This is a genomic window from Pseudomonas grimontii (genome assembly GCF_007858185.1).
Taxonomy (GTDB): domain Bacteria; phylum Pseudomonadota; class Gammaproteobacteria; order Pseudomonadales; family Pseudomonadaceae; genus Aquipseudomonas; species Aquipseudomonas grimontii.
Map to the genome: position 1 here is coordinate 1 of NZ_VFES01000010.1, position 112,331 is coordinate 112,331.

105 protein-coding genes, 2 pseudogenes and 1 riboswitch (1 of these 108 running past the window's edge) are annotated in these 112,331 nt (G+C 61.2%); of the genes and pseudogenes, 49 read left to right on the forward strand and 58 right to left on the reverse strand.

The window, feature by feature from the left end:
• Positions 1-165: 165 nt before the first annotated feature.
• From FIV39_RS16415 to FIV39_RS16455, 9 genes are all read right to left on the reverse strand, one after another.
• Positions 166-489 (reverse strand): DUF3392 domain-containing protein, encoded by a 324-nt coding sequence (locus tag FIV39_RS16415; protein ID WP_010207241.1) that lies wholly within the window; start codon positions 487-489, stop codon positions 166-168.
• 17 nt (positions 490-506) lie between these two features.
• Positions 507-1,709, reverse strand: coding sequence for a radical SAM family heme chaperone HemW (hemW, locus tag FIV39_RS16420; protein ID WP_090401649.1), 1,203 nt, complete (start codon positions 1,707-1,709; stop codon positions 507-509).
• On the reverse strand, positions 1,706-2,302 hold the full coding sequence (gene rdgB / locus FIV39_RS16425; RefSeq protein ID WP_090401650.1) for an RdgB/HAM1 family non-canonical purine NTP pyrophosphatase: 597 nt from the start codon (positions 2,300-2,302) through the stop codon (positions 1,706-1,708). Before rdgB ends, hemW begins: the two co-directional genes overlap by 4 nt.
• A complete protein-coding gene (locus tag FIV39_RS16430) occupies positions 2,299-2,733 on the reverse strand; it encodes a DUF4426 domain-containing protein (protein ID WP_090401651.1) in 435 nt (144 codons plus the stop codon). The genes rdgB and FIV39_RS16430 overlap by 4 nt, the downstream gene beginning before the upstream one ends.
• A 21-nt stretch (positions 2,734-2,754) precedes the next feature.
• Positions 2,755-3,375, reverse strand: a complete 621-nt coding sequence (gene metW, locus FIV39_RS16435) for a methionine biosynthesis protein MetW (RefSeq protein ID WP_017735309.1) — start codon at positions 3,373-3,375, stop codon at positions 2,755-2,757.
• Between the two features lie 7 nt (positions 3,376-3,382).
• Positions 3,383-4,522: a homoserine O-succinyltransferase MetX gene (gene metX / locus FIV39_RS16440; protein ID WP_090401652.1), complete on the reverse strand. Its 1,140-nt coding sequence runs from the start codon at positions 4,520-4,522 to the stop codon at positions 3,383-3,385.
• 126 nt (positions 4,523-4,648) lie between these two features.
• Complete coding sequence (locus tag FIV39_RS16445; protein ID WP_027606093.1) at positions 4,649-5,236, reverse strand: YggT family protein; 588 nt, start codon at positions 5,234-5,236, stop codon at positions 4,649-4,651.
• Positions 5,237-5,261: 25 nt separating this feature from the next.
• The gene (gene proC / locus FIV39_RS16450; RefSeq protein WP_090401653.1) at positions 5,262-6,080 is read right to left on the reverse strand and encodes a pyrroline-5-carboxylate reductase; all 819 of its coding nucleotides are present in this window, start codon (positions 6,078-6,080) and stop codon (positions 5,262-5,264) included.
• A 33-nt stretch (positions 6,081-6,113) separates the two neighbouring features.
• The gene (locus FIV39_RS16455) at positions 6,114-6,800 is read right to left on the reverse strand and encodes a YggS family pyridoxal phosphate-dependent enzyme (RefSeq protein WP_090401654.1); all 687 of its coding nucleotides are present in this window, start codon (positions 6,798-6,800) and stop codon (positions 6,114-6,116) included.
• 57 nt (positions 6,801-6,857) lie between these two features.
• On the opposite strand from FIV39_RS16455, the gene FIV39_RS16460 reads away from it, so the two are divergent.
• The gene (locus FIV39_RS16460) at positions 6,858-7,892 is read left to right on the forward strand and encodes a type IV pilus twitching motility protein PilT (RefSeq protein WP_090401655.1); all 1,035 of its coding nucleotides are present in this window, start codon (positions 6,858-6,860) and stop codon (positions 7,890-7,892) included.
• 138 nt (positions 7,893-8,030) lie between these two features.
• Here FIV39_RS16460 and FIV39_RS16465 read toward each other — a convergent pair whose 3' ends face one another.
• Entirely contained in the window at positions 8,031-8,666 is a 636-nt protein-coding gene (locus FIV39_RS16465; RefSeq protein ID WP_090401656.1) for a C40 family peptidase, read from the reverse strand.
• Between the two features lie 250 nt (positions 8,667-8,916).
• On the opposite strand from FIV39_RS16465, the gene FIV39_RS16470 reads away from it, so the two are divergent.
• Positions 8,917-9,345 carry an NINE protein gene (locus tag FIV39_RS16470; RefSeq protein ID WP_065938121.1) on the forward strand — a complete coding sequence of 143 codons (429 nt, stop codon included), beginning with the start codon at positions 8,917-8,919 and terminating at the stop codon, positions 9,343-9,345.
• Between the two features lie 140 nt (positions 9,346-9,485).
• Here the strand turns inward: FIV39_RS16470 and FIV39_RS16475 are convergent, their stop codons facing one another.
• The 7 genes from FIV39_RS16475 to gshB all read right to left on the reverse strand — a co-directional run bounded on the left by FIV39_RS16475 (position 9,486) and on the right by gshB (position 15,362).
• Positions 9,486-10,757, reverse strand: a complete 1,272-nt coding sequence (locus FIV39_RS16475; protein ID WP_090401657.1) for a dihydroorotase — start codon at positions 10,755-10,757, stop codon at positions 9,486-9,488.
• Positions 10,754-11,758 carry an aspartate carbamoyltransferase catalytic subunit gene (locus FIV39_RS16480; protein WP_090401658.1) on the reverse strand — a complete coding sequence of 335 codons (1,005 nt, stop codon included), beginning with the start codon at positions 11,756-11,758 and terminating at the stop codon, positions 10,754-10,756. Before FIV39_RS16480 ends, FIV39_RS16475 begins: the two co-directional genes overlap by 4 nt.
• Positions 11,759-11,782: 24 nt before the next feature.
• Positions 11,783-12,289 (reverse strand): bifunctional pyr operon transcriptional regulator/uracil phosphoribosyltransferase PyrR, encoded by a 507-nt coding sequence (gene pyrR / locus FIV39_RS16485; RefSeq protein ID WP_090401659.1) that lies wholly within the window; start codon positions 12,287-12,289, stop codon positions 11,783-11,785.
• A 62-nt stretch (positions 12,290-12,351) separates the two neighbouring features.
• Positions 12,352-12,789, reverse strand: a complete 438-nt coding sequence (gene ruvX / locus FIV39_RS16490; protein WP_090401660.1) for a Holliday junction resolvase RuvX — start codon at positions 12,787-12,789, stop codon at positions 12,352-12,354.
• Entirely contained in the window at positions 12,789-13,358 is a 570-nt protein-coding gene (locus tag FIV39_RS16495; RefSeq protein WP_090401661.1) for a YqgE/AlgH family protein, read from the reverse strand. The genes ruvX and FIV39_RS16495 overlap by 1 nt, the downstream gene beginning before the upstream one ends.
• A gap of 67 nt (positions 13,359-13,425) precedes the next feature.
• Entirely contained in the window at positions 13,426-14,331 is a 906-nt protein-coding gene (locus FIV39_RS16500) for an energy transducer TonB (protein WP_090401662.1), read from the reverse strand.
• Between the two features lie 77 nt (positions 14,332-14,408).
• Positions 14,409-15,362, reverse strand: coding sequence for a glutathione synthase (gene gshB / locus FIV39_RS16505; protein WP_053128013.1), 954 nt, complete (start codon positions 15,360-15,362; stop codon positions 14,409-14,411).
• Between the two features lie 239 nt (positions 15,363-15,601).
• Here gshB and pilG point away from each other — a divergent pair, with 239 nt between their 5' ends.
• The 6 genes from pilG to FIV39_RS16535 all read left to right on the forward strand — a co-directional run bounded on the left by pilG (position 15,602) and on the right by FIV39_RS16535 (position 25,374).
• On the forward strand, positions 15,602-16,009 hold the full coding sequence (gene pilG, locus FIV39_RS16510) for a twitching motility response regulator PilG (RefSeq protein WP_027606081.1): 408 nt from the start codon (positions 15,602-15,604) through the stop codon (positions 16,007-16,009).
• Positions 16,010-16,055: 46 nt separating this feature from the next.
• Positions 16,056-16,421 carry a twitching motility response regulator PilH gene (pilH, locus tag FIV39_RS16515; protein ID WP_014720320.1) on the forward strand — a complete coding sequence of 122 codons (366 nt, stop codon included), beginning with the start codon at positions 16,056-16,058 and terminating at the stop codon, positions 16,419-16,421.
• 12 nt (positions 16,422-16,433) lie between these two features.
• A complete protein-coding gene (locus tag FIV39_RS16520; protein ID WP_090401663.1) occupies positions 16,434-16,958 on the forward strand; it encodes a chemotaxis protein CheW in 525 nt (174 codons plus the stop codon).
• Positions 16,955-19,006: a methyl-accepting chemotaxis protein gene (locus FIV39_RS16525; RefSeq protein WP_090401664.1), complete on the forward strand. Its 2,052-nt coding sequence runs from the start codon at positions 16,955-16,957 to the stop codon at positions 19,004-19,006. The genes FIV39_RS16520 and FIV39_RS16525 overlap by 4 nt, the downstream gene beginning before the upstream one ends.
• Positions 19,007-19,103: 97 nt before the next feature.
• Positions 19,104-24,926, forward strand: coding sequence for an Hpt domain-containing protein (locus FIV39_RS16530; RefSeq protein WP_090401665.1), 5,823 nt, complete (start codon positions 19,104-19,106; stop codon positions 24,924-24,926).
• On the forward strand, positions 24,919-25,374 hold the full coding sequence (locus FIV39_RS16535; protein ID WP_090401666.1) for a chemotaxis protein CheW: 456 nt from the start codon (positions 24,919-24,921) through the stop codon (positions 25,372-25,374). The genes FIV39_RS16530 and FIV39_RS16535 overlap by 8 nt, the downstream gene beginning before the upstream one ends.
• Positions 25,375-25,538: 164 nt before the next feature.
• Here the strand turns inward: FIV39_RS16535 and FIV39_RS33490 are convergent.
• A pseudogene (locus tag FIV39_RS33490) lies at positions 25,539-25,649 on the reverse strand (HigA family addiction module antitoxin); the annotation flags it as partial.
• A 396-nt stretch (positions 25,650-26,045) separates the two neighbouring features.
• Between FIV39_RS33490 and FIV39_RS16545 the strand changes: the two are divergent.
• From FIV39_RS16545 to madM, 10 genes are all read left to right on the forward strand, one after another.
• The gene (locus FIV39_RS16545) at positions 26,046-26,306 is read left to right on the forward strand and encodes a DUF6124 family protein (protein ID WP_090401667.1); all 261 of its coding nucleotides are present in this window, start codon (positions 26,046-26,048) and stop codon (positions 26,304-26,306) included.
• A 673-nt stretch (positions 26,307-26,979) separates the two neighbouring features.
• Positions 26,980-28,650 (forward strand): malonate decarboxylase subunit alpha, encoded by a 1,671-nt coding sequence (mdcA, locus tag FIV39_RS16550; RefSeq protein ID WP_090401668.1) that lies wholly within the window; start codon positions 26,980-26,982, stop codon positions 28,648-28,650.
• Positions 28,651-29,484, forward strand: a complete 834-nt coding sequence (locus tag FIV39_RS16555; RefSeq protein WP_090401669.1) for a triphosphoribosyl-dephospho-CoA synthase — start codon at positions 28,651-28,653, stop codon at positions 29,482-29,484.
• A complete protein-coding gene (locus FIV39_RS16560; RefSeq protein WP_090401670.1) occupies positions 29,484-29,783 on the forward strand; it encodes a malonate decarboxylase subunit delta in 300 nt (99 codons plus the stop codon). Before FIV39_RS16555 ends, FIV39_RS16560 begins: the two co-directional genes overlap by 1 nt.
• Positions 29,776-30,618, forward strand: coding sequence for a biotin-independent malonate decarboxylase subunit beta (locus FIV39_RS16565; RefSeq protein ID WP_032884108.1), 843 nt, complete (start codon positions 29,776-29,778; stop codon positions 30,616-30,618). Before FIV39_RS16560 ends, FIV39_RS16565 begins: the two co-directional genes overlap by 8 nt.
• Positions 30,615-31,385: a biotin-independent malonate decarboxylase subunit gamma gene (gene mdcE / locus FIV39_RS16570; RefSeq protein ID WP_090401671.1), complete on the forward strand. Its 771-nt coding sequence runs from the start codon at positions 30,615-30,617 to the stop codon at positions 31,383-31,385. The genes FIV39_RS16565 and mdcE overlap by 4 nt, the downstream gene beginning before the upstream one ends.
• Positions 31,379-31,975 (forward strand): malonate decarboxylase holo-ACP synthase, encoded by a 597-nt coding sequence (locus tag FIV39_RS16575; RefSeq protein WP_090401672.1) that lies wholly within the window; start codon positions 31,379-31,381, stop codon positions 31,973-31,975. The genes mdcE and FIV39_RS16575 overlap by 7 nt, the downstream gene beginning before the upstream one ends.
• Positions 31,972-32,871, forward strand: a complete 900-nt coding sequence (gene mdcH / locus FIV39_RS16580) for a malonate decarboxylase subunit epsilon (protein WP_090401673.1) — start codon at positions 31,972-31,974, stop codon at positions 32,869-32,871. Before FIV39_RS16575 ends, mdcH begins: the two co-directional genes overlap by 4 nt.
• Before the next feature lie 67 nt (positions 32,872-32,938).
• Positions 32,939-33,343: a malonate transporter subunit MadL gene (madL, locus tag FIV39_RS16585; RefSeq protein ID WP_027606068.1), complete on the forward strand. Its 405-nt coding sequence runs from the start codon at positions 32,939-32,941 to the stop codon at positions 33,341-33,343.
• 1 nt (position 33,344) lies between these two features.
• Positions 33,345-34,109 carry a malonate transporter subunit MadM gene (gene madM, locus FIV39_RS16590; protein WP_058426582.1) on the forward strand — a complete coding sequence of 255 codons (765 nt, stop codon included), beginning with the start codon at positions 33,345-33,347 and terminating at the stop codon, positions 34,107-34,109.
• Between the two features lie 125 nt (positions 34,110-34,234).
• On the opposite strand, the gene FIV39_RS16595 is transcribed toward madM, so the two are convergent.
• On the reverse strand, positions 34,235-35,149 hold the full coding sequence (locus tag FIV39_RS16595; RefSeq protein WP_090401674.1) for a LysR family transcriptional regulator: 915 nt from the start codon (positions 35,147-35,149) through the stop codon (positions 34,235-34,237).
• Positions 35,150-35,293: 144 nt separating this feature from the next.
• Here FIV39_RS16595 and trhA point away from each other — a divergent pair, with 144 nt between their 5' ends.
• Positions 35,294-35,911, forward strand: a complete 618-nt coding sequence (gene trhA, locus FIV39_RS16600) for a PAQR family membrane homeostasis protein TrhA (RefSeq protein WP_090401675.1) — start codon at positions 35,294-35,296, stop codon at positions 35,909-35,911.
• 25 nt (positions 35,912-35,936) lie between these two features.
• On the opposite strand, the gene FIV39_RS16605 is transcribed toward trhA, so the two are convergent.
• Complete coding sequence (locus FIV39_RS16605; RefSeq protein WP_090401676.1) at positions 35,937-36,839, reverse strand: LysR family transcriptional regulator; 903 nt, start codon at positions 36,837-36,839, stop codon at positions 35,937-35,939.
• 108 nt (positions 36,840-36,947) lie between these two features.
• Between FIV39_RS16605 and FIV39_RS16610 the strand changes: the two genes are divergently transcribed.
• The 3 genes from FIV39_RS16610 to FIV39_RS16620 are packed head-to-tail and all read left to right on the forward strand — an operon-like array spanning position 36,948 to position 39,484.
• Positions 36,948-38,195 (forward strand): D-amino acid dehydrogenase, encoded by a 1,248-nt coding sequence (locus FIV39_RS16610; protein WP_090401677.1) that lies wholly within the window; start codon positions 36,948-36,950, stop codon positions 38,193-38,195.
• Between the two features lie 10 nt (positions 38,196-38,205).
• Entirely contained in the window at positions 38,206-38,556 is a 351-nt protein-coding gene (locus tag FIV39_RS16615) for a RidA family protein (protein WP_090401678.1), read from the forward strand.
• 25 nt (positions 38,557-38,581) lie between these two features.
• Positions 38,582-39,484, forward strand: a complete 903-nt coding sequence (locus FIV39_RS16620; protein WP_090401679.1) for a transporter substrate-binding domain-containing protein — start codon at positions 38,582-38,584, stop codon at positions 39,482-39,484.
• A gap of 24 nt (positions 39,485-39,508) precedes the next feature.
• Here the strand turns inward: FIV39_RS16620 and FIV39_RS16625 are convergent, their stop codons facing one another.
• Positions 39,509-40,228: a 16S rRNA (uracil(1498)-N(3))-methyltransferase gene (locus FIV39_RS16625; protein ID WP_090401680.1), complete on the reverse strand. Its 720-nt coding sequence runs from the start codon at positions 40,226-40,228 to the stop codon at positions 39,509-39,511.
• Positions 40,229-40,265: 37 nt separating this feature from the next.
• Positions 40,266-41,672 (reverse strand): adenosylmethionine--8-amino-7-oxononanoate transaminase, encoded by a 1,407-nt coding sequence (locus tag FIV39_RS16630; RefSeq protein ID WP_146371559.1) that lies wholly within the window; start codon positions 41,670-41,672, stop codon positions 40,266-40,268.
• Positions 41,673-41,944: 272 nt separating this feature from the next.
• Between FIV39_RS16630 and FIV39_RS16635 the strand changes: the two genes are divergently transcribed.
• Together FIV39_RS16635 and FIV39_RS16640 are read left to right on the forward strand one after the other, a co-directional pair.
• Entirely contained in the window at positions 41,945-42,496 is a 552-nt protein-coding gene (locus FIV39_RS16635) for a cytochrome b (protein ID WP_027606058.1), read from the forward strand.
• 32 nt (positions 42,497-42,528) lie between these two features.
• The gene (locus FIV39_RS16640; RefSeq protein WP_090401681.1) at positions 42,529-43,128 is read left to right on the forward strand and encodes a YceI family protein; all 600 of its coding nucleotides are present in this window, start codon (positions 42,529-42,531) and stop codon (positions 43,126-43,128) included.
• Positions 43,129-43,196: 68 nt separating this feature from the next.
• Here the strand turns inward: FIV39_RS16640 and FIV39_RS16645 are convergent, their stop codons facing one another.
• From FIV39_RS16645 to ahcY, 5 genes are all read right to left on the reverse strand, one after another.
• The gene (locus FIV39_RS16645; RefSeq protein WP_090401682.1) at positions 43,197-45,089 is read right to left on the reverse strand and encodes a DEAD/DEAH box helicase; all 1,893 of its coding nucleotides are present in this window, start codon (positions 45,087-45,089) and stop codon (positions 43,197-43,199) included.
• A 221-nt stretch (positions 45,090-45,310) separates the two neighbouring features.
• The gene (locus tag FIV39_RS16650; RefSeq protein ID WP_090401683.1) at positions 45,311-46,102 is read right to left on the reverse strand and encodes a substrate-binding periplasmic protein; all 792 of its coding nucleotides are present in this window, start codon (positions 46,100-46,102) and stop codon (positions 45,311-45,313) included.
• Positions 46,103-46,165: 63 nt separating this feature from the next.
• Positions 46,166-47,248 (reverse strand): hypothetical protein, encoded by a 1,083-nt coding sequence (locus tag FIV39_RS16655; protein WP_090401684.1) that lies wholly within the window; start codon positions 47,246-47,248, stop codon positions 46,166-46,168.
• A gap of 83 nt (positions 47,249-47,331) precedes the next feature.
• Positions 47,332-48,177, reverse strand: a complete 846-nt coding sequence (metF, locus tag FIV39_RS16660) for a methylenetetrahydrofolate reductase [NAD(P)H] (RefSeq protein ID WP_090401685.1) — start codon at positions 48,175-48,177, stop codon at positions 47,332-47,334.
• A 170-nt stretch (positions 48,178-48,347) separates the two neighbouring features.
• Entirely contained in the window at positions 48,348-49,757 is a 1,410-nt protein-coding gene (ahcY, locus tag FIV39_RS16665) for an adenosylhomocysteinase (RefSeq protein WP_090401686.1), read from the reverse strand.
• A 21-nt stretch (positions 49,758-49,778) separates the two neighbouring features.
• Positions 49,779-49,885: riboswitch (S-adenosyl-L-homocysteine riboswitch) on the reverse strand.
• 207 nt (positions 49,886-50,092) lie between these two features.
• On the opposite strand from ahcY, the gene FIV39_RS16670 reads away from it, so the two are divergent.
• Both FIV39_RS16670 and FIV39_RS16675 read left to right on the forward strand, forming a co-directional pair.
• Complete coding sequence (locus tag FIV39_RS16670) at positions 50,093-50,497, forward strand: acyl-CoA thioesterase (protein ID WP_090401687.1); 405 nt, start codon at positions 50,093-50,095, stop codon at positions 50,495-50,497.
• A 75-nt stretch (positions 50,498-50,572) separates the two neighbouring features.
• Positions 50,573-51,460 (forward strand): formate/nitrite transporter family protein, encoded by an 888-nt coding sequence (locus tag FIV39_RS16675; RefSeq protein WP_090409855.1) that lies wholly within the window; start codon positions 50,573-50,575, stop codon positions 51,458-51,460.
• Here the strand turns inward: FIV39_RS16675 and FIV39_RS16680 are convergent.
• Complete coding sequence (locus FIV39_RS16680; protein WP_090401688.1) at positions 51,454-52,713, reverse strand: cation:proton antiporter; 1,260 nt, start codon at positions 52,711-52,713, stop codon at positions 51,454-51,456. The two genes, FIV39_RS16675 and FIV39_RS16680, sit on opposite strands and share 7 nt — an antisense overlap.
• A gap of 193 nt (positions 52,714-52,906) precedes the next feature.
• Here FIV39_RS16680 and FIV39_RS16685 point away from each other — a divergent pair, with 193 nt between their 5' ends.
• Positions 52,907-53,293, forward strand: a complete 387-nt coding sequence (locus FIV39_RS16685; RefSeq protein WP_090401689.1) for an MAPEG family protein — start codon at positions 52,907-52,909, stop codon at positions 53,291-53,293.
• 115 nt (positions 53,294-53,408) lie between these two features.
• On the opposite strand, the gene mltA is transcribed toward FIV39_RS16685, so the two are convergent.
• Positions 53,409-54,596, reverse strand: coding sequence for a murein transglycosylase A (mltA, locus tag FIV39_RS16690; protein WP_090401690.1), 1,188 nt, complete (start codon positions 54,594-54,596; stop codon positions 53,409-53,411).
• Between the two features lie 128 nt (positions 54,597-54,724).
• Between mltA and FIV39_RS16695 the strand changes: the two genes are divergently transcribed.
• Positions 54,725-55,174 carry a c-type cytochrome gene (locus tag FIV39_RS16695; protein WP_090401691.1) on the forward strand — a complete coding sequence of 150 codons (450 nt, stop codon included), beginning with the start codon at positions 54,725-54,727 and terminating at the stop codon, positions 55,172-55,174.
• A gap of 6 nt (positions 55,175-55,180) precedes the next feature.
• On the opposite strand, the gene FIV39_RS16700 is transcribed toward FIV39_RS16695, so the two are convergent.
• From FIV39_RS16700 to FIV39_RS16720, 5 genes are all read right to left on the reverse strand, one after another.
• Positions 55,181-55,576: a DUF1090 domain-containing protein gene (locus FIV39_RS16700; RefSeq protein ID WP_090401692.1), complete on the reverse strand. Its 396-nt coding sequence runs from the start codon at positions 55,574-55,576 to the stop codon at positions 55,181-55,183.
• 66 nt (positions 55,577-55,642) lie between these two features.
• Positions 55,643-57,307: an NAD-dependent DNA ligase LigB gene (gene ligB, locus FIV39_RS16705; RefSeq protein ID WP_090401693.1), complete on the reverse strand. Its 1,665-nt coding sequence runs from the start codon at positions 57,305-57,307 to the stop codon at positions 55,643-55,645.
• 95 nt (positions 57,308-57,402) lie between these two features.
• On the reverse strand, positions 57,403-57,753 hold the full coding sequence (locus tag FIV39_RS16710; RefSeq protein WP_090401694.1) for a hypothetical protein: 351 nt from the start codon (positions 57,751-57,753) through the stop codon (positions 57,403-57,405).
• 213 nt (positions 57,754-57,966) lie between these two features.
• Complete coding sequence (gene metK / locus FIV39_RS16715; RefSeq protein ID WP_090401695.1) at positions 57,967-59,157, reverse strand: methionine adenosyltransferase; 1,191 nt, start codon at positions 59,155-59,157, stop codon at positions 57,967-57,969.
• A 19-nt stretch (positions 59,158-59,176) separates the two neighbouring features.
• Positions 59,177-60,172: an ArsR/SmtB family transcription factor gene (locus FIV39_RS16720; protein WP_090401696.1), complete on the reverse strand. Its 996-nt coding sequence runs from the start codon at positions 60,170-60,172 to the stop codon at positions 59,177-59,179.
• A gap of 272 nt (positions 60,173-60,444) precedes the next feature.
• Here FIV39_RS16720 and tkt point away from each other — a divergent pair, with 272 nt between their 5' ends.
• The 7 genes from tkt (at position 60,445) to FIV39_RS16755 (ending at position 68,075) form a co-directional block, all read left to right on the forward strand.
• Positions 60,445-62,442, forward strand: a complete 1,998-nt coding sequence (gene tkt, locus FIV39_RS16725; protein ID WP_090401697.1) for a transketolase — start codon at positions 60,445-60,447, stop codon at positions 62,440-62,442.
• A 142-nt stretch (positions 62,443-62,584) separates the two neighbouring features.
• A complete protein-coding gene (gene epd / locus FIV39_RS16730) occupies positions 62,585-63,640 on the forward strand; it encodes an erythrose-4-phosphate dehydrogenase (RefSeq protein ID WP_090401698.1) in 1,056 nt (351 codons plus the stop codon).
• Between the two features lie 17 nt (positions 63,641-63,657).
• Entirely contained in the window at positions 63,658-64,821 is a 1,164-nt protein-coding gene (locus FIV39_RS16735; RefSeq protein ID WP_090401699.1) for a phosphoglycerate kinase, read from the forward strand.
• Between the two features lie 29 nt (positions 64,822-64,850).
• The gene (locus FIV39_RS16740; RefSeq protein ID WP_090401700.1) at positions 64,851-65,078 is read left to right on the forward strand and encodes a hypothetical protein; all 228 of its coding nucleotides are present in this window, start codon (positions 64,851-64,853) and stop codon (positions 65,076-65,078) included.
• A gap of 60 nt (positions 65,079-65,138) precedes the next feature.
• Positions 65,139-65,471 (forward strand): MliC family protein, encoded by a 333-nt coding sequence (locus FIV39_RS16745; RefSeq protein ID WP_090401701.1) that lies wholly within the window; start codon positions 65,139-65,141, stop codon positions 65,469-65,471.
• A gap of 258 nt (positions 65,472-65,729) precedes the next feature.
• Positions 65,730-66,794, forward strand: a complete 1,065-nt coding sequence (fba, locus tag FIV39_RS16750) for a class II fructose-bisphosphate aldolase (RefSeq protein WP_053128086.1) — start codon at positions 65,730-65,732, stop codon at positions 66,792-66,794.
• An 828-nt stretch (positions 66,795-67,622) separates the two neighbouring features.
• Positions 67,623-68,075, forward strand: a complete 453-nt coding sequence (locus FIV39_RS16755) for a hypothetical protein (RefSeq protein WP_090401702.1) — start codon at positions 67,623-67,625, stop codon at positions 68,073-68,075.
• Positions 68,076-68,227: 152 nt separating this feature from the next.
• On the opposite strand, the pseudogene FIV39_RS33495 reads toward FIV39_RS16755, so the two are convergent.
• Positions 68,228-68,317 (reverse strand): annotated as a pseudogene (locus FIV39_RS33495) (fructose-bisphosphate aldolase); the annotation flags it as partial.
• 320 nt (positions 68,318-68,637) lie between these two features.
• Positions 68,638-69,303, reverse strand: coding sequence for a polysaccharide lyase family 7 protein (locus FIV39_RS16765; RefSeq protein ID WP_090401703.1), 666 nt, complete (start codon positions 69,301-69,303; stop codon positions 68,638-68,640).
• Between the two features lie 308 nt (positions 69,304-69,611).
• Here FIV39_RS16765 and FIV39_RS16770 point away from each other — a divergent pair, with 308 nt between their 5' ends.
• The 3 genes from FIV39_RS16770 to FIV39_RS16780 are packed head-to-tail and all read left to right on the forward strand — an operon-like array spanning position 69,612 to position 72,577.
• Entirely contained in the window at positions 69,612-71,717 is a 2,106-nt protein-coding gene (locus FIV39_RS16770) for a putative bifunctional diguanylate cyclase/phosphodiesterase (RefSeq protein ID WP_090401704.1), read from the forward strand.
• A gap of 43 nt (positions 71,718-71,760) precedes the next feature.
• Positions 71,761-72,261 (forward strand): M48 metallopeptidase family protein, encoded by a 501-nt coding sequence (locus FIV39_RS16775; RefSeq protein ID WP_027606033.1) that lies wholly within the window; start codon positions 71,761-71,763, stop codon positions 72,259-72,261.
• A gap of 19 nt (positions 72,262-72,280) precedes the next feature.
• A complete protein-coding gene (locus tag FIV39_RS16780; RefSeq protein ID WP_090401705.1) occupies positions 72,281-72,577 on the forward strand; it encodes a winged helix-turn-helix domain-containing protein in 297 nt (98 codons plus the stop codon).
• Positions 72,578-72,697: 120 nt separating this feature from the next.
• Here FIV39_RS16780 and FIV39_RS16785 read toward each other — a convergent pair whose 3' ends face one another.
• Positions 72,698-73,150, reverse strand: a complete 453-nt coding sequence (locus FIV39_RS16785; protein ID WP_090401706.1) for a GNAT family N-acetyltransferase — start codon at positions 73,148-73,150, stop codon at positions 72,698-72,700.
• Positions 73,151-73,351: 201 nt separating this feature from the next.
• Here FIV39_RS16785 and FIV39_RS16790 point away from each other — a divergent pair, with 201 nt between their 5' ends.
• On the forward strand, positions 73,352-74,089 hold the full coding sequence (locus tag FIV39_RS16790) for a substrate-binding periplasmic protein (RefSeq protein WP_090401707.1): 738 nt from the start codon (positions 73,352-73,354) through the stop codon (positions 74,087-74,089).
• An 88-nt stretch (positions 74,090-74,177) separates the two neighbouring features.
• Here FIV39_RS16790 and yccS read toward each other — a convergent pair whose 3' ends face one another.
• The 10 genes from yccS to betI all read right to left on the reverse strand — a co-directional run bounded on the left by yccS (position 74,178) and on the right by betI (position 88,881).
• Positions 74,178-76,361 (reverse strand): YccS family putative transporter, encoded by a 2,184-nt coding sequence (yccS, locus tag FIV39_RS16795; protein ID WP_090401708.1) that lies wholly within the window; start codon positions 76,359-76,361, stop codon positions 74,178-74,180.
• Between the two features lie 132 nt (positions 76,362-76,493).
• Entirely contained in the window at positions 76,494-77,672 is a 1,179-nt protein-coding gene (locus tag FIV39_RS16800) for a BaiN/RdsA family NAD(P)/FAD-dependent oxidoreductase (RefSeq protein WP_090401709.1), read from the reverse strand.
• A gap of 160 nt (positions 77,673-77,832) precedes the next feature.
• The gene (gene dbpA / locus FIV39_RS16805) at positions 77,833-79,170 is read right to left on the reverse strand and encodes an ATP-dependent RNA helicase DbpA (protein ID WP_235865629.1); all 1,338 of its coding nucleotides are present in this window, start codon (positions 79,168-79,170) and stop codon (positions 77,833-77,835) included.
• Between the two features lie 183 nt (positions 79,171-79,353).
• Positions 79,354-80,760, reverse strand: coding sequence for a multidrug transporter subunit MdtD (mdtD, locus tag FIV39_RS16810; protein ID WP_090401711.1), 1,407 nt, complete (start codon positions 80,758-80,760; stop codon positions 79,354-79,356).
• Positions 80,761-80,796: 36 nt separating this feature from the next.
• Positions 80,797-81,687 carry an alpha/beta fold hydrolase gene (locus tag FIV39_RS16815; RefSeq protein ID WP_090401712.1) on the reverse strand — a complete coding sequence of 297 codons (891 nt, stop codon included), beginning with the start codon at positions 81,685-81,687 and terminating at the stop codon, positions 80,797-80,799.
• Between the two features lie 185 nt (positions 81,688-81,872).
• Entirely contained in the window at positions 81,873-83,189 is a 1,317-nt protein-coding gene (locus tag FIV39_RS16820) for a TldD/PmbA family protein (RefSeq protein WP_090401713.1), read from the reverse strand.
• Positions 83,189-84,631 (reverse strand): TldD/PmbA family protein, encoded by a 1,443-nt coding sequence (locus FIV39_RS16825; protein WP_090401714.1) that lies wholly within the window; start codon positions 84,629-84,631, stop codon positions 83,189-83,191. The genes FIV39_RS16820 and FIV39_RS16825 overlap by 1 nt, the downstream gene beginning before the upstream one ends.
• Positions 84,632-84,837: 206 nt before the next feature.
• On the reverse strand, positions 84,838-86,541 hold the full coding sequence (betA, locus tag FIV39_RS16830; RefSeq protein ID WP_090401715.1) for a choline dehydrogenase: 1,704 nt from the start codon (positions 86,539-86,541) through the stop codon (positions 84,838-84,840).
• 163 nt (positions 86,542-86,704) lie between these two features.
• Complete coding sequence (gene betB / locus FIV39_RS16835) at positions 86,705-88,177, reverse strand: betaine-aldehyde dehydrogenase (protein ID WP_090401716.1); 1,473 nt, start codon at positions 88,175-88,177, stop codon at positions 86,705-86,707.
• A 110-nt stretch (positions 88,178-88,287) separates the two neighbouring features.
• Positions 88,288-88,881 (reverse strand): transcriptional regulator BetI, encoded by a 594-nt coding sequence (gene betI, locus FIV39_RS16840; RefSeq protein ID WP_032884029.1) that lies wholly within the window; start codon positions 88,879-88,881, stop codon positions 88,288-88,290.
• A gap of 378 nt (positions 88,882-89,259) precedes the next feature.
• Between betI and FIV39_RS16845 the strand changes: the two genes are divergently transcribed.
• Positions 89,260-91,194 (forward strand): BCCT family transporter, encoded by a 1,935-nt coding sequence (locus tag FIV39_RS16845; protein WP_244176468.1) that lies wholly within the window; start codon positions 89,260-89,262, stop codon positions 91,192-91,194.
• Positions 91,195-91,312: 118 nt separating this feature from the next.
• On the opposite strand, the gene choV is transcribed toward FIV39_RS16845, so the two are convergent.
• The 3 genes from choV to FIV39_RS16860 form a co-directional block, all read right to left on the reverse strand.
• Positions 91,313-92,491: a choline ABC transporter ATP-binding protein gene (gene choV / locus FIV39_RS16850; protein ID WP_090401718.1), complete on the reverse strand. Its 1,179-nt coding sequence runs from the start codon at positions 92,489-92,491 to the stop codon at positions 91,313-91,315.
• Positions 92,488-93,333: a choline ABC transporter permease subunit gene (choW, locus tag FIV39_RS16855; protein ID WP_015886271.1), complete on the reverse strand. Its 846-nt coding sequence runs from the start codon at positions 93,331-93,333 to the stop codon at positions 92,488-92,490. Before choW ends, choV begins: the two co-directional genes overlap by 4 nt.
• 66 nt (positions 93,334-93,399) lie before the next feature.
• The gene (locus tag FIV39_RS16860; RefSeq protein WP_053128119.1) at positions 93,400-94,347 is read right to left on the reverse strand and encodes a choline ABC transporter substrate-binding protein; all 948 of its coding nucleotides are present in this window, start codon (positions 94,345-94,347) and stop codon (positions 93,400-93,402) included.
• A gap of 415 nt (positions 94,348-94,762) precedes the next feature.
• Between FIV39_RS16860 and FIV39_RS16865 the strand changes: the two genes are divergently transcribed.
• Both FIV39_RS16865 and gbdR read left to right on the forward strand, forming a co-directional pair.
• On the forward strand, positions 94,763-96,139 hold the full coding sequence (locus FIV39_RS16865; protein WP_065938175.1) for an L-serine ammonia-lyase: 1,377 nt from the start codon (positions 94,763-94,765) through the stop codon (positions 96,137-96,139).
• 510 nt (positions 96,140-96,649) lie between these two features.
• Complete coding sequence (gene gbdR / locus FIV39_RS16870) at positions 96,650-97,753, forward strand: choline metabolism transcriptional regulator GbdR (protein ID WP_003176586.1); 1,104 nt, start codon at positions 96,650-96,652, stop codon at positions 97,751-97,753.
• Positions 97,754-97,857: 104 nt separating this feature from the next.
• On the opposite strand, the gene FIV39_RS16875 is transcribed toward gbdR, so the two are convergent.
• Entirely contained in the window at positions 97,858-98,121 is a 264-nt protein-coding gene (locus tag FIV39_RS16875) for a hypothetical protein (RefSeq protein WP_090401719.1), read from the reverse strand.
• Positions 98,122-98,553: 432 nt separating this feature from the next.
• Between FIV39_RS16875 and FIV39_RS16880 the strand changes: the two genes are divergently transcribed.
• Positions 98,554-99,843: an AAA family ATPase gene (locus FIV39_RS16880; protein ID WP_090401720.1), complete on the forward strand. Its 1,290-nt coding sequence runs from the start codon at positions 98,554-98,556 to the stop codon at positions 99,841-99,843.
• Positions 99,840-100,442: a hypothetical protein gene (locus FIV39_RS16885; protein WP_090401721.1), complete on the forward strand. Its 603-nt coding sequence runs from the start codon at positions 99,840-99,842 to the stop codon at positions 100,440-100,442. The genes FIV39_RS16880 and FIV39_RS16885 overlap by 4 nt, the downstream gene beginning before the upstream one ends.
• A 26-nt stretch (positions 100,443-100,468) precedes the next feature.
• On the opposite strand, the gene FIV39_RS16890 is transcribed toward FIV39_RS16885, so the two are convergent.
• From FIV39_RS16890 to FIV39_RS16910, 5 genes are all read right to left on the reverse strand, one after another.
• Positions 100,469-101,629, reverse strand: coding sequence for a gamma-butyrobetaine dioxygenase (locus tag FIV39_RS16890; RefSeq protein WP_090401722.1), 1,161 nt, complete (start codon positions 101,627-101,629; stop codon positions 100,469-100,471).
• A 9-nt stretch (positions 101,630-101,638) separates the two neighbouring features.
• Positions 101,639-102,115, reverse strand: coding sequence for a thioesterase family protein (locus FIV39_RS16895; RefSeq protein WP_090401723.1), 477 nt, complete (start codon positions 102,113-102,115; stop codon positions 101,639-101,641).
• Between the two features lie 13 nt (positions 102,116-102,128).
• On the reverse strand, positions 102,129-103,094 hold the full coding sequence (locus FIV39_RS16900) for an L-carnitine dehydrogenase (RefSeq protein ID WP_090401724.1): 966 nt from the start codon (positions 103,092-103,094) through the stop codon (positions 102,129-102,131).
• A 154-nt stretch (positions 103,095-103,248) separates the two neighbouring features.
• Positions 103,249-104,136 (reverse strand): BKACE family enzyme, encoded by an 888-nt coding sequence (locus FIV39_RS16905; RefSeq protein ID WP_090401725.1) that lies wholly within the window; start codon positions 104,134-104,136, stop codon positions 103,249-103,251.
• A 73-nt stretch (positions 104,137-104,209) separates the two neighbouring features.
• Positions 104,210-105,154: a choline ABC transporter substrate-binding protein gene (locus tag FIV39_RS16910; RefSeq protein ID WP_090401726.1), complete on the reverse strand. Its 945-nt coding sequence runs from the start codon at positions 105,152-105,154 to the stop codon at positions 104,210-104,212.
• A gap of 194 nt (positions 105,155-105,348) precedes the next feature.
• On the opposite strand from FIV39_RS16910, the gene FIV39_RS16915 reads away from it, so the two are divergent.
• Positions 105,349-106,293: a GlxA family transcriptional regulator gene (locus FIV39_RS16915; protein WP_090401727.1), complete on the forward strand. Its 945-nt coding sequence runs from the start codon at positions 105,349-105,351 to the stop codon at positions 106,291-106,293.
• Positions 106,294-106,361: 68 nt separating this feature from the next.
• Positions 106,362-107,540 (forward strand): AAA family ATPase, encoded by a 1,179-nt coding sequence (locus FIV39_RS16920; RefSeq protein WP_090401728.1) that lies wholly within the window; start codon positions 106,362-106,364, stop codon positions 107,538-107,540.
• Between the two features lie 124 nt (positions 107,541-107,664).
• Here the strand turns inward: FIV39_RS16920 and FIV39_RS16925 are convergent, their stop codons facing one another.
• Both FIV39_RS16925 and FIV39_RS16930 read right to left on the reverse strand, forming a co-directional pair.
• Positions 107,665-108,081: a DUF3010 family protein gene (locus tag FIV39_RS16925; RefSeq protein WP_090401729.1), complete on the reverse strand. Its 417-nt coding sequence runs from the start codon at positions 108,079-108,081 to the stop codon at positions 107,665-107,667.
• A 40-nt stretch (positions 108,082-108,121) separates the two neighbouring features.
• Positions 108,122-108,523, reverse strand: coding sequence for a lysozyme inhibitor LprI family protein (locus tag FIV39_RS16930; protein ID WP_027606004.1), 402 nt, complete (start codon positions 108,521-108,523; stop codon positions 108,122-108,124).
• 221 nt (positions 108,524-108,744) lie between these two features.
• On the opposite strand from FIV39_RS16930, the gene FIV39_RS16935 reads away from it, so the two are divergent.
• The 3 genes in view from FIV39_RS16935 to dgcA are tightly spaced (at most 51 nt apart) and all read left to right on the forward strand, a layout consistent with a single transcriptional unit that may run on beyond the window.
• The gene (locus FIV39_RS16935; protein ID WP_010207105.1) at positions 108,745-109,722 is read left to right on the forward strand and encodes a dipeptidase; all 978 of its coding nucleotides are present in this window, start codon (positions 108,745-108,747) and stop codon (positions 109,720-109,722) included.
• A 51-nt stretch (positions 109,723-109,773) separates the two neighbouring features.
• Complete coding sequence (locus tag FIV39_RS16940; RefSeq protein ID WP_010565965.1) at positions 109,774-110,304, forward strand: DUF5943 domain-containing protein; 531 nt, start codon at positions 109,774-109,776, stop codon at positions 110,302-110,304.
• 15 nt (positions 110,305-110,319) lie between these two features.
• On the forward strand, positions 110,320-112,331 hold the 5' portion of the coding sequence (gene dgcA, locus FIV39_RS16945) for a dimethylglycine demethylation protein DgcA (protein ID WP_053130936.1). 49 nt of this gene lie beyond the right edge of the window; the window shows 2,012 of its 2,061 coding nt (coding positions 1-2,012); its start codon is at positions 110,320-110,322; the stop codon falls past the right edge of the window.

Consider the following 112,331-nt stretch of genomic DNA (forward strand, 5'->3'; position numbering starts at 1 on the left):
GCAACAGCGCCAGGAGTTTTGGCCAGTCTTCATTCAGTTTTTGCGTGGCGTCTGTCACTGCTAGTCACTTCCTATAGCGAGGCAGTTTTTACTATAGCTTTTGAGATATGGTTAGCGCATATGGGGCAAGCCCCCTCCCACAGTTGTTTTGTGTTGGATTTGAGGTCAGCGGCGGTCGGCCACGACGCCAATCAACACCAGCACCACCACCAACACCGGTGCCAGGCTGTAGTTATTGAACTGGCTCAACCCCCGCACAATCCATGGCGTGGCGTAGATCAACGCAGCGCCGCTGCCGATCATGCACAGCAGGGCCATCAACGGTACGCGCAACGCGCCGGCAACGCTGCCCAGGCGGGCTTCGACCCAGCCCTTGATGTCGGCACCAAACAGCACCAGTAAACAGCCCACAAGGGCCAGGGAGATTTCCGACAGGTTGCTGCGGCTCCAGCGGGATACGGTGGCGAGCAGGTCGAGTACCAAATCCATTCGATTTCCTTAGAGCGTCAGCTCAAAAACTTCTGCAACAGGTCATTGAGAAAGAGTTGCCCGCGGTCGGTCGCCGCAAGGCGTGACGGTTCGACCTGCATTAAGCCACTTTGTTCTGCCTCGCGACGCGCCTCGTCGAGGCTCGCCAGGTCGAGGCCGGTGCGCTCGGCGTAGAGCGTGGCGTCGACGCCCTCGGTGAGGCGCAGGGCGTTCATCAGGAACTCGAACGGCAGTTCTTCGTTGGTCAGTTCCTTCGCCCCGGCCTGGAAGCTTTTGGCCGGGTTGAGGTAGTCCTTCGGTGCGCGGGTCTTCCAGGTGCGCACAATACGCCCGTCGGGGTGGGTGAGCTTGCCGTGGGCGCCGGCGCCGATGCCGATAAAGTCGCCAAAGCTCCAGTAGTTGAGGTTATGCCGCGCCGGGCGCCCGGGTTGGGCGTAGGCCGACACTTCATATTGCGCGTAACCGTGTTCGGCCAGCAGCGCCTGGCCAGCTTCCTGGATGTCCCACAGGGTGTCGTCTTCCGGCAGCGCGGGTGGCTGGTTCCAGAACACGGTGTTGGGTTCCAGTGTCAGCTGGTACCAGGACAGGTGCGTCGGCTTCAGCGCGATGGCCTGGCGCAGGTCGCTCAACGCATCGTCCAGGGACTGATCGGGCAAACCGTGCATCAGGTCCAGGTTGAAGTTGTCGAACCCGGCCTGGCGCGCCATCCCGGCAGCGCGTACGGCTTCGTCGCCGTTGTGGATGCGGCCCAGGGCCTGGAGCTTTTCCTGCTGGAAGCTCTGGATGCCGATGGACAGCCGGTTGATTCCCAGCTTGCGGTAAGCGACGAACTTCTCTTGCTCGAACGTGCCGGGGTTGGCTTCCAGGGTGATTTCGATGTCGTCGGCAAACGGGATGCGTGCTTCCACGCCTGTGAGCAATCGGCCCAACGACGAGGCGCTGAACAGGCTTGGCGTGCCGCCGCCGAAGAAGATCGAACTCAGTTCGCGCCCATACGCGGCGTGCAGGTCCTGATCGAGGTCGGCCAGCAAGGCGTCGACATACTCTTCTTCCGGCAGCACCTTGCTGGCGGTGTGGGAGTTGAAGTCGCAGTACGGGCATTTGCGCACGCACCACGGGATGTGGATATACAGCGCCAGGGGCGGCAGCACCGGCAAGGCCGCCCGAGGTGTTTGCGCGCCACCGTGGATCAGTGGCTGCGCGGAGGTGTTCTGGGTCATTTCAAGCCCAGACGCTGGCGCAGCAAATCCATTGCGCGGGCGCGGTGGCTGATCTGGTTCTTGTCGGCCGGGCTCAATTCGGCGCTGGAGACATTGCGCTCCGGCACCCAGAACAGCGGGTCATAGCCAAAACCGTGGTCGCCGCTGGCGGCGTGCAGGATGCGCCCGTGCCACAGGCCTTCGCAGAGGATCGGCAGCGGGTCATCGGCATGCCGCACCAAGGCCAGCACGCAGACGAACTGCGCGCCACGCATCGCGTCCGGCACGTCCCTGAGGGCGTCCAGCAGCTTGGCGTTGTTGGCCGCGTCGCCCTTGCCATCGGCATAACGCGCCGAGTAGATGCCCGGCGCGCCGCCGAGGAAGTCCACCGCCAGGCCAGAGTCGTCCGCCAGCGCCGGAAGACCCGAAATGCGTGCGGCATTGCGCGCCTTGAGGATGGCGTTCTCGACGAACGACAGGCCGGTCTCTTCCGGTTCCACCTGGCTGAACTCGCCGATCGAGCGCAGTTGCACGGAGTCGCCGAGCATGGCCTGGAGTTCTTTGAGCTTGCCGGCGTTATGGCTGGCCAGTACGAGTTGAGTAAGGTTCATCATTCCGCCGGAAACAGTTCCTGGTTGAATTGGAAACCATGGGCTTTACCACCGGCTTCGACATTGATGGTGAAGACTCGCACTTCCTGTTGCGGCACGTTATAGGGCGCGAGGTAATAGATCGCACCTTTCTCGGTGATCTGCTTGAACGTCAGAATCTCGCTCTTGCCGCTCAGGTCCTTGATGGTGCCGGTCACTTGCGCCGCCACCGGCGTCACGCCCTTGACCACGGACACATTGATCAAACCCTTGTTCTTGCTGCGCACCACGCCAACCGCCTGGGCTGTTTCGGGTTGCAGGAAGCTGGAGGTGAAGGTGTTGTAGTGCACGGTAATATCGCCAAATTCTTTTTGGCGCTTACTGTCGATAGCGTCGGCGGCCATGGCGTTGGCACCCAGGCACGCAGTCAGTAGAAAAATAGCCAAGCGACTCATGAGCGTCCCTCTGAAAAATGATTAGACGGCAATTTTGTGGTCGGTCAGGCCAGGACTGCTGACCCGATAAATACCAATTTCGCCCAACAGATTGGGCCATAGCTTGCTCGCCCAGCCGTGACGGTGCTGTTGATCGACGGCCAGGCGATTGATCACCTTGGCTTCACGCTCGCCACACAGGGCCTCGAAGTCTTCGAAGGTGCAGAAGTGGATGTTCGGGGTGTTGTACCAGGTGTACGGCAGGAAATCCGAGACCGGCATGCGGCCCTTGGTCGCCAGGTACCAGCGGCAGCGCCAGTGCCCGAAGTTGGGGAAGGTGATGATGCACTGGCGACCCACGCGCAGCATTTCGTCGAGGATGCGGTCCGGGTAGTGCACCGCTTGCAGGGCCTGGGTCATCACCACGATGTCGAAGCTGTTGCTGGCAAAGTTGCCCAGGCCCTTGTCCAGGTCCTGCTCGATCACGTTGATGCCCTTGGCCACGCACTGGGCGATGTTGTCCGGGTCGTTTTCCAGGCCGTAGCCGGTAACTTGCTTGTTGTCCCGCAGCCAGCTCAGCAGTTCGCCATCGCCGCAGCCCAGGTCGAGCACGCGGCTGCCGGCGGGGATCCAGTCTTGGATGATGTCCAGGTCGGCTCTCATGGCGTTCTCACAAAGTAATCCGGTTCATGTAGTTGCTGAACGCTTGCAGGTAGCGCGGGATCGGGATCAGGAAGGCGTCGTGGCCTTGCGGAGCATCGATCTCCAGGTAGCAGACGTCTTTTTTCGCAGCCATCAGGGCATCCACCAGCTCTCGGGAGCGGGCTGGCGAGAAGCGCCAGTCGGTGGTGAATGACATGACGCAGAACTTGGCCGTGGCGCCTTCGAAGGTTTTCGCCAGGTCGTCGTCGTGGTTGGCTGCCGGGTCGAAGTAGTCCAGGGCCTTGGTCATCAGCAGGTAGGTGTTGGCGTCGAAACGCCCGGAGAACTCCTCGCCCTGGTAACGCAGGTAGCTTTCCACCTGGAACTCGACGCTGTGGAAGTCGTAGTTGAGCTTCTCGCTCTTGAGGCCACGGCCGAATTTCTCGCCCATGGAGTCATCGGACAGGTAGGTGATGTGCCCAACCATCCGCGCCAGCATCAAGCCGCGCTTGGGGATCACACCGGCTTCCTGGAACGAACCGCCGTGGAACTCGGGGTCGGTGAGGATGGCCTGGCGCGCCACTTCGTTGAAGGCGATGTTCTGCGCCGACAATTTGGGAGCCGAGGCGATGGCCAGGCAATGGCGCACACGATCCGGGTAAGTGATGGTCCATTGCAGGGCCTGCATGCCGCCCAGGCTGCCGCCGATCACGGCGGCCCATTGTTGGATACCCAGCAGGTCGGCGAGGCGCGCCTGGCTGTGCACCCAATCTTCCACGGTGAGTACCGGGAAGTCGGCACCGAAAGGCTTACCGGTTTCCGGGTTGAGGCTGCTGGGGCCGGTGGAACCGTTGCAGCCGCCGAGGTTGTTCAGGCTGACCACAAAGAACTTGTTGGTGTCGATGGGCTTGCCGGGGCCGATGCAACTGTCCCACCAGCCAGGCTTGCGCTCGTCAACGCTGTGGAAACCAGCGGCGTGATGATGGCCGGAGAGGGCGTGGCAGATCAGCACGGCGTTGCTCGCCGTGGCGTTCAGTTGGCCATAAGTTTCATAAATCAGGTCATAGGCAGGCAGCGAACGACCACAGGCCAAGGCCAGCGGTTCGCTGAAGTGCGCCACTTGGGGCACGACCAGTCCAACAGAATCGGGGGGGAAGGCAGTTGGCATCGACCCTGCTCTCGTTTAAATGAGGCGTAAGTCTAAAGACCGATGCACCCAGCGGCAAGCGAAGGCCAAATGTGGGAGGGAGCAAGTCGAATCGTCGGCCCGCCCCTCCTGCATTTGCTCCGCCTATCAGATCAGCCCGAACAGTTCCTTGGGCATGTTCGCGAAGTCAGCCAGGTACGGAATGCCCCAGCCTTGTATCAGCTGGATTGCGATAAACGCGAAGATTGGCGAAATATCCAGGCCGCCCAGGTTGGGGACCCAGCGGCGGAACGGCGCGAGCACCGGCTCGGTGATCTGGGACACCAGCTCGGCACCTGGGCTGCGGCTGCCCGGCGCGACCCAGGACAGGATCACACTGATGATCATCGACCAGAAGATGATCTTCAAAAACAACGAGAAGATCCCGATCAGTGCCCATGGCAACAGCAGCACGGTGTAAGGCAGGTAGCCCTTGAGCATCAAGACCAGCGCGAACAGCAGAATCTGCAGCAGCAGTGCCAGCACCAGCGACGACATGTCCAGGCCGAACATGCTCGGGACCACCCGACGCAGGGGCTTGAGCAGCGGTTGGGTGGCCTTCACCACGAATTGGCACAGCGGGTTGTAGAAGTTCGCCCGCACCAGTTGCAGGATAAAACGCATCAGCACGATCAGCAGGTACAGGCTGCCCAAGGTCTGGATGATGAAGATGACGGCGTCATTGAGTCCAAGCATCATTTATTCCTTTGTAGGGATACGACTATTTGCCCAGCTGCTCGGCCATTTCAGCCGAACGATGTGCTGCGGCACCCAGTGCTTTTTCCACCAGGGCTTCAAAGCCCCCGGCCTGGAATGATTCGATGGCAGCCTGCGTGGTGCCGCCGGGGGAGGTGACGCGACGGCGCAACTCGGCAGCGTCCACTTCACTGGAGACAGCCATCTTCGCGGCGCCCAGGGCGGTTTGCTCGGCCAGTTGCTCAGCGACTTCCTGTGGCAGGCCCAGTTTCACGCCGGCGGCGGTCATGGCCTCGATCAGCAGGAAGAAGTAAGCCGGGCCGCTGCCCGAGACGGCGGTGACCGCATCCAGTTGCTGCTCCTGTTCGAGCCACAAGGCGATGCCCACGGCGGACAGCAGTTCCTGGGCCTGGTCACGTTGTTCGGCACTCACCTCGTGGGTGGCGTACAAGCCGCTCACGCCCTGGCGCAGCAGCGCCGGGGTGTTGGGCATGCAGCGCACGATCGGCTGGGCACCGAGCCAGTTGTTCATGCTGGCGCAAGTGATGCCGGCGGCGATCGACACCACCAGTTGGTGCGGTTGCAGGCTTGGGCGCAGGCTTTCGCACACGGCCTTCATGGCCTGTGGCTTGACCGCCAGCACGATCACATCGACGCCGTGGATGGCCTCGGCGTTGTCAGCGAAGGTTTCGATACCGTGCTCGGCGCTGACGCGGGCACGGGTCTCGGCGCCCGGGTCGCTGGCGCGGATCTGCGCGGCGTCCAGGCCCTTGGCCCGCAGGCCACCGATCAGGCTGGCCGCCATGTTTCCGGCGCCGATAAAGGCAATACGCGTGTTGCTCATGACAGGTCCTTACTCAGAGGGAAGTCAGCCATTTCATGGCTGGCCGTAGTCGCGGGCGCCAAACAGGGCGGTACCGATCCGCACCCAGGTGGCGCCTTGGGCGATGGCCGACTCAAGGTCGTGGCTCATGCCCATGGAAAGTGTGTCGAGTGGCAGGTTCAGGCTGTTTTGCAGGTCGCGCACGCGGGCGAATGCTGCGTCTTGTTCGGCCCGATCTTCCGTCGGCTCAGGAATCGCCATCAAGCCCCGCAGCTTCAAGCGCGGCAGGGCGCTGATCGCGTTGGCCAGGGCCGGCAGGTCGGCGGGCGTGCAGCCGGACTTGCTGGCTTCGCCACTGACATTGACCTGGATGCAGATATTCAGCGGTGGCAGCTCGGCCGGGCGTTGTTCGGACAGGCGTTGTGCGATTTTGAGACGGTCCACGGAATGCACCCAAGCGAAATTCTCGGCGATCGCGCGAGTCTTGTTCGATTGAATGGGGCCGATGAAGTGCCAACTCAAGGGCAGGTCGGTTAATTCGGCCTGTTTACCCAGGGCTTCCTGCAGATAGTTTTCGCCAAAATCACGCATCCCGGCGGCATAGGCTTCGCGCACGGCTTGGGCGGGTTTGGTCTTGCTCACGGCCAGCAGGTGGATGCTGTTTGCGTCACGTTGCACGGCGTCGGCTGCGGCGCGGATGCGCTGGCTAACCTGGCCGATATTGTCTGCTATCGTCGACATTCAAGATGCGCCCGTGGATATGGAGTCCGCGGCATTCTACTGGAAATGGAAAGCCCTATGGATATCACTGAATTGCTGGTGACCAGCGTGCGCCGGGGCGCCTCCGACCTGCATCTGTCGGCCGGTGTAGCACCGATGCTGCGCATTGATGGTGAGGTCTGGCCGTTGGATTGGCCGGTGCTTTCACCCCCGCAAGTGGCGGATTTATTGAGCCCGTTGCTCAACCGCTATCAACCAAAGGATTTCGAAACATCTCTTGAAACGGATTTTGCCTTCGAGTTGCCGGGCGTGGCGCGGTTCCGGGCGAACGTGTTTCAGCAGGATCGCGGCATGGGGGCGGTGTTTCGCACCATCCCGGCCGAGGTCCAGAGCCTGGAAAACCTCGGTTTGGGGGAGGTATTCCGGCGTATTGCCCAGCTTCCGCGCGGCCTGGTGCTGGTGACGGGCCCTACCGGCTCCGGCAAGTCCACCACCCTGGCGGCGATGATCGATTACCTCAATCAGCATCGGCGCCAGCACATCCTCACGCTGGAAGACCCCATCGAATTTATCCACACGCCGAAAATTGCCCTGATCAACCAGCGCCAGGTGCACCGCGACACCCATAGTTTCTCGCTGGCCTTGCGCTCGGCGCTGCGTGAAGACCCTGACGTGATTCTGGTGGGCGAACTGCGTGATTTGGAAACCATCCACCTGGCCCTGACGGCGGCTGAGACCGGGCATCTGGTATTTGGCACCCTGCACACCACCTCGGCGGCAAAGACCGTGGACAGGCTGGTGGACGTGTTCCCGGCGGGGGAAAAGGCCATGGTCCGCTCGATGCTGTCGGAGTCGTTGCAGGCGGTGGTGTCCCAGGTGCTGGTAAAGAAGGTTGGCGGCGGGCGGGTGGCGGCCCATGAAATCATGCTGGGCACGCCGGCCATTCGTAACTTGATCCGCGAAGACAAGGTGGCGCAGATCGTCTCGGTGATTCAGACCGGCGGCGCGTTGGGCATGAAGACATTGGATATGAGCTTGAAGGCGTTGGTCACGGAGGGCGTGATCAGCCGGGAAGAGGCAAGGGAGAAGGCGAGGGTGCCGGCAGACATATGAGGTCTTGCGGGCACGAAAATCAAATGTGGGAGGGGGCTTGCCCCCGATTGCAGTGGGTCAGGTACAGATAAGCTGACTGATTCACCGCTATCGGGAGCAAGCCCCCTCTCACATTGACTACTGCATTCCAGCTTCAGATCAGCGCTGGACGACTCGCAAGGTGTTCTGCTCTTTCGGCAGAACCCGCTTGGCAATCACGTAGTTCTTATCCCAGAACGGCTTTTTCAGCGTGTCGATACTGACCGACTTGCCACGGCGCGGTGCGTGGATGAAGCGGTCGTTGCCCAGGTAGATGGCAACGTGGTTCACCTGGCGGCTCTTCAGTTTGAAGAACAGCAGGTCACCTGGTTTCAGGTCCTTGCGCTCAACCTTCTGCCCGTGACCGGCGGCCATGGCGTTGGAGGTGCGCGGCAGATCCACGGCGGCTACGTCGTTAAATGCATATTTCACCAGGCCACTGCAGTCGAACCCTTTACTTGGGCTGCTGCCGCCCCAACGATAAGGTGTACCGAGCACGTTAACGGCGCGGCTGAGGACGGTGCTGCTTTGCTTGGTGTTGACTGCCACGAGGCCGGGAACTGCTTTACCGTGGGCCTTGCTCAATTGAGTCGGGCGGCTGACAGTCGGCTTTGCCGATTTGGCAGTACTTGGCGTGCTGTGGACTTTAGGGGTGAAACCGTTGACGTTCGGAAGTCGTTGCTCACGATTGGTGGCGTGGGCGGCCAGTGGCACTAATAGGCAAATGGTTAGCCATGTCTTTAAAAATGGTGGCATCAGGCGTGGCTCTTATGGGTTTGCGCGCAACTTTATAACAGCTTTTTGTGTCGTTCTCAGGCCGTTTGTCGACTGAACCTTGGGGTCAAAATCAGGAAAAACGCGACGAATCGCCGCAATTGTCCTACACAAGTCAGGTGGCATAAGGCTTTCAGGGGAGGGAAGATACCATTTGCCGTACGTCGGGCGCCTGTAAAAAAGTCACAAAGAAAGTGAAAAAATTTATCTATCGAAGCAAATGAGGTACTCCATGAACACCTATCAACAGGTTGGTCCGCAGCAAGACACCCACAGCAAGGTGATCGGTTACCTGCTCTGGATTTTCGGGTTTACCGGTGCCCATCGTTTCTATTACGGCAAGCCAGTGACCGGCACGATCTGGTTTTTCACCTTAGGTTTACTGGGGATCGGCTGGCTGATCGACCTGTTCCTGATTCCGGCCATGGACCGTGAAGCGGACCTGCGCTTTACCGCTGGCCCTATCGAATACAACGTGGCGTGGATTCTATTGGCGTTTCTGGGGGTGTTCGGCGTGCACCGCATGTACCAGGGCAAATGGATCACCGGCCTGATCTACCTGCTGACCGGTGGTTTGTTCCTGGTGGGGGTGCTGTATGACTTCTGGACGTTGAATACGCAGATTTCGATCCGCAATGCCGAGCGCAATGGCGGGCGTTGAATGTTGTGAAGATTCAAATGTGGAGGGGTGCGGTTCGACTTGCTCCCGATAGCGGTGGATCAGCCAGCTTATTTGTAGCTGATCCACTGCAATCGGGGGCAAGCCCCCTCCCACATTGACCGTGTCCGCTTTAGAGCCCTTCAAGCCTGGTAGCTGATGCGCCCATCCACCAAGGTGTAGCGCACGCTCGCCGGCAGGCTATGGCCGATGAACGGGCAGTTTTCACCCTTGGACAGCCAGTGTTCCCCGGCAATTGTGGAACCGGCCGGGTCAAACAGCACCAGGTCTGCCGCCGCGCCTACCGCCAGTTTCCCAGCCGGCAGGCGCAAGGCCTCGGCCGGGCCTGCACTCAGGCGTGCCAGCAGTGTCGGCAGGTCCAGCAAACCGTCTTCCACCAACGTCATCGCCAGTGGCAGTAACAGCTCAACGCTGCTGATACCTGGCTCTGTGGCGCCGAACGGTGCCAGCTTGGCATCGCGCTCATGGGGCTGGTGGTGGCTGGAAATCGCCGAGACCACGCCCGACTTCACTGCCGCACGCAAACCGTCACGATCAGCCAGTGTGCGCAGCGGCGGTTGCACGTGGTAAAGGCTGGAGAAGTCGATCAGCGCCTCATCCGTCAACAGCAACTGATACAGCGCCACGTCTGCCGTCACCGGCAGGCCACGGGCCTGGGCCTGGGCGATCAGGGCCACGCCCCGGGCGCTGGTCAGCTGGCTGAAGTGCGCGCGCACGCCGCTTTGCTCAACCAGCAACAGGTCACGGGCCAGGGCTACGGTTTCAGCGGTTTCTGGAATGCCTGGCAAGCCGAGGAAGCTGGCGACGGCGCCTTCATGGGCCAGGCCGCCTTCGGCCAGGTCGCGGTCCTGGGAGTGGAAGATCACCGTCAAATCGAAGGTGGCCGCATATTCCAGGGCGCGGCACAGGGTACGGGTGCTGCGAAAACTCTCCAGACCGTTGCCGAACGCTACGCAACCGGCGTCGCGCAGGGCAATCAGTTCGGCGAGTTGTTCGCCTTCGAGGCCTTTGCTCAGGGCGCCGATGGGGAACACTTTGCAATTGCCGGCTTCACGGGCGCGGTCGAGGATCAGCTCAGTCACCGCCGAGGTGTCGAGCACCGGTTTGGTGTGCGGCGGGCAGCACAAGCTGGTGACGCCACCGGCTGCGGCCGCGCGGGTCTCGCTGTTGATATTGCCTTTGCGGCTGTAGCCCGGCTCGCGCAGGGCGACGTTCAGATCCACCAGGCCCGGGGCGGCCACCAGGCCGTTGGCATCGATGGTCTCGCTGGGGCTGAAATCACGGGGCGCGGCGCCGATGGCGATGATCTTGCCGGCCTCCAGATGAAGATCGGTGACGTGATCCAGGCCACTGGCCGGATCGATGACTCGGGCGCCGAGAATGCTGAGCTTCACTGGGCCTTCTCCTGCTCGAATTGACGTTGCGCGGTTTGCCCGCTCATGGCCATGGACAACACCGCCATGCGCACGGCGATGCCATACGTGACCTGGTTGAGAATCACCGACTGGTTACCGTCGGCCACCGCCGACTCAATCTCCACGCCTCGGTTGATCGGCCCCGGGTGCATCACGATGGCATCCGGTTTGGCGCCGGCCAGGCGGGCGGTGGTCAGGCCGAACAGGCGGTAGAACTCGCCTTCGCTCGGCAGCAGGCCACCCGACATGCGTTCGCGCTGCAGGCGCAGCATGATCACTACGTCTACACCCTTGAGGCCTTCGGTCATGTCGGTGTAGACCTTCACGCCGTATTGTTCGACGCCGATGGGCAGCAGGGTTTTCGGCGCTATCACGCGGATGTCCGGGCAGCCCAGGGTTTTCAGGGCCAGCATGTTCGAGCGTGCCACCCGCGAATGCAGGATGTCGCCGACGATGGCCACCGAGAGGTTTTCAAAGCTGCCCTTGTGCCGACGAATGGTGAGCATGTCGAGCATGCCCTGGGTCGGGTGGGCGTGACGGCCGTCGCCGCCGTTGATGATCGCCACCTGCGGGCACACGTGCTCGGCAATGAAGTGCGCGGCACCGGAGTCACCGTGGCGCACCACGAACATGTCGGCGGCCATGGCTTCCAGGTTGCGCAGGGTGTCGAGCAGGGTCTCGCCCTTGCTGGCCGACGAGGTGGACACGTTCAACGTGATCACGTCGGCCGACAGCCGTTGCGCCGCCAGTTCGAAGGTGGTCCGTGTACGGGTGGAGTTCTCGAAGAACACGTTGCAAATGGTCTTGCCGCGCAGCAGCGGGACTTTCTTCACCGCCCGGCCGCCAACTTCGAGGAACGAGTCGGCGGTGTCGAGGATTTCGGTGAGCAGTTCGCGGGGCAAACCGTCGAGGGACAAGAAGTGTTGCAGCTGGCCCTGAGCATTGAGCTGCAGCGGGCGCTTGGCATCTAGAGGCGTCATCGCGGGGACTCTTTACAAGGCGGTTTAAAGGGCAAGGTCTTGCAGTTCGAGTTCGAGCGGCGTGGGACCGGACAATTTTACTCGCTGGCTGGCCTCAAGGGACAGCGTGGCGCCAACCACGTCCGGACTGATGGGCAGTTCGCCAGCATCCAGGTCCAGCAGGCAGACCAGGGTGATGCTGGCCGGGCGCCCGTAATCGAACAATTCATTCATGGCGGCGCGGATGGTACGGCCGCTCATCAGCACGTCGTCAATCAGCACCAGGTGCTGGCCTTCAATCTCGAACGGCAGGGCGGACGGGCGCACTTGTGGGTGCAGGCCATTCTGGCTGAAGTCGTCACGGTAGAAGGACACGTCCAGGGTACCCAAGGGCGAGTCGCTGCGCAGTTCGTCCAGCAACGCCTGGGCGACCCACACACCGCCGGTGCGAATACCGATAAAGCGCGGTTCGCTGATGCCACGGTGTTCCAGGTGCGCCTTGAGGCGTAACGCCATCTGGCTGATCAGTTCGGCGGGATTGGGCAGGCTCATGGTGGCTCCTTCAAGTTCAAGACAGGCGATAGTGTGTAGGAGCGACAGGCAAGCCGCGTCAGTCAGGATTCAAATAAAACGGTGTTTTCGTCCAGCCAGCCTTGCAACAGCAAGGCGGCGGCAATGGCGTCCACCGGGTTGTCGCGGTAGCTGCCTTTCTGTCCGCCACGGTCGCGTCGCTCGCCCTTGGCTTCAAAGGTGGTCAGGCGTTCATCGTGGGTATAGAAGGGCAGGTTGTAGCGGCCATTGAGACGGCGGGCGAACTTTTCGGCGCGCAGACACATGTCGCTGGGGGTGCCGTCCATGTTCAGGGGCAGGCCGACCACCACGGCGTCAGGCTTCCATTCTTTAATGAGGGCTTCGACCTGGTTCCAGTCCGGTATGCCGTTCTGGGCCTTGAGGGTGCACAGCTCGCGGGCCTGGCCGGTGATCACCTGGCCGACCGCTACGCCGATCTGCTTGGTGCCATAGTCAAAACCGAGGATCAGACGCAAGGCCATCAGGCGTGCCCCGCCTGGCTGGTCAGCAGGCTGAGGTTGACCCGCAGCTTGGCCGCGGCGGCTTCCAGGCGCAGTTCACTGGCGGTGTTGAACAGGATGTCGGCATCGAACGGGCAGGTTAGCCAGGCATTGCTGGCCAATTCGGCTTCCAGCTGCCCGGCTTCCCAGCCGGCGTAACCCAGGGTGATCACGCTTTGCTCAGGGCCCACGCCGTCGGCGATGGCGAACAACACGTCCTGGGAGGTGGACAGTGAGACCCCGTCCAGGTCCACCGTGGCCTGGAACTTCGGCCCGGTCGGGTGCAGTACAAAGCCGCGATCGGTCTGCACCGGCCCGCCGATGTAGATCTGTACGCCCTGGCAGCGGGCCGGTGGGTCGACCTCCGGGCGCAGTTGTTCAAGGATGTCGGCCAGGTTCAGCGCTTGCGGGCGGTTCACCACCAACCCCATGGCACCATTGGCCGTGTGCTCGACGATGTAGGTCAAGGTCTGCGCAAAGTTCGGGTCGGCCATATGGGGCATGGCGATCAGGAATTGGTGCTTGAGGTAGGTCGGGCTGACATTTTTCATGTCCGCTAGTGTGGCGTTGGAGGGGCGAACTGACAAGCTGGAGTTACCTGGGGCAGGACATGTGTGATCAGTTGCTGGAGAGGTGATCGCCCTTGGCAAACTTCCAGGTACGGATGATTTCCAGGCGGTCCACATCGTTCAAGTCCCCGGTAAACGGGGCAAAGGGCGCGGCCAGGCGCACGATGCGTTGGGCGGCCCGGTCCAGCAGCGGCTGGCCGGAGGACTCCAGTACCTGCACTTCATACAACGTACCGTCGCGGTTGATCGACACCAATAGGCGCAAGTTGCCGTAAATCTGCTGGCGCCGTGCCTCTTCCGGGTAGTTGAGGTTACCGATGCGTTCGACTTTCTTACGCCACTCGTCCTTATACCAGGCGCCCTTGTCACGCATGGTCGAGGCCGCGTTCAAGCGATAGATGCGTGGGCGCTTGGCGTAAAGCTGTTGTTCATGGGCCAGTTCGGCTTCCAGGCTGGAAATTTCGTCGGACAGCGTCGAGCTATCGAACGTTGGCGCCGGCTTCACCGGCTCGGGTTGCGGCTCGGTCTTGGTTTTCTCGCGCTGGACCGGGGCTTTTTGCGGTTTGGGTGCGACGGTCGTCACTGTCGGCTTGGGCGTGGCCTGTTTGACTTCAGGCTTGGGCGCCGGCGGCGGTGTGACCTTATTGACCTTGTTGTCCTGGAAGGGCGCCACTTCAGTCGTCTTGGGGATCGCCTTCTTGTCCAGGGTGCCGCTGCCCTGCTGGTTGTCCTGGGCAAGAAAATCGGCCTTCTCGGGCTTCTTTTCACTCTTGAACGTGGCGAGGGTGATTTCCAGGGTCTTGGTGATCTGCCTGGGCTCGACCATGGTGAAACCTACGCCGAGGATCAATGCCAGGTGAATCAACGCGGCCAGGAACAGGGTAAATCCGAGCCGATCAGCCGGGCGCACGCCGCTGTGGGAGAATTCGGGGGGCAGATCGGACGGGAGTGTCATGACAAGAAAACCAACATCGCGTGTTTCACAGGTCGCGCATGATAACGCAATGTTGGTGTGTGTCCGGCTGTTCTATGTCACTTGGCTTGCAGCTTGCGCTCGATGGCCGCCATCAACATTTCGCCGATGTTCGTGCCAAATGCGTTGTCGATCTCGCGAATACAGGTCGGGCTGGTGACATTGATTTCGGTTAGGTTTTCACCGATTACGTCAAGGCCTACAAACAGCAGGCCCTTTTCCCGCAAGGTCGGGCCAACTTGGCTGGCGATCCAGCGGTCCTTGTCCGATAACGGCCGCGCTTCGCCACGACCGCCGGCTGCCAGGTTGCCACGGGTCTCGCCCGCCGCCGGGATACGCGCCAGGCAGTAATCCACCGGCTCGCCGTCGATCATCAGGATGCGCTTGTCGCCGTCCTTGATCGCCGGCAGGTAGGCCTGGCCCATGATCTGCTGGGTGCCCAGGGCGGTCAGGGTTTCGAGGATCACCGACAGGTTCGGGTCACCGGCGCGGTGACGGAAGATCGAGGTGCCGCCCATGCCGTCCAGCGGCTTGAGGATCACATCGCCGTGCTTGGCGGCAAACTCACGCAGCACATCGGCACGACGGCTGACCACGGTGGGCGGCGTGCATTGCGGGAACAGCGTCGCGAACAGCTTTTCATTGCAGTCGCGCAGGCTTTGCGGCTTGTTGACGATCAGCACGCCAGCACGCTCGGCCTGCTCCAGCAGGTAGGTGGAATAGACGAACTCCATGTCGAACGGCGGGTCCTTGCGCATCAGGATCACGTCGAGGTCGCTCAGGGGGCTGTCGATTTCGTCTTGCAGTTCGAACCACTTCTCGGGGTTGGCAAACACCTGCAGCGGGCGCATGCGTGCACGGGCCTCGCCGTCGCCCTGGTAAAGGTCGCGCTGCTCCATATAGAACAGGGTCCAGCCGCGGGCCTGGGCGGCCAGGAGCATGGCCAGCGAGCTGTCCTTTTTATAGGAAATGCTGGCGATAGGGTCCATGACAATGCCGACGCGAACGCTCATGGGGGATTTCCTCTAGCAAATTAGGGCGCATAAAAGTGGCGTCAGAGTGGCGCTGCGGCTGTTGTGGGTCAAGGAAAAACCACCGGGCGGGTGCCTCGATAGATTGCACCCCGAGACTGTGCTAAAAAGACTGCCACGACGCAGCAGCCCTTGAGTTCCAAGGCCTGCGGCGCTCATCCTGTGCAACATCAGGCAGTACACACCGAAAACCGATTCGCTGTGGCGATGGTAGAGCAGATATGGAACAGCATTCCAACGCCTTGAGAGTGATGGTGATCGACGATTCGAAAACGATCCGCCGCACCGCCGAGACGCTGTTGAAGAACGTGGGCTGCGATGTCATCACGGCCATCGACGGTTTCGATGCCCTGGCCCGGATTGTGGATCATCACCCGCACATTATCTTTGTCGACATCATGATGCCGCGCCTGGATGGCTATCAGACCTGCGCCCTGGTGAAGAACAACCCGGTGTTCAAGTCGATCCCGGTGATCATGCTGTCCTCCAAGGACGGCCTGTTCGACAAGGCCAAGGGGCGCATCGTGGGTGTCGATCAGTTTTTGACCAAGCCTTTCAGCAAGGAAGAACTGCTGAGTGCGATCAAGGCCTATGTGCCTGGGTTTGCCGCAGTGGAACAAGCACACTGACGCCGCCTCACAAGGGCCGGCGCCGACCAATGTAGTGGGGAAAACCATGGCACGTGTTCTGATCGTCGACGATTCGCCGACCGAAATGTACAAACTGACCGGCATGCTGGAAAAGCACGGCCACCAGGTCCTCAAGGCTGAAAACGGCGCGGACGGCGTGGCCCTGGCCCGCCAGGAAAAGCCTGACGCAGTGCTGATGGACATCGTGATGCCGGGCCTCAATGGCTTCCAGGCCACTCGCCAGCTGTCCAAGGAGCCGGAAACCAACGGCATCCCGATCATCATCATCACCACCAAGGATCAGGAAACCGACAAGATCTGGGGCGCGCGCCAGGGTGCCAAGGACTACCTGACCAAGCCTGTGGACGAGGAAACCCTGATTGCCACCCTGAACAAGGTGCTGGCCGGCTGACGGCACGCCATCATGACCGAGTCGCAAACCGCCTTCGAGTTGCTGCTGGACATCGACCGTCGCTGCCGCCTGCTGGCCGCTGACCTGCCGTCCCAGGAAACCCGCCTGCAACGCTGGAGCGGGATTGGCTTTCGCCTGGGGCAGCATTGGTATGTCGCGCCCATGGGCGAAGTCGCCGAAGTCCTGCATGAGCCGCGCTGCACTTTAATGCCCGGGGTCAAGGCCTGGGTCAAGGGTGTTGCTAACCTGCGCGGGCGTTTGCTGCCGGTGATGGACCTGGGTGGCTTCCTTGGCCTTGAACTGTCCAAGGCGCGCAAGCAACGGCGGGTGCTGGTGGTGGAATACAACGATCTGTTTGTCGGGCTGCTGGTAGATGAGGTGGTGGGGATGCAGCATTTTGCTCAAGACGCCTTGTTGGCGAACGCCAGCCCCAGCGCGCCGTTCATCCAGGGCCAATTCGACGGCGAGCCGCTGTGGCAGGTCTTCAGCCCCTTCGCCCTGGCCCAGGCCCCTGGCTTCATGGATGTCGCCGCATGACCACCGCTACCACGCCCAAACCCCAGGCCGGCTCACGCAGCCGCTCACAGATCATCGTGCTGTTTATTGCGCTGATCGTGTTCATCATGCTGCTGTTCGCCAACTTCGCTTACCTCAACACCCAGTCCACCTACGACAAACAGTACATCGGCCACGCCGGTGAACTGCGCGTGCTGTCCCAGCGTATCGCCAAGAACGCTACCGAGGCCGCCGCCGGCAAGGCCGCCGCATTCAAGCTGTTGGGCGAAGCGCGCAACGATTTTGCCCAGCGCTGGGGTTACCTGAAAAAAGGCGACCCGGAAACCGGCCTGCCCGCTGCGCCAAGTGCGGTCCGCGCCGAAATGCGCGCGGTGCAGACGGACTGGGAAGCGCTGCTGAAAAACACCGACGCGATCCTCGCCAGCGAACAGACCGTGCTGTCCTTGCACCAAGTGGCCGCGACTCTCGCCGAAACCGTCCCGCAATTGCAGATGGAATCGGAGAAGGTCGTCGACATCCTGCTGCAACGCGGCGCGCCAGCCAGCCAGGTGGCCTTGGCCCAGCGCCAGTCGCTGCTGGCCGAGCGTATCCTGGGTGCGGTCAACACCGTGCTGGCCGGCGATGAAACCGCCGTACAGGCCGCCGACACCTTTGGCCGCGACGCCAATCGCTTCGGGCAGGTGCTCAATGGCATGCTCAACGGCAACCCTGGGCTGCGCATCACCCAGGTCGAGGACCACGATGCCCGTGCGCGGCTGGCGGAAATCGCCGAACTGTTCGAGTTTGTCTCCGGCTCCGTGGATGAAATCCTCGAAACCTCGCCGCAGCTGTTCCAGGTCCGCGCCTCGGCGAGCAATATTTTCAACCTGTCGCAAACCCTGCTCGATGAAGCCTCGCACCTGGCCAGCGGGTTTGAAAACCTGGCCAGCGGACGCAGCTTCGACACCATCGGCGGGTATGTGCTGGGCCTGCTGGCGCTGGCCTCGATCATCCTGATCGGCCTGGTGATGGTGCGTGAAACCAACCGCCAACTGCACGAGACCGCCGAGAAGAACGAGCGCAACCAGAACGCGATCATGCGCCTGCTCGATGAAATCGAAGACCTGGCCGACGGCGACCTCACCGTGACCGCCTCGGTGACTGAAGACTTCACCGGCACCATCGCCGACTCCATCAACTATTCCGTGGACCAACTGCGCGATCTGGTGGCCACCATCAACCTCACCGCCGGGCAAGTGGCGGGTGCCGTGCAAGAGACCCAGGCCACCGCCATGCACCTGGCCCAGGCCTCCGAGCATCAGGCCCAGCAGATCGCCGAAGCCTCCACCGCGATCAACCAGATGGCCCAATCCATCGACCAGGTATCGGCCAACGCGGCCGAATCCTCGGCGGTGGCGGAACGTTCGGTAGAAATCGCCAACAAAGGCAACGAGGTGGTGCACAACACCATCCACGGCATGGACAACATCCGCGAACAGATCCAGGACACCGCCAAGCGCATCAAGCGCCTGGGCGAGTCGTCCCAGGAGATTGGCGACATCGTCAGCCTGATCGACGACATTGCCGACCAGACCAACATCCTCGCCCTCAACGCCGCGATCCAGGCGAGCATGGCCGGGGATGCCGGGCGCGGCTTTGCAGTGGTGGCCGACGAAGTGCAGCGGCTGGCCGAGCGTTCATCGGCGGCCACGCGGCAGATTGAAACCCTGGTGCGCGCGATCCAGGCCGACACCAACGAAGCCGTCATCTCCATGGAGCAGACCACCACCGAAGTGGTGCGCGGTGCACGCCTGGCCCAGGACGCCGGGGTGGCACTGGAAGAGATCGAAGGCGTGTCGAAAACCCTGGCCGCGCTGATCCAGAGCATCTCCAACGCGGCGCAGCAACAGACCTCATCGGCGGGGCAGATCTCCCTGACCATGAACGTGATCCAGCAGATCACCACGCAGACATCATCGGGTTCCACCGCCACCGCTGAAAGCATCGGCAATTTGGCGAAGATGGCGAGCCAGTTGCGCAGGTCGGTGTCGGGGTTCACCTTGCCTGCGGCCAAACAGGTTGAGGATTGAAATGCAGTCAAAATGTGGGAGGGGCAAGCCCCTCCCACATTTGATCTCCATTTGTTTCAAGAACACCAGCAACCCACGAATTCTAAGCGGAGCAGTTATGGTTGATCGGCACGACTACGTGGCCCTCGAGTGGGTCAAGGGCGACATTGCCGAAACCCTGAAACAGGCCCGTTCGGCGCTGGATGCGTTTGTCGAGACCCACGACGATGGCGTGATCAGCCAATGCCTGACCGGTATCCATCAGGTGCATGGCGCGCTGCAAATGGTCGAGTTCTACGGCGCGGCGCTGCTGGCCGAAGAGATCGAAGAACTGGCCCTGGCGCTCCAGGCCGGGCAGGTCAGCCAGCGCGAGGAAAGCATCCGCCTGCTGCAACAGGCCCTGGGCCAACTGCCGCTGTACCTCGACCGTGTGCACAGCGCCCGCCGTGATTTACCGCTGGTGGTGCTGCCGCTGCTCAACGACCTGCGCAGTGCCCGCGGTGAAAGCCTGCTGTCGGAAACCAGCTTGTTCAGTCCGCAACTGCTGTCGATTGCGCCGCTTCCCGAGGACGCCCTGGCCCAACGCGCGCCGGCCGACGTTCAGGAGCAACTGCGCCAGTGGCACCAACTGCTGCAACAAGCCCTCGCCGGGCTGCTGCGTGAAGACCACGGCCCGAGCAACCTGGAAGACATGGCGCGGGTGTTCGCGCGCCTTGAAGCACTGTGCCAGGGCGCGCCGCTGTTGCCGCTGTGGCAAGTGGCGTCGGCGCTGGTCGAGGGCATGCTCACCGGCGTGGTCGCCAACAGCCCGGCACTGCGCAGCCTGCTCAAGGCCAGCGACAAGCAGCTCAAGCGCCTGCTGGCACAGGGCATCGGTGGGGTCAATCAGCCCGCACCGGATGAATTGCTCAAGAGCCTGTTGTTTTACGTCGCCAAAGTCACTCGACCGACTCCGCGCATGCAGAGTTTGAAAGAACGCTACAGCCTGGATGAGGCCTTGCCCGACAGCGCGGTGGTGGATGCCGAACGTGCGCGCCTCGCCGGGCCGGATCGTAACGCCATGGGCTCAGTGCTCGGAGCGTTGTGTGAAGAGTTGGTACGGGTCAAAGAGCGCCTCGACCTGTTCGTGCGCAGCGACCGCCAGCACACGAGCGACCTCGACGCGCTGCTGGCGCCCCTGCGACAGATTGCCGATACCCTTGCGGTGCTGGGGTTTGGCCAGCCGCGCAAAGTCATCATCGACCAGTTGGCCGTGGTATTGAGCCTGGCCCAGGGGCATCGCGAGCCCAACGATGCGGTGCTGATGGACGTTGCCGGGGCGTTGCTCTATGTGGAAGCCACGCTGGCGGGAATGGTCGGCACCGTCGAACCGGAAGGCCGTGAAGAAAGCCGCCTGCCCACCACCGACCTGACCCAGATTCACCAGTTGGTCATCCGCGAATCCTGCCAGTGCCTGCGGCAAGCCAAGGAGCTGGTGATCGACTGTATCGAAGCCGATTGGGACCGTCAGCGCCTGGAATCCCTGCCCGAACTGCTGAGCCAGGTGCGCGGCGCGCTGGCGATGATCCCCTTGCCCCGCGCTGCAAGCCTGATGCGTGGTTGCACCGATTACGTCGACGAACAGTTGATGACCAGCGACAGCCCGCCGTCGGCGGTGCAACTGGAGCATTTCGCTGACGTGATCAGCAGCCTGGAGTACTACCTCGAACGCATGCTCCAAGACCCTGACGCAGCCGGTGAACGGGTGTTGGAACTGGCCACCCAAAGCCTGGCTGCGCTGGGCTACCTGCCCGCCGAAAAACCCTGGCGCCAGGCGCTGGCAGCACCCGATGGCGCGCTGTCGAGCGAGGTTGCGCCCAGCCAGTCGCAGTTCGACGCACTGGCCAACCCCACTTCGCGCCTCAATCCACCGGCCTTGCAGCGCCCGGGTAGCCTGCTGCCGCCGCCGGCCAATGAAGCGCCCATCGACGATGAACTGCGCGACGTCTTCCTCGAAGAAACCGACGAAGTCCTTGAGGTACTGCACCGCCACCTGCCCAACAGCGCGGACAAAATTGCCCAGGGTGAAATGCGCCGCGCGTTCCACACCTTGAAAGGCAGCGGCCGCATGGTGCGCGCCCTGGTGCTGGCGGAGCTGGCCTGGGCGGTGGAAAACCTGCTGAACCGTGTGCTCGAGCGCAGCGTGGCCCTCGGCCCCGAGATTCAACAGGTGCTGGATGACGCCGTGGCCCTGCTGCCGGAATTGATCGCCGACTTCGCGACGGGCGACCAGCACCAGCGCGATGAGGTCGACGCGCTGGCCGCCCGTGCCCACGCCTGGGCCAACGGCGCCGCAGTATCGGCCGCCGAACCCTACGATCCGATGTTGCTGGAGATCTTCCGCAACGAAGCCCAGAGCCATCTGGACAGCCTCAACCACTTCCTGCAACAGGCCGCCGAGCATGTGCCGCTGCAAGTCAGCGATGAACTGCAACGCGCCCTGCACACACTCAAGGGCAGCGCCTACATGGCTGGGGTGTTGCCCGTCGCCGAGCTGGTGCGCCCGCTGGATCACCTGACCCGCGAATACAAGGCCCATCGCCTGCCGCTGGACCTGGATGAAGTCGAGTTGCTGCTGGAAGCCGAAAGCCTGTTCCAGCGTGGGTTGCGCCAACTGGACCGCGATCCCCTGGTGCCGATCAAGGGTGCGGATGACTTGATCCGCCGTACCCAAGCGCTGCTCGACCATCAACTGGCCGCGCTGCTGGACGCACCCAACACGGGCCTGCGTATCAAGCGCGACCCGCAACTGATCGCCAACTTCCTGGCCCAGGGCATGGACATTCTGCTCGACGCCGAAAGCCTGCTGCGCCGCTGGCAACAACACCCCGGCGAACGCCAGGAACTCACCGCGCTGCTGGATGAATTGACCACGCTGGGGGAGGGCGCGCACGTCGCCGACCTGCACGCCATCGATGAACTCTGCGAAGCCTTGCTCGACCTCTACGGCGCCGTGGAAGAAAGCAGCCTGGCGGTCAGCGAGCGGTTTTTCCATGAGGCCGAACAGGCCCATGAAGCGCTGATCAGCATGCTCGATCAATTGGCCGCCGGCCAGGAAATCATCCCGGCACCGGCACGCGTACATGCCCTGCGCGAACTGTTGGACGATGCGCTGGACCCTTCTGCCACCGGCCTGATCAAAAGCGACGGCAGCCGCGCCCTGAGCATCTCTGAACTGGGCGCCGCCACGGCGCAACTGCAGCATGAAACGGCGATCGACGATGAGCTCGTGGAGATCTTCCTCGAAGAAGCCGTGGATATTCTCGACAGTGCGGGGCAATCCCTGAAGCGCTGGCTGCTGGATCCGGAGAGTGCTGCGCCGTTGTCGTCACTGCAGCGCGACCTGCACACCCTCAAGGGCGGCGCGCGCATGGCCGACATCGGGCCGGTGGGCGACCTGGCGCATGAGTTGGAGTGTTTGTACGAAGGCCTGGTGGATCGCCGCTACAGCTACTCCAGCGAGCTGTCTCAAGTGCTGATGGCCAGCCATGAGCGGTTGGCCTTGCAACTGGAGGAGCTGCAGCACCATCAACCCTTGAGCGACAGCGCCGAGCTGGTCGCCAGGTTGCGCGCGCTACGCCAGAGCGGCATGCCGGCTGCGCAGGCCGCCCCACTTTCGGAAACGCCGGGCACCGACCCGGAGTTGCTGGACATCTTCCTCGAAGAAGCCGCCGACATTCTCGACAGCTCCGGCAGCGCGTTGCTGCGCTGGCAGGCCGAGCCGAACAATCGCCAGGAAGTGGAAACCCTGCTGCGCGACCTGCACACCCTCAAGGGCGGCGCACGCATGGTCGAGATCGGGCCGATTGGTGACCTGGCCCATGAACTGGAATTTCTCTACGAAGGGCTGTCCGCCGGCTTGCTCGCGCCGTCCGCCGAACTGTTCGCGTTGCTGCAAGGCTGCCACGACCGCCTGGCGCAGATGATCGACGCCGTGGCGGATGGGTTGCCGGTGGGCTCGGTGGACAAACTTATCGAGCGTATCAAAAGCCTGGTACACCCCAGCGATGAACCCGTGCTGCCCGTGGCGTTGCCCGCAGGCAAGGCCGAAGCGGTGGTTGATCCCGCCGCCGACATGGTGAAAATTTCCGCCGACCTGCTGGACGACCTGGTCAACCTGGCCGGCGAGACCTCGATCTTCCGTGGCCGTATCGAGCAGCAAGTCAACGACGCGCGCATTGCCCTGCATGAGGTGGAAACCACTATCGAGCGCATGCGCGACCAACTGCGGCGCCTCGACAGCGAAACCCAGGGGCGCATTCTCAGTCGTCAACAGGCCGAGGCCGAACGCTTGGGCTATGAAGAATTCGACCCGCTGGAAATGGACCGTCATTCGCAGTTGCAGCAACTGTCGCGGGCGCTGTCGGAGTCGGCCTCCGACCTGCTTGACCTCAAGGACACCCTCGACCGCCGCAACGAGGATGCCCATGACCTGTTGCAGCAACAGGCGCGCATCAACACCGAGTTGCAGGAAGGCCTGATGCGCACGCGCATGGTGCCTTTTGAGCGTATGCTGCCGCGCCTCAAACGCATCGTGCGCCAAGTGGCGGGCGAGTTGGGCAAGGACGTGGAATTCATCGTCGGCAATGCCGAGGGCGAGATGGACCGCAATGTGCTGGAGCGCATGGCGGCGCCGCTGGAACACATGCTGCGCAACGCCGTCGACCATGGCCTGGAGTCCCGCGATGCACGGCTGCTGGCCGGCAAGCCGGAGAAGGGCCGCATCACCCTGGACCTGACCCACGAAGGCGGCGATATCGTTTTCGACATTCGTGATGACGGCGCTGGCGTGCCCCTTGACGCGGTGCGGCGCAAAGCGATCAAGCGCGGGCTGCTTGCCCCCGATCAGGAGATCAGCGACCGCGACGTATTGCAGTTCATCCTGCAGCCGGGATTTTCCACGGCGGAAAAAATCACCCAGATTTCCGGGCGTGGCGTGGGCATGGACGTGGTGCATGAAGAAGTGCGCCAGCTGGGTGGCTCGATGTTCATTGAGTCGACGTCGGGGGTGGGCGTGCATTTTCGTATTCGCCTGCCGTTTACCGTCTCGGTCAACCGCGCATTGATGGTGCAATGCGCAGACGACCAATACGCGATTCCGCTTAACACCGTCGAAGGCCTGGTGCGCGTGCTGCCCCATGAGTTGGCGGGGCATTATCAGCAGGAGCCGCCGTGCTATGAATATGCCGGCCAGCGTTACGAGCTGTTCTACCTGGGCGACCTGCTGCACACCGTCGGCCGCCCGAAATTACTGGGCCAATATCAACCCGTGCCGGTGCTGTTGGTGCAGTGCAATGAGCGCCGCGTAGCGGTGCATGTGGACGCCATGGCCGGCACCCGGGAGATTGTGGTCAAGGGCCTGGGCCCGCAGTTTTCCGGGGTGCAGGGGTTATCCGGCGCGACCATCCTGGGGGATGGGCGCGTGGTGTTGATTATCGACTTGCTCGCGCATATCCGCGCCCGGCAACCGGCCTTGCCGGCGCAGCCGGTGGATGCTCCGTTGATCCTCAACGACCCACTGAAAAAGCGCCCGCTGCTGGTGCTGGTGGTGGACGACTCGGTCACCGTGCGCAAAGTCACCAGCCGCCTGCTGGAGCGCAACGGCATGAACGTACTCACCGCCAAAGACGGCATCGACGCCCTTGCCGTGCTCGAGGAACATACGCCCGACCTGATGCTGCTCGACATCGAAATGCCGCGCATGGACGGCTTCGAAGTGGCCATCCAGGTGCGCAACGACCCCCGGCTGATGCGCCTGCCGATCATCATGATCACCTCCCGCACCGGCCAGAAACACCGCGACCGTGCCATGGCCATCGGCGTCAACGACTACCTGGGCAAGCCGTACCAGGAATCGGTGCTGCTCGAAAGCATCGCCTACTGGAGCAAATCCCGTGCTTGACCACCGCACCAGCCAACTCACCGGCCTGCTCCTGCCCCTGGCCGACCGCCACCTGGTACTGCCCAACGTCGCCATCGCCGAGTTGATCGACTTCCAACGCGGCGAACCGGCCAGCGATGCACCGCCGTGGTATTTGCGGCAAGTGACGTGGCGGGATCGGCAAATACCGTTGATCAGCTTTGAAGCGGTGTGCGGCGAGGCCAGCGTGACCGGCGAACGCTCACGGATCGTGGTGTTGAATGCGCTGGGCGGGCGGCCGACGTTGAAGTTTATTGCGTTGGTGATCCAGGGGATTCCTCGGTCGTACAAGCTCGACAGCGAGTTGAGCTATGTGGACGTGCCGCTGTGCCCATTGGAACTGGCAGCGGTGCAGGTGGGCGAGCTGGTGGCGAAGGTGCCGGATTTGATGGGGCTCGAGGCGCTGCTGGTGGAGTCCGGGTTGGCCTGAATCTATGTCATGTGAGGATCCCCTGTGGGAGGGGCATCTGAATGTGATATTGCGTAGCAGCTGTCGAGCCCCGGCGAGGCTGCGTTTGCGGCCCGTCTGACACACCGCTGACGCAGCCTCGCCGGGGCTCGACAGCTGCTACGCAGCGAGACTTGCTCAAGCCCTCAATCAATCCGCGCAAACCGCTCAATCAACGGCTGCTCCCGATGCTCTGCCTGCCATAAGTCGTAGGCGCTTTGCATCGATAGCCATAGCTGCGCAGTACTTACGCCGGCAAAACCTTGTCGGAATATTCTGTGTGGCAAGCCCGCTCGCCACAGGAAGCGCTTTGCGCTTGAGAGGTGTGACCAGCCTTCGGATTTTTCCTGCAAGATTTTGGGCCGTGCATGAACTTGTCGCGTGCAGCCTGCGCGCCTAGTCTTCGTCCGTCATCGCAAAAAACGGTGACACGGACGTGCAAGTCCGGTTACATGTCGGCGCACTAACGCCCATAGCCATTCAACGGGCGTTTTTTATGCCTGCTGTATTTGTTATGGCGGCTGTGCGTGGGAGATCCTTCGGGGTCTGCCGGGGTCCGATATGCCCGGTCTTGCACACCTGCGCACAGCTGCCACCTTAATTCGCGTGCAGCGGAAGAGGGCAGTTTCCATCACATATCGGAGTTGTAAGTCATGGTCAAACCTACCCCCAATCCGCCCGCAAGCCTCTTCACCGTAAACCCCCACCAAAACACCGAAACCCTGCTGGTCAACGCCAGCGAAACCCTGTCCTCCCTCAGCGCACTCACCTGCAACCTGGCCTTCGACCTGGACACTTCCCAGCGCGCCATCATGCTCGGGATCCAGCAAATGGCCGAGTTGAGGCAGTTGCTGGTGGAACGGGCGCTGGAGCAGGTCAGCCCTTCGCTGGAAAAGGTCCCAAGCAGGGACTGATCAGTCCCTTTTTGGGACCGCAATCTCACAGACACCAGTGAGCAAATGTGGGAGGGGGCTTGCCCTAATGCCAGTCAGTTAAGCGAAAGTGATTCACTGTAGGAGCGAGGGGGACGCCTAGTTCTTGCTCGCGAAAAACGCCCAGGCAACGCGTTCATTCTCGATAAGCACGGTGGCCCTGAGTTCTTCGCGAGCAAGCTCGCTCCTACAAAAAGCCTTAACTGAACGGCATTAGGGCAAGCCCCCGATGGCTGAGTGTCAGTTGATACATCACTTAGCTGACCCACCGCCATCGGGGCATAAGTATCTACACATCTTGAGCCGAGCCCCCTGCGTAGATACCGTCTTATCCAGCACCGCGTAAAACCCCGTAGCAGCTGCCGAGCCCCGGCGAGGCTGCGTCGGCCGCGACTCGAGCTTGAATCGGCAGCGCGCCTGACGCAGCCTCGCTTGCGCTCGACAGCTGCTACGCGTGATCCTACTGAAGTTGTGTAGATACTTATGGCCATCGGGGGCAAGCCCCCTCCCACATTTTTGATCTTCACTGGGCTCGGCTCAGCGTTTGCTGATGCTCCATTACTCAAACCGTAACGATCCACCGCCCAGCTTGATTGATGGCCCCCCGAATCACTCCTAAGGTACAGCCCACGACAGCAAACCTCGTGGAGCGACCATGACAACAACAATAACCCCCGACTCGCGCTGGACGCGGCGGCGTGACGAGAAGCAGCGGCGGCTCGGGCTGGTCAAAAAATACGCAGATGGGGCCGTGTTGCCCAGCGACAAGATCGTCGAGGCGCTTGAGGCGCTGATCCTTCCCGGCGACCGCGTTGTACTGGAAGGCAACAACCAGAAGCAAGCCGACTTCCTCTCGCGCTCCCTGGCCAAGGCCGACCCGGCCAAGCTCCACGATTTGCACATGATCATGCCCAGCGTCGGGCGGTCCGAGCATCTGGACCTGTTTGAAAAGGGCATCGCGCGCAAACTCGACTTTTCCTTCGCCGGCACCCAATCCCTGCGCATCAGCCAGTTGCTCGAAGACGGCCTGCTGGAAATCGGTGCGATCCACACCTACATCGAACTCTATGCACGGCTGGTGGTGGACCTGATCCCCAACGTCGTACTTTCCGCCGGTTTCATGGCCGACCGTGCCGGCAATATCTACACTGGCGCCAGCACCGAAGACACTCCCGCGCTGATCGAACCCGCCGCGTTCAGCGATGGCATCGTAATCGTGCAGGTCAACCAGTTGGTGGACGACGTCACCGATTTACCGCGCGTCGACATCCCCGCCAGTTGGGTGGATTTTGTGGTGGTGGCCGACAAGCCGTTCTACATCGAGCCGCTGTTCACCCGCGACCCGCGCCATATCAAGCCGGTGCATGTGTTGATGGCGATGATGGCGATCCGTGGCATTTACGAAAAACACAATGTGCAATCGCTCAACCACGGTATCGGCTTCAACACCGCCGCCATCGAATTGATCCTGCCCACCTACGGTGAATTCCTGGGCCTGAAGGGCAAGATCTGCCGCAACTGGACCCTCAACCCGCACCCCACGCTGATCCCCGCCATCGAAAGCGGTTGGGTGGAAAGCGTGCATTGCTTCGGCACCGAACTGGGCATGGAGAACTACATCGCCGCCCGCCCGGATGTGTTCTTCACCGGCCGCGACGGATCGATGCGTTCCAATCGGATGTTCTGCCAATTGGCCGGCCAATACGCGGTGGACCTGTTTATCGGCGCCACCCTGCAAGTCGACGGCGACGGCCATTCCAGCACCGTGACCCGTGGCCGCCTCGCCGGTTTCGGTGGTGCGCCGAACATGGGCCACGACCCGCGCGGTCGCCGCCATGGCACGCCGGCGTGGCTGGATATGCGTCACGACGATGCGCCGGTCGCGCTGCTGGAGCGCGGCAAAAAGCTCGTGGTGCAGATGGTCGAGACCTTCCAGGAAGGCGGCAAGCCCACCTTCGTCGACACGCTCGACGCCGTGGAAGTGGCGCGTAAAAGCGGCATGCCCCTGGCGCCGATCATGATCTATGGCGACGATGTCACCCACCTGCTCACCGAAGAAGGCATCGCCTACCTGTACAAGGCGCGGTCCCTGGAAGAGCGCCAGGCGATGATCGCCGCCGTCGCCGGGGTGACCGCCATCGGCATGCGCCATAACCCCAAGGACACCGCGCGCATGCGCCGCGAAGGCCTGATCGCCTTGCCCGAAGATTTGGGCATTCGCCGCACCGACGCCACCCGCGAGTTGTTGGCCGCCAAGAGCGTGGCCGACCTGGTGGAGTGGTCCGGTGGCCTGTACAACCCGCCCGCCAAATTCAGGAGCTGGTAAATGCGCGCCCTCAAACTGCACGAACTCAGCCTCGCGGATCGCCTGGCGGATATGGCCGTCGATGCGCTGATCGATGAAGCCGACCTGTCGCCCAAGCCTGCCCTGGTGGACCGTCGCGGCAACGGCGCCCACACTGATTTGCACCTGGGGCTGATGCACGCGTCGGCGCTGTCGCTGTGGCCGATGTTCAAGGAAATGGCGGAGGCCGCGCTTGAATTCGGTGAAGTCGGCTTGCCCCTGCGCGAAGCCCTCGGCCGTATCGGGCGCGAAGGTGAACAAGCGATGCTCGCCACCACCCACGGCGTGAACACCCATCGCGGTGCGATCTGGGCCCTCGGCCTGCTGACCGCAGCGGCCGCGCTGGAGCCCGGCGCCATACCACTGAACGCCGCCAGACTCGCCCTGCTCAACGACCGCTACGCCCCGCAACCCCTGAGCCACGGCGCCCAGGTCGCCCAGCGCTATGGCGCGCGCGGTGCCCGTGAAGAAGCGCAACTGGGCTTTCCGTCGGTGCTGCAACGCGGCCTGCCGCAACTGCATAAAAGCCGCCAGCAAAACGTCGGTGAACAGAACGCGCGCCTGGACGCCTTGCTCGCGATCATGACCGACCTGGCCGACACCTGCGTGCTCTACCGCGCCGGCCTGGAAGGCCTGCATGCCATGCAGCGCGGCGCCCAGGCCGTGCTCGACGCGGGCGGCAGTGCAAGCCTCGCCGGGCGCCGCCAATTGCATGAGCTGGACCACCAACTGTTGGCCCTGAATGCCTCCCCCGGTGGCGCCGCCGACCTGTTGGCCGCCTGCCTGTTTATCGACCGCCTCGACGGAGCGTTGTGATGGAAACCTTATCCTTTGAATTCCCCGCCGGGCAGCCGCCAAAAGGCCGTGCGCTGGTGGGTTGCGTCGGCTCTGGCGACCTGGAAGTGCTGCTGGAGCCGGGCACGGCCGGCACGTTGAGTATCCAGGTACAGACCTCGGTGAATGGCGCCGAACAACGCTGGCAGCACCTGTTCGAACGCATCTTCCAAGAGCAGACACCACCGGCCCTGAACATTGATATTCACGATTTCGGCGCCACCCCCGGCGTGGTGCGCCTGCGCCTGGAGCAGGGTTTCGAGGAGATCGGCCATGACTGACTTGCTCGCCAAACACAGCTTCGTGGAACTGGGTGCGCGGCAGCGGGCCAAGGCCTTGTTGGATGCCGGCACCTTTCGCGAACTGATCGACCCGTTCCAGCGCGTCATGTCGCCCTGGCTCAGCCGCCAGGGTGTGGTGCCTCAGGCCGATGACGGCGTGGTGATCGCCAAGGGCAGCATCGGCGACTTGCCTGTGGTGATTGCAGCCATTGAAGGCAACTTCCAGGGCGGCAGCCTCGGTGAAGTGGGCGGCGCGAAAATCGCCGGTGCCCTGGAGCTGGCGGCCGAAGACAACCGCAAGGGCATCCCGACCCGCGCGGTGCTGCTGCTGGAAACCGGCGGCGTGCGCTTGCAGGAAGCCAACCTCGGCCTGGCCGCGATTGCCGATATACACGCGGCGATTGTCGACCTGCGCCAGTACCAGCCGGTGATCGGCGTGGTGGCGGGCAGCGTGGGTTGCTTCGGCGGCATGTCCATCGCGGCCGGGCTGTGCAGTTACCTCGTCGTCACCCGTGAAGCGCGCCTGGGACTCAACGGCCCGCAAGTGATCGAGCAGGAGGCCGGCCTGGAAGAATACGACTCCCGCGACCGTCCCTTTATCTGGAGCCTCACGGGCGGAGAGCAACGCTTCAACAGCGGCCTGGCCGACCGTTACGTGGCCGACGATGTGGCGCAGATCCAGCAGACTGTCAGCGCGTTGTTGCAGCAAGGCGTGCCCGCCCAACAACGCAGTCGCCAGGCTGATTATTACCTCACACGCTTGGCCGAGTTGGACGCCGTACCGCAAATCGACCCGGCGACGGTGCGCGAGCTGTATCAAGGAGAACGCTCATGAGAGGCTTGCAGTGGTTCAACGCCTTGAGCGCCGGCGCTCCCCCTGTAGACGGTTTGCCCGCGTCGCTGAGGGTTGCCGACGGTGTGTTGGGTGAGCAAACGGTGCGCTTTGTCGCCGTGGTCACCGACGCGCAAAACCGCTTCCCTCGGGCGCGCAATGGTGAAGTCGGCCTGCTCGAAGGCTGGGGCCTGGCCAAGGCCGTCGATGAGGCCATCGCCCGAGGCGACAAGCGCCCCATCATCGCCATCGTTGATGTGCCGAGCCAAGCCTACGGTCGTCGCGAAGAAGCCCTCGGCATCCACCAGGCCCTGGCCGCTGCCGCCGACAGCTATGCGCGGGCGCGCCTCGCCGGCCACCCGGTGATTGCGCTGCTGGTGGGCAAGGCCATGTCCGGTGCGTTCCTGGCCCACGGTTACCAGGCCAACCGTCTGATTGCCTTGCGCGATCCCGGCGTAATGGTGCACGCCATGGGCAAGGCTTCCGCCGCGCGGGTGACCCTGCGCAGCGTCGAAGAGCTTGAAGCCCTGGCCGCCAGCGTGCCGCCCATGGCCTATGACATCGACAGCTATGCCAGCCTCGGTTTGCTGTGGGAGACCTTGTCGGTCAGCCAGATAGAACAGCCCACCGCGGACGATGTAGCGCGGGTCAGTGATTGCCTGGTGAATGCGATCAAGGATGTTGGCTGCACCGATTTGCGCGAACGCCTCGGCGCGCCTAATCGCGCTGCTTCCAGCCATGTTCGCCAACTGCTGCGGGAACAATGGTGAACGCCCACGACTTGCTCTGGGGCATGACCCCGGCGCATGTGCCCGCCGACGCACCGGCCTGGGTGCTGGAGGCGCTCGGCGCCGGCCACCCGGTGGTGGTGCGCCGCGCCATTGCCGAACCGGGCTATGTGGCGGTCGGCGTGCGCGGGCGTTTGCGTGAGCAACGCTTTGCCGCGCGGATGCCGCTGGCGGCGGTGCAGCGGCGGGTGATACCGGAAGCGTTGCGCGGGGTGATCTCGCCGAGGGATTTACCCGCGTTGCGTGCGCTCGACCAACTGCGGCCGGTGCTGGCGCAGGAGACGTGGGGCGTCACAGGCAGCGCGGGTTTCGAGTTGGCCAGTGGGATTGAAGCGCTGCATGCCGAGAGTGATCTGGATTTGATGCTGCGCACGCCCGAGCCTTTGGCCCGAGGTGAGGCTGAAGACCTCCTGGCGATGCTTGATAGGGCTGAGTGCGCCGTCGACCTGCAACTGCAAACCCCGTTCGGCGCCGTCGCCTTACGCGAATGGGCCAGCGGCTCACGCCGTGTGCTGCTGAAAACCGCCAGCGGCGCGCATCTTGTGCTCGACCCTTGGCAGGCCGTGGCATGAGCAGCCTTCTGGTGTTTCCGGGGCAGGGGGCGCAGCGACCCGGCATGCTCCAGTCGCTGCCCGAACCTGTGCTGGAAGAAGCCAGCGATGCCCTGGGCGAAGACGTGCGCCTGCTCGATTCCGCGCAAGCCCTGGCCAGTACCCGCGCCGTGCAGCTGTGCCTGTTGATCGCCGGCGTGGCCCACGCCCGTCTGTTGGAGCGCACCCCGGATTACGTGGCGGGCCTGTCCATCGGCGCTTACCCGGCAGCCGTCATCGCTGGTGCCCTGGATTTTGCCGATGCGGTAAAACTGGTGAACCTGCGTGGCGAACTGATGCAAAGCGCTTATCCACACGGCTACGGCATGACCGCGATCATCGGCGTGGAGTTATCCACCGTCGAAAACATCCTCGCCGACATCCACAGCCCCGAAACCCCGGTGTACCTGGCCAATATCAACGCCGATAACCAGAGCGTGATCGCCGGCAGCGACGAGGCCATGCAGCGTGTTGCCGCGCGCATCAAGGGCAACGGCATCGCCAAGCGCCTGGCTGTCAGTGTGCCATCCCATTGCGCGCTGCTGGAGCGTCCGGCCGAGGCCCTGGCCCAGGCATTTGTCCCGCTCAAGGCGCCGCGCATCACCTACCTGAGCAGCACCCGCGCGCGGCCGATCCACAATCCCGAACAATTGCGCGACGACCTGGCCTTCAACATGTGCCGCGTCGTTGACTGGCGCGGCACCGTACAAAGCGCCTACGAGCGCGGTGTGCGCCTGCAAATCGAACTGCCCCCGGGCGCCGTGCTCACCGGCCTGTCACGCCGGGTGTTCGAACAAGGCACGGTGATCGCCTGCGAAGGCGCACGCCTGGATACCTTGCAGGCCCTGCTGGAAGAGGAGGAGCGCCGCCACCGATAAAGCACCACCCAAGGCTGTCGAAGCACAAAAACAACAATTTCGATCGAGCACTTCGAGGACAACAACAATGATTATTTACGGTGTGGCATTGCTGGCGATCTGCACGCTTGCAGGCGTGATCATGGGCGACATGCTCGGCGTGTTGCTCGGCGTCAAATCCAACGTGGGCGGGGTAGGAATCGCCATGATCCTGCTGATCTGCGCCCGCCTGTGGATGCAAAAACGCGGCGGCATGACCAAGGAATGCGAGATGGGCGTGGGCTTTTGGGGCGCCATGTATATCCCCGTGGTGGTGGCGATGGCCGCGCAACAAAACGTGGTGACCGCCTTGCACGGCGGCCCGGTCGCGGTGCTGGCGGCGATTGGTTCGGTGGTGGTCTGTGGTTGCACCATCGCCCTGATCAGCCGTACGCACAAGGGCGAGCCTCTGCCTGCCGAAGAGCCGCTGATCGTGCCTGCGGGAGGTCGCTGATATGTGGGATCTCATCGAAAAAGGCTTGGAACATAATGGTCTGATCACCGCGTTTGCCTTTGTTGGCGTGGTGATGTGGATTTCCGTGGTGCTGTCCAAGCGCCTGACGTTCGGGCGTATCCACGGCTCGGCGATTGCCATCGTCATCGGCCTGGTCCTGGCCTGGGTGGGCGGTACCATTACCGGCGGGCAAAAAGGCTTGGCCGACCTGGCACTGTTCTCCGGAATCGGCCTGATGGGCGGCGCGATGCTGCGTGACTTCGCTATCGTTGCCACGGCGTTTGAGGTGCAAGCCACCGAAGCGCGCAAAGCCGGGATGATCGGTGTGATTGCGCTGCTGCTGGGCACGATCCTGCCGTTTATCGTCGGCGCCAGCATGGCCTGGGTGTTTGGCTATCGCGACGCGATCAGCATGACCACCATCGGCGCGGGTGCCGTGACCTACATCGTCGGCCCGGTTACCGGTGCGGCGATTGGCGCGACCTCGGATGTGATGGCGCTGTCCATCGCGACCGGGTTGATCAAGGCGATCCTGGTGATGGTCGGCACACCGGTGGCGGCGCGTTGGATGGGCTTGGATAACCCGCGTTCGGCGATGGTGTTCGGTGGCTTGGCCGGCACCGTGAGCGGCGTGACGGCAGGGCTGGCGGCGACGGATCGGCGCTTGGTGCCGTATGGCGCGTTGACGGCGACCTTCCATACCGGGCTTGGATGTTTGCTTGGGCCTTCGTTGCTGTACTTTATTGTGCGTGGGTTGGTTGGCTAGCTTCGGAAGTTGTGTTGTCTGGTTTGGCCTCATCGGGGGCAAGCCCCCTCCCACATTTTGAATTGCGAACACATTCAAGTGTGGGAGGGGCGGTGCGACGATTCGACTTGCCTCCGATAGCGGTCTCAGGCCTGCCGATTGGCATACATCCGACACTCCGCCAGCAACGCCAGCAAGTTCGGATCGCGCTCCTTGGCCTTCAGAAACACCACCCCGATATGCTGCTGCAACCGATACCTGGGTTGCAGCGGTATCAGCTTCACGCGGTTCTCGTACACCGCCGCAATCCGCCCCGGCAGCAACGCATAACCCACCCCCGAGCTGACCATGCTCAGCAGTGTGAAGATGTCATTCACCTGCATCGCCACCTTCGGCTCGAACCCCGCCTGTTTGAACACACGGTTGCCGTCCTGGTGAGTGGCGAAGCCTTGGGTGAGGGTGATGAAGGTGGCGTCGCGCACGTCGGCCAGGTCGATTTCCTGGTCGCGGTCGAAGGGCGAGTCGGCCGGGGTGGCGAGGAAGATGTCATCGGAGAACAGCGCAATCTGTTCGCAGTCGGGGTCGTTGGCGTGTTCGTCGAGGGAGATGAGGATCGCGTCGACTTCCATGTTCTTAAGCTTGTACAACAGGTCGAAATTGGAGCCGAGGATCAGGTCGATATTAAGTTCGCTGCGTCTGATTTTCAGGCCCATGATCAGTTGCGGCACGGTCTTGACCGTCAGCGAATACAGCGAGCCGAGCTTGAAGCGTTCGGCGGAGAAACCGGCGGCTTCGCGGGTCAGGCGAACGCTGTCGACCACATCGGCGATCAGTTTCTGCGCGCGTTCTTCGAGGACATACGCGCTTTCCAGCGGGGTGAGGTTGCGGCCCTCGTGTTTGAACAGTGGGCAGCGCAGGGCATTTTCCAGGGAGTGGATGGCGCGGTGCACGCTGACATTGCTGGTTTGCAGTTCGGCGGCGGCGCGGGCCAGGTTGCCGGTGCGCATGAATGCCAGGAAGATTTCCAGCTTTTTGAGGGTGAATTCTTCGTCGATCAGCATGGCCGTGGGCTCTTGTTCGAATGCGTCCGATTGTGCCCGCAAAACCGTGTGGCGTCCTCGGAACGTCACAAGACGCTTGCACTCTTATGCGCAAGGCTGGACGCTTGCCAGCCAGTTCCAGCGGCTACAGGAGGTCAGTGACAGATGTATCACGGGGAACGATTCAACGCCTGGAGCCATTTGCTCGGTGCAGTCGCGGCGTGTATTGGCGCCGTGTGGATGTTGGTGGTGGCGAGCCTGGATGGCAGCCCCTGGAAGATCGTCAGCGTGGCGATTTATGGCTTTACGCTGATGGTGCTGTACAGCGCGTCGACCGTGTACCACAGCGTTCAGGGACGGCGAAAGGAGATCATGCAGAAGGTCGATCACTTTTCGATCTACCTCTTGATCGCCGGCAGCTACACGCCGTTTTGCCTGGTGACACTGAGAGGCCCGTGGGGCTGGACGTTGTTCGGCATCGTGTGGGGGCTGGCGGTGATCGGCATCCTGCAAGAGATCAAGCCGCGCTCCGAGGCGCGCATCCTGTCCATCGTGATCTACGCGGTGATGGGCTGGATCGTGCTGGTGGCGGTCAAGCCGCTGATCGCCGCGTTGGGGACGGCGGGGTTTACCTGGCTGGCGTCGGGCGGGGTGCTGTACACCGTCGGCATCATCTTCTTTGCCCTGGAGGATCGCCTGCGGCATTCCCATGGGATCTGGCATTTGTTTGTGATCGGCGGCAGCTTGCTGCACTTTGTGGCGATCATGCATTACGTGCTTTGAAGGTGGAAGGGGGGCTTCGGTGTCCTTAGATGCGCGCCAATAACTCGCATGCCCGCTTGCCCAGGATCTCCAGCAGATTGGCCAGCATATGCGGCGGCGGTTCATCGGCGCGGGTCAGGGCGTAGAGGGTGATCGGCAGCGGCGGGGTGAGGGTGCGGATGCAGGTGGTGGCCGTTGAGGCGCCCAACGCCGTGAACGGATCGATCACCGTCAAGCCGGCGCCCGATTCCACCATCGCCCGCGCCAGGGAATAGGTTTGCACCGAGATCGTCACTCGAGGCGGTGGGTCGACGTTCTCCAGGTAGCTGTCCAGCTTGGCGGCCAGCGGATCAGCACTGGAAAGCCCAATCAACGGCGCACCTGCCAGATCGCTCAGCGGCAATGGCCGGCTGATTTCAGCCGCCGACCAATAGCCCGTGGACGCCAGGGCCACCAACACACCGTTGGCGAGCACCTGTGTGGTCAACCCGGGATGGCCGGAGAAGTTGAGGGTCAAGGCCAGGTCAATCTCGCGCATCAACAGCTTTTGCACCAGCTCGCGGCTATGGTCGCTGGACAGCTCGCACGCGATGTCCGGGTAGTCGCGTTTCCATTCCAGAATCGCCGGTGGCAGCAGCGACAGCGCCAACGCCGGGATCGCACCAATGCGCACGCTTTGCCCTGGGGCGCGACGCAAGCTCTTGGCCAGGCGCCGCACGCCTTGCAGGCTCTCGGTGACTTTTTCGACCTCGCTTTCCAGTGCCAGGGCCTCCGGCGTGGGCTGCAATTTGCCGCGCACCCGCAGGAACAGCGGAAAGCCCAGCTGCAGTTCGGCATGCTGCAACACCTTGGTCACCGCTGGTTGCGACACATGCAGCAACTGCGCAGCGGCGCTGACGGAGCCGGTCTGGCGGATGGCCTGGAAGATTTCGATATGACGCAAGCGCATGGCAAGTCCATAACCTTTGTTTATAGGTGATCCATCTTTATTCATTGTCGGTGGCCTGTCACCTGCGCCTACGCTTGAGCCTACTTATTCAAGGGCTCGGGGATTGGTATGGTCAGGCAGGTTTGCATCATTGGCGGTGGGGTTATCGGCCTGGCGAGCGCGTATGCGCTGGTGCGTGCCGGCCACGAAGTGACGGTGATCGATGCGCGCGACACCCTGGGCAGTGAAACCAGTTTCGCCAATGGCGGGCAATTGTCCTACCGCTACGTCGCGCCACTGGCTGATGCGGGGGTGCCGCTGCAGGCAATTGGCTGGTTGCTGCGTGGTGACTCGCCGTTGAAGCTGCGCCCACGCCTGGACCCTCAGCAATGGCGCTGGATGGCCGCCTTCATCGGCGCCTGCCGGGGCTCGGTGAACAAACGCAACGCCACCCATTTGCTGCGCCTGGCGAGCCTGAGCCAAAACACCTTGCAGCAATGGCGCGTCGACGACCGCCTGGATGCTTTCAACTGGCGGCGTAACGGCAAGCTGGTGACCTTTCGCGATGCCGATACCTTTGAGCGGGCACGCGGCAAGGTCACCGACATCCTGCAACAACAAGTGCTGTCGACGCTCGATTGTGCCCGCCTGGAGCCGGCGCTGGCGCAGGTGGCGGGTGAGTTTGTCGGTGGTATCTACACGCCCAATGAGGAAGTGGCGGACTGTCATGCCTTCTGCCAACAGCTGGCGGCACGCCTTGAATCGTCGGGGCGCTGCACCTTTTTGCTGGGGCGCAAAGTCACCGGGATTCGCCACGCCGACGGCGCGGTACAGGCCATCGAGTTGGGCGGCGAAGTGATGCCGGTGGAAGAACTGGTGCTGGCGGCCGGTCATCGCAGCGCCGAGTTGGCGTTGCCGGGCCTCTCTCTGTCGTTGTATCCACTCAAGGGCTACAGCCTCAGCGTACCGATTGGCGCGCAGCACCAGGCGCCGAATGTGAGCATCACCGACTACGACCGCAAGATTGTCTACGCGCGCATCGGCGAACAACTGCGGGTGGCGGCCATGGTGGATATTGTCGGCTTTGACGCCTGCCTTGAGCCCAAGCGCCTGGCGTTGATGAAGCGTCAGGCGGTCGAGACATTTCCTACGGCCGGTGACTACGCCCATGCCGTGGAATGGGCCGGTATGCGCCCGGCCACCCCGACCGGCGTGCCGCTGATTGGCGCCAGCGTCTATCGCAACCTGTGGCTGAACCTGGGCCACGGGGCCCTTGGCTTTACCCTGGCGTGCGGCAGCGGCCAATTGCTGGCCGAACTGATCGGCAACCACCTACCTTCCATTGATATGCAGGGCCTGGCGCCCCGCGCCGCGTGAGGACTCATCCATGACCATCAACCGAATCAGCAGCAACGACAGACTGTCCGGCGCCGTTACGTTCAAGGATCTGGTATTCCTGTCGGGCCAGGTGCCCGGCGAAGGCCTGGATGTGGCGACACAAACCCGCGAAGTGCTGGCCAAGATCGACGGGCTGCTGGCCCAGGCCGGCAGTGACAAGGACCATCTGCTGAACGCGACCATTTACTTGAAAGACATCGGCAGCGGTTTCGCGCCGATGAATGACGTATGGGCCGCCTGGCTATCGCCGGGGATGGCGCCGACGCGCACCACCTTGCAGGCGGAACTGGCGCGGCCGAGTGTGCTGGTGGAAATCAGCGTGATTGCTGTACGTAAATAACGTCAAAGACCAACGGAGAATAACAATGAAAAAAATCCTGTTGACCGGCTGCACCCTGGGCCTTTTGCTGGGGGCACACGCCCACGCCAACCAGGCGCCGCTGGACGGTACGCTGGGCAAGATCGCCAACGCCAAGTCCATCACCCTGGGCTATCGTGATGCGTCGGTGCCGTTTTCCTATGTGGGCGATCACAGTGGCAAGCCGATGGGCTATTCGGTAGACCTGGCCAGCAAGATCGTCGAGCGTATCCAGCAGAAAACCGGGGTGGCCGACCTTAAGGTGAAGTACAACCTGGTGACCTCTCAAACGCGCATTCCGCTGGTGCAGAACGGCACCGTCGACCTGGAATGCGGCTCCACTGGAGTCACGGCCGAGCGGCAGAAGCAGGTGGCATTTTCCTACGGGTTTATTTACGTGAAAGGCCAGTTGCTGACGGCTAAAGACAGCGGCATCAAGAGCTTCGCCGACCTGGCGGGCAAGAACGTGGTGACCACCGCCGGCACCACCAACGAGCGTTTTCTAAAGAGCTACAACGCCGAGCACAAGAGCAATATGTTCGTGATCAGCGCCAAGGACCACGGCGAGGCATTCAAGATGCTCGAGACGGGCCGCGCAGCCGCGTTCTACATGGACGATGCATTGCTCTACGGCGAACGCGCCAAGGCCCGCGACCCACACAACTGGGTGGTGGTCGGCGAGGAACAGTCGCGGGAGATCTACAGCTGCATGGTGCGCAAGGATGACCCGCAGTTTCTTGCGGTGGTCAACGAGACCCTCGGCGACCTGTACCGTTCGGGGGAGATCAACGGGATTTACCAGCGCTGGTTTGAACAGCCGATTCCGCCCAAGGGCTTGAACCTGGAATTCCCGATGACCAGTGAGTTGAAGGCGATCATTGCCAAGCCGATCAGCGATCCGGTGGAGTGATCACCTCCTCCAAATGTGGGAGGGTTAGAAGTCGCCCCAGAGTTGTTGTGCAACCGCCAGCGCGACGACGGGCGCAGTCTCGGTGCGCAACACACGCGGGCCGAGGCGGGCGGCGTGGAAGCCGGCGCCTTGGGCGGTGTCGACTTCGGAGTCGGTCAGCCCACCCTCCGGGCCGATCAGAAACGCCAGGCTCGCAGGCTTGGCATGGCTGACCATCGGCTCGGCCACCGGGTGCAGCACCAGCTTCAGGTCTGCTTTGGCCTGCTTTAACCAGTCTGCCAGCAGCAACGGCGGGTGAATCACTGGCACCGTCGAACGCCCGCATTGCTCGCACGCGCTGATCGCCACCTGGCGCCAGTGCAGCAGGCGTTTGTCGGCGCGTTCGTCCTTGAGGCGTACTTCGCAGCGGTCGCTGAAGATCGGCGTGATGGCGTTGACGCCCAGCTCGGTGGCTTTCTGGATCGCCCAATCCATGCGCTCGCCCCGGGACAGGCCCTGGCCGAGGTGGATGTGCAGCGGCGATTCGGCCTGGCCGGCGAAGCTTTCCGTCAGCTGCACGGTGACGCGTTTTTTACCGACTTCCAGCAGGCTGCCCAGGAACTCCTGACCGGAACCGTCGAACAATTGCACGGCGTCACCTTCGCCCATGCGCAGCACGCGACTGATGTAGTGCGCCTGGGCTTCGGGCAGCTCGTGATCGCCGAGGCTCAGCGGGGTGTCGGTGAAAAAGCGGGACAGTCTCATTTCTGTTCTCTGAAAAAAGGTGTAGGTGTGCCGGCAATCAACCCGGATCGCGGAAGCCGGGGTGGAAGTCCTTCGGCACCGCAACACTGACTTTGCTGTTGGTGGCGATGTCGATGCCTTCGCTGGCAACGTCGGCGAGGAAGTCGATCTGCTCCGGCGTAATCACATAGGGCGGCAGGAAATACACCACGCTGCCCAGCGGCCGCAACAGCGCGCCGCGTTCCAGGGCGTGTTCGAACACCTTCAGGCCACGGCGTTCCTGCCACGGGTAAGCGGTCTTGGTGGCCTTGTCCTGGACCATCTCGATGGCCAGCACCATGCCGGTCTGGCGTACTTCCGAGACATGCGGATGGTCGACCAGGTGCGCCGTTGCCGTGGCCATGCGCTGGGCCAGGGCCTGGTTGTTTTCGATGACGTTGTCTTCTTCGAAAATATCCAGGGTCGCCAGGGCCGCCGCGCACGCCAGCGGGTTGCCGGTGTAGCTGTGGGAGTGCAGGAAGGCGCGCAGGGTCGGGTAGTCGTCGTAGAACGCGTCGTAGACGTCATCGGTGGTGACCACGGCGGCCAACGGCAGGTAGCCGCCGGTGAGGGCCTTGGACAAACACAGGAAATCCGGGCGGATGCCGGCCTGTTCACAGGCGAACATGGTCCCGGTGCGCCCGAAGCCCACGGCGATTTCATCGTGGATCAGGTGCACACCATAGCGGTCGCAGGCTTCGCGCAGCAGCTTGAGGTACACCGGGTGGTACATGCGCATGCCGCCGGCGCCCTGGATCAGCGGTTCGACGATCACGGCGGCGACGGTATCGTGGTGCTCGGCCAGGGTCTGTTCCATGGCCAGGAACATGTTGCGCGAGTGTTCTTCCCAGCTCATGCCCTCGGGGCGCAGGTAGCAATCCGGGCTTGGCACCTTGAGGGTGTCCAGCAACAGCGCTTTGTAGGTCTCGGTGAACAGCGGCACGTCGCCTACCGACATCGCGGCGATGGTTTCGCCGTGGTAGCTGTTGGTCAGGGTGACGAAGCGTTTTTTATTCGGCAGGCCACGATTGAGCCAGTAGTGAAAGCTCATCTTCAGCGCGACTTCGATGCAGGACGAACCGTTATCGGCATAGAAGCAGCGGGTCAGGCCCTCGGGGGTCATCTTTACCAGGCGCTCGGACAGTTCGATGACCGGCTGGTGGCTGAAACCAGCGAGGATCACGTGTTCCAGTTGGTCGACCTGGTCCTTGATGCGCTGGTTGATGCGTGGGTTGGCGTGGCCGAACACGTTGACCCACCAGGAACTGACGGCGTCGAGGTAGCGCTTGCCTTCGAAGTCTTCCAGCCATACGCCTTCACCGCGCTTGATCGGGATCAGCGGCAGTTGCTGGTGGTCTTTCATCTGGGTGCAGGGATGCCACAGCACCGCGAGGTCGCGTTGCATCCACTGGTTGTTCAAGCCCATCGGTGATCTCCTCGAAGCGGTCCTGCGAGCGGCGCAGGCGAAACAATCGCGCAAGCCTATGCAATGGTGGCCCGGGTCACAAGCCATTGTGGGGAATTCGGGGTAAACGTAGGACGGACTGTCACGTTTCTTGGGAATAGTCCTTAATCCTTGGTTAACTTATTGTGCATACGCTCTTGATCGTATTTCTCTATATTTCAAAGCAAAATTTTCCGCTTTAATTCGATAGGTAAATCGCTAGTCTTGGGCGCAGCTCTTACGGGATTAAGTACATGCAGCTACGTAACTCACCGGCCCGTTATGGCTGGGTCAGTATGGTTTTGCACTGGGGCGTGGCCCTGGTGGTATTCGGTCTGTTCGCCCTGGGCTTGTGGATGGTCGGGCTCGACTATTACAGCGCCTGGCGCAAAGACGCGCCGGACCTGCACAAGAGCATTGGTATCACACTGTTCGCCATCATGCTGGTACGTATTGTCTGGCGCCTGATCAGCCCGCCGCCTCCGCCGCTGGCCAGTTACAGCCGCTTGACCCGTATCGGTGCCGCGTTCGGCCACGCGTTCCTTTATCTCGGGCTGTTTGCCGTGATGATCGCCGGTTACCTGATTTCCACCGCAGACGGTGTCGGTATCCCGGTGTTTGGCCTGTTTGAAATTCCTGCCGTGGTTTCCGGTCTACCGGACCAGGCAGACACCGCCGGCGTGGTGCACCTGTACCTCGCCTGGGTGTTGGTAGTCTTCGCCGGCTTGCACGGCGTGGCTGCGTTGAAACACCACTTTATCGATCGTGATGCGACCCTCACGCGAATGCTGGGGCGCAAAGCCTGATGTTCAACCTCGACTCACAAGGAATAGAAAGCATGTTGAAAAAGACACTCGCTGCTCTGGCAATCGGTACAGCCCTGCTGTCGGCAGGCCAGGTGATGGCCGCTGACTATGTGATCGACAAGGAAGGCCAGCACGCCTTCGTCGATTTCAAGATCAGCCACTTGGGCTACAGCTACATCACCGGTACCTTCAAGGATCTGGACGGCAAGTTCAGCTTTGACGCCGCCAAGCCAGAAGACGCCAAGATCGAAGTGAATGTTCGCACCGCCAGCGTGTTCTCTAACCACGCCGAACGCGACAAGCACGTCAACAGCAAGGACTTCCTGGATTCGGGCAAATTCCCTGACGCCAAGTTCGTCTCCACCAGCGTCAAGCCAACCGGCAAGAACGCTGATGGCAAGCAAACTGCTGATGTGGCTGGCGACCTGACCTTCCACGGCGTGACCAAGCCTATCGTGGTCAAGGCTACGTTCCTGGGCGAAGGCAAGGATCCATGGGGCGGCTACCGTGCCGGCTTTGAAGGCACCACCACGATCAGTCGCAAGGAATTCAACCCGGGTGGCATGGACGTAGGTCCACAGTCCGACGGCGTTCAGCTGTACATCACCTTTGAAGGTGTTAAAGCGAAGTAACTTTCGCCTCGCACACAAAAATGCCCCGCATCTTTCGATGCGGGGCATTTTTTATGGCGCTTTGAAACTCAGCGGTTGCGGGTCAGCAGTGCTGGTTTTTCACCACGAGGACGGCCTGGCAGTTGATCCAACTGCTCGGGTGTCGGGAAGCGATCAGCTTTCGACTCCTTGTGGATGATCTTTGGCGCCGGACCACCACGTGGGTTCTGCACGGCTGGCTCGGACAAACGCGGCTGGTCGTCACGGGCCGGGCGGCGGTTGTTGCTGCGCGAATCTTCGCGACGCGCCTGGCCGTCACGCGGTGCACCGTTACGCGGGCCGCTGCGCTTGGCCGGTGGGGTGCCGGTCGTGCCGCCGCTGCTGTTGCGTGGACCGTTCTGACGACCGCCCTGAGGCTGGCCGCCACGTGGAGCGCCAGTCCCGGCAGCTGCGCCCGGTGCCGGAGCACCTGGACGACGGCCACGACCCTGGGCCGGTTTGGCCTGGGGCACGTAGTCCACGCGGTTGCCGAAGTTATCCACGTCGTCGTCGAGGAACTCGTCCGGGGCGCGGTCGGCTGCGGCACGTGGCGGTTGGCTCGGTTGGCGCTGTTCGCGGGCCGGGGTGCCTTCACGGGGCTTCTGCTCGCGGGCCGGGCGTTCGCCACGGCCGTTGGCAGGCGCTTTTTCCTTGCCGCCCTTGTCCTTGCCCTTGTCGCGACGACCACCACCACCGCCGCCGCCGTTCGGGCCATCGCCCTTCGGACCGCGTGGGTTACGTGGGTTACGCACGTCCGGACGCTCGCGCACTTCAGGCTTCTCGGCCTCAACGGCGCTGGCATCGAAGCCCATCAGGTCGCCGTCGGCGATTTTCTGCTTGGTCATGCGTTCGATGCTTTTCAGCAGTTTCTCTTCATCCGGTGCGACCAGGGAAATGGCTTCGCCCGAACGCCCGGCACGGCCGGTACGGCCGATACGGTGCACGTAGTCTTCGTCGACGTTTGGCAGCTCGAAGTTGACCACGTGTGGCAGTTGGTCGATGTCCAGGCCGCGTGCGGCGATATCGGTGGCGACCAGGATGCGCACTTCACCGGCCTTGAAGTCGGCCAGGGCTTTGGTGCGCGCGTTCTGGCTCTTGTTACCGTGGATGGCGACGGCGGTGAGGCCGTGCTTGTCCAGGTACTCGGCCAGGCGGTTGGCGCCGTGCTTGGTGCGGGTGAACACCAGCACCTGTTCCCAGGCGCCGGCGGTGATCAGGTGCGCCAGCAATGAACGCTTGTGGCTCGCGGCCAGGCGGAATACGCGTTGCTCGATACGCTCGACCGTGGTGTTCGGCGGCGTGACTTCGATGCGCTCCGGGTTGTGCAGCAGCTTGCCGGCCAGGGCAGTGATGTCCTGGGAGAACGTCGCGGAGAACAGCAGGTTCTGGCGTTTGGCCGGCAGGCGGGCGAGGACCTTCTTCACGTCATGGACAAAGCCCATGTCGAGCATGCGGTCGGCTTCGTCCAGCACGAGGATTTCCACGTGGGACAAATCGACGCTGCCTTGGCCGCACAGGTCGAGCAAACGACCGGGGCACGCCACCAGCACGTCAACACCACGGGACATGGCCTGAACCTGTGGGTTCATGCCGACGCCGCCGAAGATGCAGGCGCTGACGAACTTGAGGTCGCGGGCATACAGCTTGAAGCTGTCGTGCACCTGGGCGGCGAGTTCGCGGGTAGGGGTCAGGACCAGTACGCGCGGTTGGCGCGGGCCGTGACGCTGGGATTTGTCCGGGTGACCGTTGGGGAACAACCGCTCCAGAATCGGGAGGGCGAAGCCGCCGGTTTTACCAGTACCTGTCTGAGCCGCAACCATCAGGTCGCGACCTTGCAACACGGCGGGAATAGCCCGCTGTTGCACCGGAGTAGGCTCGGTATAGCCCGCTGCCTCGATGGCGCGGACTAAAGCCTCGGAGAGACCGAGGGAAGCAAAGGACATGAGTAATCCTGTTTTAGTTAGGGCTTGGCCCAAAGGGATAATCTTGCCAGGCGTGAATGGCGCTTAGGGGAGCGCAATCCCGTCCGGTCCTGCTGCGTCTGGCGGGCACTCCACCGGCTCGCGCGGGCTGAAAGCTGCGCAGTAGCGGGGTTGGGTGCCTTTTTCAGGACCTCAGCGGCCGGGCGTAAGCCTGGCGGAAAGGCCGGAGTATAACAGAGCAATCACTGTGCGCCGCTTTCCTGCTGCTCAACGGTGTGTCCGGAGGTTGAAATGGCTTGGATTCCACCATATTTGGCGCTTAAAGCGGCGTAGGCCGGTTCCTGTTTGAAGCGCTTGAGCTCGGCGGCAAAGCGTTGCACCAACAGGTCCATCCCCGCGCCACGGCGTACGGCGAGGTATTGCTGTTGGCGGCTGACCACGATTGGGGCCTGGCTGACCTTGTCTTCCAGGCCCATCGCTTTGATCACATGCCGGCCGACCCGGCGGTCGGTGATCAGCAGGTCGATGCGCCCCAGCAGCAATTTACCGAAGTTGGCCTCATGGCTGGGGGCCGGCTCGCGGTTGAACAGGGTGGAGTCGCTGAATGGCGTGCCGTACAGGTAGCCTGGCGAGGTGCCGACAGTGAGGCCGCCCAGGTCGTCAAGGCTCTGGGCCGGGTGAGGGCGCTCGTTGGCGTAGAACATCACAAATTCCACTTCCGACAACGGTTCGCTGGGGTACAACAGCAGGGCGTCGCGGTCGTGACTGTGGAAAATATCCAGTGCGCCATCGGCATGACCCTGCTCAAGCATGGCCAGACAGCGCTTCCAGGGCAGGAACTGCCATTGCACATCGATCCCCAGGCGCTGGAACACGATCACCGTGGTTTCGTAGTCCAGTCCATGCATGGCGCCGTGCTCTTCATACACATAAGGTGCCCAGGGCTCGGTGACAATGCGCAATTTCTCGCCATAAGCGGTCAGGCTCAAGCAAGTAAAAAGCGCAACGGTCAACAGCTTCAGAATGACGGGCATGCCCCGAGGTTACGACGCCGCTGCGCTAAAGAGAAGCTCTGGCACACGCATCTGCGGGCGGCGCTATTTTGTCGGTGAGGTCATCAGGTGTTCATAGATGGCTGCACGTCGCTCGCCCAGAATCAGGCGCACCATTGGGTTGGCGAACCAATGTTCGAGTTGGTGCGCATCGACTGGGCATTTTTGCCGCTCTTCCTGATTCTGCAGGGCCTTGTCCCACCAAACCGGGCCACAGGCCTGGTCGAATTCATTTTCGTGCTCGTAGCAGCCGTAGAGAATTTCGCGGATGAACTGCTGCTTGCGTTTGGGCAAGGCCAGGGTGATCAGCTTGTACATCAAGCGTTGCAGTCGCGGCGGGCGGGGCAGGTGGGCGGAGACCTTGCGGGTGTCGGCCAGGGCGTGGGCGCAGATGGGGTCTGCGGCGTGCTTGGTCATCCATGCTTTGACCTTGGCCCGGAACAACTGCTTGCGGCTCCAGTAGTGGTGGATCAGGTCGGGGCACTGGCGCACGTTGAGCGTGCGGTACGCGGCCACCGACAGGCAGAACTCTTCCAGGGTGTAGGCGCCGTGGGCCATCGGAAACAGCTCGTCCATCAACGCGATCGAGCGATCAAGGATGTGCGCGTCTTGCCGGGTCAGGCCCATGACGCCCGAGTTGAGCAGCCACATATCGTTGTCGGCCAAGCCTTTGTCTGCGAGGTGCTTGGCCAGGGCTTCATACAGCACGCTTTCGCGGTTGTCGCCGTACTTGGCGTGGAAGGCATTGCACAGCACGGTTCCGGGCGCGACGCGTTCGAACAGCGCCATGGGCGAGTCGTGGAAAAAGGTGTCGGTGTCGATCAACAGCGCCCGTTCCGAGGTTTCCAGTACCTGGCGCAACAGCACATGTTTGGTGCGAAAGTGGTAGCCGTGGGGTTCGCTCCAGCGTTTGCGCGTGGCGTCGTCCAGCGTATGAACCTGTACCGGCAAGCCGCGATAGGGGGCCGGATTGTCGCTGAACACCTGGATGTCCAACGGCATGTCCTGGGGCCCGCCCAGGTGGGCCAGGGCACTGGCGATGCTGAATACGGCTTCCTGATGATAGGTCTCGGCGCCGAATACCAGGTAAACCAGCTGCGGGCGAGGAGTCGGGGATGCTGTATTCATTTACTGCAGGCTTCCTTTCCAGGGATAGGTAGACGAAAAAAGCCCCCGTAATAACGAGGGCTGGGTACAGCGATTAAACCGGCCTAACGTGGCAGTTTAAGGTTGTTCCAGATCGCGAGGCTGGGTTCAGCCTGGTTCAGGGTATAGAAGTGCAGGCCTGGCGCACCACCTTGCAACAATTCTTCACACATATTGCTGATCATTTGTTCGCCAAACGCCTGGATGCTCTTGACGTCATCGCCATAGGCTTCCAGTTGCTTGCGCACCCAGCGTGGGATCTCAGCACCGCAGGCGTCTGAGAAGCGCGCCAGCTTGCTGTAGTTGGTGATCGGCATGATGCCCGGCACGATCGGGATGTTCACACCCATGGCGCGGACACGCTCGACGAAGTAGAAGTAGCTGTCGGCGTTGAAGAAGTACTGGGTGATCGCGCTGTCGGCGCCGGCGTTGGCCTTGCGCACGAAGTTCTGCAGATCGTCTTCGAAATTGCGCGCCTGGGGGTGCATCTCCGGGTAAGCCGCCACTTCGATATGGAAGTGATCGCCGCTTTCTTCGCGAATGAAGCTCACCAGGTCATTGGCGTAGCGCAGCTCACCGCTGGCCATGCCCATGCCGGACGGCAAGTCGCCACGCAGCGCAACGATGCGCTTGATGCCGGCGGCTTTGTATTGGGTCAGCAGGCCGCGCAGGTCGGCCTTGCTGTCGCCCACGCACGACAAATGCGGAGCGGCGGGAATTTTGACTTCGCTTTCAAGCTGCAACACGGTGTTGATCGTACGATCACGGGTCGAGCCGCCAGCGCCGTAGGTGCAGGAGAAGAAGTCGGGGTTGTAAGTGGCCAACTGCTTGGCAGTCGCCATCAGTTTTTCATGCCCAGCATCGGTCTTGGTGGGGAAGAACTCGAAGCTGTAGCGACGGTCTTGGGACATGGAGGAGGTCTCCAGCTGCAAGTTGCAAGCTTCAAGCTGCAAGAGGGCGGTGTGCCAGTTCTTGTAGCTTGAAGCTCACATCTCTCAGCTGCTTAAGGAGCAATGAAGTAGCAGGCCCTTCACCACAAACGCGTTGACTTGCCGCTTGTAGCTAGAAGCTTGCAGCTGCTTTAGTAGCGATAAGCGTGCGGCTTGAACGGGCCTTCGACGGTCACGCCGATGTAGTCGGCCTGGGTCTTGGTCAGTTGAGTTACCACGCCACCGAAGCCGCGGACCATTTCCAGGGCCACTTCTTCGTCGAGTTTCTTCGGCAGTACTTCCACGGTCAGGCGCTCGGCTTTCTGGGCCGGCGACAGGTCGGCGTATTTCTGGCCGAACAGGAAGATCTGGGCCAGCACCTGGTTGGCGAACGAGCCGTCCATGATGCGGCTTGGGTGGCCGGTGGCGTTGCCCAGGTTAACCAAGCGGCCTTCAGCCAGCAGGATCAGGTAGTCGTCGTTCTGTGGGTCGAAAGCGCCAGCGCCGGTACGGTGAACCTTGTGTACCTGTGGCTTCACTTCTTCCCATGCCCAGTTCTTGCGCATGAAAGCAGTGTCGATCTCGTTGTCGAAGTGACCGATGTTGCACACCACGGCGCGCTTTTTCAGGGCTTTGAGCATGTTGGCATCGCAGACGTTGACGTTACCGGTGGTGGTCACGATCAGGTCGATCTTGCCCAGCAGGGCCTTGTCGATGCTTGCTTCGGTGCCGTCATTGACACCATCGATGAACGGCGAAACCACTTCGAAACCGTCCATGCAGGCTTGCATGGCGCAGATCGGGTCGACTTCGGAGACTTTAACGATCATGCCTTCCTGACGCAGGGACTGGGACGAACCCTTGCCCACGTCGCCGTAGCCGATCACCAGGGCTTGCTTGCCCGACAGCAGGTGGTCGGTACCGCGCTTGATGGCATCGTTCAGGCTGTGACGGCAGCCGTACTTGTTGTCGTTCTTGCTCTTGGTCACGGAGTCGTTGACGTTGATGGCCGGGATTTTCAGCTCGCCCTTGGCCAGCATGTCCAGCAGGCGGTGCACGCCAGTGGTGGTCTCTTCGGTCACGCCGTGGACGCGGTCGAGAATCTGCGGGTACTTCTTGTGCAACAGCTCGGTCAGGTCGCCGCCGTCGTCGAGGATCATGTTGGCATCCCAAGGCGTGCCATCTTTCAGGATGGTTTGCTCCAGGCACCACTCGTACTCTTCTTCGGTCTCGCCTTTCCAGGCGAATACCGGGATACCGGCAGCGGCGATGGCGGCAGCGGCCTGGTCTTGAGTCGAGAAGATGTTGCAGGACGACCAACGCACTTCGGCACCCAGGGCAACCAGGGTTTCGATCAGCACGGCAGTCTGGATGGTCATGTGGATGCAGCCGAGGATCTTCGCGCCCTTGAGCGGTTGCTCAGCGGCGTACTTGCGACGCAGGCCCATCAGGGCTGGCATTTCGGATTCGGCGATAAAGGTTTCGCGACGGCCCCAGGCGGCGAGGGACATATCGGCGACTTTGTAGTCGTTGAAATCGGCAGGCGTAATTACAGCGCTCATGAAGAGCCTCCATTCGTAGTGTGCGAATGGGCGCCGTTGTGCGTTTAGTATCAGGCCAGGGAAACCAGGCCGGACAACGCCCCATCCGAGCCTGACAGGTTGAACCTGCTGCAGCGCCCCTCGGACAGGTGGCGGGAGAACGGTAGTAGCCGTTCGAAAACGGGGGCGATTATAGCTTTCTTTGGTTGGCTGGTGGCAAGCGACAAGCTACAAGCGGCAAGCGGCAAGCGGCAAGTAAAAGCGAATCGGCTTTTAACTTGCAGCTTGTAGCTTAAAACTTGAAGCTGGGTGGCCATACCCCAATCCTCCAAACACCTCACCCCCGGAGCCCCCCCATGAACTTCCACACCCGCAAATGGGTAAAACCTGAAGACCTGAACCCCAACGGCACCCTGTTCGGCGGCAGCCTGCTGCGCTGGATCGACGAAGAAGCAGCCATCTACGCGATTGTTCAACTGGGCAACCAGCGCGTGGTGACCAAGTACATCTCCGAAATCAACTTTGTCAGCGCCTCGCGCCAGGGCGACATCATCGAACTCGGCATCACTGCCACCGAGTTTGGTCGCACCTCCATCACCCTGACCTGTGAAGTGCGGAACAAGATCACCCGCAAAAGCATCCTGACTGTCGAGAAAATGGTCTTCGTTAACCTCGGCGAAGACGGTTTGCCAGCGCCACACGGGCGTACCGAGATCAGGTACGTCAAGGATCAGTTCAAGGAAGACGACATCAGCGAGTAATCCTGCGCGAGCCAGTGAACGCTATTGATCGGCCATGGGTCGTACCTGAACATCGCCCCCCGTTCAGGTATCACCATGGCTACGCAAGAAGAAGGCAAGACCCCCAACCTGTCCCAGGAAGAGCAGCAGGACGTCGACAAGAACCAGCCGCCCCGCGCAGCGGTACTGCACGAAATCATCCGTACCCAGGGCGACCAGGAGCTGGAGCGCAGTGTCGCCGCTTTGTGGTGGTCGGCATTGGCGGCCGGGTTGACCATGGGCCTGTCACTGATGGCCATGGGGCTGCTCAATTCACGCCTGCCTGAGGGTGAAGCCTTCAAGGTAATTGCCAGCTTCGGCTATTGCGCGGGCTTCCTCGCGGTGATCCTGGCGCGCCAGCAATTGTTTACCGAAAACACCCTGACTGCCGTGCTGCCGGTGATGAGCAAGCCGACCCTGGCAAATGCCGGGCGCCTGTTACGCCTGTGGTCGGTGGTGCTGGTGGGCAACCTGTGCGGCACCCTGCTGGTGGCGTACGTGATGCTGCACCTGCCGATCTTCGACACCAAGACCGACATGGCCTTCCTGGAAATCGGGCGCAAGATCATGGAAAACGACGCCGGCCAGATGTTCGCCAAAGGCATCGTCTCCGGCTGGATGATCGCCACCATGGTGTGGATGATCCCGTCGATGGAAAGCGCCAAGATGTGGATCATCATTCTGATCACCTACCTGATGGCCCTGGGGGATTTCACCCATATCGTGGTGGGTTCGGCGGAAGTGTCATACCTGGTGTTTGCCGGCGAGTTGCCGTGGAAGGATTTCTGGCTGGTGTTTGCCGGCCCCACACTGGCCGGCAACATCATCGGTGGCAGCTTCATCTTTGCCTTGATCAGCCATGCGCAGATTCGCAGCGAGGGTAGCTTGCCGGGCAAGAACGCTGCGGACCCGAGGCATCCGCAGCGGATCAACAAGGATCAGTGAGCGTCAGGTGTGGCCTGGGGTTCGCCTTGGGTCACGCGCTTGACCAGCTTGCCGATGCTCAGACCCTGCAGCAGGATCGACGACAGCACCACGATGTAGGTGATGCTCAGCAGCAGGTCGCGCTCCGGCCCCAGTGGCAGGGCCAGCGCCAGTGCCACCGAAACCCCGCCGCGCAAGCCGCCCCAGGTCAGGATACGGATGGTGCCGCGCGGCACCGTGCGCCAGCGGCGCAGCAACAGGATCGCCGGGGCCACGGTCAGCAGGCGAGACAGCAGGATCGCCACCGCCAGCAAGCTGGCCGCGAACACGTGCAGCCAGTTGAACGGCAACAGCAGCAGCTCCATGCCGATCAGCGCGAACAGTAACGCGTTGAGCATGTCATCGAGCAGTTCCCAGAAACCGTCCAGGTAGCGTCGGGTCATGTCGTTCATCGCCAGCTTGCGCCCCAGGTTGCCGATGATCAGCCCGGCGACCACCATCGCGATCGGCGCGGAGACGTGCAGCTCCGTGGCCATCGCCGAGCCGCCGATCACCAGGGCGAGGGTCAGCATCACTTCGATCTGGTGCTGTTCGATGCTCTTGATCATCAGGTACACCAGATAGCCGATCAGCCCGCCGAATACCACGCCGCCAATTGCCTCATGGGCGAACAACATGGCCGTGGCGCCCACGGTAGGCGTCTCGCCCAACTGCGCGATGCCCAGCAATACGGTAAACACCACCACCGCCGTGCCGTCGTTGAACAGGCTCTCGCCCACAATCGTGGTCTTCAGCGGTTTCGACGCATTGGCGGTGCGCAGCACGCCCAGCACCGCAATGGGGTCGGTGGGCGAGATCAGTGCGCCGAACAACAGGCAGTAAAGGAAGCTCACGTGCCAGCCAAACAGGGCGAAGATGTAATACGCCAGGCTGCCGATCACCACGGTGGCGATCAACACACCGAAGGTTGCCAGCAGGCCGATGGGCCAACGGTAGCTGCGCAGGTCGTTCAAGTTGACGTGCAAGGCGCCGGCGAACAGCAGGAACGACAGCATCCAGTTCATCAGCAAGTCGCCGAAGTCGATCTGGCCGATCAGTTGCTGGATACGTTCCTCCAGGCCTGGGTAGCCGAGCACGCTCAGGCCTTGCAGGATCAGGGAGAACAGCAGGGCCGTCACCATCACGCCGATGGTCGGCGGCAGGCCGATGAAGCGGAAGTTCACATAGGTGAGCAGGGTAGTGAGGCAAATGAAGGCGGCGACAAGTTCAAGCATCCGGGGTCCTTGGAAGATGGGGGAGAGTTGTTAGTGGGGGGATGGACCGCAGCAGCGGCGGGAGGTTGCAAGGCCTTGGGCGAAAGAACGGTAGAACCTTTCGCTGTCGTGCGGCTCAGAGCGGTTAGGTGCGATATTGAGTTTTTAGTGCTAGAACTCTAATCGCTGCATAAAACTACAAAAGGAATGAGTAATGACGGCTGCTTTCTGGTGTGTGTTGATCGCGATTTTTCTGCCTTACCTGTGCACAGGGGTGGCCAAGTTCAGTGGCGGCAAGTTCGGGCCACGGCAGAACCACGACCCGCGTGCTTTTCTGGATACCCTCGAAGGGGTTGCCAAGCGTGCCCACAGTGCGCAGCTCAACAGCTTTGAAGTGACTCCCGCGTTTGCCGCCGCGGTGATCATCGCCCATCTGGCCGGCACGGCCGAACTGGTGACCATCAACGTGCTGGCCGTGCTGTTTATCACCAGCCGCCTGCTGTACATCATTTGCTACTTGGCTGACTGGGCAATATTGCGCTCGTTGGTGTGGGCGGTGGGCATGGCATTGATTGCGAGCTTCTTCTTCGTCTCGATCTAACGCATGGCGCAGATTCCGTTGTGGGAGGGGGCTTGCTCCCGATGGCGGCTGGCCAGTTGATGGATATGTCAACTGACACACCGCTATCGAGGGCAAGCCCCCTCCCACATTTGATCTAGAGTGTCTCCGGCACCTGCGGCAATGCCGCGCCCTTGGGCCAAAGCATCCAGATCTGACCTTGCTGCTTCATATTTCCCGCCAACTCTCCGGCAGCGTCACCCGTGCCCCAGAACAAGTCCGCGCGCACTTCACCGGTGATTGCACCGCCGGTGTCCTGCGCGGCGACGGGGCGTGCCAATGGCGAGCCGTCGGGCGTGGTGGTCGACAGCCACAACAGGCTACCCAGCGGAATTACCTTGCGATCCACTGCCGCGCTGTAGCCGGCGGTCAACGGCACGTTCAGCGAGCCGCGTGGCCCCTCATTACTGTCGGGGCGGGCACTGAAGAATACGTAGCTGGGGTTGCTCGCCAGCAGCTCCGGGATGCGTTCTGGATGCGCCTTGGCCCAAGCGCTGATGGCGCCCATGGTCACGTCTTCTTTCTTCAACTCGCCTTGCTCCACCAGCCAGCGGCCGATAGGGCGATAGGGGTAGCCGTTCTGGTCGCCGTAACCGACGCGCAGTTGGCGCCCATCCTTGAGTTGAATGCGGCCCGAGCCCTGGATTTGCAGAAATTGCAGGTCCATCGGGTTGGTCAGCCAGGCAATCGGCTTGGCGGTGGAGCCTTGGCCGTTGATGGCGCTGGCATCGTCATAGGGTTTGAGCACACGGCCTTCGAGACGGCCGCGCAGGCGCTTGCCCTTGAGTTCCGGGTAGATGCTTTCCAGATTGACGATGATCAGGTCGTCCGGCACGCCATACACGGGTACATGGGCGGTGGCGGTTTTGGTCAGGCTGCCGGGGTAGACCGGTTCGTAGTAGCCGGTGATCAAGCCATTGGGGGTGTTGTCAGCCGAACGCAGGCCGAACACATCCAGGCGCTCCTTGAGAAAACCGCGCACCGCCACGGCATCGGCTGGCACGGGACCCGCTGCTGCGCAGGTCGCACCCCATACAGGATCGGCCTTGAGGCGTTGGCAGGCGCTACGCCAGGATTCGAAGCCGGCCAGCAGGTCGCTGTCGGACACGGCAGGCAACGCTTCCCAGGGAGCGCTGACATAGGTGGCGACGGCGTGGGGTTTGGCAGTTTCATCTTTAGCCGTGTCTTTACCGCTGTCCTTGCCAGCGTCACAGCCTGACAGCAGTGCGATGATCGGCAGAGCCCATGCCAAGCGGCGGCTCCAGTGTTTCAACGTGAGATTCATACGAACAGTTCCTGAAGCGATTGCCCGCGCTGCAGCGCCTGTGGACAACCCTTATTATTAATAGGGCTATTGGTCTTTATGGGCAGGGCGAGGATACTGGCCGCCGTTTCCCGTGACCCTGAGCCACCATGACTTTTAAAAAAATTACGCTTGTGCTGTTGGCCTGCCTGGCACTGTCCGCCTGCGGCGGCGTTGATCCGAATTCGCCCCTTGGCCAGCGCAAGGCGATCTTCAAGCAGATGCTCAAGACCGCTGAAGACCTGGGCGGCATGTTGCGCGGGCGCATTGCGTTCGATGGCGCGAAATTCGCCGAAGGCGCGGTCAGGCTCGATGCGTTGTCCCATGAACCGTGGAAGCACTTTCCGAGCGTACGCGAAGAGGATCACACCAGTGCCAAGGACGACGTGTGGCAAAAACAGGCGCAGTTCCAGCAACTGGCCCGCGAGCTGGAAGCGGCCACGGGTGAGTTGGTGATCGCCAGCCAAGTGCAGCCCTACAAGGCCAGCAACCTTACGCCTGCCGTACAGAAAGTCGAAGATGCCTGCAGTGCCTGCCATAAACAATTTCGGGACCACTGACCGGTTTTACTGGTCGAGTTCTTCCACGGCGTCCTGCAGTTCCTTGCGGGACTCGGCGAGCTTGTCCTTGCGCTTGTTGATCTTGTCCGCGTCGCCTTTTTTCATCGCCTTGTCGAGGTCGGCCTGACGGCGGCTGACGTCGTGCTTGGCGTCGAGTACCTTGTTTTCGCGCTCCTTCCTCAAGGCGGCATCGGTGCAGTTGGCGGTGACTTCGCTCAGGGCTTTTTCCAGGCCGGCTTGCTGGTCGCTGTTGCCGTGGGCCTTGGCTTGTTCGATCTGGGTGCTGATGGCCTGGCGCTTGGCGGCGCAGCCGGTGAGTGGGGTGGCTTCTTCGGCGGCCAGCAGTGGCGTGGCCATGAAACTTGCGACGGTCAGCAGGGCAAGAGGGGCGAGGAATTTCATGTGGAGCTCCAGGGGTGCAAATAGCAGGGTGAATTCTGCTGTGATTTAAAGGTGGTTGGGTCGGGTTCAAAAACCGTCTATTCCGGCCACACGTAATGTTTCAGCCAAGGTCTGTACGTGTGGGTCGCGAAAAAAAGCGCTCAGTTGCGCTGCGCGACCCGGGCCTATGCCATCGATGGCCAGCCAGGCCTGTGTGTCTCTGGCGACCAGCGTCTGCCAGTTGCCCTCCAGGTGGCTGCGTGCGGCAGGCGGTACACCCAAGGCCTTGAGCCATTGTGCAAAGGGGCGCTGCCGAGCGCGGTGAAGGCTGTCGAGCAGCCGCGTGCGGCTGCGCTCACCGAAGCCATCAATGTTAGCAAGCTCTGCCGCATCCAGGGTTAACCAATCGAGAAAGCCTGCGATTAGACCGGCCTGGATCAATATGTTCCACGTCTCGCGGCCTATGTGCGGCAATGCCAGGCCCTGGTCGCCGCTCAGCCAGGTAAGGCGTGCGAGTAACTGTTCTTCGCAGCCGGGGTCCAGTTGCCAGCAACTCAAGGCGTGAAAGTCCCGAGGGTCGGGCACTGGCAGGTCGACCCTCGTGGTATTGCGCAGGATCACTTGGTTCAGCCGAGGGATCACTTGGCCGGCCAGGCTGATGGACACCTGGTCGCCCGGGCGAATATCCAGGGCCTGCCAGCGCTTCAAGGAGCCGGCGCTTACCCGGCTGATCTGGCGGTCATCCAGGCGTACCGGCTCCAGCTCCAGAATGGGGGTGATGCGTCCGGTGCGGCCGATCTTGAACTGCACCTTGCGTACCAGAGCCAGGGCGTTGGACGCGGGGTACTTCCAGGCGACAGCCCAGTAAGGCGCACTGACCTGCCAGCGCTCGGCGGGTGCGCGTAATGCCTGGTGCAACACCACCCCGTCGCTGGCGAAGGGCAGTGGGTGGTTGTACCAGTAAGTGCGCCAGTGCACGGCGGCGGCGATATTCTGCACGGGCTGGCTATAGCGCTGGCTGTCGGTGAACCCCCAGCGTGCCAGGGTGGCCAGGCGTTCGGTAAAGGCTGCGGGGCCGTTCGGCCAGGCCCAGACAAACAGGCCGATGCCGGCGGCGTCGCTGTCACTCAACTGCCGGCGGTTCATCAGTCCGGCCACCTTGCTGCGCGCGTTGAGCCCGCCACGTGCCGACTGCACATGGTCGTCGAGGCGCCAATAAAGTTCGCCCTGCAGCACCAGATCGATGGGTTCCGGCAGTTGCTGGACAACGGCGGGGATCTTGCGCGCCGAGGCGGACCAGTCCTGGCCGAGTGCCCCATCGCCACGGCTGATCATCTGTTTCAACTGGCCCTGGCGGTACACCAGGGTCACCGCCACGCCGTCGACCTTGGGTTGAATCCACACGTCCTGTCGTGTGTCCAGCCAGGCGCCGACGGCCTGTTCACCCAGCAGTTTTTCCAGACCGGTATGGACGACCGGATGCGGCAAGGTGCCCCTGGCGCTGGCCAATGGGTTGTCAGGTTCGGTGGCGGGGTGGGAGAAGCACTGGCGCCAATGGGCCAGGCGTTGGCGGGCCTGATCGTAGAGTTCGTCGCTGACGGGGGATTGGCCGAGCCGGTGATAGCCGTCATCCCACAAACGGACTTGTTCGGCCAGTGGCGCTATCTGTGTTCGAGCCTCATCGGGGCAGTCCTCAGCCCAAGCCCAATAAGGTAGCGCAGCGAGTAAAAAAGCAATCTGTAAACGCATCATGAGCATCCTTGCTCGGAAAGGGCGCCCAGCCTAAATGATCGCTTCACCCACAAAAAAGCCCCGACGATGCGGGGCTTTTTACCGGGTGTTTCTGCTTACTTGAACAGGCCGCCCAGTGCTTTCACGGCATCAGGCTTATCAGCCTTGGCTTCCTGGGTTTGCTGCTTGGCGTCGGCTTTGGCCTGGGCTTCAGAAAGTTTGTCACAACCTTTGTTGATCTGGTCTTGCGCCGCTTTGAAGGCCTTCACTTTCAAGCTGTCTTTGCTGGCTTCGGCTGCATCGATCTTGGTTTGCAGGTCTGCGGATTGCTTTTGGCAGTCGCCGGAATTGCCGACACCCAGCTGGGAGCCCAGGGCGCCACTCAGTGCGCTCAGGTCGGCGGCGTGGGCCGACAGGGCGAACAAGCTGATCAGAAGGGCGGCAGGGGCGAGCGTGGAGATGCGCATGAATAACCTCAATGTTCGATTGTCTGCGCACTTATGAATCCCGGGCTGGCGCAGGGCAATATCCAAATAAGGTAGAGGCCCGAGAGGGCGCGGATTCTAGAGGGCCATTATTTCGCCTGCAAGTATTGGATCCAAAAAATGTGAAGAGGCTCCCGCAGCCAATAAAAAAGCCCCGCCGGGAAAACCCGGCGAGGCTTTGTGTACCGTGAGCGATTACAGGCCGGCGGCAGTGCGCAGGTCGTTGGCGCGGTCGGTTTTTTCCCAGGTGAAGGTGGTGAAGGTGTCGTCGCCGACGGTCTTCTGCGCAGGGGTGCGACCGAAGTGGCCGTAGGCTGCGGTTTCCTGGTACATCGGGTGCAGCAGGTCGAGCATGGTGGTGATCGCGTAAGGGCGCAGGTCGAAGATCTCGCGCACCAGCTTGACGATTTTGTCATCGCTGATCTTGCCGGTGCCGAAGGTATTCAGCGAGATCGACGTAGGCTGGGCCACGCCGATGGCGTAGGACACTTGAATCTCGCAACGCTCGGCCAGGCCGGCAGCCACGATGTTCTTGGCCACGTAACGACCGGCGTAGGCGGCCGAACGGTCAACCTTGGATGGATCCTTGCCGGAGAACGCGCCGCCGCCGTGACGAGCCATGCCGCCGTAGCTGTCGACGATGATCTTGCGACCGGTCAGACCGCAGTCACCTACCGGGCCGCCAATGATGAACTGGCCGGTCGGGTTGATGTGGAACTGGGTGTCCTTGCTCAGCAGTTCGGCCGGCAGCACGTGCTTGACGATCAGCTCCATCACGCCTTCGCGCAGGTCGGCGTAGGAAACGTCCGGGTTGTGTTGGGTCGACAGCACAACGGCGTCGATACCGACCACTTTGCCGCCTTCATAGCGGCAGGTCACCTGGGACTTGGCGTCCGGGCGCAGCCAAGGCAGCAGGCCGGATTTACGCGCTTCGGCCTGACGTTGCACAAGCTGGTGCGAGAAGGTGATCGGTGCCGGCATCAGCACGTCGGTTTCGTTGCTGGCGTAGCCGAACATCAGGCCCTGGTCGCCGGCACCCTGGTCTTCCGGCTTGGCACGGTCGACGCCCTGGTTGATGTCGGGCGACTGCTTGCCGATGATGTTCATCACGCCGCAGGTCGCGCCGTCGAAGCCGACGTCGGAGCTGTTGTAGCCGATGTTGGTGATCACATCACGGACGATCTGTTCCAGGTCAACCCAGGCGGTAGTGGTCACTTCGCCAGCGATGATCGCTACACCGGTTTTCACCAGAGTCTCGCACGCCACACGGGCGAACTTGTCTTCAGCAATGATGGCGTCCAGCACCGCATCAGAAATCTGGTCGGCGATTTTGTCCGGATGCCCTTCAGACACGGACTCGGAGGTGAAAAGGGAGTATTCGCTCATCTCGATGTTTTCCTGATATTTACCGATGGTGAGTGTCGCCAGTCGGCCGCTGAAAATGGCGGACCTGAATCTGGAAACCATTGCGTAAGCCTACATAGAGGCTTTCCCCGGGAACGAGTCCCGCAGCGGTGGCCCAACGGGCCAGATCGTCCTGTTCAAAACCCAACCAGAGATCACCGCAGGCCTCCCTGGCCCAATTCTGGTTGTGGCTGCATAAATCCGTAACCAACAGGCTACCGCCGGGGTGCAGCAACCCGGCCATTTGCTTTAAAGCGTCGGCGGGAGCGGCGAAATGGTGCAAGACCATGTTCAGCACCACGCAATCGGCCTTGATCGTTGTGCTGTTCAGAGCGTCCGCCAACTGCAGGCTGACATTGCCCAACGCCTCGCGCTCACAGAGCTGGCGCGCCAGTTCGAGCATCGCCGGGCTGTTGTCCAGCGCCGTGACCTGCTGAAAGCGGCGCGCCAGTTCCGGCAGGAAACCGCCATCCCCAGGCCCCACTTCCAGTGCCGTGGCCCCTTCACTGAAGCTCAGCTTGTCCAGCAGCGCCAGCACGCTGTCGCGGTATTGGGCCAGGCCTGCGATCAAGTCCTGTTGGGCGCGAAACTTCTCGGCAACCCGTGCGAAAAAATCCTGGCTCGCGGCAGCCCGTTGCCCATGGACCTGGCCGATGCGTGACTGCACGTCGTTTGGCAGGTTCAGGCTGTCCACTTCCTCAAGCAAGGCAGCGTGCAGCTTGCCGCCGAGCAGGTCGGTGTGGGGCAGGGCGCGGCGGTAGAAAATCGCATTGCCTTCGCGGCGAGTGGCGACCAGGTCGGCCTGGGACAGCACCTTTAAATGGTGGCTCATGCCGGACTGGCCGATGGCGAAGATCTGCGCCAGTTCCAGCACGCCGAATGAATCGTTGGTCAGTGCGCGTAATACGTTCAGGCGCAACGGGTCGCCAGCGGCCTTGCACAAGGCTGCCAGGTCTTCGCCGTCGTCAGGACGCAGGGTGGGCACGGGTAGGTTCATAAGGCCAGCAGTCTAGTGACGGGTGAGTATCCTCGCAAGGCCAATATCAAAAAGTTTTGATATTGGTCGATAAGTGGCGGTTATAAGCAGCCGCTATAACCTTTAAACGAACTGGTTAAAGGTTTCTGCAAGCGATTGCCGCCCAAAGCACAGGAAAAACATCCGCAAGTGACTATCTGTCATTGCCCGCAGGCGGTGGCTGAGGGAAAATGCCGGTCCTTTTTTCCGTTTCTTTTAATCATTCACTCTTCAAAATCCTCAGGAGAACAGCGATGCCCAGCCGTCGTGAGCGTGCCAACGCCATTCGTGCCCTCAGCATGGATGCCGTGCAAAAAGCCAACAGCGGCCATCCCGGTGCCCCGATGGGCATGGCGGATATCGCCGAGGTACTTTGGCGTGATTACCTGAAACACAACCCGAGCAACCCGTCGTTCGCCGACCGTGATCGCTTCGTGCTGTCCAACGGCCACGGCTCGATGCTGATCTATTCGTTGCTGCACCTGACCGGCTACGACCTCACCATCGATGACCTCAAGAGCTTCCGCCAGCTGCACAGCCGCACCCCGGGCCACCCGGAATTCGGCTACACCCCAGGCGTCGAGACCACCACCGGTCCCCTGGGCCAAGGCCTGGCCAACGCCGTAGGTTTCGCGCTGGCTGAAAAAATCCTGGGCGCGCAGTTCAACCGCGCTGGCCACGACATCGTCGATCACCACACCTATGTGTTCCTGGGTGACGGCTGCATGATGGAAGGCATTTCCCATGAAGTCGCTTCCCTGGCCGGCACCCTGGGCCTGGGCAAGCTGATCGCCTTCTACGATGACAACGGCATCTCCATCGACGGTGAAGTCGAAGGCTGGTTCACCGACGACACCCCTAAGCGTTTCGAAGCCTACAACTGGCAGGTGATCCGCAATGTCGACGGCCATGATCCGGAAGAGATCAAGACCGCCATCGACACCGCCCGCAAGAGCGCGCAGCCGACCCTGATCTGCTGCAAGACCACCATCGGCTTCGGTTCGCCGAACAAGCAAGGCAAGGAAGACTGCCACGGCGCCCCACTGGGTGACGCGGAAATCGCCCTGACCCGTGAAGCGTTGAAGTGGAACCACGGCCCGTTCGAAATCCCGGCTGATATCTACGCCGAGTGGGACGCCAAGGAAGCCGGTCGCGCCGCAGAAGCCGAGTGGGACCAGCGTTTTGAAGCCTACGCCGCCGAATTCCCGGCGCTGGCCATTGAGCTGAAGAGCCGCCTCAACGGTGACCTGCCGCTGGACTTCTCGGCGAAGGCCGACGAGTACATCGCCGAAGTGGCCGCCAAGGGCGAAACCATTGCCAGCCGCAAAGCCAGCCAGAATGCCCTGAATGCCTACGGTCCACTGCTGCCTGAGCTGCTTGGCGGTTCGGCTGACCTGGCCGGTTCCAACCTGACCCTGTGGAAAGGCTGCAAAGGTGTCTCGGCTGAAGACGCCAGCGGCAACTACATGTACTACGGCGTGCGCGAATTCGGCATGAGCGCCATCATGAACGGCGTGTCCCTGCACGGCGGCCTGGTGCCTTACGGCGCGACCTTCCTGATGTTCATGGAATACGCACGCAACGCCGTACGTATGGCCGCGCTGATGAAGAAGCGTGTGATCCATGTGTACACCCACGACTCCATCGGCCTCGGCGAAGACGGCCCGACGCACCAGCCGGTCGAGCAACTGACCAGCCTGCGTACCACGCCGAACCTGGATTGCTGGCGCCCAGCCGACGCGGTGGAATCCGCGGTGGCCTGGAAGCACGCGATCGAGCGTAAGGACGGCCCTTCGGCGCTGATCTTCTCCCGTCAGAACCTGCAACACCAGGTACGCACCGACGCACAGATCGCCGACATCAGCCGTGGCGGCTACGTGCTCAAGGACTGCATCGGCGAGCCGGAGCTGATCCTGATCTCCACCGGTTCCGAAGTGGGCCTGACCGTTCAGGCGTACGACAAGCTGACTGCCCAAGGCCGTAACGTGCGCGTTGTGTCCATGCCGTGCACCAGCGTGTTCGAAGCCCAGGACGCCGACTACAAGCAATCGGTCCTGCCGTTGCAGGTCAGCGCGCGTATCGCCATCGAAGCGGCTCACGCCGACTACTGGTACAAGTACGTGGGCCTGGAAGGCCGCGTGATCGGCATGACCACCTACGGTGAGTCGGCGCCGGCGCCAGCGTTGTTCGAAGAGTTCGGTTTCACCCTGGAAAACATCCTGGGTCAGGCTGAAGAGCTGCTGGAAGACTAAGGCTGTAGAGTGAGGTGGCTGGACTGGCCTCATCGCGAGCAAGCCCGCTCCCACATTTGGATTGCATTTCAAGTGTGGGAGCGGGCTTGCTCGCGATAGCGGTCGACCCGCCACCCTATTACCCAAGGTAATCGAGAACCCCATGCCCCAACCGCGTCCCTACAAAGTTGCACTCAACGGCTACGGCCGCATTGGTCGTTGCGTCTTGCGTGCTCTGTTCGAGCGAGGGGCGGCAGCCGGGTTTGAAATTGTCGCGATTAACGATCTGGCCGACATGGCCAGCATCGAATACCTGACACGCTTTGACTCCACCCACGGCCGCTTCCCCGGCGAAGTGCGCGTCGAAGGCGATTGTCTGCATATCAATGGCGACTGCGTGAAAGTGCTGCGCAGTGCCACCCCCGAGGGCATCGACTGGGCCGCGCTCGGCGTCGACCTGGTGTTGGAATGCTCCGGTGCCTATAACACCCGCGCCGATGGCCAGCGTTTCCTCGACGCCGGTGCGCCGCGTGTGCTGTTTTCCCAGCCGATGGCCAGCGAGGCGGATGTCGACGCCACCATCGTCTTCGGCATCAACCAGGATTGCCTGACCGGCCATGAGCTGCTGGTGTCCAACGCCTCCTGCACCACCAACTGCAGCGTGCCGCTGTTACGCCTGCTGGATCAGGCGATCGGCCTGGACTACGTGTCGATCACCACCATCCACTCGGCGATGAACGACCAGCCGGTGATCGATGCCTATCACCATGAAGACCTGCGTCGCACACGCTCGGCGTTCCAGTCGGTGATTCCGGTGTCCACAGGCCTCGCCCGCGGCATCGAACGCCTGCTGCCGGAACTTGCTGGGCGAATCCAGGCCAAAGCCGTACGGGTGCCGACGGTGAACGTGTCCTGCCTGGACATCACCATGCAAACCGTCAGCGACACTGATGCGACGGAGGTCAATCGGATCCTGCGCGACGCCGCTACCAGCGGCCCGCTCAAAGGCTTGCTGGCCTACACCGAGTTGCCCCACGCCAGTTGTGATTTCAACCATGACCCGCATTCGGCAATTGTCGATGCCAGCCAGACCCGCGTTTCCGGCCCGAGGCTGGTGAACATCCTGGCCTGGTTCGACAACGAATGGGGGTTTGCCAACCGAATGCTCGACGTTGCGGAACATTATCTGCATATCGCCTCTAAACAACCTCAACAGTAATTCAGGAACTGCGACCCATGACCGTGTTGAAGATGACCGACCTCGATCTGCAAGGTAAGCGCGTACTGATTCGCGAAGACCTCAACGTCCCAGTCAAGGACGGTGTTGTCACCAGCGATGCGCGAATCCTGGCCTCGCTGCCGACCATCAAGCTGGCCCTGGAAAAAGGCGCGGCCGTGATGGTCTGCTCCCACCTGGGTCGCCCGACCGAAGGTGAGTTCTCCGCCGAAAACAGCCTCAAGCCGGTAGCCGCCTACCTGAGCAAGGCTCTGGGCCGTGACGTGCCGTTGGTGGCTGACTACCTGGGCGGCGTTGACGTTAAGCCTGGCGACATCGTGCTGTTCGAAAACGTGCGCTTCAACAAGGGCGAGAAAAAGAACAGCGACGAATTGGCCCAGCAATACGCCGCCCTGTGCGACGTGTTCGTGATGGACGCCTTCGGCACTGCTCACCGCGCCGAGGGTTCGACCCACGGCGTGGCCAAGTTCGCCAAGGTTGCGGCTGCCGGCCCATTGCTGGCGGCTGAGCTGGATGCACTGGGCAAGGCCCTGGGTGCTCCGGCCCAACCGATGGCTGCCATCGTTGCCGGCTCAAAGGTGTCCACCAAGTTGGACGTGCTCAACAGCCTGAGCCAGATCTGCAACCAGCTGATCGTCGGCGGCGGCATTGCCAACACCTTCCTGGCTGCAGCAGGCCACCCGGTGGGCAAGTCCCTGTACGAGCCGGACCTGCTCGACACCGCCCGCGCCATTGCCGCCAAGGTCAGCGTGCCGCTGCCGGTGGACGTGGTGGTGGCCAAGGAGTTCGCTGAAACCGCCGAGGCTACCGTCAAGCTCATCGCCGACGTGGCCGCCGACGACATGATCCTCGACATCGGCCCGCAAACCGCGGCCAACTTCGCAGAGTTGCTGAAAGCCTCCCGGACCATCCTGTGGAATGGTCCGGTCGGCGTGTTCGAGTTCGACCAGTTCGGTAACGGCACCAAAGTGTTGGCCAAGGCCATCGCGGACAGCTCGGCATTCTCCATCGCCGGTGGTGGCGACACCCTGGCGGCCATCGATAAATATGGCGTTGCTGACCAGATCTCCTACATTTCCACCGGTGGTGGCGCATTCCTCGAATTCGTCGAAGGCAAAGTCCTGCCGGCCGTTGAAGTGCTGGAAACCCGAGCCAAAGGCTAAGGCTCGTGATCCGGAAAAGGAGCATTCCCATGATCAAGTCGTTGGCAATGGTGATCGCAGCGGGCCTGTTGGCCGGCTGCGGCAGCACGCCAAGCGCAGCGCCGGAGGCCGGGAAACCTGCCCCGGAGCGGAAAAAAAGCTGCTACCAGGCTGACTGGCAAGCCGAGACCATGCCGGTGATCAACAAGCGCATCGGCAACGACCGGCTGGAGAAATACGACTCTGCGCCCAACGGTCAGGAACAGGGTTGCCCTTGACGGGTCTGATCAACTAACCGACGGCATCGGCGGCCTTTGGCCCCGCTGCGAGGATTGGCAATGAAAGGCGTTTTCGCCCTGGCAGCCCTGGGCCTATTGGCCGGTTGCAGCAGCATGAACATGTTCAACAAGGCAGAACCGGAAGGTAAGTGGACCACCTGGACCTGCGACAGCAAGGCCGAGGTCAACTGGCGGTTCGCCAACCAGGCCCGCAGTGAGGTGGATGTACGCCTCGGCGGTTCCGACCAGGTTTATCGCCTCAAACAGGATGTGGCGGCTTCGGGCGTGCTGTACAGCAACGACCAGTTGGCGTTTCACACAAAAGGTGAGGAAGGCCTGGTTTACTGGGTTGCCACCGACGATTTGATTGGGCGCGGCTGTAAGGCTCAGTAAATAGAACGCGGTCTCAGCATCGATAAGACCAAAATGTGGGAGGGGCGGTGCGACGATTCGACTTGCCCCCGATAGCGGTGGATCAGCCAACAGAGTCATCACTGACAGGCTGTCATCGGGGGCAAGCCCCCCTCCCACATCAGCAATAACGATTCAGCACGGCAGGCATGCAAAGCCTGACCTGCAATAACTTGAATAGCAGCCGCCGCTACGGCAGGCTTGCACGATTAACGACCCTCGACCGGGAGAGACAACACAATGGCACTTATCAGCATGCGTCAAATGCTGGACCACGCAGCCGAGTTCGGCTACGGCGTCCCAGCCTTTAACGTCAACAACCTTGAGCAGATGCGCGCCATCATGGAAGCCGCTGACAAGACCGACTCCCCAGTGATCGTCCAGGCTTCGGCCGGTGCCCGCAAATACGCCGGTGCTCCTTTCCTGCGTCACCTGATCCTTGCCGCGATCGAAGAATTCCCACACATCCCGGTGTGCATGCACCAGGACCACGGCACCAGCCCTGACGTGTGCCAGCGCTCCATCCAACTGGGCTTCAGCTCGGTGATGATGGACGGTTCCCTCGGTGAAGACGGCAAGACCCCGACCGACTACGAGTACAACGTACGCGTAACCCAACAAACCGTGGCCATGGCCCACGCCTGCGGCGTCTCGGTTGAAGGCGAACTGGGTTGCCTGGGTTCCCTGGAAACCGGCATGGCCGGTGAAGAAGACGGCATCGGCGCCGAAGGCGTGCTGGATCACAGCCAGATGCTGACCGACCCGGAAGAAGCCGCCGACTTCGTGAAGAAGACCCAAGTCGACGCCCTGGCGATCGCCATCGGCACCAGCCACGGCGCCTACAAGTTCACCAAGCCACCGACCGGCGACGTACTGGCCATCGACCGCATCAAGGAAATCCACAAGCGCATCCCTAACACCCACCTGGTGATGCACGGTTCTTCCTCGGTACCGCAAGAGTGGCTGGCGATCATCAACCAGTACGGTGGCGACATCAAAGAAACCTACGGCGTACCGGTTGAAGAAATCGTCGAAGGCATCAAGTACGGCGTGCGCAAGGTCAACATCGACACCGACCTGCGCCTGGCGTCCACCGGTGCGATGCGTCGCCTGATGGCCACCAACCCGAGCGAATTCGACCCACGTAAATTCTTCGGCGCCACCGTGACCGCGATGCGTGATGTGTGTATCGCACGTTATGAAGCGTTTGGTACTGCTGGTAATGCTTCGAAGATCAAGCCTGTTTCGTTGGAAGCGATGTACCAGCGTTATTTGAAAGGTGAGTTGAACGCTAAGGTGAATTAAGCCTGAATGTTAAAATGCCTCGAAAAAAACCGCAGAAATGCGGTTTTTTTGAGGCTGTATTTTAGATTATAAATTTAAATAAGTTAATTAGGGGCGAAGCGCTTAGCGGGTTTTCTTCAACTCACACTTCACTAACATTGCCGAACAGCGATGAAGCTGTCGTTTATCCAGTTGTTATCATTGCCTGCATAACGGCGCTGGACATTTAATTGCCGGTGGTCAACAGTGCTGGTGGTAAATGTCCATGACTCCGTTGTGGCATTCGGTATAGTCGCATTTAGATGGCCAGTAGTGTTGACAGTATCAATTCTTTGACCTCCAGTAAATGGTGCTGATGATCCGCAAATAGAAATAGTTCCCGATATTGGTCCGTAGATATCATCAGCATTGGTAATGTTGATTACTATGTTGCGCCCTGTGTGTTCGACATATGTATCCGATGATACTAGCCATGATTTTATCCTTTCAAATAGATAATGGGTGGCCACGAGGGTCAGGTTGATTTGTTCGCGATAATCTGTTTTTTCGTGTTTCGATAGTAAGGTTAGATTCACGAAGGCTTTTAGTAACCTGTAAGAATTAACAGGTTTTTATAATGATTTGCTATAGCCGATAGCGCGGATGCTGAGATTTCTTGTTAAAGGCAGCCAGGCTTTGAGATCCGGTAAGGAGAAGCTCTGCATAGAGCCGTTGCGGGACCGTACTGGACGAAATTAAACTACGGGTAACTATTTCTAATTTGTATTTATAACTGTCAACGTTGACAGTGTCGCACGTTGGTCATTTTCTGCATGATTGGATGACTCATTCAAGAGAGGTATAGCCGCCATGTCACATTCATATCTTATAAAAGCACTTCAATATTTAGCCGCGATTGGAACGCTACTGCTGATGGGAAGTGCATACGCGGCACCGCTATTTTGCCCAGAAGTGTCAACGATCAAAGCCGAGAGCATTCAGTTTTCAGGTGAAGGGGGCTGGAAGGGCGAGCAGTTCATTGATAATGGTTCGATGATCCAGGAATATAAATTTTTGGGAGCTGCGATCAAGCAGGGAACAGACAGTGAAACCAAGGCGGCTTATAACTACGTGAGCTGTAATTACGGCGGTAAAGGCAAGGACGAGTATTTAAGATTGTCCCAGCGGTTTACCTTGCCTCCTATGGCTATAGGTTCCAACTGGAATGAAAATAAAGAATGCACAACGAGTAAGGTCACGGACTGTGCTTTTGAGCTGAAGAACTCAAAGGGACCTGCCCCGGTCACATTACCTGCCCAGTAGACAGGTAACATCTTCGAATGAAAAGTGCGGCCGCTCTTGGTGGGCGGCTACGCATTTACACGTCAGTAAAGGTGGTAAGGGGGCCGAATTTATTTAGATGTAGGCGTATATCAAGACGCCCGCAATGATTGCGGGCGTTTTCGACTCACGTTTTATCCGGGGGTGGATGTGTTGAACCCCCAGTGTTCAATCACCCCAAACACATCGCTCACGTCCTGCACCAGAATGCGTGCGGTATTGGAGGATACGAGGAACCCGGCAGACCCGAAGGTCTTCCACACACAACCACCATAAAGTAAACGCCGGGCGCAGATGCTTTCGTCATTGTATTCATGATGCTTGGGTACACACGTATCGTTAGGGCTGCGAAACCCTATCGCTGTTCAATGCCAGCGACGGGGCGAACTGTAAGCGTCGATCTGGCTGTAGGGTGCAGGGCCCTGTGGGAGCCGGGCTTGCCCGGCTCCCACAGGGGTTGGCGGCGTTTAATTGATTGTGTGAATCAGCGAAAAACCCGTTGATTCAAAGGAAGAGGCCTACTGGAAGCGAGTCCGGTCAGTGTTCACTCGTGATCAATATCCAACTTCGCAAACGTCACCTTCGCGCCTTCCTTGCTGTCCCCGCTGTTGTCCTGCACATACGCGCCCGCCTTGAAGTACAGCGGCTTGGCGGCCCACGCTGCGCCGATGCGCTCGTTCCACTCACTGTCAGCGGCATACACGCTGAGCAGCCCGGCTTTGTTGAGGTTGATCACGTAGGTAAAGCTTTTCTCCAGCGGCACATTGGAGGCGACGATGATCACGCGGCTTTCATCTTCATCCGGACGCATGCGCACCTTGGCAACGATGTTGCCGGTCTGGGTCTTTTCCTTGAACTGGTATTCGAGCTTGATCAGCGGCTTCTGGCTGTCGTAGGCGTGGATCTGGCCGATGACGATCTTGCCGCTGGAGGGCACCTGGTTGACCGCCAGGGTGGCGCGCAGGAAGTTGTCGGCTTCGGGGTAGGTCCAGTTGCGCAAGCGGCCGTCGGCGTAGGTTTCGCGCAGCTCGCTGCGTGGGTATACGGCGTTCTCGGTGCGGGTGCCGGTCACGGGTGTCCAGAATTGTACGTTGCTGCCTTCGGCCTGGAAGTATTGGTCATTGAAACCGCTCATCAGTTTCGGGGTGTCGATGGTGGCGGGCGGGGAGCCGACCGGAATGCTCAGGTTCCAGGTGGAGAGGTCGATCATGGCGTTGGCCTTTTACAGGGGTTGAAGGCTTTGGCCCGGGGGCCTGACAGGTTCTTTATAGGCGGTGGTCGGCCAGTTGTTAAACGTTTGCTGGCAATTTATTGGCGTCAAGGGAATGCCAAAAAGCCATGTTTCCCATGAACCGTGGGCTGTAGAGGTTGACCGTTAGTCGGCTGACTGAACTTTGGCGCAATGATGGCATCCACGTCACTTCTGATTTTCAGGATCCGGGGCTAGAGTGAGGCCTCAATGTTTGTCCGGGTTTTCTCTCAGAAGTGACCGGAGTAGACCTAAGGAAGAGACCTAGCATGGAATGCGCTCCACCTCATGGCGATGGCAGTTCTGTTCTTCTGGTGGTCGATGACTACCCAGAAAATCTGATCAGCATGCGTGCGCTTCTGCAACGTGATGATTGGCTGGTGGTGACTGCCGCGTCTGGTGTGGAAGCCCTGGAGTTACTGCTGCAACATGACGTCGACCTGGTGCTGCTGGATGTGATGATGCCCGGCATGGACGGCTTCGAGGTCGCCCGCTTGATGCGCGGCAGCCATCGCACACGCATGACCCCGATCATCTTTCTGAGTGCCAATGCCCAGTCGCCCGCCGCCGTGCTGGAAGGCTACGCCAGCGGCGCCATCGATTACCTGTTCAAACCTTTCGATCCGCACATCCTCAAGCCCAAGGTCCAGGCGTTGCTGGAGCACCAGCGCATTCGTCGGGCCTTGCAGTGCCTGAGCCATGACCTGGAGTCCGCCCGGGCTTTCAATGCGTCGGTGTTGGATAACGCCGCCGAGGGCATTCTGGTGGTGAGTGAAGAGGGCGTGATCGAATACGCCAACCCGGCGATTTCGCGCCTGCTCAATGCCACGATCCAGGAGCTGCAAGGCCAGGACTTCCTGAGTTTCCTGCAAAAACCCCATGTGCCTACCTGGCCGGATTCGCAGATGTACGCCGGCTACCGCCGAGGTGAAACCTGGCGCCTGCACGATGCGCTGCTGCGCACCGGCCGGGGCCAGCAGGTGCCGGTGGCGTTGTCCTGTGCACCGCTGCCCGCTGAACAGAAGGCCATGGTGGTGACGGTGCTGGATATGTCCGAAGTGCGCCACCTGCACCAGCAGCTGGAGTTCCAGGCCGTGACCGACCCGCTGACCGGTCTGCTGAACCGGCGCGGCTTCTACCAGGCAGTGGAAAACACGTTATCGCGCAGCGAGCGGACAGAGCAGTCCTTGGTGTTGCTGTACTTGGACCTCGACGGTTTCAAGCGGGTCAACGATTCCCTCGGTCATGATGCCGGCGACCGTGTGCTGCGCTGGGTCTCGGAGCAATTGCAGGGCTGTCTGCGTTCCTACGACATTATTGGCCGTATGGGGGGTGATGAATTCACGGCATTGCTGGAGCTGGAGTTTCCGGAGCAGGCGGCAAAAATTTCAGAAAAGCTGATCGAGCGAGTGTCGGTGTGCCAGCAGGTCGACGGTTTGGATGTGATGCTCGGGGTCAGCATCGGCATTGCCACCTTCCCGGACTGCGGTGCGGATTTGAGTGGTTTGCTGCGCGCGGCCGACATCGCCATGTACGAAGCCAAGCGTGCCGGTCGTCAGCAATATCGTTATTACGACCAGGAAATGAACGGCCGCGCCCGCTCGCGGCTGATGCTTGAAGACAGCGTGCGCACGGCGATTCAAAACAAGGATTTCACCCTGGTCTATCAGCCCCAGGTCTCGCTGGTGGATGGGCGTTTGCGCGGCGTTGAGGTGTTGTTGCGTTGGCAGCACCCCAGTGTCGGCGATGTGCCACCGGGGCTGTTTTTACCGTTGTTGGAAGAGGCGCGGCTGATCAGCCAACTGAGCGCGTGGATCTACCAGCAGATCGCCGCCCAACGCCAGGCATGGCAAGCCGCGTTTGACGATACGTTGGTGCTGAGCGTGAGCCTGAGCAGCAGCCAGTTCAATATGCCTAACCTGGTGAACCAACTGCAGCAGATGCTGGAGCGATATGGCCTGGAGGGGTACCAGTTGGAGGTGGAAATCAGCGAAGACTGCCTGATGAGTAACCTGGAAGAGGCCGCCAAGCAGCTCAAGTTGCTGCGCCGTATCGGGGTGCGTATCGCCCTGGATGACTTCGGCTCGGGGCAGTGTTCCCTGGCGCATTTGCGCGATCTGGCCTTCGATACGCTCAAGCTTGATCCGCAATTGGTTGCGCGGCTGCCGGGTTCGGTGCGGGACGCCGCGATGGCGCGCAGCATTATCGAGCTGTGCGGGCATTTTGAGGTGGTCGTGGTGGCCGAAGGTGTGGAAACCCAGGAGCAGGCCCAGTGGCTCAAGGCCCAGGGTTGCCCGTATATCCAGGGGCCGTGGGCGGCGCAGCCCTTGATGGCTGAAGAAGTGGTCGACTGGGCACGCGCCCGCGTGCGCTGAATTCGCTACACTGGCGCCCATCCGAATCCTGTTGCAGACCCCAATGACCGCGCTGAAATACCTCCAGGCTTACCCCGCTGCCCTCCAGGAGCAAGTACGCCAGCTGATCGCCAAGGACCAGTTGGGCGCCTACCTGGAGCAGCGTTACCCCGACCGCCATGGGGTGCAGAGCGACAAAGCCCTGTACGCCTATGCCCAGGCCTTGAAGCAGGAACACCTGCGCAACGCGCCGGCCATCGACAAAGTGCTGTTCGATAACCGCCTGGATCTGACCCACCGCGCCCTTGGCCTGCATACCACGATCTCGCGGGTGCAGGGCGGCAACCTCAAATCCAAGAAAGAGATCCGCATTGCCTCGCTGTTCAAGGAGGCCGCGCCGCAATTCCTGCGCATGATCGTGGTTCACGAGTTGGCGCACTTCAAGGAATCGGACCACAACAAGGCGTTCTACAAACTCTGCGACTACATGATGCCCGGCTACCACCAGGTGGAATTCGACCTGCGGGTGTACCTCACGTATCGCGACCTGCAGGGCAAACCCTGACCGCACAAGGCGACTGACCATGGATGTGAGCAAGACCAAAAGCAGCTTCTACCGCCGCCTGTACGTGGCGTACCTGATCGACAGCGGGCAGGCCAGCAGCGTCCCGGCGCTGACCGACGTTACCGGCATGCCCCGGCGCACCGCGCAGGACACGATTGCGGCACTGGCCGACCTGGATATTGTGTGTGAGTTCGAACAGGAAGACGGCGCCCGCAACCATGCCGGGCACTATCGGATTCGCGATTGGGGCGCGATTGATCGGCGTTGGATCGAGTTGAATCTCGCGTCCGTCAAACAAGTATTGGGTTATCCCTGAGGCCCTGCGTGGATTTGGCTGACGCTATCGGGAGCAAGCCCCCTCCCACAGTTTGAACTGCGAATACATTCAAATGTGGGAGGGGCGGTGCGACGATTCGACTTGCCCCCGATGGCGGCCTCAAGCGCGCCGCATCCCTATATGTGGAATGTCATCCTCCAGGTATTCCTCACCCGCCACCACAAACCCATACCGCCCGTAATACCCCTGCAAATGGGCTTGGGCTGACAGGAAGATCGGCGTCTCAGGCCAGATCTCGTCAACCTGCCTGAGGGTTTCTTCCATCATCTGGTGCCCCAGCCCGGTGCCCCGTGCAACCGGCGCCACGATCACACGGCCGATCACCACGTCACCGCCCTGGGACTCTGGATCCAGCAGGCGCAGGTAGGCCACCAGCTCGTCGTCTTTCCAGGCCATCAGGTGGTGGGTATCGCCCGCCAGGTCCTGCCCGTCGATGTCCTGGTAGACGCACTTCTGCTCGACAACGAAGACCTCGCTGCGCAAACGCAAAATGGCGTACAGCTGCTCCTTGCCCAGGTCGGTGTGATGCTTGCAGACCCAATCGACTGTCATGGTGTGATCTCACGTAAATGTCCGTTCTGGATAGTAAGCGCGACGGGCAGCGGTGTCTAAATCAACTATTTTTGTGGATGAAATCAAATTGCCATCATTGAGTGCGTTCGTCGGCCGTTTCTTTGTGTAATCTGAGCTAATGTTAGAGCCTCAGGCACTGCCTGAGCTAAGGCCACCGCCTGCCCGCCAAGGACTTTGAGCATGCCGCGATTGTCTCGTGCCGTTGCTTTGATTGGAGTGTTGTTGCTGGCCACGCCTGCATTTGCACAGCGTCTGCGCCTGGTAGCGGATGCCTGGCCACCCTTTACCGATTCCACCTTGGTCAATGGTGGGTTGGCGACCGACATCGTCACCACGGCGTTGGCCCGTGCGGGCTATGCCAGTGACTTCGAACAGGTGCCCTGGGCCCGGGCGCTGATGGGCGTGGGCGACGGGCGCTATGACGTGTTGGTCAACGCCTGGTACGACGAGGCCCGTACGCATTTGGGGCAGTTCTCGGGCGAATACCTGCTTAACCGCGTGCGTTTGATCAAGCGCCGTGACGACCCCATCGAGTTTCAGGACCTGGAGCAGTTGCACGACTATCCCATTGCGGTGGTGCGTGGTTATGCCTATTCGGCGGCGTTCGATGGGGATGTGCAGTTGCAGAAAGTGCCGGTGCATAACTTCGCCATGGCCGTGCGGATGCTGGCGGCGCAGCGGGTGCGGCTGACCGTGGAGGATGAGTATGTGGCGCGTTATTACCTGTCGCGCGAGTCGGCGCGGGTGCGCAATGCGGTGGAGTTCCTGCCCAAGCCGCTGAGCGAAAACAGCCTGCATATTCTGGTCAGCCTGAAGAACCCTGAGCACGCGCAGATTGTGGCGAGCTTTGACCGTGAGATTGCCAGGATGAAGGCTGATGGCAGTTATGCGCGGTTGATGAAGGCCCATGGCATGTAGTGCCTGTGCGGGCCGCTATCGGGGGCAAGCCCCCTCCCACATTTGTTATGCGATCAAGTGTGGGAGGGGGCTTGCCCCCGATAGCGGCCTAAGCCGCGCTGGTATCTTTGATCAGGTGCGCCGCCAAGGTGCGCAACGGCCCCAACTGTCTGCATATCAACGCCAACTGCGTCTGCACCAACCGCTGCCCTTCATCTATCTCATCCGGCATCTGCTCCAGATCCGCCGCCAAGGCCTCCTCGGCATCGCTCTGAATCGCAATCGGCTGCTTGTTCGCCAGCCCCGTGGCGATTTCATCAATGCTCGCCGCCAGGCTATTGCCGGCGCCTGCGATCAAGTGTTCACGCACCTCGGCCGGCAGCTGGGTTTCGCGGTGTGCACCGAGCCCCGACAGGTAGCTGAGCAATGTGTGCGACAGCACCAGGAAGCGGAAGCCCACATCGGCCTCCTTACGGAAATGCCCGGGCTCCATGAGCATATTCGCCAGGGTGGTGGACAGCGCCGCATCGGCGTTGTGGGCATTGCGCCGGGCCAGGCGGTAAGCCAGGTCGTCGCTCTTGCCGGCGGCGTATTGCTGCATGATCTGGCGCAGGTAGATGCTGTTGCAGGTCAGGGTGTTGGCCAGCACCTTGTTCAAGCGTCGGCCTTGCCAGTCCGGCAGGAACAGGAACACCGCCAGGCCTGCAATCAAACTGCCGAGCAACGTATCGAACAGGCGTGGCAGGAACAACCCGTAGCCATCGCCCACCTGGTTGAAGCAGAACAGCACCATCAAGGTGATCGCCGCCGTGGCCAGGGTGTAGCGGGTGGTGCGGTTGATAAAGAACACCAGCCCGGCGGCGATGGCGAACATCGACTGCACCAGGGGGCTGGGGAACAGGTCGAACAGCGCCCACGCCACGGTGAGGCCGATGGCGGTGCCGATGATCCGCTGGCCGAGCTTGCGCCGGGTAGCGCCGTAGTTCGGTTGGCAAACAAATAGCGTGGTGAGGATGATCCAGTAGCCTTGGGAGGCGTGGATCGCATGCAACATGCCGTAGCCGACGGTCAGCGCCAGGGACAGGCGCAGTGCATGGCGGAACAGCAGCGACGTCGGCGTCAGTTGCGTGCGCAGGCGCGTCCACATTTCCTTCAGGTTGCGTGGGGCGCGGTCCAGCAGGTTGCTGTCGGTGGCGTCGGCCAGGGCATCGGGGTTGCTCGCGTCGCCAAGCAGGCGGTCGAGGGTGGACAGGTTGGCTGCGAGGGCGCGCAACGAACGCAGCAGGCCGCGCCAGGCCGGGTTGCTCTGGATACGCAGGTGTTCCAGGGAAGCATTCAGGTCGCTGAGGGCTTCGGCGAAGCTGTCGTCATAGATGAACGGCTGGCGTAACTGGATCGACTCGGCCAGGGCCTGGCAGGCCTTGCCTTGCTGGCGTAGCAGGCGTTGGCAGCGGAACAACACATCGCTGTGGAAGAACGCATCGGCCAGGGCGTTGTAAGGATAGTGGGATGAACTGGCGCGTTCGTGGATGTCCTGGGCCAGGAAGTACAGCTTGAGGTAGCGACTGACCTTCGACCCCGGCCGGCCATTGCCCACACGGTGCAGGATGATTTCCTTCGCCGCATTCAGCGCCGCCACCACCCGGCCATTTTGCTGGGCCAGTTCCAGGCGGCGGGCTTCCACATCCAGCTGGCGAATCGGTTCGAACAACGACGATTTGAGCTTGAGGTAACGCCCCAGCTCGCGGAACAACCGCGCCAGGCTCTGTTGCACCGGCTGGTTGGAAAACAGCGCCTGCCACAGCACCGATAGCGCGCCGTACCAGGCGGCACCGGCCACCAGCAGTAACGGTTCATGCCAGAAATCGCTGACGGCGCCGCCGCGCTGGTCCACGCCGATCATGGTGTAGACCGACAGGATCAAGGTGGCCGAGGCAATCGCGCCATAGCGTTCACCCAAGGCGCCGAGCATGGTCAGGCAGAACGTTGCCAGGGCCAGGGAGATGGCGAAAATCCAAGGGTAGGGGAACAGCAGCTCCACCGACAGCGCGGCAATGCTGAAACACACCAGCGTCACCGCCAGGGCGTTGAGGCGGCCTTGCCAACTGTCGTCGGTCTCGGCCAGGGCGCTGGCGATAATCCCCAGGAACAGCGGGATCAGCAGCGCCATTTCATCCTGGTACCAGCACAACACCATGCTGCCGGTGAGGGCGATGAACACCCGGATGCTATAGCTGAATTTATCCAGCGCCCACAGGCGCCGCATGGACTGCTTGAACGAGGTCGATGACATGAAGTCTGGAGTCTTCCGGGACGATGCCGCTAAATTGAGCCATCAGTGACGCCACGGCAAGGGTGGTGATCACATCTGACAGCAAATTATTCTCAGGCATACAGCCCCTCCCACATTTTTTACCGCGTCGTGTCAAACAAACTGCGCGGCCGCGTAACCGGAAGCCCACGCCCACTGGAAGTTGAACCCACCCAGGTGTCCGGTCACATCCAGCACTTCGCCAATAAAGTACAAGCCCGGGCTTTTCAGCGACTCCATGGTCTTGGACGAGACTTCCCGCGTATCCACGCCGCCCAAGGTCACTTCGGCCGTGCGGTAGCCCTCGGTGCCCGCCGGCACCAGTTGCCAGCTCGACAGTTTTTGCGCGATGTCGGCCACTTCGGCGTGGGTGTACTGCTTCATCGGCTTGGACACGAACCAGGTTTCCGCCAGCAGATTGGCCATCTTCTTGGTGAAGATTTCACCCAGCAGGGTTTTCAGCTCGCTGTTGGGGCGTTCGACCTGCTGCTGTTGCAGCCAGGTGTGGGCGTCGTGGTCAGGCAGCAGATTGATTTCCACCGTGTCGCCGGATTCCCAGTAGGACGAAATCTGCAGAATCGCCGGGCCGCTGAGGCCGCGATGGGTAAACAGGATGTTCTCGCGAAAGCTCTGGTCGTTGCAGCTGACCAGGCAATCCACCGAGGTACCGGACAACTCGCCGCACAAGTCCTTGAGCTGGTCGGTGATGGTGAACGGCACCAGCCCGGCGCGGGTCGGCAACAGCTCATGGCCGAACTGCCTGGCCACCTGGTAACCGAAACCGGTGGCGCCCAGGGTCGGGATCGACAGGCCGCCGGTGGCGATCACCAGGGATTCGCAGCGCAGTTCACCCACGGTGGTCTGCAACTGGTAGCCGTTGTCGACCTTGGCGATTTCTTCAATCGAGGTGTCCAGGTGCAGGCTCACGCCGGTCTGGATGCACTCGTCCAACAGCATGCCGAGGATGTCGCTGGATTTGTTATCGCAGAACAGCTGGCCGAGTTTCTTCTCGTGGTACGGCACGCCGTGCTTGGCCACCAGCCCGATAAAGTCCCACTGGGTATAGCGGGCCAGGGCGGACTTGCAGAAGTGCGCGTTGTGCGACAGGAAGTTGGCCGGCTCGGTGTACAGGTTGGTGAAATTGCAGCGGCCACCGCCCGACATCAGGATCTTTTTGCCGGCCTTGTTCGCATGGTCGAGCAACATCACCTTGCGCCCACGCCCGGCGGCGGTCAGTGCGCACATCAAGCCTGCGGCGCCGGCGCCAATGATCACAACTTCGGTCGAGCGCAAAACGGTGTCCTCTTACAAATTCTGATTTGGAATACAGTCAAATGTGGGAGGGGGCTTGCCCCCGATGGCAGTGTGTCAGTCAGTACATCTGTCACTGACACTCCGCCATCGGGGGCAAGCCCCCTCCCACATTGGATCTCCATATAGGTCGGAGATCGTGTTACAGGATACGAACGCGCAACGAACGGCCCTTGATCTTGCCGTCGTTCAAACGCTGCAACGCCTGTTTGGCGATGCCGCGTTCCACGGCCACGAAGGCCTGGAAGTCGAAGATCGCGATCTTGCCGACCTGGGCACCCGGGATGCCGGCTTCACCGGTCAATGCGCCGAGGATGTCGCCTGGGCGCACCTTGTCTTTGCGGCCGGCGGCGATGCACAGGGTGCTCATCACCGGCAACAGCGGGCCACCGCTTTGCGGCTTGAGGTTGTCCAGTTGGTCCCAGTTCAGCGGTGACTTCTGCAGTTGCTCGATGGCCTGGGCGCGGTGCGCTTCGGACGGCGCCACCAGGCTGATGGCGATGCCGGTCTCACCGGCGCGACCGGTACGGCCCACGCGGTGGATGTGGATTTCCGAGTCGCGGGCCAGTTCGACGTTGATCACCATGTCCAGCGCGTCAATGTCCAGGCCGCGGGCGGCGACGTCGGTGGCCACCAGCACCGAGGTGCTGCGGTTGGCGAACATCGCCAATACCTGGTCACGGTCGCGCTGTTCCAGGTCGCCATGCAGGCCGACGGCGGAAATGCCCTTGGCCGTCAGGTGATCGACGGTTTCCTGTACTTGCTGCTTGGTGAAGCAGAACGCCACGCAGGAGGCCGGGCGGAAATGCGCCAGCACCTTGGTCACGGCGTCCATGCGTTCTTCCGGGGAGATCTCGTAGAAACGCTGTTCGATCTGGTCGTCGGAGTGGAACGCTTCGGCTTTCACTTGCTGCGGCGCGCGCATGAACTTCGAGGCCAGCTGCTTGATGCTCACCGGGTAGGTGGCCGAGAACAGCAGGGTCTGGCGGCGCGGCGGGGTCTTGCTGATGATGTCTTCAATGGCGTCGTAGAAACCCATGTCGAGCATGCGGTCGGCTTCGTCGAGGATCAGCGTGTTCAAGCCGTCCAGCACCAGCGAACCCTTGCGCAGGTGTTGCTGGATACGGCCCGGGGTGCCGACGATCACGTGGGCGCCGTGCTCCAGGGAGGCGATCTGCGGGCCGAGGGACACGCCGCCGCACAGGGTCAGGACCTTGATGTTGTCTTCGGCACGGGCCAGGCGGCGGATTTCCTTGGCGACCTGGTCGGCCAGCTCACGGGTCGGGCACATCACCAGGGCCTGGCAGCCGAAGTAGCGCGGGTTGATCGGGTTCAGCAGGCCGATGCCGAACGCGGCGGTCTTGCCGCTGCCGGTCTTGGCCTGGGCAATCAGGTCCAGCCCCTTGAGGATCACCGGCAAGCTTTGCGCCTGGATCTGCGTCATCTCGACATAACCCAGCGAGTCGAGGTTAGCCAGCATGGCGGCGGACAGGGGCAAAGTATTAAAAGCGGTGGCGATGGTAGTCACGGGACTGGCTCTGCAAAACAAAATGTCGCGCAGTGTAGCAGGCCCCGGTGGGTTTTTTCGCATGGTTCGGATGAGGGGTGGGGGCCGCGGCAAGTTATGAGCGGCAAGCGGCAAGCTCGAAGCCGTCTTGCAGCTTCAAGCTTGCCGCTTGCCGCTGCCTTTAGGCTCCAATTGCAGGAAGATCGCCGCCGCCAGCATCGCCATGATGCCCACGGTGAGGAAGGTCAGCTGGAAGGCGCCGAGCACGCTTTCCACGCCATCGTTGCCGGACTCGGCAGTAAAGCCGCCAAGCAACGCACCGGCGCATGCTACCCCAAGGCTCAGGGACAATTGCGCCACCACTGACAGCAAGCTGTTGCCGCTGCTGGCCTGGGCGTCGTCGAGGTCGATCAGGGTGACGGTGTTCATCGCGGTAAATTGCAGCGAGTTGATTGCCCCCAGCACCGCCAGCATTGCCAGCAGCAGCGGGTAGGGCGTCTGCTCGCTGACCAGGCCCATGCTCGCCAGCATGATGCCCAGCGCCAGGGTGTTGCCGGTCAGCACGATGCGGTAGCCCACGCGCTCGATCAGCGGCCGGGCGATGGACTTGGCGAACATCGCCGCCGCCGCCAGGGGCAGCATGCTCATCCCTGCCTGGGACGGCGAATACCCCAGGGCCACTTGCAGCAGCAACGGCACCAGGAACGGCAAGGCGCCGCTGCCCAGGCGCGCGAACAGGTTGCCGAGGATACCCACCGCAAAGGTGCGGGTCTTGAACAGCGCCGGCGAGAACAGCGGGTTATCGATATGCCCGGCGCGCAGCCAATACGCCGCCAGGCACGCCAACCCGCCGAACAGCAGCAACATCACCCGCAGGTGCGGCAGGTGCAATTCGCCCAGGCCTTCCATGGCAATGGTGATCAGCACCATGGCCGCGCCGAACAGCAGGAAGCCGATGCCATCGAAGCGCGTACGTTCGCTGCCGCGCAGGTCGGGGATGAACTTCCACACGGCGTAGCAACCGATCATGCCCACCGGCAGGTTGATCAGGAAGATCCAGTGCCACGTCAGGTATTGCACCATCCAGCCGCCCATGGTGGGGCCGAGCAAGGGCCCGAGCAGGCCGGGAATGGTGATGAAACCCATGATCCGCACCAGTTCGGAGCGGGGGTAGGCGCGTAGCACCACGAGCCGGCCGACCGGCAGCATCAACGCCCCGCCGAGGCCCTGGATGACCCGCGCACCCACCAGCATGGTCAGGCTGCTGGACAAGGCGCACAGCAAGGAGCCGATGCTGAACAGCATGATCGCGCCGAAGAAAATCTTCTTGGTGCCGAAGCGGTCGGCGATCCAGCCCGAGGCCGGGATCAGCAAGGCGACGGTGAGCATGTAGGCGATCACCACCCCTTGCATGCGCAGCGGGTTTTCCGCCAGGTCCCGGGCCATGGCCGGCAGTGCGGTGTTGAGAATCGTCCCATCCAGCGATTGCATGAAGAAGGCAATCGCTACCACCCAGGGGAGCCAGCGGGCGGTCTTGGCATCGAGAGGGGCGCGATTCGGCATGGTTTACCTTTTTGTTAGCAAGCTATGTGTCGGCGATTATGCGCCATTCGTCGCCCCTTTTCCCACTGGCGGTTGGTCTAAATCCGACAACGCCGCGTGCTCGCCCACCAGGAAATCCAACAATGCACGGTGCACCGCCAAAGCCGCCTCGCGGGACTCCAGGTCCAGTAAATGCCCGGTGTGTTCGGCCACGGCAAAGCTGCTGCGGTCGACGTAGTGCTTGAACAGTTGGGCATCCGCGGCAGGGGTGTATTCGTCCAGCGTGCCGTTGAGAAAGTGCACCGGGGTTTCGATTTTTCGCAGTGCCGGCAGGTAGTTGCCATCGCCCAGGGCCAGCACCTGATGGATATGAAAGCGCGCCTGGCGGTACTCGGTGGTGGCCATGTTCGACAGGTGCCGATGGTTATTGCGCTTGAGGCGGGGCGACAGGTATTTGCCGACGGTCTCGTTGAGCAGGTGCCCGACTGCGGACTTGTCATCGGCTTCGATCAGCACCCGCACGCGCTCCACATAGTCGAGCATTGCCTGGTTGAGGTTGGGCGCCAGGGCCATGACCACTGAGCTTTCGACCGACGGCGGGTTGTGTGCCAGGGTCAGCAGCGTGGAGATGCCGCCCCATGAGGCCGAGACCAGGTGATTGACCTGGAAGCGCTCGACCAGGGCGCGCAGGATTTGCACCTCGTCATCCTTGGTCACCAGGTCCAGGTCGGTGTTGTGTTCGCGGGAATAGCCCGAGAAGGGCAGGTCGAACAACAGTACATTGAAGTGCTCGGCCAGGCATTTGCTGGTTCGGGCGAATGAGCGTGTGGTGGACAGTGCGCCATTGACCATCAAGACGGTCTTCTTTTGCGAATCGTTTCCTAGTTGCTCAACATGAACGTTGTAGTGCTTGAACAGCTTTTGTATGACGAAACTTCCATGGTTCATCGCAGTACTTCCAGTGTGTGGCGGTATGCCACTGGTTGTTATAGCGAGGTTTTTGACGGGCGACAACAGGCTGCCCGTGCAAACTGGGAGGAAGCGAATTTACGGTAGGAAGGGCCGAAACCGAGCTGTCTGAAATCAGCGCAAGACAATGTGGGAGGGGCAAGCCCCCTCCCACAGGGGGGTATTTACAGGGTCAGGGTCAGGCGGTTGACCAGGGCGCCCGGCAACAGGTTGGAGGCGGTATTGCGCTGGCCGTAAGTGCTGGCCGACAGCAGCAGTTCCCGCTCAGCGGTCAGGGCTTCCAACTGTGAGCCGAGCAGGCTGTAGACGCTGTCATCAAAACGCATGGTGCTGACCGGTGCCTTGATCTCGCCGTCTTCCACCCAGAACGTGGCGAAGCGCGTCATGCCGGTCAGGCGTGCGGCGGGCAGGTCGGAGTAGTTCAGGTACCACAGGTTGCTGATGTAGAGCCCGGTGCCCAGTTGCTTGAGGATCTCGGCCTGGGCCAGGCTGCCCGCCGCGATCTGCAAGGCGCTGGGGGATTCGTCGCCGCTGGCGCCGTTGGCGCTGAGACCATATTCGGCGGCGCTGCGCGAGTTCACCAGTTGGCCCTCGGCCTTGCCGGCGTTGATCAGCGTGACATCACTGCGCGGGTAGCCTTCGCTGGAGAACGCTTGGCTCAGGGAGTCGGTGATGTGTTCTTTCACCGTCACCAGCGGGCTCAAGGACTGCTCACCGGCATAGAGCCGTTGCAACGAGCTGCCTTTGCTGGCGATGGCCTGGGCGGAAAAACCACCCCAGGTGATAATGCTGATGATTTCTTCCAGCGCCGCCGGGGCGAGGTAGGCGCGGTATTGTCCGGGCGCCAGTGGGTGCAGCGGGCGGCCAAGGAATTCCAGCTGTTCACGGGCCAGCTGGAAGCGCCGGGCGAACTCGGCGCTGTCCCAGGCGTCGCCGGCGTAGCTGGCTTTTACCGCTTCGCCATTGGCGTGGAACAGGCTGAAATCGAAGTTGAAACTATTGGCCTGATGCCAGCCAAACGCACCGTCCGAACTGGCAAAGCCCCGGCTGATCGGCCCGGCGGCATAGAAGCCGACCAGGTCGACGCCATTGGCTGCCTGGCTGATTTCTTCCAGCACCTGGGCCAGGTCGGGCAGGGGACGGGCCTGTTCGTTGTGGCTTTGCCAGGCGTTGTGGTTGAGCAACAGGTACGGGTCATGTGGCAGCAGCGGCAGGGTTTCACGCAACTGCCGCAGGCCGTCGGCGAGGCGCTGGCGATCCAGCTCGGGCTCGCCGGCCAGGGTGATGCCGAGGTCGGCATGGCGGCCATCGTTGATCAGCTTGAGATTGAGGCTGGCCTGCTGCACTTGCCCGGCCTGCCGCACCTTGGCGTGGTTGAAGCGCACGAACTCGGACGATTCCGCCGCGTAGCCCAGGTGAAATTGTTCCTTGTCGGTGATGGCCTGCTTGAGCCACTGCACCAATGCCTTGAAGTTGTTCATCAGGCATCTCCCCCAAATACGTCAACGTTGCTGAACACACAGGCCGGCGACGCATGGCCGACGCGGATCACCTGGTTGGGCTCGCCCTTGCCGCAGTTCGGCGTTCCCAGCACTTTGAAGGTGCTGGCGTCGCCCACGGCGCTGAGGTTGCGCCAGAACTGCGCGGAAATCGCCCGGTAGTTGGGGTTTTTCACCACGCCCTTGAGTTCGCCGTTTTCAATCAACTGGCCCCACTCACAGCCGAACTGGAACTTGTTGCGCGCATCGTCGATGGACCACGAGCGGTTGGTCGACATCAGGATGCCGTGTTCGATGCCGCCAATCAGTTGCGCCAGGCGCTTATCGCCGGCTTCGATATTCAGGTTGGCCATGCGGTCGATCGGCGGGCGGTTCCAGCTGCTGGCGCGGCTGTTGGCCACGCCGTCCATGCCCGAGCGGAACTGCGACAACGCCCCACCCAACGGCTTGAGCAGCAGCCCTTCGCGGATCAGGAATTGTTTGCTGGCCGCGGTGCCGTCGTCGTCATGGCCGTAGCTGGCCAGTTGCTCGGGAATGTCCGGGTCGAACGTTACGTTCAGCAGCTTGGAGCCGTATTGCAGGTGGCCGAAGTCGCTGGCCTTCACAAAACTGGTGCCGGCGTAATTGCGCTCATCGCCGAGGATGCGGTCGAGTTCCAGCGGATGGCCGATGGACTCGTGGATCTGCAGGATCATCTGGTCGGGCATCAGCAGCAGGTCGCGCGGGCCCTGGGGCGTGTTTGGCGCCAGCAGCAGTTGCAGGGCTTCGTCGGCAATGCGCGGCGCGGCGCCGACCAGGCCGAAGCGGCTGATCACGTTAAAACCGCCCTGCTGGCCGAAGTTGGTGCCACCCAGGGTGCGGGTCTGGCTGTCGTTGCCGTCAAAGGCCGTGACGTTGACGCCGGGGAACACAAACCGCTGGGCCTGGCGCAGTTCGGCGCCGGCTGTATTGAGGTAGATCTGCTCGACATGGGTCACGCCCAGGCTCACGTCCCAACTGACCAGGCGCTCGTCCTTGGGCACGGCGGCCGATTCGTCGCCCAGCAGTTGGTAGCAGTCGCTCAAGGACGGGAAGGGCTGGTCCAGGTCGGGCGACAGGTAGTCGGCGACGTCGCTGGACACCGGTTGATCGCGCAGGTCGAGCAGGGCGTGGGGCCGAATCTGCCGGGCCTGCTGTTCGGCGCGCTCAAGGGCGGCTTGCAGGCCAGGCAGGGAAATATCGTGGGTCGCGGCATAGGCTTCCACACCGTTCAGGCGCACGGTGAGCATGGCGCCTTCGTCGTGGCTCAGGTGCGGCGGTTCGGCGACGTTCTTGCGCACCGATAGGTACTGGCCAGACTCGCGTACGTAGCGTAGGGAGAAAAATTCGGCGGTGGTGCGCAGGGCACTGAAATGCTTTTTGAGTGTGGCGTGGTGGTCGAACATGGGGCCTTCCTTGTGGGCGGCTCAGCGCGGGCAGGCAAACAGAGTAGGCCTGGGCTGGGGAGCGATCAAGGAGAGGTGATTCTTTGTGGCAAGTGCCCCCTGTGGCGAGCGGGCTTGCCCCGCGTTGGGCTGCGCAGTGGCCCCAAAAATCTTGGGAGCGCTACGCACTCCAACGCGGGGCAAGCCCGCTCGCCACAGGGAATGGGTTACTGCGCAGTCGGCCCCACTTCACGCAACGGCTTGCCACGCACCGGCGCATCGCCCGCCACGTAGTAGTCGGCAGTGCTGCGCGGCAGCGGCTGGCGGCCACGGATCTTGTCGGCGATTTTCTCGGCGATCATGATCGTCGGGGCGTTCAGGTTGCCGGTGGTGATGATCGGCATGATCGACGCATCGACCACACGCAGGCCCTGCATGCCATGCACGCGGCCTTCGCCATCGACCACGGCCATCTCGTCGTCGCCCATCTTGCACGAGCAGGACGGGTGGAACGCGGTTTCGGCGTGCTCGCGGATGAACTTGTCGAGTTGCTCATCGGTTTGCACCTCGATGCCCGGGCTGATTTCGCGGCCACGGTACGGGTCCAGCGCCGGCTGCTGCATGATTTCACGGGTCAGGCGGATGCCGTCGCGGAACTCCTGCCAGTCCTGCTCGGTGGCCATGTAGTTGAAGAGGATGCTCGGGTAATCCCGTGGGTTCTTCGACTTCAGTTGCACGCGGCCACGGCTCGGCGAACGCATGGAGCCCATGTGCGCCTGGAAACCGTGCTCTTTCACACCGTTGCTGCCGTTGTAGTTAATCGCCACCGGCAGGAAGTGGTACTGGATGTTCGGCCATTCGAATTCCGGACGCGAACGGATAAAACCGCCCGCTTCGAACTGGTTACTGGCGCCGATGCCGGTGCCGTTGAACAGCCACTCGGCACCAATGGCCGGCTGGTTGTACCAGAGCAGCGACGGGTACAGCGACACCGGCTGAGTGCACGCATATTGCAGGTACAGCTCAAGGTGGTCCTGCAGGTTTTCGCCGACGCCAGGCAGGTCGTGGACCACCGGTATGTCGAGGCTTTCCAGCAGTTTGGCCGGGCCCACGCCGGAGCGTTGCAGCAGTTGCGGCGAAGCGATCGCACCGCTGCACACCAGCACTTCTTTACGCGCACGGGCTTCAACGCGCTCTTCGGCGGCACCGATGAGGTAACGCACGCCAACGGCACGCTTGCCTTCGAACAACACTTTGTCGGTGAGGGCGTGGGTCACGATGGTCAGGGTCGAACGCTTCTTGGCCGTGTCCAGGTATCCGCGCGCGGTGCTGGCGCGACGACCGTTCGGCGTGACGGTACGGTCCATCGGGCCGAAGCCTTCCTGCTGGTAACCGTTCAAGTCTTCGGTGCGCGGGTAACCGGCCTGCACGCCCGCTTCAACCATGGCGTGGAACAGCGGGTTGTTGCCGGCTTTAGGCGTGGTCACGCTGACCGGGCCATCGCCGCCGTGCCAGTCGTTCGGGCCGATGTCGCGGGTTTCGGCCTTGCGGAAATACGGCAGGCAGTCGAGGTAGCTCCAGTCTTCCAGACCTGGCAGCTTCGACCAGTTGTCGTAGTCCATGGCGTTGCCACGGATGTAGCACATGCCGTTGATCAGCGAAGAGCCACCCAGGCCCTTGCCGCGACCGCATTCCATCCGGCGGCCGTCCATGTGCGGCTCTGGATCGGTTTCGTAGGCCCAGTTGTAGCGACGGCCTTGCAGCGGGAAGGCCAGGGCGGCCGGCATCTGGGTACGGAAGTCGAGACGGTAGTCGGGACCGCCGGCTTCCAGCAGCAGGACGGTGACGCCTTCGTCTTCGGTCAGACGGGTCGCCAGGGTGTTACCGGCGGAGCCGGCACCCACAATGATGTAGTCGTATTCTTGGGACATAAATGCACCCTCTTAAAAGTTTGGCCGCCCGTAGCAGCTGCCGAGGAACGAGGCTGCGTTGGGCTGCGTAGCAGACCCCAAGATCGCTACGCAGCCTCGCTTGCGCTCGTCAGCTGCTACGGCGGACCTTGGGATCGATACGCGCTGAGTTGAGTGGGGTTGCTTAGAACACCGAGGCGTAGTCGCCCAGCTCAACCTGTACCGATTTGATGCGGGTGAAGTTGTTCAGCGAGCTGATGCCGTTCTCACGGCCCACACCGGATTGCTTGTAGCCACCGACCGGCATCTTCGCGTCGGACTCGCCCCAGGCGTTGATCCAGCAGATGCCCGCTTCCAGTTGATGAATCACGCGGTGTGCGCGGTTCAGGTCCTTGGTCACAAGGCCCGCGGCCAGGCCGAAGTCGGTGTCGTTGGCGCGGCGGATCACTTCTTCTTCAGTCTCGTAGGTAAGGATGCTCATCACCGGGCCGAAGATTTCTTCACGGACGATGGTCATCTCGTCGGTGCAGTCGGTGAACACGGTCGGGGCAACAAAGGCGCCTTTGGCGAAGTCGCCGTCGGTCAGACGGTCGCCGCCGCACAGCACGCGGGCGCCTTGTTCCTTACCTTTGGCGATGTAGCCCAGCACGCTTTCCATGTGGGCGAAGCTGACCAGCGGGCCGAAGTTGGTGTTGTCGTCTTGCGGGTCGCCAACGCGGATGCGCGCAACACGCTCAACGATCTTGGCTTCGAACGCGGCTTGCAGGTGCTTGGGCACGAACACGCGGGTGCCGTTGGTGCAGACCTGACCGGAGCTGTAGAAGTTGGCCATCATCGCGATGTCGGCCGCACGATCCAGGTCGGCGTCTTCGAACACGATCAGCGGCGACTTGCCGCCCAGTTCCATGGTCACTTCCTTGAGCGAAGAGCTCGAAGCGCTGGCCATGACTTTCTTGCCGGTGTCGGTGCCGCCGGTGAACGAAACTTTCTCGATGCGTGGGTGCTCGGTCAGCCAGGTGCCGACTTCACGGCCGCTGCCGGTCAAGACGTTGAACACGCCTGCTGGAACGCCGGCCTCGGTGTAGATCTCGGCCAGTTTCAGAGTGGTCAGCGAGGTGACTTCGCTGGGCTTGAAGATCATCGCGTTACCGGCGGCCAGCGCCGGTGCGGATTTCCACAGGGCGATCTGGATCGGGTAGTTCCAGGCGCCGATACCGGCGACCACGCCCAGCGGCTCGCGGCGGGTGTAGACGAATGAGGTGTCGCGCAGTGGGATCTGCTCGCCTTCGATGGCCGGCACCAGGCCTGCGTAGTATTCCAGCACGTCGGCGCCGGTGACGATGTCGACGTACTGGGTTTCGGAGAAGGCTTTACCGGTGTCCAGGGTTTCCAGGGCGGCCAGTTCATCGTTGCGCTCGCGCAGGATGTCGACGGCACGACGCAGGATGCGCGAACGCTCCATGGCGGTCATGGCGGCCCAGATTTTCTGGCCTTTTTCAGCGCTGACCACGGCACGTTCAACATCTTCTTTCGTTGCACGTTGCACTTGGGCGAGAACTTCACCGTTAGCCGGGTTGATGGCTTCGAAGGTGGCATCGCTGCCAGCGTCGCTGTAGCCGCCGTCAATGTAGAGTTTTTGCAGGTCGAAACGGGCCATAAAGTCCTCGCAAGTGCATAAGTGGTTGGCGTTACCCGCCGCAAAGTGGGCCATAAGGGTGTGGCAACACTGAGCGGCAGACGTTCAGGGGTTGAGCGTTTATAAGGGCTCTAACTCACCTGCTTGGCCAATTGGAAATCCATGTATTCGTAAGCGATCCGTTGCGCCTGTGCCGTGTCGAAAGCGTCTCCCGACAGGGCGCCGCGCAACCACAAACCGTCGATCAACGCCGCCAGGCCTCGGGCTGCTTTGCGTGCGTGCGGCAGCGGCAGCGTTCGGCGGAACTGGCAGCACAGGTTGGAATACAGACGTTGATCGTTGATCCGCTGCAACCTGTGCAATGACGGGTGATGCATGCTGGTGGCCCAGAAGGCCAACCAGGTTTTCATTGCCGGGCCGTTGACCTGGCTGGCATCGAAGTTGCCCTCGATGATCACCTGAAGGTGTGCCCGTGGGCTGTCGTCCGTGAGTGCAAGCCTGCGTTCGTGGACGTTCTCAATCAGCGCGTTCATCAAGTAGCGCATCGTCGCTGCAATAAGGCCGTTCTTGTCCTTGAAGTAGTGACTGATGATGCCGTTCGAGACCCCGGCCAAACGGGCGATCAGCGCAATGCTGGCATCTCCCATTCCGACCTGATCGATGGCCGTCAACGTGGCTTCGATCAACTGTTGGCGGCGTATGGGTTGCATACCGACCTTGGGCATGTAGCACCTCTCCTTAGGCCTGCCGATGGGCGATGAACGTCCGTCGACTTGGAGGCCAGTCTATTTTGTTTTGATTGAACGTTCAATCAACAAAGAATAAGCTCTGCGACAAATCGTCGCTGCTGGCAGGTATTTATTCCCTGGAGACAGCGACACCTGACACCTGGAAAACCCCTCAAACGCCCCATCTACCGCTTCGGTGGGGGGCAAGGATTTTCGGGGTGTCTTTATAACACCCGTTCGTCGACTGCCGAAAAATCGATGCGCCGGGATAACCGTTGCCTTGTGTTTCTCTCTCGCACTGCCTGGAGCATCTGCGCCATGAGTTCTGCCTCTCTTATAAAGACCCCGCCGGAAAAGGTGCGGGTCAACGGTTGGGTGTTCTACACCTCCACCGCGCTGATTCTGTTGTTGACCGCCATTCTGATCATCGCCCCGCAGGAGGCCGGGCGCATGCTCGGCGTCGCCCAGGCCTGGCTGTCGAAAAGCTTCGGCTGGTACTACATGGTGGTCATCGCCGCTTACTTGGTCTTCGTGGTCGGCCTGGCGTTTTCGTCCTACGGCAAGTTGAAACTGGGCAGCAAGGACGACACCCCGGACTTCAGCTACGGCGCCTGGGCCGGCATGTTGTTCTCGTCGGGCATCGGCATCTCGCTGCTGTACTTCGGTGCCTCCGAGCCGCTGGATCACTACTTCAACCCGCCTGAAGGCGCGGCCGCCAGCAATGGCGCGGCACGCCAGGCGTTGCAGTTGACCTTCCTGCACTGGGGCCTGCATGGCTGGGCGATCTATGCCCTGGTCGGCCTGGCCGTGGCGTACTTCGCCTATCGCCATAACCAGCCGCTGGCCCTGCGTTCGGCGTTGTACCCGCTGGTGGGCGAGCGTTGGGTGAAGGGCGCGGCCGGTCACGCGGTGGACGGTTTCGGCATGTTCGTGACCTTGCTGGGCCTGGTGACCAACCTGGGCATCGGTTCGATGCAGGTGTCGTCCGGATTGGAAAACCTGTTCGGCATGGCGCACAGCAACACCAACCTGCTGATCGTGATCATCGTGATGAGCACCGTGGCGACCATCGCTGCCGTGTCGGGCGTGGAGAACGGCATCCGCCGCCTGTCCAACCTCAACATCGTGCTGTTCAGCGGTTTGCTGATCTTCGTGCTGCTGTTCGGCCCGACCTTGCACCTGCTCAACGGCCTGGTGCAGAACACCGGTGACTACCTCAACGGCATCGTGCTGAAAACCTTCGACCTTTATGTGTACGAAGGCGACGCTGACAAAACCGAACGCTGGATGGGCCTGTGGACCCTGTTCTACTGGGCCTGGTGGATTTCCTGGGCGCCATTCGTGGGCATGTTCATCGCGCGTATTTCCCGTGGTCGTACGGTGCGTGAACTGGTGGCCGGCGTGCTGCTGATTCCGCTGGGCTTTACCCTGGCGTGGTTGTCGATCTTCGGCAACTCGGCGCTGGACCTGGTGTTGAACCACGGTGCGGTGGAGTTGGGCAAGACGGCACTGGAACAACCGTCCATGGCTATCTACCAACTGCTGGAGCATTACCCGGCGTCGAAAATCGTGATTGGCGTGTCGATCTTCGTGGGCTTTGTGCTGTTCCTGACCCCGGCGGATTCCGGTGCGGTGATGATGGCCAACCTTTCCTGCAAGGGCGGCAATGTGGATGAAGATGCGCCGCACTGGTTGCGTATCTTCTGGTCGGCGGTGATCACCCTGGTGACCATCGGCCTGCTGTTTGCCGGCAACTTCGAAGCCATGCAAACCATGGTGGTCCTGGCGGGGCTGCCGTTCTCGGTGGTGCTGATTTTCTTTATGTTCGGTTTGCACAAGGCGATGCGCCAGGATGTGGCGATCGAACAGGAGCAGGCGCAACTGGCTGAACGTGGGCGTCGTGGCTTCAGCGAGCGTTTGACGGCACTCGACCTGCAACCGAGCCAGGGCACTGTGCAGCGCTTTATGGACAAACACGTCACGCCAGCGCTGGAAGAGGCGGCGGTCGCGTTGCGTGAGCAAGGGTTGGAAGTGCAGACGCTGTTGGGCAAGTCCAAGCGCTGCATCGGTGTGCGAATCGAGATGGAAGAGGGCAACCCCTTCGTTTATGAAGTGAGCCTGGATGCTTACTCGTCGGCGCCGAGCGACTTGCCTGAAGAAGAGCGCACCCGCTATTACCGTGCCGAGGTGTACCTGCACAACGGGCCTCAAGAGTACGACCTGATGGGCTTCGCCCAGGAACAGATCACCCGGGACGTGCTCGATCAGTTTGAAAGCCATCGGCAGCTCCTTGGCCGGGTCTATAGCTGATTGGTTGAGCGTGGCAATGCTCTAAATGTGGGAGGGGGCTTGCTCCCGATAGCGGTGTATCAGTAACAGATGGACTGACTGACACACTGCAATCGGGAGCAAGCCCCCTCTCACATTGCTAGCCCAGGTTTTTGCCCAGCAAGGCGTGATAGAGCTCGCTGTCGCCGAGGATCCCCACCACCTGGTTGTTGTCATGCAACACCAGCTTGTTCCCCGTCTGATAACGAATCTGCAGCGCATCACGCATGCCGATATTCGAATCCACCAGCGTCGGCACCCGGCCCAAACCTTCAACCGGCTGCCCCGGTGCCCAGTTCTGCAAGTTCATCACCACGCCATTCTGGCGGGCGCCCTGGATGGTGTTGCCTTCGGCCAGGTCCAGCCATGAGTCGCCGCCCGGATCCAGGCACACCGAACCGTTGACGCGTTTGCAGTTGTCCAGTGTGCGCATCAGGCTGCGGCCACACAGTACGTTCAGCGGGTTGGTGTGGGCGACGAAGGTGCGCACATAGTCGTCCGCCGGGTTCAGCACGATCTCTTCCGGCACGCTGTACTGGATGATCTTGCCGTCTTTCATGATCGCGATACGGCTGCCCAGTTTCAGCGCCTCGTCGAGGTCGTGGCTGACGAACACGATGGTCTTGCTCAGCTTGCGTTGCAGTTCCAGCAACTCGTCCTGCAGGCCCTGGCGGATCAGCGGGTCGAGGGCGGAGAAGGGTTCGTCCATCAGCAGGATGTCGGCATCCATCGCCAACGCACGGGCCAGGCCGACGCGTTGTTGCATGCCGCCGGACAATTCATCCGGCTTCTTGTTGCGCCACTGGGTCAGGCCCACCAGCTCGAGTTTTTCGTCCACCAGCTTGCGCCGGTCTTTTTCCGGACGGCCCTGCATTTCCAGGCCAAAGCTGATGTTCTCGCGCACCGTCAGCCAGGGCATCAGGGCGAACTTCTGGAACACCATGGCGATGCGCTTGGTGCGCATCATTTTCAGCTCGGCGGGGGTGCAGGAGGCGATGTCGATCTGGCGACCTTCATGCTCCACGAACAGCTGGCCACGGCTGACGGTGTTGAGACCGTTGATGCAGCGCAGCAGGCTCGACTTGCCGGAGCCCGACAGGCCCATCAGCACGCAGATCTCGCCTTTTTCCACATCCAGGCTGGCTTTTTCAACGCCGACAATCTGCCCGGTCTTTTTCAGGATTTCGTTACGGCTCATGCCCTGGTCCAGCAGCTTGAGCGCTTCGCGTGGGTCTTTGGAGAAGATCACGTCGACATTGTCGAATCGGATAATGCTCATGCATCACCCCCTACTTTGGCGTCGGGTTGTTTGCAGATGCGGTCGAGCATGATGGCCAGCAGCACAATCGCCAGGCCGGCTTCAAAGCCCAGGGCGATGTCGGCGGTGTTCAGCGCGTTGACCACCGGCTTGCCGAGGCCGTCGGCACCCACCAGGGCGGCGATCACCACCATCGACAACGACAGCATGATGCATTGGGTAATGCCGGCGGCAATGCTCGGCATGGCGTGAGGCAGTTCAATGCGCGAGAGCAACTGACGGCGCGAGCAGCCAAAGGCCTTGCCGGCGTCCATCAACTCTTGCGGTACATCGCGGATACCCAGGTAGGTCAGGCGGATCGGCGCGGCAATCGCGAACACCACCGTGGAGATCAAACCAGGCACCACACCCAGCCCGAAGAGGGTCAGGGTAGGGATAAGGTAGACGAAGGTCGGTACGGTCTGCATCAGATCGAGCACCGGCCGCATCAGGGTGTAGAACATCGGTTTGTGCGCGGCAACAATGCCCAGCGGCACGCCGATGACCACGCAGACCAGCGTGGCGAACAGCACCTGCGCGAGGGTCTCCATGGTTTCCTGCCAGTACCCAAGGTTCAGGATCAGCAGGAAGGAGGCGATGACAAAAACAGTCAGTCCCCATTTACGTTGAATAAAGTGAGCCAGCAGCGCAATCAGACCGATCAATGCCAGCGGATTGAACCAGGTCAGCGCGAACGTCACGCCGTGGATCATCGTTTCCAGTGTCGATGCGATTGCATCGAAGTAGTTGGCCCCGTGTTGGGTCAACCATTCGACGAAGGCAGCGATGTACTGGCCTAGTGGGATTTTCTGTTCAGTCAGCATGGTAGTGAATGTCCACATGCGAAGGGGAAAACATCCCGGGGCAGCGCACCGCCCCGGGGTCAGCAGTTACTTGTTCAGATACGCCTTGACGGCTTCCAGGCCTGGTTTGCCATCGACAGTAGTGACACCGGCGAGCCAGGTGTCGAGTACTTGCGGGTTCTTCTTCAGCCAAGCCTTGGCGGCGGCGTCGGGCTTCATCTTGTCGTCCAGGACGTTACCCATCAGGGTGCTTTCCATGTTCAGGGTGAACGACAGGTTTTTCAGCAACTGGCCGACGTTGCTGCATTCCTGGGTGTAGCCCTTGCGGACGTTGGTGTAGATGGTGGCCTGGCCGTAGTTGGGGCCGAACGAATCGTCACCGCCGGTCAGGTACTTCATCTTGAAGCGGGTGTTCATCGGATGCGGTTCCCAACCCAGGAACACGATGGCCTGGTCACGCTTGGAGGCGCGTTCCACCTGCGAGAGCATCCCGGCTTCGCTGGATTCGACCACTTTGAAACCTGCGGTTTTCAGGCCGAAAGCATCTTTGTCGATCAGGGTCTGGATGGTGCGGTTGCCGTCGTTACCCGGCTCGATACCGTAGATCTTGCCGCCCAGCTCATCCTTGAATTTGGCGATATCGGCGAAGTCTTTCAGGCCTTTGTTGTACAGCGCCTCGGGGACCGCCAGGGTGTACTTGGCGTTCTCCAGGTTGGCGCGCACGGTTTCCACGGTGCCGGCATCACGGTACTGCTTGATGTCGTTTTCCATGGTCGGCATCCAGTTGCCGAGGAAGATGTCCATGTTCTTGCCGTCGGCCAGGGACTTGTAGGTCACTGGTACCGAAATCATCGTGGTGCGCGGCTTGTAGCCCAGGCCCTTGAGGACTTCGCTGGTGGTCGCGGTGGTGACGGTAATGTCGGTCCAGCCGACATCGGAGAAATTGACGGTCTTGCACTGTTCCGGCTCTGCAGCGTGCGCCATGACTGGCAGACTCAGCATGGCGGCCAACAACAACGAGGGTGAACCTTTCATCTGGGTAGACTCCTGTGTTTTTTCTGGCGGCATTCGCCGCGCTTTATAAGTGTTGCGGTTGGAGCGTGCGGCAACAGCTCTGCCACGGTGCCTTGCAAACGAGTCGAGACTGATCATGTACCAGTGAAAATCTGACGCCTACAGGGGGCGTCGTATCCAGTACAGGGAGGGTCGTATCCAGTGTCGGTGACGTCGCTTACAGGTTTTTCCCAAGTCAAAACTGCTGTTTTTGCCCATCTGCACCGCTAAAAACGGCCAAAACAGGCGATCGCACGGGAGCGACGCTGGTGAGCATGGATGCGTCGGTGTGAGACGCCGTGAGGGCAGGTAAAAGCTTGATGATGCCGCCATCTAGGCGATCTGAGCGTAGCACCTCGTTCAAGCCTGGCCGTGCTTATCGAGGAGTTCTACCGCAATGGCTATCAGTGTTTTCGACCTGTTCAAGATCGGCATCGGGCCTTCGAGTTCTCACACCGTCGGCCCCATGCGCGCCGCGGCGTTGTTCGTTCAAGGATTACGTGAACGTGAACTGTTGGAACAAGTCAGGCGGGTCGAAGTTCAGCTGTACGGCTCATTGTCGGCCACCGGCATCGGCCACGGCAGCGACACCGCCACCATCATGGGCCTGATGGGCGAGTGGCCGGACGCAATCGATCCGTCGCAAATCGGCGTGCGTATCCACACCCTGCGTGAGACCGACACCCTGCTGCTCGATGGGCGTTTGCCGGTGCCGTTCGTGTGGGCACGGGACATGCGCCTGCTCGACGAAAACCTGCCCTTCCACCCCAATGCCATGACCCTGGTGGTGTTTGGCGATGACGGCGAGTTGCACCGCGACACCTACTACTCAGTGGGCGGTGGTTTCGTGGTGGATGAAGCCCAGGCGCAGAGCGGCGTGGCGGACATGGACCGCACCGAGTTGCCCTATGATTTTTCCAGCGCAGTGGAGCTGCTGCAGTTGTGCAAGACTCACAACCTGCGCGTCGCCGAGTTGATGCTGGCCAACGAAAAAGTCTGGCGCTCCGAAGATGAAATCCGCAGCGGCCTGATGAAACTCTGGCGCGCCATGCAGGCGTGCGTGGAGGAGGGCCTCAAGCACGAAGGCATCCTGCCCGGCGGCCTCAACGTGCGCCGCCGCGCCGCCAAGTTGCACCGCAGTTTGCAGGAGTTGAACAAGCCCAATGTGATCGGCTCGACCTTGAGTGCGATGGAGTGGGTCAACCTGTTCGCCCTGGCGGTGAATGAAGAAAACGCCGCCGGGGGACGCATGGTCACGGCACCTACCAACGGTGCGGCGGGGATCATTCCCGCGGTGCTGCACTATTTCATGAAGTTCAGCGACGAAGTCACCGAAGCCAACGTGGTCGACTACCTGCTCAGCGCGGCGGCGGTGGGGATCCTGTGCAAGAAGAACGCCTCGATCTCCGGTGCCGAAGTCGGTTGCCAGGGTGAAGTAGGGTCGGCCTGCGCCATGGCCGCTGCCGGGCTGGCCGAGATCCTCGGCGCCACCCCGGAGCAGCTGTGCAACGCCGCCGAAATCGGCCTGGAACACAACCTCGGCCTGACTTGCGACCCGGTGGGCGGGCTGGTGCAAGTGCCGTGCATCGAGCGCAATGCGATTGCAGCGGTGAAGGCGATCAACGCGGCGCAGATGGCCCTGCGTGGTGACGGCCAGCACTTTATCTCCCTGGACCGAGTGATCCGCACCATGCGCGATACCGGCGCGGATATGCATGACAAGTACAAAGAGACGTCGCGGGGTGGGTTGGCGGTCAGTGCGGTGGAGTGCTGAGACCGAGTCGCCTGTATCGGGGGCAAGCCCCCTCCCACATTTGAAGGTATTCACAATTCAAAATGTGGGAGGGAGCTCGCTCCCGATAGCGGCAGTTCAAACAATACTGCTCATAAAGTGAACACCAGTATCCCAATGCGCCACCTTTTAGCGCGTCGCAAACAGATAAGTAGCTGCCGAACGATTTCCCCTCCGACCACCCGTCACCTGTGCGTGTGGTGACAGACTTTTCCTACGCGCTGAAAGCTCCTTCCCACAAGTGCTACCGAACTGCTCACACCCCTTGAGTAGGCTCACTCCTACGGCCAAATCGGGTCATATCCCGTACTTCCCGCGCGGGCTTATATAGACGCTTCAGCAGGTCGTTTTCAGGATTTATTGAATGGCCATTCAAACTTAGGCATGGCATTTGCTCTATGAATTCAAAGCCTCTCGCCTTGCCGGATGAAGAGCGCAATAACAAGAGCCTCGCCTGAGGCCATCACCCGCTTTGTGTGAGGAGATACCGCCATGACGTCGTTCAACTCCGGGGCCCAACCCCAGAACCGTGCGCCTCAATCCATCGGCTTTTTGCTGTTGGACAATTTCACGCTGATTTCACTGGCCTCGGCCGTGGAACCGCTGCGCATGGCTAACCAGCTGTCCGGCCGCGAGCTGTATCGCTGGACAACCCTGAGTGTCGACGGCAACCAGGTGTGGGCCAGCGACGGTCTGCAAATCACCCCCGATGCCTCCATGCACAAAGCCCCGGCCCTGGACACTGTGATTGTGTGCGGCGGCGTGGGTATCCAGCGTACCGTGACCCGTGAACATGTGTCGTGGCTGCAAAGCCAGGCGCGTCAGTCCCGCCGCCTTGGCGCGGTGTGCACCGGCAGTTGGGCGCTGGCCTGCGCCGGTCTGCTCGACGGGTTTGATTGCAGCGTGCACTGGGAATGCCTGGCGTCGATGCAGGAAGCCTTCCCGCGCGTGTCGATGAGCACCCGCCTGTTCACCCTCGACCGCAACCGCTTCACCAGTTCGGGCGGCACCGCGCCGCTGGACATGATGCTGCACCTGATCAGCCGCGACCACGGCCGTGAACTGTCGGCGGCGATCTCCGAAATGTTCGTGTACGAGCGCATCCGCAATGAACAGGATCACCAGCGTGTGCCGCTCAAGCACATGCTTGGCACCAACCAGCCGAAGTTGCAGGAAATCGTCGCGCTGATGGAAGCCAACCTCGAAGAGCCGATCGACCTGGACGAACTGGCGGTGTACGTCGCCGTGTCGCGTCGCCAGCTGGAGCGGCTGTTCCAGAAATACCTGCACTGTTCGCCGTCGCGCTACTACCTCAAGCTGCGCCTGATTCGCGCACGGCAGTTGCTCAAGCAAACGCCGATGTCGATCATCGAAGTGGCGTCGGTGTGCGGGTTTGTGTCCACGCCGCACTTCTCCAAGTGCTACCGCGAATACTTCGGCATTCCGCCACGGGATGAGCGCGTAGGCTCCAACACCACCCAGCAGGTGGCGATGATGCCGATTCCGCAGGCGCTGGTGTTGTCACCGTTGGCAGGACCGATGTCGGCGTTGAGCCAGGCGCGCAATGAGTCGACTTTCGCGAGCGTACGGCTTTAAACCGAGTTGACTGCATCGGGGGCAAGCCCCCTCCCACATTTGACCGAGTTGTCATGACGAACATGGCCAGATGTGGGAGGGGGCTTGCCCCCGATAGCGGTCGGTCAGGCGCCTGAATTCTGTTTGAACTGCACCAAAGCGGGCAACAACTGCTTGTCGATTGCCTGCCGCACCGCCGGCAGAATCGTCGCACTGCCGGTGTACATCTGCTCAACCATACCCTTGAGCGCCTTGGCCCGCGCTTCGCTCAAGCCGCGTACCGCACACTCGCAAGCCTGTTCGGCGCTGGCGCCGCTGGACACCTCGAAACCCAGCGAGCGCAGTTGGCTCAGCAGGTCATCCTGGTCAATCAAATCCGCATGCATCATGACGTTTATCCTGGTGAAGGGAGCGGGGATTGACTTGGATTCTGGTAGGCCCCCGGCCGGTCGGCAAGGGCAGAATGCACGAATGGCTCAGATGGCTATGAACGTGTCGTTTTCGGGTCATTTACCCATTGAAGTAATAGGCACACTGGCTACCAGCAAACAGCTTGAAGGTTTGGTCACCCTCGGGATGTACGGCTCACACAAAGCACTCTGCCCCGATCCAGTCACGGCTGGACCGGGGCTTTTTTGTTTTGGGCATGCGTTTTTGAGGGAGGGGTGGGGAGGGGATAGCTAGCGGTTGTTGTTTGGCATTAGCATTGCCGCAGTTCAAATGCACAGAATGCCTATATGCTGTTTACGCAGGTGGGCTTGTACCGGCGTTGTTGACGTTTAAGCCAGCCCAGGTTTTCAGGCAAATCAAAAGGTAATGCAATGCTAAAGCTCTTGTCTCTTAAAGGTGTCGGCCCTGCTGAACAGTTTGGTCCGGTTGAGTTTGCGCCTCGCCTCAATTTCATCACGGGTGACAACGGTCTTGGCAAAAGCTTCCTGCTGGATGCTGCCTGGTGGGTCTTGACGCGCACGTGGGCGCGCGGGTCAGAGGCTCTACCTAGAGAGTCCTCCAGTTCTGCCAGCATTGGTTTTGCGTTTAGCAAGGTGACGACGGGAGACAAGGCGGGTGAGGTTCATTTCAACGACGGTATTTGGCGTCAGCCGAAGGCGCGCCCATCTATTCCGGGAATTGTTATTTATGCCGGGGTGGACGGCAGCTTTTCTGCTTGGGATCCCGCGCGTAACTATTGGACTGATCAGCAGGCGGGCACTGAAGAGAGAATTCGAGCGTTTAACTTTTCTCCAGACGAAGTATGGAAAGGTGCCGTGTCCGACAAGGGCACGAATATATGCAATGGTTTAATTCATGATTGGGTCCGGTGGCAGCGCTCCGCGGGGGACTCCTCTTTCAAAGAGTTGACCGTGGCTTTGGATGCGCTGTCTCCATCAGGTATTGAAAAGTTGTCGCCTGGCGAGCCTTGCCATATAGGTCCTCTGGACGAGACCGAATACCCAACATTGCGAATGTCCTACGGCTTGGATGTGCCGTTGGTTCACGCCTCTGCCGGGATGCGTCGAATTGCTGCGCTGGCTTACATGATTGTTTGGACCTGGAACGGTCATAAACGAGCCTGCAAGCAGCGAAAGGTCAATCCTGCTAAGGAGATCATTTTTCTGATTGACGAAGTCGAATGCCATTTGCATCCGCAGTGGCAGCGGCGAATCGTGCCTGCTCTGCTGAAAGTGGTAGAGGAGATGACTCAAGAAAAAGTTGCTGTACAACTGATCGTGGCGACCCATTCTCCGTTGGTATTGGCCTCTGCCGAGCCTGAGTTTATTGAAGAGAAAGATGCGGTTTTCAATATTCACCTTGAGGATGGACAGGCCAAAGTCACCAAAGAGGTGTGGTCTAAGCAAGGCGACGTGGTGAACTGGTTGGTGTCGGATGTTTTTGGTTTGCAACAGGCGCGGTCGGTAGCAGCAGAAGAAGCAATCGAAGCCGCTGAAGCGTGGATGCGTGGCGATAAGGAGCAACTGCCGGAAAAGCTGAATTCGAAGTCTGCTATTCATCAAGAGTTGGTTCGTGTTTTGCCGGGCCTTGATGATTTTTGGCCACGATGGATAGTTTCCCAAGGAAAGTCCGGGAAAGAATCGAAAGGGAAAAAGCAATGACGCCCGTGTCGAACCCGATCCCTGAACCAGATAAATTTGATGAGAAGTGTCGAAAACCAGGCGAGGTTTGGTTGAAGGCAAACCCGCTTGCCAAGAGACCAAGAGACTTGTGGTCCCCTTTCAGGCATGCCCTTGCGGACGGATTCGATGATCGGTGTGGTTATGCTGCGATGTATATCCCCAGCGGTACAGTCGATCATGGCGTCAGTTATAACGAAGACCCATTGCTCGCTTACGAGTGGTTGAACTATCGATACATTGATTCATGGATTAACAGCTCTAAAAGTAAGCAGGTGGCAGCTGATTTGTTGGACCCATTCGAAGTGCAGAAAGGATGGTTTGAGATCAGTTTGCCGTCTCTTCAACTGGTGTTAACTGACGCTGTTCCAGCGGAGTTCCGAGAGCGCGCTGAAAATACGCTGAAAAGACTTCCGCTCAGAGATGACGAGCGGATATTGAGGCCTCGCCGCAAATGGCTGAGCCTCTACGAGAAGAGTGGGGATTTAGACATGCTACGTGAAATGGCTCCTCTTATTGCAGCAGCGGTAGAAAAGAAGCAGGCCCTCGAAGCAGCACAGGCGCCGCATCAAGAGCGATAGTCAACCTAGCGCAACAATCACCAACGCTAGCGCTGCAACACGAAGATTCGCGACAGCAATTCATCCCGATCGATATAGCATCCCTGGAAATGCCGCGCCCCCGAAGTGGGATCAAACGCATTGCGCGCATGCAGCGTGCGGCGGTTATCGAAGCACCACAGCTCACCCGGGTTCAGGCGCTTGACCAGCCGAAAGCGCGCCTCGCGCGTCATTGCGATAAACCGCCGATAAGCCCGATACAGCAACGGCATCTGCGCCACCGACGTCTCGAACGGCCCGCGCAAAAAGTTGGCCATGCGAATCTCTGCCACATCCCCCAAGGCATCCAGCGCAATGATCGGCGCGAGGCGGCGGTAGTCGCTGTGACGGTCTTTGTTGCGAAACTCCACGGGTATTTCACACAAGGCACGAAACGCTTCGGGATCTTCCTCGCGCAGGGCATTGGCGATGGCAAACCCATCGACAAAAATACTCTCGCCGCCGTCGGCATCGTTGACCAGGCAATGCAGGAATTGCAGCCCCGGTTGCAGCTCCCGGGTCGGCAAATCACTGTGCAAGGGCAGGTTGAAAGCGGTGTAGGCATTGCTGTCGGCATCGGCCTTGGATTGCACGTTGAACAGCACGCCGAAATTGCTCTCGCGGATAAACGAAATGCGCTGCGCAATCGGTGCCAGAGAGCCCGATTCGGTGGGCACGCCGCGCATTTGCGTCAGGCCAGAGTCACGCAAGGCCAGCAGCCATTGCAGCAGCGCCTCTGGGTCTTGCATGACCGCCGCGTAGTCGAATATGGGCAGTTCGAACGTGTTGTCCCAGAGCCGGGATGTGGGTTTCGCCGCCCGGCGTTCGGCGCGGGATTCCTCGTCGTAGGCATGGGCCCGCAGCCAGCCGGGATCGTACTGGCTGTGATGACCACCGTGCCATTGCACGCTGAGAAAACCTTGGTCGATACGCGCGCTGATGGCGCTGAGGTTTTCATCCACATCGACAATTTCCAGCACCTGCTCGCGGGTGACGCTGTACACACAGTGCGTGCACGGGCAGTTGTCCCGCAGCCACTGATGATGAAACGGGCTGACCCGGCCATCGGCCCATTGCACGCGAATCTGATCGTCCAGCACCTGTGCATCGGCGAGGTCGCAGAGCTTGGGGTAAGTACGGAAATCGGCAACGGCGGCGGCGGTTTGCATGATGGCTCCTTATTTTTTCGGTGGCAGTGCAATCACTCGGCCGAGGAGGGCGGGCCTTGGCAGGTCGGCTTGTTCAGCGCTGATCGCAACGAGTTTGTCCAACGTCGCCTCGGCAAACGGCGCCGAATGCGGACCGGCCAGGTCGACGTGCAGCAGCATCTGTTCGTTGCCGGCGAGTTCTTTCTCATCGCCCACCAAATGCAGGCTGTGATAGAGGTGCAGGCGCTTGGCGTCGTGGGCGATCAGTTGCGTGTGCACTTCCACTTCGGCGCCGAGTTTCACCTCGTGCAAGTAGTTCAGGTGCAGTTCCAGGGTGAACAGCGAATGGCCGCTGGTTTCGCGGTTGTCGCTGTCCAAGCCGAGGGTGTCCATCAGCGCGTCGGTGGCGTAGCTGAAGATCAGCAGGTAGTACGCGTCGCGCAGGTGGCCGTTGTAGTCGACCCAGTCGGCAAGGACTGGGGTGGTGTAGGTGGTCAGCGCAGGCATGGTGAGGGTTCCGTTATTCGGCGAAGGTCATGCCGTGCTTGGCTTTGGTGGTTTTCACCGCTTCCAGCACCGCCAGCAGGCAATCATCACGATAGCGTTCCAGTGCCGAAATGCTGTGTTTGCCCAACTGATCGCTGGTGCCATCGACCACATCGTCGATCAGCTTGTCGGTCAGTTCCGGCGCCGGCAGGTAGGTCCACGGCAGCTGCAACGCCGGGCCGAACTGCGCCATGAAGTGGCGCATACCCGCATCGCCGCCCGCCAGGGTGTAGGTGAGGAAGGTGCCCATGAACGACCAGCGCAAGCCGGCGCCAAAGCGAATCGCGTCATCGATCTCGCCGGTGGTGGCCACGCCGTCATTCACCAGGTGCAGCGCCTCGCGCCACAGCGCTTCGAGCAAGCGGTCGGCGATAAAACCGGGGACTTCCTTGCGCACATGCAGCGGGCGCATGCCGAGGGACTCATACACCCTGATCGCGGCCTGGATCGCTGCCGGCGCGGTGTGCTTGCCGCCGACCACTTCCACCAACGGCAACAGATAGACCGGGTTGAACGGATGGCCGACCACGCAGCGTTCCGGGTGGGTCGAGCCCTCGTAGAACTCACTCGGCAACAGCCCGGAGGTACTCGAACCGATCAATGCATTGGGCTTGGCCGCTGCGCTGATCTTGCTGTGCAATTCCAGTTTCAGTTCCAGGCGTTCCGGGGCACTTTCCTGGATGAAGTCGGCGTCTTTCACGCACTCTTCAATGGTTGGGACAAAGCGCAGGCGGTCTTGCGATGCGCCGGGTGCGAGGCCCTGTTTTTCCAGGGCGCCCCAGGCATTGGCGACGCGTTTGCGCAACGCCGCTTCGGCACCCGGTGCGGGGTCCCAGGCGACCACATCGAGGCCGTGGGCCAGGGCGCGGGACACCCAGCCGCTGCCGATGACACCGCTGCCGAGGGCGGCGAAGGTTTTGATTTCAGTGATAAAGCGCATGGTGACGATCCTGAAGTATTCACACATTCTGTTTTGGGAACCGGCTCAAACTGTGGGAGGGGGCTTGCTCCCGATTGCGGTGTGTCAGTTGATGGATCTATTGGCTGATCCACCGCAATCGGGAGCAAGCCCCCTCCCACATTTTTTGATTCGGTTAGCCGCGCTTGGTCAGGCCCATCTTGATGCGGCCTTCCGCCGGGGTCATGACCCGTGCGCCCAGGCGGCTGAGAATTTCACTGGCGCGTTCCACCAGTTGGCCGTTGGTGGCGAGTACGCCCTTGTCCAGCCACAGGTTGTCTTCCAGGCCGACCCGTACGTTGCCGCCCAGCAGCACTGCTTGTGCGGCCATGGGCATTTGCATACGGCCGATCCCGAACCCGGCCCACACCGCGTCGGCCGGCAGGTTGTCGACCATGGCTTTCATCGTGGTGGTGTCGGCCGGAGCGCCCCATGGGATGCCCAGGCACAGTTGGAACAGCGGGTTATCGAGCAGGCCTTCCTTGATCATCTGCTTGGCGAACCACAGGTGGCCGGTGTCGAAGATTTCCAGTTCGGCTTTGACGCCCAGCTCTTGGATGCGCTTGGCGCCCGCCCTCAGCTGCGCCGGGGTGGAGACGTAAATCGTGTCGCCATCGCCAAAATTCAGGGTGCCGCAGTCCAGGGTGCAGATTTCCGGCAGCAGTTCTTCTACATGGGCCAGGCGGGTCAGTGGGCCGACCAGATCGGTATTGGGGCCGAATTCCATCGGGTTCTCGCCGCCGCCGATCTCGAGGTCGCCGCCCATGCCGGCGGTGAGGTTGACGATGATGTCGATGTCAGCCTCGCGGATGCGCTCCATCACTTCGCGGTACAGGGCGACGTCGCGGCTGAACTTGCCGGTCTCGGGGTCGCGCACATGGCAGTGCACCACAGTGGCACCGGCCTTGGCGGCTTCCACGGCGGCGGCGGCGATTTGTTTGGGGGTGACCGGCACGTGTGGGCTTCTGGCGGTCGTGTCGCCAGCACCGGTGAGTGCGCAGGTGATGATGACGTCGTGGTTCATGGGGCGGTTCCTTACAGGCGTAGTGGTGCCGCTCGCAGCCAGGAGCGGCTGCGACACGGTGGTTCGAATCAGGTTATTTGCTGGTGAGTTGCAGGTTGGCGGCGGCCGGTTTGCCGTCGAAGGTGGTCACGCCTTCCAGCCAGCGCGCCTGGTCTTGCGGGTGATCCTTGAGCCACTGCCTGGCGGACTCGAGGGCATCCTTGTGATCCAGCAACGGCTGCATCATCCGGCTCTCGTCGGCGGCGGTGAAGGTCAGGTTGGTCAGCAGCTTGTGCACGTTGGGGCACTGTTCGGCGTAGGTCGGCGAGGTGACGGTCCAGACGGTGGCCATGCCTTCGTTCGGGCCCAGGGCGTCGTCGCTGCCGGTGAGGTAAGTCATCGCGACGTTGACATTCATCGGGTGCGGCGCCCAGCCGAAGAACACCACGGCTTCCTTGCGGCGTACCGCACGGTCCACGGCGGCAAGCATGCCGGCCTCGCTGGATTCCACCAGCTGGAATTTGCCCAGGCCGAACTGGTTCTTGGCGATCATCGCCTTGATCTGGGTGTTGGCCCCCGAGCCTGGCTCGATGCCGTAGATCTTGCCGCCCAGTTCTTTCTCGAACTTGGCGATGTCGGCGAAGGTTTTCAGGCCCTTGTCCGCCAGGTACGTCGGCACCGCCAGGGTGGCGCGGGCGTCTTCCAGGCTGGGTTTGTCGAGGACCTTGATTTGCTTGGCGTCGATGAACGGCGTGATGGTCTGGGTCATCAGCGGGTTCCAGTAGCCGAGGAACAGGTCCAGGCGCTGGTCGCGGATACCGGCGAAGATGATTTGCTGGGAGGCGCTGGTTTGTTTGGTCTTATAGCCGAGGCCGTCGAGCAACACTTGGGTCATGGCGCTGGTGGCGATGACGTCGGTCCAGTTCACCACGCCCATGCGCACGTTGCGGCAGGAGTCGGCGTCGGCCGCGAATACGCTGGTGCTCAAGATGGCGCTGGCGCCGAGTGCAAGCACGCAGCGGCGAATCAGTCGGTTCATGGTGGATCCCTCGGCAGATCGTTATTGTGGGGGCCGGCGTCTTTGTGCGCCGTGGGATCACGTTACGGAGCTTTGGGCCCGCCGAAACGCACGGCGGCGACCAGCTCTTGCACTGCGGCGACCTGTGCTCTTGAATGACCCGTTGAACTGGCGTATCACAGTGACCACGCTGCCCGTCCTACGAGAGCGCCACCATGTCCCAGGATTTCTACTTTCTGCTGATGCCGGGGTTCTCGGCCATCGGCTTTATTTCCGCGCTGGAGCCGCTGCGCGTGGCCAACCGCTTTCGTGGCGAGTTGTACCGCTGGCATGTGCTGAGCGCCGATGGCGGCGCGGTACTGGCGAGCAATGGCATGTCGGTCAACGCCGACGCCGCGCTGGAGCCGTTGAAAAAGGGCGCGACGCTGTTGGTGGTGGCCGGCTTCGAACCGCTGCAGTTCGCCACGCCGGCGCTGGAGCACTGGCTGCGCCGTCTGGACAATGACGGCGTGACCCTCGGCGCCATCGACACCGGCGCCTGTGTCCTCGCCGAAGCCGGCCTGCTCGACGGTCATCGCCTGACCCTGCACTGGGAAGCCATCGACGCCTTCAAGGAGTCGTACCCGCACCTGACCGTGACCCAGGAACTGTTCGAGATCGACCGCCGCCGCATCACCTGCGCCGGCGGCACCGCCTCCATCGACCTGATGCTCGACCTGATCGCCCAGGCCCACGGCCCTGAACTGGCAATCCAGGTCTCCGAACAATTCGTACTTGGCCGCATCCGCCCGCGCAAAGACCACCAGCGCATGCAGATCGCCACGCGCTACGGCATCAATAACAAGAAACTGGTGCACGTGATCGGCGAGATGGAGCAGCACACCGAACCGCCCCTGAGCACCTTGGCGTTGGCCGACGCGATCAAGGTCACCCGGCGCCAGTTGGAACGCCTGTTTCGCCTGCATTTGAACGACACCCCGAGCAACTTCTACCTCGGCCTGCGCCTGGAAAAAGCCCGGCAGCTACTGCGCCAGAGCGATATGAGCGTGCTGGAGGTGAGCATTGCGTGCGGGTTTGAGTCGCCGTCGTATTTCACCCGGAGTTATCGGGCGAGGTTTGCCAAGTGTCCGAGGGAGGATCGGCGACGGGAGGTGGTTTGACGGGCAATTATAGTCAATTATACTCGCAACTATAATTTATAGTCCTTTCCATAATTGAGTATAAAAGCATGTCCAAGCACAGCGGCTTTGTGTTTCGCCGCCCCGCCCTGGCAAGCAGTATTGCCGATGGCTTGGTGGGGGCGGGTATTCAGGATTTCACCTCTGGCCTGTTTCTCGCGGCGCCTCGTCGCACCGGAAAAAGCACTTTTCTGCGCGAAGACTTGATTCCGGAATGTCAGCTCCGGGGCTGGCTGGCGGTGTATGTGGATCTCTGGGCTGACAAAGAGAAAGATCCTGCCGAGTTGATTGCCAGCGCTATTGCTGCGGCTCTGGTGCCCTATGAAAAGGGCATTCGCAAACTGGCCAAGAACATTGGCATCGAGAAACTAAGCTTTCTGCGTACGCTCTCCTGGGACTTTACCAAGCCACAATTGCCTGCCGGTGCGACGCTGACCCAAGCGTTGGAGTTGCTCCACCGTGCTGCAGAAAAACCCGTTGTGCTGGTGATTGACGAAGCGCAGCACGCGTTAACCACTGAGTCAGGTATCAATGCGATGTTCGCGTTGAAGGCCGCGCGGGACCAGCTCAACCAAGGCCGTGACGAGGAGGGCAGCGGCTTGCGCCTGGTGTTTACCGGCTCCAATCGCGACAAACTCGCCCATTTGGTATTGGGTAAAAGCCAGCCGTTCTTCGGTTCCAGCATCACGCCGTTTCCCTTGCTCGGCAAAGAGTTCACCCAGGCCTACACCGTGCACCTCAACGCGCACCTGGCCGAGACCAACCAGTTCAACGCGGCTGATATTGATGAGGCGTTTGAGCTGGTAGGTCGGCGTCCCGAGATGTTGCGCACGATCATCGGTGAAGTCGCGTTGGAGCTGGGCGAGGCGAGCAACTTGGGCCAACTGCTGCACAGTCGCGCCGAACTGCTGCGCGCGGGTGTATGGACCGAATTCGAAAGCGCCTGGAACGCCCTGACGATCCCGCAGCGTGCGGTGTTGGAGGTGATGGTGGAGCGCTCACACAACAACGAACCTTTTGCGCCGTTTACCGACAGCACACTGATAGCGGTCAGCAAGGCGCTGGAAGAAATGGGCAGCGACATGGTGCCGGGCACCCAGACCATCCAGGCCTGCATCGATGCGTTGCGCGATAAGGAGCTGGTGTGGAAGTCGAGCCGGGGAGGTTATGCCCTGGAGGACAAAACGTTCGGCGATTGGCTGCGGCACAAGCGCCATACACCCCACTGAAAACACCACAGACCCAGTGTGGGAGGGGGCTTGCTCCCGATAGCGGTATGTCAGCCAATGCATGAGCAAGCTGATCCACCACCATCGGGAGCAAGCCCCCTCCCACAGTGGATTTCGGCGTGGCTTATTTCTTCAGCAGGGCGGAGCATGCGGTCTTGAAGGCCTCATGCTGATACTTGTTCAGTGTCGCCGGCAGTTCAAAGTTGTGCTTCTTGTTCTGCGCATTGAGGGTCTGCGGCGACAGCAACGTCACCTCAACCCCCTCCAGCAGTTGAAACACCCCTTCGATCTTGAACGTGGTCGGGCCACCGGCGAACTCGCCTTTTTTGCTGCGCTTCTTGATGGCGATGCGTTCGATGGCATGGGCCTGCACGAATGCCTTCACCTGGGCGGCAAAGGCTTTGACGTTGGCCGCGTCATCGTCGTCTTCCAGAGCGATTTTCTTGGTCGCCAGGGCCACGTGGGTCAGCGCCTGGTTGTCCAGTGAAGCGACAGCGATGATGGCTTCGCTGCCTTTGATTTCGATGCCGCAGATAGTCATGAAAGGCCTTGGTTCAAAGAGAAAGTGGCGGGATTGTCGCTTATTCCTGCCCAATCGACTCCAAAAACTCCGACCGCTCATCACTCATCCGCGCCAGGCAATCATTCTGCGCAATCGCATAGGCCTTGGTGCCGGTCACCGCCGGGAAGGTGTCCACCGCGCAATCGGCGTCACGCAGTTTTTCCCACTTTTGCTGGGCGTCCTTCAGACGAGCGGTAATGTCTGCGAGCTTGGTCTTATCGCTGCCATAGGTGGAATGCATGCGTTCCAGCAGACCCTGATAGTTATCCTTGAGCAATTGCTCGGCAGTGGTTTTGTTGTAAGTGGCGCATTCAAGGGTTTGCTTGTCGTTTTCGATGCCATCGCACGGCGTGCTGTCGGTGTCTTCGGCCGCGTGGACGCCGGTTGCGATGAGTGCCAAAGCCAGGAAAATCGATTTCATTGCGCCGTCTCATATCAGTTGATGCAGGAATTCTGGCTCAAGCGTAAGACAAATAACAGCTGCCAGTCAGACACCTCTTAACAGCCTTTGTCGCGGATTGACGCTTTCGGCAATTCCCCTGTCGTTTTTGCACCCGGCTCGGTCGGCCCCTGGGCATATGCTGGCCCCAAAGCGCCGACACACGATTCGGCGCATGAATCGCCAAAATAAGGGGACGCCTGATGAGCCCAGCCGAATTGCACGCCGACAGCATCGTTATCGACGGGCTGATCATTGCCAAGTGGAACCGCGACCTGTTCGAGGACATGCGCAAAGGTGGCCTCACCGCCGCGAACTGCACCGTGTCGGTGTGGGAAGGGTTCCAGGCCACGATCAACAACATCGTCGCCAGCCAGACCCTGATCCGCGAGAACAGCGACCTGGTGATCCCGGTGAAAACCACCGCCGACATCCGCAAGGCCAAGGAGCAGGGCAAGACCGGCATCATCTTCGGCTTCCAGAACGCCCATGCGTTTGAAGACCAGCTCGGCTATGTGGAGATCTTCAAGCAGCTCGGCGTGGGCGTGGTGCAGATGTGCTACAACACCCAGAACCTGGTTGGCACCGGTTGCTACGAGCGCGACGGCGGCCTGTCGGGCTTCGGGCGTGAGATCGTCGCCGAAATGAACCGCGTCGGCATCATGTGCGACCTGTCCCACGTCGGCTCCAAGACCAGCGAAGAAGTCATCCTCGAATCGAAAAAACCGGTGTGCTACTCCCACTGCCTGCCGTCGGGTCTTAAAGAACACCCACGCAACAAATCCGATGAAGAACTCAAATTCATCGCCGACCACGGCGGCTTTGTCGGCGTGACCATGTTCGCGCCGTTCCTGGCCAAGGGCATCGATTCGACCATCGACGACTACGCCGAAGCCATCGAATACACCATGAACATCGTCGGCGAAGACGCCATCGGCATCGGCACCGACTTTACCCAGGGTCATGGCCAGGATTTCTTTGAAATGCTGACCCATGACAAGGGCTACGCCCGCCGCCTGACCAGCTTCGGCAAGATCATCAACCCGCTGGGCATCCGTACCGTGGGCGAGTTCCCCAACCTCACCGAGACCCTGCTCAAACGCGGTCACCCTGAGCGTGTAGTGCGCAAGATCATGGGCGAGAACTGGGTCAACGTCTTGAAGGACGTTTGGGGCGAATAAGCCAAACACCCCTGGGCATACCACAACGAATTTTTCTGGAGTTAAGTTTCCATGGCCAAGATCGCCCCGCAATTACCTATCGAAGTCGACAGCGAAACCGGTGTCTGGACTTCCGACGCCCTGCCGATGCTGTACGTACCGCGCCACTTCTTCGTCAACAACCACATGGGTATCGAAGAAGTGCTGGGCGCCGAGGCCTATGCCGAGATCCTCTACAAGGCCGGCTACAAGTCCGCCTGGCACTGGTGTGAAAAAGAAGCTGAATGCCACGGCCTGGAAGGCGTCGCGGTGTTCGAGCACTACATGAAGCGTCTGTCGCAACGCGGCTGGGGCCTGTTCAAGATCCAGGACATCGACCTCGACAAAGGCACCGCCAGCGTCAAGCTCGAACACTCGGCCTTCGTCTACGTGTACGGCAAGGTCGGGCGCAAGGTCGACTACATGTTCACCGGTTGGTTTGCCGGCGCCATGGACCAGATTCTGCAGGCGCGTGGCAGCAACATCCGTACCGTGGCCGAACAAGTCTACGGAGGCTCCGAAGAGGGCCACGATGACGGCTTGTTCACCGTCAAGCCGTTGTAAGCCGAGGACCGTGCCATGGCTTTCGAAGCAATGTTCCAGCCGATCCAGATCGGCAAACTGACCATCCGCAACCGCGTGCTCAGTACCGCCCACGCCGAGGTGTATGCCACCGACGGCGGCATGACCACCGACCGCTATGTGAAGTACTACGAAGAGAAAGCCAAGGGCGGCATTGGCCTGGCGATCTGTGGCGGTTCCTCGGTGGTCGCCATCGACAGCCCGCAGGAATGGTGGAGCTCGGTGAACCTGTCCACCGACCGCATCATCCCGCACTTCCAGAACCTGGCCGACGCCATGCACAAGCATGGCGCCAAGATCATGATCCAGATTACCCACATGGGCCGTCGCTCGCGTTGGGATGGCTTTAACTGGCCGACCCTGATGTCGCCGTCCGGCGTACGTGAGCCGGTGCACCGCGCCACCTGCAAGACCATCGAGCCGGAAGAGATCTGGCGCGTGATCGGCAACTACGCCAGCGCCGCCAAGCGCGCCAAGGCCGGTGGCCTGGACGGTGTGGAACTGTCCGCCGTGCACCAGCACATGATCGACCAGTTCTGGAGCCCACGGGTCAACAAGCGTACCGACGAATGGGGCGGCACCTTCGAAGGCCGCATGAAGTTCGGCCTGGAAGTCTTGAAAGCCGTGCGCGCCGAAGTCGGTGACGACTTCTGCGTGGGCATGCGCCTGTGCGGTGACGAGTTCCACCCGGACGGCCTGTCCCACGAGGACATGAAGCAGATCGCCAAGTATTACGACGACACCGGCATGCTCGATTTCATCGGCGTCGTCGGCTCGGGCTGCGACACGCACAACACCCTGGCCAACGTTATCCCCAACATGAGTTATCCACCGGAGCCGTTCCTGCACCTGGCGGCCGGTATCAAAGAAGTGGTCAAGGTTCCGGTGCTGCACGCGCAGAACATCAAGGACCCGAACCAGGCCACGCGCATCCTCGAAGGCGGCTATGTGGACATGGTCGGCATGACCCGTGCGCACATCGCCGACCCGCACTTGATCGCCAAGATCAAGATGGGCCAGATCGACCAGATCAAACAGTGTGTCGGCGCCAACTATTGCATCGATCGCCAGTACCAGGGCCTGGATGTGTTGTGCATCCAGAACGCCGCGACCTCCCGTGAATACATGGGCGTGCCGCATATCATCGAGAAGTCCACCGGGCCGAAACGCAAGGTGGTGGTGGTCGGTGCCGGCCCTGCGGGGATGGAAGCCGCGCGCGTTGCCGCCGAACGTGGCCACGACGTGACCCTGCTCGAGAAGAAAGAATTTATCGGCGGGCAAATCACCACCGCCTCCAAGGCCCCGCAACGCGACCAGATCGCCGGTATCACGCGCTGGTTCCAGCTGGAGCTGGCGCGCTTGAAAGTCGACCTGCGCCTGGGCGTGGCCGCCGATGCCGAGACCATCCTGGACCTGCGTCCGGACGTGGTGGTGCTGGCTGTCGGCGGGCATCCGTTTATCGAGCAGAACGAACACTGGGGCGCCGCCGAAGGCTTGGTGGTGAGCAGCTGGGACGTGCTCGACGGCAAAGTCGCGCCGGGCAAGAACGTGCTGGTGTACGACACCATTTGCGAATTCACCGGCATGTCGGTGGCGGACTTCCTGGCAGACAAAGGCTGCCAGGTGGAAATCGTCACCGACGACATCAAGCCGGGCGTAGCCATCGGCGGTACGTCGTTCCCGACCTACTACCGCAGCATGTACCCCAAGGAAGTGATCATGACCGGCGACATGATGCTGGAAAAGGTCTACCGCGAGGGCGACAAGCTGGTGGCGGTGCTGGAGAACGAATACACCGGCGCCAAAGAGGAGCGGGTGGTGGACCAGGTGGTGGTCGAAAACGGCGTGCGCCCGGACGAAGCCATCTACTACGGGCTCAAGGAAGGTTCGCGCAACAAGGGCCAGATCGACGTTGAAGCCCTGTTCGCGATCAAGCCGCAGCCGTGCCTGAGCGAGACGGGCGATGGGTACTTGCTGTTCCGCATCGGTGACTGTGTGGCGCAGCGAAA

What these genes read in the sequence shown, in the direction of transcription:
- FIV39_RS16415 (WP_010207241.1), bottom strand. Translation starts at nt 489, where the DNA reads ATGGATTTGGTACTCGACCTGCTCGCCACCGTATCCCGCTGGAGCCGC.
- hemW (WP_090401649.1), bottom strand. Translation starts at nt 1,709, where the DNA reads ATGACCCAGAACACCTCCGCGCAGCCACTGATCCACGGTGGCGCGCAA.
- rdgB (WP_090401650.1), bottom strand. Translation starts at nt 2,302, where the DNA reads ATGATGAACCTTACTCAACTCGTACTGGCCAGCCATAACGCCGGCAAG.
- FIV39_RS16430 (WP_090401651.1), bottom strand. Translation starts at nt 2,733, where the DNA reads ATGAGTCGCTTGGCTATTTTTCTACTGACTGCGTGCCTGGGTGCCAAC.
- metW (WP_017735309.1), bottom strand. Translation starts at nt 3,375, where the DNA reads ATGAGAGCCGACCTGGACATCATCCAAGACTGGATCCCCGCCGGCAGC.
- metX (WP_090401652.1), bottom strand. Translation starts at nt 4,522, where the DNA reads ATGCCAACTGCCTTCCCCCCCGATTCTGTTGGACTGGTCGTGCCCCAA.
- FIV39_RS16445 (WP_027606093.1), bottom strand. Translation starts at nt 5,236, where the DNA reads ATGCTTGGACTCAATGACGCCGTCATCTTCATCATCCAGACCTTGGGC.
- proC (WP_090401653.1), bottom strand. Translation starts at nt 6,080, where the DNA reads ATGAGCAACACGCGTATTGCCTTTATCGGCGCCGGAAACATGGCGGCC.
- FIV39_RS16455 (WP_090401654.1), bottom strand. Translation starts at nt 6,800, where the DNA reads ATGTCGACGATAGCAGACAATATCGGCCAGGTTAGCCAGCGCATCCGC.
- FIV39_RS16460 (WP_090401655.1), top strand. Translation starts at nt 6,858, where the DNA reads ATGGATATCACTGAATTGCTGGTGACCAGCGTGCGCCGGGGCGCCTCC.
- FIV39_RS16465 (WP_090401656.1), bottom strand. Translation starts at nt 8,666, where the DNA reads ATGCCACCATTTTTAAAGACATGGCTAACCATTTGCCTATTAGTGCCA.
- FIV39_RS16470 (WP_065938121.1), top strand. Translation starts at nt 8,917, where the DNA reads ATGAACACCTATCAACAGGTTGGTCCGCAGCAAGACACCCACAGCAAG.
- FIV39_RS16480 (WP_090401658.1), bottom strand. Translation starts at nt 11,758, where the DNA reads ATGACGCCTCTAGATGCCAAGCGCCCGCTGCAGCTCAATGCTCAGGGC.
- pyrR (WP_090401659.1), bottom strand. Translation starts at nt 12,289, where the DNA reads ATGAGCCTGCCCAATCCCGCCGAACTGATCAGCCAGATGGCGTTACGC.
- ruvX (WP_090401660.1), bottom strand. Translation starts at nt 12,789, where the DNA reads ATGGCCTTGCGTCTGATCCTCGGTTTTGACTATGGCACCAAGCAGATC.
- FIV39_RS16495 (WP_090401661.1), bottom strand. Translation starts at nt 13,358, where the DNA reads ATGAAAAATGTCAGCCCGACCTACCTCAAGCACCAATTCCTGATCGCC.
- FIV39_RS16500 (WP_090401662.1), bottom strand. Translation starts at nt 14,331, where the DNA reads ATGACACTCCCGTCCGATCTGCCCCCCGAATTCTCCCACAGCGGCGTG.
- gshB (WP_053128013.1), bottom strand. Translation starts at nt 15,362, where the DNA reads ATGAGCGTTCGCGTCGGCATTGTCATGGACCCTATCGCCAGCATTTCC.
- pilG (WP_027606081.1), top strand. Translation starts at nt 15,602, where the DNA reads ATGGAACAGCATTCCAACGCCTTGAGAGTGATGGTGATCGACGATTCG.
- pilH (WP_014720320.1), top strand. Translation starts at nt 16,056, where the DNA reads ATGGCACGTGTTCTGATCGTCGACGATTCGCCGACCGAAATGTACAAA.
- FIV39_RS16520 (WP_090401663.1), top strand. Translation starts at nt 16,434, where the DNA reads ATGACCGAGTCGCAAACCGCCTTCGAGTTGCTGCTGGACATCGACCGT.
- FIV39_RS16525 (WP_090401664.1), top strand. Translation starts at nt 16,955, where the DNA reads ATGACCACCGCTACCACGCCCAAACCCCAGGCCGGCTCACGCAGCCGC.
- FIV39_RS16530 (WP_090401665.1), top strand. Translation starts at nt 19,104, where the DNA reads ATGGTTGATCGGCACGACTACGTGGCCCTCGAGTGGGTCAAGGGCGAC.
- FIV39_RS16545 (WP_090401667.1), top strand. Translation starts at nt 26,046, where the DNA reads ATGGTCAAACCTACCCCCAATCCGCCCGCAAGCCTCTTCACCGTAAAC.
- mdcA (WP_090401668.1), top strand. Translation starts at nt 26,980, where the DNA reads ATGACAACAACAATAACCCCCGACTCGCGCTGGACGCGGCGGCGTGAC.
- FIV39_RS16555 (WP_090401669.1), top strand. Translation starts at nt 28,651, where the DNA reads ATGCGCGCCCTCAAACTGCACGAACTCAGCCTCGCGGATCGCCTGGCG.
- FIV39_RS16560 (WP_090401670.1), top strand. Translation starts at nt 29,484, where the DNA reads ATGGAAACCTTATCCTTTGAATTCCCCGCCGGGCAGCCGCCAAAAGGC.
- FIV39_RS16565 (WP_032884108.1), top strand. Translation starts at nt 29,776, where the DNA reads ATGACTGACTTGCTCGCCAAACACAGCTTCGTGGAACTGGGTGCGCGG.
- mdcE (WP_090401671.1), top strand. Translation starts at nt 30,615, where the DNA reads ATGAGAGGCTTGCAGTGGTTCAACGCCTTGAGCGCCGGCGCTCCCCCT.
- FIV39_RS16575 (WP_090401672.1), top strand. Translation starts at nt 31,379, where the DNA reads ATGGTGAACGCCCACGACTTGCTCTGGGGCATGACCCCGGCGCATGTG.
- mdcH (WP_090401673.1), top strand. Translation starts at nt 31,972, where the DNA reads ATGAGCAGCCTTCTGGTGTTTCCGGGGCAGGGGGCGCAGCGACCCGGC.
- madL (WP_027606068.1), top strand. Translation starts at nt 32,939, where the DNA reads ATGATTATTTACGGTGTGGCATTGCTGGCGATCTGCACGCTTGCAGGC.
- madM (WP_058426582.1), top strand. Translation starts at nt 33,345, where the DNA reads ATGTGGGATCTCATCGAAAAAGGCTTGGAACATAATGGTCTGATCACC.
- FIV39_RS16595 (WP_090401674.1), bottom strand. Translation starts at nt 35,149, where the DNA reads ATGCTGATCGACGAAGAATTCACCCTCAAAAAGCTGGAAATCTTCCTG.
- trhA (WP_090401675.1), top strand. Translation starts at nt 35,294, where the DNA reads ATGTATCACGGGGAACGATTCAACGCCTGGAGCCATTTGCTCGGTGCA.
- FIV39_RS16605 (WP_090401676.1), bottom strand. Translation starts at nt 36,839, where the DNA reads ATGCGCTTGCGTCATATCGAAATCTTCCAGGCCATCCGCCAGACCGGC.
- FIV39_RS16610 (WP_090401677.1), top strand. Translation starts at nt 36,948, where the DNA reads ATGGTCAGGCAGGTTTGCATCATTGGCGGTGGGGTTATCGGCCTGGCG.
- FIV39_RS16615 (WP_090401678.1), top strand. Translation starts at nt 38,206, where the DNA reads ATGACCATCAACCGAATCAGCAGCAACGACAGACTGTCCGGCGCCGTT.
- FIV39_RS16620 (WP_090401679.1), top strand. Translation starts at nt 38,582, where the DNA reads ATGAAAAAAATCCTGTTGACCGGCTGCACCCTGGGCCTTTTGCTGGGG.
- FIV39_RS16625 (WP_090401680.1), bottom strand. Translation starts at nt 40,228, where the DNA reads ATGAGACTGTCCCGCTTTTTCACCGACACCCCGCTGAGCCTCGGCGAT.
- FIV39_RS16630 (WP_146371559.1), bottom strand. Translation starts at nt 41,672, where the DNA reads ATGGGCTTGAACAACCAGTGGATGCAACGCGACCTCGCGGTGCTGTGG.
- FIV39_RS16635 (WP_027606058.1), top strand. Translation starts at nt 41,945, where the DNA reads ATGCAGCTACGTAACTCACCGGCCCGTTATGGCTGGGTCAGTATGGTT.
- FIV39_RS16640 (WP_090401681.1), top strand. Translation starts at nt 42,529, where the DNA reads ATGTTGAAAAAGACACTCGCTGCTCTGGCAATCGGTACAGCCCTGCTG.
- FIV39_RS16645 (WP_090401682.1), bottom strand. Translation starts at nt 45,089, where the DNA reads ATGTCCTTTGCTTCCCTCGGTCTCTCCGAGGCTTTAGTCCGCGCCATC.
- FIV39_RS16650 (WP_090401683.1), bottom strand. Translation starts at nt 46,102, where the DNA reads ATGCCCGTCATTCTGAAGCTGTTGACCGTTGCGCTTTTTACTTGCTTG.
- FIV39_RS16655 (WP_090401684.1), bottom strand. Translation starts at nt 47,248, where the DNA reads ATGAATACAGCATCCCCGACTCCTCGCCCGCAGCTGGTTTACCTGGTA.
- metF (WP_090401685.1), bottom strand. Translation starts at nt 48,177, where the DNA reads ATGTCCCAAGACCGTCGCTACAGCTTCGAGTTCTTCCCCACCAAGACC.
- ahcY (WP_090401686.1), bottom strand. Translation starts at nt 49,757, where the DNA reads ATGAGCGCTGTAATTACGCCTGCCGATTTCAACGACTACAAAGTCGCC.
- FIV39_RS16670 (WP_090401687.1), top strand. Translation starts at nt 50,093, where the DNA reads ATGAACTTCCACACCCGCAAATGGGTAAAACCTGAAGACCTGAACCCC.
- FIV39_RS16675 (WP_090409855.1), top strand. Translation starts at nt 50,573, where the DNA reads ATGGCTACGCAAGAAGAAGGCAAGACCCCCAACCTGTCCCAGGAAGAG.
- FIV39_RS16680 (WP_090401688.1), bottom strand. Translation starts at nt 52,713, where the DNA reads ATGCTTGAACTTGTCGCCGCCTTCATTTGCCTCACTACCCTGCTCACC.
- FIV39_RS16685 (WP_090401689.1), top strand. Translation starts at nt 52,907, where the DNA reads ATGACGGCTGCTTTCTGGTGTGTGTTGATCGCGATTTTTCTGCCTTAC.
- mltA (WP_090401690.1), bottom strand. Translation starts at nt 54,596, where the DNA reads ATGAATCTCACGTTGAAACACTGGAGCCGCCGCTTGGCATGGGCTCTG.
- FIV39_RS16695 (WP_090401691.1), top strand. Translation starts at nt 54,725, where the DNA reads ATGACTTTTAAAAAAATTACGCTTGTGCTGTTGGCCTGCCTGGCACTG.
- FIV39_RS16700 (WP_090401692.1), bottom strand. Translation starts at nt 55,576, where the DNA reads ATGAAATTCCTCGCCCCTCTTGCCCTGCTGACCGTCGCAAGTTTCATG.
- ligB (WP_090401693.1), bottom strand. Translation starts at nt 57,307, where the DNA reads ATGATGCGTTTACAGATTGCTTTTTTACTCGCTGCGCTACCTTATTGG.
- FIV39_RS16710 (WP_090401694.1), bottom strand. Translation starts at nt 57,753, where the DNA reads ATGCGCATCTCCACGCTCGCCCCTGCCGCCCTTCTGATCAGCTTGTTC.
- metK (WP_090401695.1), bottom strand. Translation starts at nt 59,157, where the DNA reads ATGAGCGAATACTCCCTTTTCACCTCCGAGTCCGTGTCTGAAGGGCAT.
- FIV39_RS16720 (WP_090401696.1), bottom strand. Translation starts at nt 60,172, where the DNA reads ATGAACCTACCCGTGCCCACCCTGCGTCCTGACGACGGCGAAGACCTG.
- tkt (WP_090401697.1), top strand. Translation starts at nt 60,445, where the DNA reads ATGCCCAGCCGTCGTGAGCGTGCCAACGCCATTCGTGCCCTCAGCATG.
- epd (WP_090401698.1), top strand. Translation starts at nt 62,585, where the DNA reads ATGCCCCAACCGCGTCCCTACAAAGTTGCACTCAACGGCTACGGCCGC.
- FIV39_RS16735 (WP_090401699.1), top strand. Translation starts at nt 63,658, where the DNA reads ATGACCGTGTTGAAGATGACCGACCTCGATCTGCAAGGTAAGCGCGTA.
- FIV39_RS16740 (WP_090401700.1), top strand. Translation starts at nt 64,851, where the DNA reads ATGATCAAGTCGTTGGCAATGGTGATCGCAGCGGGCCTGTTGGCCGGC.
- FIV39_RS16745 (WP_090401701.1), top strand. Translation starts at nt 65,139, where the DNA reads ATGAAAGGCGTTTTCGCCCTGGCAGCCCTGGGCCTATTGGCCGGTTGC.
- fba (WP_053128086.1), top strand. Translation starts at nt 65,730, where the DNA reads ATGGCACTTATCAGCATGCGTCAAATGCTGGACCACGCAGCCGAGTTC.
- FIV39_RS16755 (WP_090401702.1), top strand. Translation starts at nt 67,623, where the DNA reads ATGTCACATTCATATCTTATAAAAGCACTTCAATATTTAGCCGCGATT.
- FIV39_RS16765 (WP_090401703.1), bottom strand. Translation starts at nt 69,303, where the DNA reads ATGATCGACCTCTCCACCTGGAACCTGAGCATTCCGGTCGGCTCCCCG.
- FIV39_RS16770 (WP_090401704.1), top strand. Translation starts at nt 69,612, where the DNA reads ATGGAATGCGCTCCACCTCATGGCGATGGCAGTTCTGTTCTTCTGGTG.
- FIV39_RS16775 (WP_027606033.1), top strand. Translation starts at nt 71,761, where the DNA reads ATGACCGCGCTGAAATACCTCCAGGCTTACCCCGCTGCCCTCCAGGAG.
- FIV39_RS16780 (WP_090401705.1), top strand. Translation starts at nt 72,281, where the DNA reads ATGGATGTGAGCAAGACCAAAAGCAGCTTCTACCGCCGCCTGTACGTG.
- FIV39_RS16785 (WP_090401706.1), bottom strand. Translation starts at nt 73,150, where the DNA reads ATGACAGTCGATTGGGTCTGCAAGCATCACACCGACCTGGGCAAGGAG.
- FIV39_RS16790 (WP_090401707.1), top strand. Translation starts at nt 73,352, where the DNA reads ATGCCGCGATTGTCTCGTGCCGTTGCTTTGATTGGAGTGTTGTTGCTG.
- yccS (WP_090401708.1), bottom strand. Translation starts at nt 76,361, where the DNA reads ATGTCATCGACCTCGTTCAAGCAGTCCATGCGGCGCCTGTGGGCGCTG.
- dbpA (WP_235865629.1), bottom strand. Translation starts at nt 79,170, where the DNA reads ATGCTGGCTAACCTCGACTCGCTGGGTTATGTCGAGATGACGCAGATC.
- mdtD (WP_090401711.1), bottom strand. Translation starts at nt 80,760, where the DNA reads ATGCCGAATCGCGCCCCTCTCGATGCCAAGACCGCCCGCTGGCTCCCC.
- FIV39_RS16815 (WP_090401712.1), bottom strand. Translation starts at nt 81,687, where the DNA reads ATGAACCATGGAAGTTTCGTCATACAAAAGCTGTTCAAGCACTACAAC.
- FIV39_RS16820 (WP_090401713.1), bottom strand. Translation starts at nt 83,189, where the DNA reads ATGAACAACTTCAAGGCATTGGTGCAGTGGCTCAAGCAGGCCATCACC.
- FIV39_RS16825 (WP_090401714.1), bottom strand. Translation starts at nt 84,631, where the DNA reads ATGTTCGACCACCACGCCACACTCAAAAAGCATTTCAGTGCCCTGCGC.
- betA (WP_090401715.1), bottom strand. Translation starts at nt 86,541, where the DNA reads ATGTCCCAAGAATACGACTACATCATTGTGGGTGCCGGCTCCGCCGGT.
- betB (WP_090401716.1), bottom strand. Translation starts at nt 88,177, where the DNA reads ATGGCCCGTTTCGACCTGCAAAAACTCTACATTGACGGCGGCTACAGC.
- betI (WP_032884029.1), bottom strand. Translation starts at nt 88,881, where the DNA reads ATGCCCAAGGTCGGTATGCAACCCATACGCCGCCAACAGTTGATCGAA.
- choV (WP_090401718.1), bottom strand. Translation starts at nt 92,491, where the DNA reads ATGAGCATTATCCGATTCGACAATGTCGACGTGATCTTCTCCAAAGAC.
- choW (WP_015886271.1), bottom strand. Translation starts at nt 93,333, where the DNA reads ATGCTGACTGAACAGAAAATCCCACTAGGCCAGTACATCGCTGCCTTC.
- FIV39_RS16860 (WP_053128119.1), bottom strand. Translation starts at nt 94,347, where the DNA reads ATGAAAGGTTCACCCTCGTTGTTGTTGGCCGCCATGCTGAGTCTGCCA.
- FIV39_RS16865 (WP_065938175.1), top strand. Translation starts at nt 94,763, where the DNA reads ATGGCTATCAGTGTTTTCGACCTGTTCAAGATCGGCATCGGGCCTTCG.
- gbdR (WP_003176586.1), top strand. Translation starts at nt 96,650, where the DNA reads ATGACGTCGTTCAACTCCGGGGCCCAACCCCAGAACCGTGCGCCTCAA.
- FIV39_RS16875 (WP_090401719.1), bottom strand. Translation starts at nt 98,121, where the DNA reads ATGATGCATGCGGATTTGATTGACCAGGATGACCTGCTGAGCCAACTG.
- FIV39_RS16880 (WP_090401720.1), top strand. Translation starts at nt 98,554, where the DNA reads ATGCTAAAGCTCTTGTCTCTTAAAGGTGTCGGCCCTGCTGAACAGTTT.
- FIV39_RS16885 (WP_090401721.1), top strand. Translation starts at nt 99,840, where the DNA reads ATGACGCCCGTGTCGAACCCGATCCCTGAACCAGATAAATTTGATGAG.
- FIV39_RS16890 (WP_090401722.1), bottom strand. Translation starts at nt 101,629, where the DNA reads ATGCAAACCGCCGCCGCCGTTGCCGATTTCCGTACTTACCCCAAGCTC.
- FIV39_RS16895 (WP_090401723.1), bottom strand. Translation starts at nt 102,115, where the DNA reads ATGCCTGCGCTGACCACCTACACCACCCCAGTCCTTGCCGACTGGGTC.
- FIV39_RS16900 (WP_090401724.1), bottom strand. Translation starts at nt 103,094, where the DNA reads ATGCGCTTTATCACTGAAATCAAAACCTTCGCCGCCCTCGGCAGCGGT.
- FIV39_RS16905 (WP_090401725.1), bottom strand. Translation starts at nt 104,136, where the DNA reads ATGAACCACGACGTCATCATCACCTGCGCACTCACCGGTGCTGGCGAC.
- FIV39_RS16910 (WP_090401726.1), bottom strand. Translation starts at nt 105,154, where the DNA reads ATGAACCGACTGATTCGCCGCTGCGTGCTTGCACTCGGCGCCAGCGCC.
- FIV39_RS16915 (WP_090401727.1), top strand. Translation starts at nt 105,349, where the DNA reads ATGTCCCAGGATTTCTACTTTCTGCTGATGCCGGGGTTCTCGGCCATC.
- FIV39_RS16920 (WP_090401728.1), top strand. Translation starts at nt 106,362, where the DNA reads ATGTCCAAGCACAGCGGCTTTGTGTTTCGCCGCCCCGCCCTGGCAAGC.
- FIV39_RS16925 (WP_090401729.1), bottom strand. Translation starts at nt 108,081, where the DNA reads ATGACTATCTGCGGCATCGAAATCAAAGGCAGCGAAGCCATCATCGCT.
- FIV39_RS16930 (WP_027606004.1), bottom strand. Translation starts at nt 108,523, where the DNA reads ATGAAATCGATTTTCCTGGCTTTGGCACTCATCGCAACCGGCGTCCAC.
- FIV39_RS16935 (WP_010207105.1), top strand. Translation starts at nt 108,745, where the DNA reads ATGAGCCCAGCCGAATTGCACGCCGACAGCATCGTTATCGACGGGCTG.
- FIV39_RS16940 (WP_010565965.1), top strand. Translation starts at nt 109,774, where the DNA reads ATGGCCAAGATCGCCCCGCAATTACCTATCGAAGTCGACAGCGAAACC.